Below are 111,987 nucleotides of genomic sequence, written 5' to 3'. Positions count from 1 at the left end.
GCCGAGCTCGCCGATGGCGGCGGCACCAGCGCGGCGCGTCCGCAATCGACCGCCGCGATGCGCATCGCGGGGCTCAAGCTGGTCGATGGCATGGGCAGCGGCTATGCCGTCTATCACCAGCCGCGCATCACCATCGAGCATACCGTGGCCGAGGATACCGAGGCCGAGCGCCAGCGGCTCTATGCCGCCTTCGCCAAGATGCGCGAACAGATCGACCGCATGGCCCAGCAGGCCGAGTTCGGCGTCGGTGGCGAGCACGACGAGGTGCTCGAGATGTACAAGATGTTCGCCTATGACGAGGGCTGGTCGCGGCGCATCAACGAGGCGATCGATTCCGGGCTGACCGCCGAAGCCGCGATCGAACGCGTCCAGCAGCGCACCCGCACCCGCATGCGCCAGATCGACGATCCGCTGCTCGCCGACCGCATGCACGATCTCGAGGATCTGTCGAACCGTCTACTGCGCATCGTCTCGGGCCAGATGGGCACCGCGGCACAGCTCGGCCTGCGCCAGGACACGATCCTCATCGCGCGCAATCTCGGCCCGGCCGAACTGCTCGAATATGATCGCCGGCGGTTGAAGGGCGTGGTGCTCGAGGAAGGCTCGCTCACCGCGCACGTCACGATCGTCGCGCGCGCCATGGGCGTGCCGGTGCTCGGCCGCGTCAAGGGCGTGCGCCGCCAGATCGCCGAGGGCGACCTGCTGCTGCTCGATACCGGCGAGGGCAACGTCTTCGTCCGGCCCTCGGCCGCGATGGCCGAGGCGTTCGAGGCGCGCGCCGCCGTCCGCCAGAAGCGCCGCGCCGCCTATGCCGCGCTCAAAAGCGCCGTACCGATCACCCGCGACGGCCACCGCGTCACCGTGATGGTCAATGCCGGGCTGCGCGACGACGTCGCCGCGCTCGACGTGGCGGGTGCCGACGGCATCGGGCTGTTCCGCACCGAATTCCAGTTCCTCGTCTCGGCCACCCTGCCCGCGCGCGAGCGCCAGCAGCGGCTCTACAAGGATGTGCTCGACGCGGCGGGTGATCGGCCGGTGGTGTTCCGCACGGTCGATATCGGCGGCGACAAGGCGCTGCCCTATCTGTCGCAGGACGAGAATGACGAGAATCCGGCGATGGGCTGGCGCGCCTTGCGGCTCGCGCTCGATCGCGCCGGTCTGATGAAGGTCCAGGCCCGCGCGCTGCTCGAGGCGGCGGCGGGCCGCACGCTCAACGTGATGTTCCCGATGGTCTCCGAAGCCTGGGAGTTCGACGAGGCGCGCGCGCTGTTCGAGGCGCAGCGCCACTATCTCGTCGAGCGCGGCCGCAAGATGCCGGCCGAGATCCGCTATGGCGCGATGCTCGAAGTGCCGGCGCTGGCCGAGCAGCTCGACCTGCTGCTGCCGCATGTCGATTTCCTATCGGTCGGCACCAACGACCTGACCCAGTTCCTGTTCGCCGCCGACCGTGCCAACCCCAAGCTCGCCGAGCGGTACGACTGGCTCAGCCCATCGATCCTGCGCTTCCTCGCCCGCGTCGTTGCGCCGTGCCGCGCGGCCAATGTGCAACTCGGCGTGTGCGGCGAAATGGGTGGGCGTCCGCTCGAGGCAATGGCGCTGATCGGGCTGGGCATCGACCGTCTGTCGATCACCCCGGCGGCGGTCGGGCCGATCAAGGCAATGGTCCGCTCGCTCGATCGCGGCGCGCTGATGCCATGGATGCAGGAGCTTCTCGCCCACCCGCCGCGCGACATGCGCGCCGCGCTGGCGGGCTGGGCAGCCGAAACCGGTGTCGAACTGGCATGATCGCGCGGCGGAGCGAGCATTGCGACCGTTGACACCGGGGCAGCGCTTTGTGAGACGGTGGCGCGACGCAGGGAATAACGGGCCGCAAGCAACCTGCCGGAGATTTACATGACCGATCCTTCCGCCGGCGAAGAAGCGACGCTGTTCCCCAAGACCGCCGGCGAGAAACTGCGCGAGGCGCGCGAGGCGCAGGGCTTGTCGCTGGCCGAGATCGCTGCCCGCACGCGCATCCCGCTGCGCCAGCTCGAGGCGATCGAGAATTCCGAGTTCGCCCAGCTGCCGTCGATCACCTACGCCGTCGGCTTCGCCAAGGCCTATGCGCGGGCGGTCGGCCTCGACGAGGTGACGATCGCGCGCGAGGTGCGCGGCATCAACGAAACGACGGTGCGCCGTACCGAATATGAAGCCTATGAGATCAACGATCCGTCGCGCGTACCGAGCCGCGGCGTCGCCATGTTCGGCGGCATCATCGCGGTCCTGTTGCTGATCGGCGCGGGGCTGTGGTTCGGCACCAACCTGTTCCGCGGCCAGGAGAACAGCCCGCCGCCGCTGGTCGTGCCGAGCGACGCGCCGTCGCAGGCCGTCGCTGCAGCGCCGACGACGCCGGTTACCGGCCAGGTCATGCTGACCGCCAATGACGAAGTCTGGCTGCGCGTCTACGAAGCCGACGGTTCGCCCAAGGGCAAGACGCTGTTCGAGAACACGCTCAAGCCGGGCGACCATTTCGAGGTGCCCGCCACCGCGCAGAACCCGATGATCAATGTCGGCCGGCCCGACAAGCTGCAGGTCACGGTCAATGGCAGCGTGGTACCCGCTTTGGGTAGCGGCAAGGTCGCAATCAAGGACGTGCCGATCAGCGCCGCCGCGTTGCTAGCCCGCCCGACTCCTTCACCCGACGCGACCCCGACGCCGGCCGCCAGCGCGTCATCCGACCGCGCCGCTACGTCACCGACGCCGCGCCCGACGCCGCGTCACACCGCGGCTCCGAAGCCCGTTCCGACCAGCGTGCCAGCGCTCAACATCGCCGCGCCCGCTGCACCGGCACCGGCGAAGCCGGTCGCTACCGCGACACCAACGCCTTGAGGGTTACGCTACAATGACACTATACCGGGCGATCAACCGACACCGGGGGGTGTATGATGCGTAACGTGATGACCAGGGCATTGCTGCTCGCCGGGCTGAGCCTGATGCCGATCGCGGCACAGGCGCAGACCGCGATCGAAGGCCGCGTCGACCGGCTCGAAAGCGAGATGCGGGCGGTCCAGCGCAAGGTGTTCCCGGGCGGCAGCGGGCAATATGTTCTGCCCGACAACGCACCGCGGGTTTCCGACACGGTCGTCCCCGGCGCGCCGTCGAGCAGTCCCGTGACCGACCTGAACGCGCGCGTCGACGCGCTCGAAATGCGCCTTTCCACCGTTACCGGCCAGGTCGAGACCACGACCCACCGCCTCCAGGTGCTCGAGGATGCCTTCAACGCCTATAAGCGGATCACCGATGCGCGGCTGAAGGCGCTGGAGGACGGCGCGACCGCGACCGCCGGCACGGGGCTGACCGAGCCAGTCGCCAGGCCGACACCGAAGCCCGGCGCCACGCCGAGCCCCACCAAGCCATCCTCGACCGGGCCGACCAAGCCCTCAACGCCGGCGGTGCGCGATCCGGGCCGCGGCGCGCGCATCGCGGCGATCGAGAAGCCCGCCACCGGCGATCCGGCAGAGGACGGCTATCTCTACGGCTATCGGCTTTTCCAGGCGAAGCTTTACCCCGAGGCGCAGGCGCAGTTCGAGGAGATCGTCAGCAAATATCCGCGGCACAAGCGCGCCAGCTACGCACAGAACCTGATCGGCCGCGCCTATCTCGACGACGGCAAGCCGGCCGCAGCGGCGCTGGCCTTCTACAAGAGCTACAAGAAGTTCCCCGACGGTGACCGCGCGCCGGACAGCCTGATGAACCTCGCCGAGGCGCTGAAGGCGCTCAACAAGCCCGCGGCGGACATCTGCCAGGTCTATGACGAGGCGCTGAAATATGGGCCGAAGCTGACCGCGAAGATCAAGGCCGACCTGACCGAGGGCCGCGCACGAGCGAAGTGCAAATGACGCGGACGGTGCCCGGTCGCGGTTGATCGGGTGCGCGCGCGCGCGCTCCCGGCCGACGAGATCGCCCGGTTTCGCCGCGATCTCGACCGGGCGCTGGGTCAGCCGCTCGCCCCGGAGGCGAGGCTGGCACTGGCCGTTTCGGGCGGCGCCGACAGCATGGCGCTGCTCGCGCTCGCCGCGACCGCCCTGCCCGGCCAGGTGATCGCCGCGACGGTCGACCACGGTCTGCGGGCCGCGGCGGCCGAGGAAGCGGCGATGGTCGCTTCGTGGTGCGCCGACGCCGATGTTCCGCATGCCACGCTCACCGCCGACCGCACGATCGGCCCGAGCGACATCCAGGCCGAGGCGCGTGCGCTGCGCTACGATCTGCTGAGACGCTGGGCGACCGACGCCGGTGCGACGATCCTGGCCACGGCGCATCATGCCGACGACCAGGCCGAGACCTTCCTGATGCGCCTCGCCCGTGGCAGTGGTCCAGCCGGCCTCGCGGGAATCCGCGCGCGACGCGATCTCGGTACCCTCACCCTGGTCCGCCCCCTGCTCGCCTGGCGCCGCGCGGCGCTGCGCGCGCTGGTCGAGGCCGCCGGCGTGCCGTTCGTCGACGATCCGAGCAACCGCGATACCCGCTTCGAGCGCGTCCGCGTCCGCCAGCTGCTGACCGAGCAGACCTGGCTCGATCCGGTCAACCTCGCGCGCGCCGCGACGCATGCCGCCGAGGCCGATGCCGCGCTGGCCGAGCTCGCCGATCGTTTCTGGCGCGACCACGCAAGCGTATCCGAACGCGGCACGGTCGAGATCGCTTTGCCCGACATGCCGCGCGATCTGCGCCGCCGCATCGCCCGCCGCGCGATCGAGCAGGTCCGCTGTGCCGCCGCGATCACGCGCCCGGCGTTCGATTCGGCGAGCAATGTCGAGTCGCTGCTCGACGCGCTGGAAGGCGGCACATCGGCGACGCAGGCGGGGGTCATGGCATCGAGCAAGCGCGGAATCTGGCATTTTCGCCCGGCACCGCCGCGCCGGTGATGCCGATCGGCCCAAATAGCGCCGCGTTCCATTGCCATTAATCCTGCGTCGCCTATCTTGTGTGGTGACGAAAGGTGCGCAAAGCCGATGAACGATCAAGACAAGCCGCAGGGTCCCGATGCCGGTGGGCCCAACCCGTGGATGAAGCATCTGCTCATCTGGGTCGGCATCCTCGTCGCGGGGGCGCTGTTCGTCACCATGCTCGACGGGCGCGCCCAGACGGCGGGGGTCAACACGATCCCTTATTCGGCGTTCCTCGACAAGGTCGAGGCCGGCACTGTCGGCGAGGTCAACATCGCCGGTGAGGTCATCACCGGCTCGATGAAGAACAACGAAAAATTCCGCACCTATGCGATCCCCGATCCGCAGCTGGCGGACAAGTTGCGCAAGAACAGCGTGACGATCACCGCCAAGCCCGAGGAGGGCGCGCCGATCTGGCAGCTGCTGCTGTATCAGTCGCTGCCGTTCCTGTTGATGGTGGGCCTCGCCTTCTTCGTCATCCGCCAGATGCAAAAAGGGTCGGGGTCGGGCGCGATGGGCTTCGGCAAGAGCCGCGCCAAGATGCTGACGCAGCGTGAGGGCAAGGTGACCTTCGACGACGTCGCCGGCATCGACGAGGCGCGCGAGGAGCTGCAGGAGATCGTCGAGTTCCTCAAGGACCCGACCAAGTTCGCCCGGCTCGGCGGCAAGATTCCCAAGGGCGCGCTGCTGGTCGGCTCGCCCGGCACCGGCAAGACGCTGCTCGCCCGCGCCATCGCGGGTGAGGCCGGCGTGCCGTTCTTTACCATTTCCGGCTCGGACTTCGTCGAGATGTTCGTCGGCGTCGGCGCAAGCCGCGTGCGCGACATGTTCGAACAGGCCAAGAAGTCGGCGCCGTGCATCGTCTTCATCGACGAAATCGACGCGGTCGGGCGCCATCGCGGTGCCGGCCTCGGCAACGGTAATGACGAGCGCGAGCAGACGCTCAACCAGCTGCTGGTCGAGATGGACGGCTTCGAGGCCAATGAAGGCATCATCATCATCGCCGCGACCAACCGGCCCGACGTGCTCGATCCGGCGCTGCTGCGCCCGGGCCGCTTCGATCGCCGCGTGACGGTGCCGCTGCCCGATATCGAGGGCCGCGTGAAGATCATCGAAGTGCACATGAAGAAGGTCCCGCTGGCCCCCGACGTCGACGCGCGCACCATCGCGCGCGGTACGCCGGGCATGTCGGGCGCCGATCTCGCGAACCTCGTCAACGAGGCGGCGCTGATGGCGGCGCGACTCGGCAAGCGCCTCGTCGCGATGGCGCAGTTCGAGCTCGCCAAGGACCGCGTGATCATGGGCACCGAGTGGAAGTCGCTCGTCATGACCGACGAGGAAAAGCGCATGACCGCCTATCATGAGGCGGGCCACGCGCTGGTCCATGTCCATGAGCCGGCGTCGAACCCGATCCACAAGGCGACGATCATCCCGCGCGGCGGCGCGCTGGGCATGGTTGTGTCGATGCCCGAGCGCGACAACTACTCCTATCACCGCGACAAGATGTACGCCGATCTCGCCATCGCGATGGGCGGCCGCGTCGCCGAGGAACTGATCTTCGGTCACGACAAGGTGTCGTCGGGTGCGTCCGGCGACATCAAGCAGGCGACCAAGCTGGCGCGCGCGATGGTGATGCGCTGGGGCATGTCGGAAAAGCTCGGCCCGCTCGAATATGAAGAGGAGCAGGGCGAGACCTTCCTCGGTTACTCGCAGACCCAGCGGCATAACATGTCGAACGAGACGGCCTTGCTGATCGACAGCGAGATCCGCCGCCTCGTCGATGACGGCCACAAGCGCGCGACCAAGGTGCTGACCGACAATATCGAGCAGCTCCACCAGATTGCGGGCGCGCTGCTCGAGTTCGAGACGATCACCGGCGACGAGATCAAGCACCTCGCCACTGGCGGTTCGATCGATCGCCCAGACAACGACGCCAAGGGCTCGACGCTGCCGACCGGCGGCACCTCGATCCCCAAAACCCGCCGCCCCAAAGGCCAGGGTCCGTTCGGCAACCCGGCACCTGCCGGGGCATAACCGCGCGCGTTCATCGACGGGACATCCCGTTGGCATTAGCCCCCTCGTCGATCACGGCGGGAGGGTTTTTTGCATGCGGCGTTCGGTATTGGTGGTGGCGGCAGTAGCGGCGGCGATGATGCCGCTGGCGGCGCAGGCGATGACGGTCGATCAGTTCCTCGCCAAGGCCAGTGCGCTCAAGGCGAAAGGGATGATGGCGATGCTGTCGTCCGATATCGGCGTGCTCAAGGCCGAGATCGCGGACGCGACCACCGCCTGGAAGGCCGACAAGGCCGCGCGCAAGGCGGCCGGCCAGCCGCCGCTGGCCTGCGCGCCCGAAGGAACCAAGATGACCTCCGACGAGCTGCTGAAATGGTTCGCGGCTTTACCCCCGGCGCAGCGCGCCGCGAGCGTGAAGGATGGCTTCGCGCGGGTCATCATCGCGCATTATCCCTGCCGCTGAGGGTCCGCCTCGCCCACGCGGGGGTAGTTCGTCAGGGCCGCTTCGCCGCCTTGCGTTCGGCGCGAAGCGTTGCGGCGATGTCCCTGTCGGTGTGCGCCGCGAGCGCGCCGAGATAGACGAGCGCGGCGCGGCAGCGCGCGGCGGGGCCGGCATCGTCAGCGAACAGGCGATTGAGCTCGGGAACGCTCAGCCCGTCCTTGCGCATCGCCTCTTCGATCAGGCGACGACTCGTCAGCGCGTGACCGCCGCCGGGCGGGGTCGCGGGCGGGTGGGCGAGCACGTCGAACACCAGCGCCTTGCGCCGCGCGGCGAGCGCCGGCGGCAGCGACGAACGGTCCGCATCGGCGCAGGCCGCCGGGTCGCGCGCCTGAAGCGCCTGGCGTTCGGCCAGCCTGATGCGCAATTCCTCGGCCAGCTGGGCATCGCTCGCTGCCGGCAGCAACACGGCGAAGCGCTCGGCGATCTGTGCATTCAGGTCGCGGATGACATTCTCGCTGCGCCGTTCGCGCACGTCGCGATGCACCGTCGCGCGCATCGCCGCAAAGAGCGACGGGTTGCCGGCTGCGATTCGCGCGAAACCCGGCTCGCTGCGCTGGATGTCGCCGAGCAGTCGATCTGCGCGGCGCTCGACCGTGGCACTGGGCGACAGGTCGTCGCCCAGCGCCGTACGACCGCGATCATCGTTCAACAGCACACCGGAAATGGTCGCGATCAGCGCCACGGTCAGCCCGCGCACGACGATGAAATGGACCAGCTTGCCCCAACCGCTGCCAAAGCCGCCCAGGAGCGATGTCGGCGGCAGGATCAGGATGCCACCGACCAGGCCCGCAACGAGCAGTTCGTCCATCACACCGGTACCGAAATGCGTCCGCACCGCGCCGCCGGTTGCGGTGAGGATCACGGCAGCGACGACAGCGAGCGTCAGGCCGACATCGCGCCACAGCGGCCGCCACGCCCCCAGCCAGCGCGTCAGCCCCTGCCACGCGATGATCCGCATCAACGGGTAGAGCGGCAGCACCACGCCAAGAATCAGCGCCGATGAGGGCTCGATGCGCAGAAAACCGACGGCGGCGACACCCGCCACGTAGAGCAATGTCAGCCAGATCGTCCTGCCGCGCCCCATTGCGATCGGCGCGTCCGGATCGCGCTGCAAGCCGATCCACAACCCGGCGATCATCGCCAGCATCGCCACGACCATCGCCGCGACCGTACCCGGCGGGGTCAGCAACACCACCACCGCCGCAAGAACATAGGCGGCGATCCAGCCATGTTCGCGCCATGGCGAGCGCGTTACGATCCGGTGCCGCAGCCGCTCGCCGACCAGCAGCAGCACCGGCAGGAACAAAGCGACGCCCGCGCCCAGCCCCAGGGCCATATTGCGCCACGCGCCCGGCGCAACTAGCCGCGCGAACAGCCAGACGATCGCCAGCCCGATCGGCGCGGCGATCAGCTTGCCGGGAGTGATGCGCGGCTCGGCAAGCCAGGCGCGCCAGCGCGTCACGGCGCCGGGGTCGAGCGAATAGGCCACCCCCGGCGCATCGCCATCGATGCGCGCGAGCAACGCCCGCACCTGGTCTGCGACGCCGGGCGTGAGCGTCCGCAGCCGCCACGCCAGATCGCCCTTTAACGGGCGGCGCAGGGCGAGCCAGCCACGATGCAACCGATGGTCCGACCGACCGAGCGCGGCGATCAGCTGCCATTCGTCGAGCCGCGCCAGGATGCGCATGACCGACCAGGATTGCCGCCGGCTGTCGTTCCAGCCGAACAGATCGGTCGCCTGACGCAGGATCGCGTCGCTTTGCGGGATGGTGCGGGCGAGCAGGTCGGCAAGCCAGGTCTCGGCGGATGCGCGTACGGCGATCTCGGTCAGTGCCGGCGCCTGGCGAAAGGCAGCGAATTGCCGCTCGACCGCGCGGTCATCGCGCTCGGGTGCTTCGAGCAACGCGGCCAGCCCCCGGGCAATCTCGTTGAAGGCAGCGAGTTCGTCGATCCGCGTCTGCTCTTCAACGGTGAGGATGCCGCCGGGCGCGGCTGCCTCCCCATGCGCCGGTTCCGTCCAACGCGCATCATCGACCGGCCCGTCACTTACAGCCGCATCGTCTTCCTGCCCGGCGTCCTCGTCGTCGAAGTCGAACTGCGCCCAGCGCAGCGCCTCGAGCGCCTGCTCATAGGCGGCGCGCAGTTGCTTGAACCCTTCCGGATCGTCCTCGGGGTTGGTCAGTTTGAGCTTGCGCGCATAGGCCTTGCGGATCGTATCGCGATCCGCGCCGCGCGCGACGCCGAGGATCGCCCAGGCGCTCTTCACAAAAAGGTTTCGCCCTCGATCGCGTCGATCGCGGACTGGAAACGCGCGCGCGCCTGTTCGATGACGCGCGGGTCCTGCCCGTCGATCGCGACGCGAAACTCGCTGATCAACATGTCGATCATCGCGCGCTGGTCGCCCAGCGCATTCTCATAGGCACGATCGCCGCGCGCCAGCGCCGCGCGATTGGCCTCGCTGTCGCGCGGATGCGTCTTGAGCGCGGCGAGCGCCGCACGCCGCCCGGCCAGTGCGGCGTCGTCGCCGGCGGCATCGTCGTTGATCACCAACGTGGTCTTTTCGCCGGTCTGCTGCACGACAATATCGACCTCGAGCAGGCCGCTGACGTCGTAGGAGAAGCGCACATCGACGGCCTGTCCGGCTGGACCGCGCGGGACGCGCACCTTGGTCCGGCCGATCTCGACATTGTCGGCGACGGCGCGCGCTTCGCCCTGAAAGATGCCGAACTCGACCACCGCCTGATTGTCATGCATCGTGCCGAAGCTGTGCATGCGGCTCGCCGGGATGACGGTGTTGCGCTCGATGATCGGGGCGAAGATGCCCGTCTCGACGCCGCCGCCCGGCAGGTGACGCGACATGTCGACGCCGAGCGAATAGGGGCAGACATCGGTCACGACGACTTCCTTCAGCGCCACATCGCGGGCCTTGAGCCCGGCCTGGACCGCCGCACCGAGTGCGACCGCCTCGTCGGGGTTGATGCTGGCATTGGGAAAACGCCCGAACATCCGCGCGACCGCGCGCCGCACCAGCGGCATGCGCGTCGCCCCGCCGATCAGGATGATCTCCGACAGCGCGTCGGGCTTGATCTCGCTGTCACGCAGCGCGCGCAGCACCGGCTCGCGCAACCGCTCGAGCATCGGCGCGGCCGCCGCCTCGAACGTGGCGGTATCGACATCCATGCTGTGCGTCTCGTCACGCCACGTCACCGTCATCGTCGCCGACCCGGCACTGCTCAGCGTGCGCCGCGCGCGCTCGGCCTGTTCGCGGATCTTCTGGTGCAGCGCGTCATCAAGCCGGTCGGCCTGCCACGCCGCGCCGACATGGTCGCGCATCAGGTTGATCAGCAGGTCGTTGAAATCCTCGCCGCCGAGCCGGTTGTCGCCGGTCGAGGCGCGCACCTCGATCACGCCCTCGAAGATCTCGACGATCGACACGTCGAAGGTGCCGCCGCCGAGATCGAACACGAAGAAGCGCGATTCGCTGTCGAGATTCTGGATACCATAGGCCAGCGCGGCAGCGGTCGGCTCGTTGATCAGCCGCTCGACCTTCAGCCCCGCCAGTTCGCCCGCGCGGTGGGTCGCCTTGCGCTGCTTGTCGTTGAAATAGGCCGGCACGGTGATCACCGCCTCGGTCACCGGCTCGCCGAGAAAGGCCTCGGCATCCTCCTTCAGGGAGCGCAGCACGATCGCCGACAGTTCCTCGGCGGTGAAGCTGTGACGGCCGAGCTTGGTGGTGCGCCGCGTCCCCATATATCGCTTGAAGGCGGTGACGGTATTGGCGGCGTCATGCGCCTGGCGCTCGCGCGCGGCGAGCCCGACGACGATCGTGCCGTCGGCATCGACGCTGACGGCGGACGGCGTCAGGACATGACCCAACCGGTTGGGAATCAGCTGCGCCGCGCCGTCGCGCCACACCGCGGCGGCACTGTTGGTGGTGCCAAGGTCGATACCGATGATCATCTGCGATTATCCCTGATCCGCGCCCCGAGCCGGGCGCGGTGCGATCACCCCATCAGGCCGAGCGCGAGCAGCAGCGTTATGAACAGCATGAGCGCAACGAAGCCGAACATGCTCAGCGCTACGGTGCGCCACAAGGCGGAGCGTTTGCGCAGCTGATAGGCACCGCGCAGCTGCGCGAAGAGATGCACCGGCGGGCCGAAGCCGAGCATCAGGCCGAGGATCCATCCTGGCGCGTGAATTTCCAGGCCGAGCGTGAAAACCGTCACCAGCAGCAGCATGAACGACAGACTGTAGGTGACGAAGATGGTGTGGTCGTACAATTTGTAGCGCCGCTTCCACAGAAACAGCAAGGCGACGAACGGCACCGAAATGGGGATCAGCGCCCAGCTATATTTATAGGCGCTCGACTGCAGCTTGTAGAGCGCCAGACCCGGATTGGCATTGGCCTTGGCGATGCCCTTGTCGAGCGGTGCCCAGCCGGTGAGATAGGTGCTGAAGGTCACGCGCTCCTTGCCGTCCTTGCTCGTCGCGAAGGTATCGCGGGTCTTCTTCAGGCCGTCGATCGTGCCGCGCAGGGTCGCGATGTCGTCGGCGTCGGGGGCATCCGGGCCGCCCTTTGCCTGGCTCTGTTCGGCGCGTTTGAGTTGCTCCTCGGACGCCGCGATGACCTTGTCGAACTTGGCCATGCGCTCGACCCGTGCCGCGGGCGTTGCATCGACCTCTTCCAACTCGCCACCAAAGCTGTGGATCGTCGCGAACATCAGGAAAACGAAGAACAGGAACAGCGCCAGCGGCGAGACGAAGCGCGCGCGCTCGCCAGCGATATAGCGCCGCGTCAGCGCGCCGGGATGCAGCACCAGCATCGGCAGCGTGCGCCAGATCTTGCCCTCGAAATGGAACGCGCCGTGCAGCAGGTCGTGCCCGATCGAGGCGAGTGAGCGGTGGACATGGCCGCCCTGGCCGCAGGCATGGCAATAATCGCCGATCAGTGCCGTGCCGCAATTGAGACACAAGCCATGCCCGTGCGCGCCGCCCGCTGCCTCGCCGGCGCGCGGCTCGATTGCGCGGCCCAGCAAGGCCCCGGTGGCGATATCGCCCGCTGCTTCGATTCCCCCGCTCATCGAAGCGGTCGATATCATTACCTTGCGTGAAAGCGATAGGGGGCGCGAAAGCGATAGGGGCTTTGGCCGACGCGCGGTGCATGATATTCGCGCCCGCCATGGCCACCGCTTTCGACCACCAGACCGATGCTGCCGCGCTGATCGCCGCGATGGGTGCGCGTGCGCGTATCGCCGCGACCACACTTGCCGGCCTGTCGAGTGCCACCAAGGCGACCGCCCTGGTGTCGATTGCCGACGCGCTCCGCACAGCCGGCCCGGCGATCCTTGCCGCCAATGCCATCGACATGGCCAAGGGCGCGGCGGCCGGGCTGTCGCCGGCGATGCTCGACCGGCTGAAGCTCGATGCCGGGCGCGTTACCGCGATGGCCGACGGCGTCGCGACGGTCGCGACGCTGGCCGATCCGGTCGGCATGGTGATCGACGAGACGCGCCCCGCCAACGGGCTGGTGCTGCGCCGGGTACGCGTGCCGATCGGGGTGATCGGCATCATCTATGAAAGCCGCCCCAACGTCACTGCCGACGCCGCAGCCCTGTGCATCGGCTCGGGCAATGCCGTCATCCTGCGCGGCGGCTCCGAAGCGATTGAGAGCAACCGCGCGATCCACGCCGCGCTGACGACCGGGCTCGCCGCGGCGGGGCTGCCGGTCGATGCCGTGCAACTCATCCCCGTCACCGATCGCGCGGCGGTCGGCGCGATGCTCGCGGCCGAGGGGGCGATCGACCTTATCATCCCGCGCGGCGGCAAGAGCCTCGTCGCGCGCGTCCAAGCCGAGGCGCGCGTGCCGGTGCTCGCGCATCTCGACGGGATCAACCATGTCTTCGTACACGCCTCGGCCGACCCGGCCATGGCCGAGGCGATCGCGATCAACGCCAAGCTGCGTCGCACCGGGGTGTGCGGCGCGATGGAAACGCTGCTGATCGACTGCGCCTACCCACAGGCAGCGACGCTGATCGCCGCGCTCGCCGCCGCCGGCTGCACGGTGCGCGGCGATGCGGGCGCGCGCGCGCTCGTCCCCGCGATCGGCGAAGCGAGCGCGCAGGACTGGGACACCGAATATCTCGACGCGATCGCCTCGGTCGCGATCGTCGACGGCCTTGACGGCGCGCTGGCGCATATCGCGGCGCATGGCTCGCATCATACCGATGCGATCGTCGCCGATGACGAAGCTGTCGCCGAGCGCTTCCTCGCGGCCGTCGATTCGGCGATCGTGCTGTGGAACGCCTCCACGCAGTTCGCCGATGGCGGCGAGTTCGGTCTCGGCGCCGAGATCGGCATCGCCACTGGCCGCCTCCACGCGCGCGGCCCGGTCGCGCTCGAAGGGCTGACGACCTATAAATGGGTCGCGCGGGGGACGGGGCAGATCAGGCCATGAGCGACACCGTCACTCTTTGGCGGCCGGTGGGACCCAAGGAGCTGGCCTTGATCGAGGAATGCGGCATGACCGGCTTCCCGCCGCGCCTTCCCGGGCAGCCGATTTTCTACCCCGTCACCACCGAAGCCTATGCGATCAAGATCGCACGCGACTGGAACGTACCGGCGAGCGGCGCTGGCTTCGTCACGCGCTTTGCGGTCGGCAAAGATTTTCTCGCAAATTACCGTGTCGAACAGGCCGGCGGCCGAGCGCATGAGGAATATTGGATTCCCGCCGAAGATCTCGGAGCGTTCAACGCCGCGATTCACGGCCTGATTGAAGTCACGCACCGCTTTCCCTGACGGTCGTCGCCGGAATATTTCGCGCCTGGCATTGCCGCCCGACAGGCTGCCCCACATATCCCGCTCACGGCGGGGGCCGTCTTTCCGACAAGGATTACATATGCGCTACAATCCGCTCGGCCGCACCGGCCTGTTCGTCTCGGAGCTGTGCCTCGGCACGATGACCTTCGGCTCGGCGGGGCGCTTTGCGGCGATCGCCGGGCTCGGCCAGGATGAGGCCGATGCGCTGCTCAAGGGTGCGATCGATGCCGGGGTCAATTTCATCGACACCGCCAATGTCTATTCGGCCGGCCAGTCGGAAGAGATCACCGGCCAGGCGATCCGCAATCTCGGCCTGCGCCGCGAGGATGTCGTGCTGGCGACCAAGGCGTTCGGCACGATGGGCGAAGGGCCGCTCGATTCCGGCGCCACGCGCGGCCATCTGATGGATCAGGTCAAGGCCAGCCTGAAACGCCTCAACACCGACCATATCGACCTCTACCAGATCCATGGCTGGGATGCCGCGACGCCGATCGAGGAGACGGTGCGCGCGCTCGACGATCTCGTGCGCCAGGGCCATGTCCGCTATGTCGGCGTGTCGAACTGGGCGGCGTGGCAGATCGCCAAGGCGCTGGGCATCGCCGAGCGCACCAATGCGACGCGCTTTCAGTCGGTGCAGTCCTATTACACTTTGGTCGGCCGCGATCTCGAGCGCGAGCTGGTGCCGATGATGCAGTCCGAGGGGCTCGGCCTGATGGTGTGGAGCCCGCTCGCCGGCGGCTATCTCTCGGGCAAGTATCGCGGCGGCGAGGGCAAGGGGCGGCGCGAGGCCTTCACCTTCCCGCCGGTCGACGAGACGCGCGGCAATGCCGTGCTCGACGCGATGGACCCGATCGCGAAGGCGCACGGCGTCAGCGTCGCGCAGATCGCGCTGGCGTGGCTGCTCCACCAGCCGGTCGTCACCAGCGTGATCATCGGCGCCAAACGCCCCGACCAGCTCGACGACAATCTCGCCGCCGTCGCGATCGACCTCAGCGAGGCCGAGCTGCGCGCGCTCGACGAGGCCAGTCGGCTGGCGCCGGAATATCCCGGCTGGATGTTCGGCATGCAGGGTAGCTACCGCGGCAAATGGATCGCCCAGTCGCGGCACAAAGGCTGATCTTGCGCCTGCTGTATTCAATGTATACATTGAATACATGAGCAAGACCTCCGTCATCACGGCGCGCATCGATGCCGATCTGTCCGACCGGCTCGATGCGCTCGCCGCCAAACTCGATCGATCGCGTGCCTGGATCATGTCCAAGGCGATCGAACGTTTTGTTGACGAGGAAACGGCGTTTCGCGCCTTCATCCAGGAGGGTATCGATGCCGCCGATTGTGGCGAAGTGTATAGCCAGGAAGAGATGGAGGCGTGGGTCGAGGGACTCAGGCACCAAACCGCCGCTGAATGAGTCGCGCTCAATGGACATGGCCCGCGCGAGTCGATCTCGCTGCCATCGACGCCTATTATGAGACGCTGAACCCCGACTTCGCCTTGAAAGTCGCCCGACTTGCCATAGCGGCCGCGCGCTTCCTGGCGGATCATCCACATGCCGGACCAGAGATCGAGCCAGGCATCCGCAAATGGCGGGTGCCACAGACCGATTACATTCTGGTCTATCGGCTCGTTCGCGGCGGCATTCAGGTGGTGCGCGTATATCATGCGCGCCAGCAAGGGCGGCGCGAATGACCCGCCGCATCGGCCTGCTCGGCGGCTCGTTCAACCCGGCACATCAGGGCCACCGTGCGATCAGTCTCGCCGCGATCCGCGCGCTCGGTCTCGACGAAGTGTGGTGGCTGGTGTCGCCGGGCAACCCGCTCAAGGACAAGGCGCGCGACATGGCGCCGCTCGCCATCCGCCTCGCCTCGGCGCGGCGGATGGCGCGCCATGCGCCGATCCGCGCGACCGACATCGAGTCCCGGCTCGGCACGCGCTACACGATCGACACCGTCCGCGCGCTCACCCGTCGCTACCCCAATCACCGCTTCATCTGGCTGATGGGGGCCGATAATCTCGCCCAGTTCGACCAGTGGAAAGACTGGCGCGGCATCGCGCGTGCGATGCCGATTGCGGTTGTCGCGCGTCCGGGCTATGACGGTGCTGCCCACGCGGCCCCCGCGATGGGTTGGCTGCGGCGCTTCATCCGGCCCGCACGCCAGGCGAAGAACTGGACGATGTGGAGATTGCCGGCACTCGTGCTGTTGCGCTTTTCCCCTGACCCGACTTCTGCAACCCGGCTGCGCGCGGCCGATCCTGCTTGGCAGCACCGCTTCGGTGCTCCCGGCCTCACACCCTAGGAACCGACTTGGCATCAGCATCTCCCGTGTATCGCGCTTCCACCCCCGATGAGGTCGATGCGCTGCATCGTCTCGTCCTGTCGTCGCTCGACGACGACCAGGCGGTCGATACGATCTCGATCCCGCTCGCCGGCAAATCGTCGATCGCCGATCACATGGTGATCGCGAGCGGCCGCTCGACGCGCCAGGTCGCCTCGATGGCGTCGAAGCTCGCCGAGAAGATCAAGGGCGAGCTCGGCCGTTCGACGCGGATCGAGGGGCTGCCGACCGCCGACTGGGTGCTGATCGATGCCGGCGACGTCATCGTCCACCTGTTCCGCCCCGAGGTGCGCAGCTTCTACAATCTCGAGCGGATGTGGGCGTTCGGCGATGCGCCGCCCGCCCCGGCCCCCGCTGCCGGCCAGGCCTGAGCCCGACCCAGCGTCAGCGCGCCGGCCATGCTGCTGCATATCGTCGCGCGCGGGCGGATCGGGCGTAGCCCCGAGGCCGAACTCGTCGATCGTTATCTTAAGCGCGTGGCGTGGCCGTCGCGGGTCACCGAACTGCCCGACCAGGGCGGGCGGCTTCCCGTCGTCGAGCCGCATACCCGCATCGTCATGCTCGACGAAAAGGGCGAGACGCTCGGTTCGACCGCCTTTGCCGAGCGGCTCGGCCGCTGGCGCGACGACGGCGTGCGCGAGACTCGCTTCATGATCGGCGCGGCCGATGGCTTCGACGATGCCGCGCGTCAGCAGGCCGACCTGCTCTTTTCGTTCGGTCGCGCGACCTGGCCGCATCTGCTCGCCCGCGCGATGCTCGCCGAACAATTGTGGCGCGCGACGAGCATTCTTGCCAACCATCCCTATCATCGCGAAGGTTAGCCGGTGGGTAGGTGGGGATACTGGCTGAGCGGGTGCGCGGCATTGGTCGCCGCGCTTGGTTTCGTGTCCTGGGCGGCGGCGCAGACCGGCGATGACCAGCGCAGCCGGCTCGAAGCCGCCCGGGCGCAGTCGCAGGCGGCGGCGCAGCGCTCCGCCCGGCTCGAAGCCGCCGCCGCGCGCGAGCGCGACGCGGCGGTGCAGGCGCGCGCGCAGGAAGCAGCCGTCGCCGCGCGCATCCAGCAGGCCGAAGCCGATATCGCCGCGAGTCAGGCGCGGATCGCGATCGTCGATCGGCTGCTCGCGCAGCAGCGGACGCGGCTCGCGGCGCAACAGGGGCCGGTGGCGCGGCTGCTCGCCGCGTTGCAGGGCCTGGCGCGGCGCCCGGCAATGATCGCTGTCGTCCGGCCCGGCTCGGTCGACGATCTCGTCCATGTCCGCGCCGTGCTCGCCAGCACGCTGCCGGTGATCCGTGCGCGCACCGCCGCAATCCGCGCCGATGTCGACCGCACCCGCCAGTTGCAGGCCGGCGCGACGACCGCGACCCGCGCGCTGGCGGAAAGCCGCAGCCGGCTCGAGGATCAGCGCCTCGCGCTGACCCGGCTCGAGGCCGAGCACCGCCTGCGCTCGCGCGCGCTGGGCCGCGATGCGCTGGTCGAATCCGACCGTGCCATCGCACTCGGCGAACGCGCTCGCGACATCGTCGACCAGATGGGCAAGCGGGGCGACGAGGCCTCGACCCGCGCCGGGCTCGCCGCATTGCCCGGCCCGCTGCCGCGCCCGCCGCGCCCCGGCGAGGCAGCCTCGACGCTCGACACCATCAATTGGCCGCACGATTCGCCGCCCTATCGCCTGCCCGTCGGCGGCCGCCTGATCACCGGCTTCGGTGAATTGTCCGACGCCGGGGTGCGTTCGCGCGGGCTGACGCTCGCCCCGCCCGCAAGCGCGGTGGTGATCGCACCGGCAGCGGGGCGCGTCGCCTATGCCGGCAAGTTTCGCGGCTATGGCCAGATCGTCATCATCGACCATGGCAATGGCTGGACCTCGCTCGTCTCGGGCCTTGGCGCGGCGGCCGTCCATGTCGGCGAACGCGTCGCGCAGGGCGACATGATCGGGCGCGTCGGCCCCGCCGAGAGTCCGCGCGTCACCGTCGAGCTGCGCCGCCGCGACCGTGCCGTCGACATGACGCCGTTGCTCGGGTGAAGCGCCGCGTCGCGCCGTTATGCGGAGCTCACCCCTGCCCGAACCGCCCGCTATGATCGCGGCGCCAATACCGCTACGATAGGGTCAACTCATATTGTCCGGATCAGTGTTCATGTCCCGTGCGTTTCTCCAGGCTACCGCCACCGTCGCCGCGCTCGCGCTTGTTCCGCTCGGCACCGGAGCAATGGCGGCGGTCGATACCAGCACTTACCGCGCCTTCGCGCCGTTCTTCGACGTCTTCGCGCGCGTCAAGGCGACCTATGTCGACAAGGTCGACGACGACAAGCTGATCAAAGGCGCGATCCAGGGCATGCTCGCCTCGCTCGATCCGCACAGCGCCTATGAAACCGGGCTCGACTACGACAATCTGCGCATCCAGACCTCGGGCGAATATGGCGGGCTCGGCCTGTTGGTCACGATGGAGGATGGTGCGGTCAAGGTCATCGCCCCGCAGGCCGACACGCCGGGGCAGCGCGCCGGCATCAAGTCGGGCGATTACATCACGCATATCAACGGCAAGCTGATCTTCGGCGAGACGCTCGACGAGGCGATCACCGAGATGCGCGGGCCGCCCGGCACCAGGATCGCGCTGACGCTGGTGCGCGCCGGCCATCCGCTGCCGATCCAGGTCGCGCTGGTGCGCGAGAAGATCGTCCAGCGCCCGGTCAAATGGTCGGTCAAGGACGGGATCGGCATCCTCAACATCAACACCTTCTCCGACAAGACCAGCCAGGGCGTGATCGACGGCATCGCCGGCATCCGCAAGACGCTGGGGCATGATCCGCTCGGCTATGTCATCGACCTGCGCGACAATGGCGGCGGCCTGCGCGACGAGGCGGTGGCGGTTGCCGACGTCTTCGTCACCAGCGGCGAGCTGCTGTCCGAACGCGGCCGCGACCCGCGCGACATCGAACGCTTCTATGCCGAATCGATGGTGCGCGGCGATCTCGCGCACGGCCTGCCGGTGATCGTGCTGACCAATTCGGGCACCGCATCGGCCAGCGAGATTGTTGCCGGCGCGTTGCAGGACCATCACCGCGGACTGGTGATGGGCGAGCGCTCGTTCGGCAAGGGCTCGGTGCAGACCGTGCTCGATCTCGGCAACAACGCCGCGCTGCGCCTCACCACCTCGCGCTACTACACGCCGTCAGGCCGCTCGGTGCAGGAAGGCGGCATCCAGCCCGACATCGCCGTCCCCAACATCTCCGACCCCGATTACAAGGTCCGCCCGGTGTTCCGCGAGGACGATCTGCGGCGCCACCTGATCAACGAGGTCAAGGCCGACAACGCCGTGCTCGAGGAAGACAGCACGACCGATCCGCGTTTCGCGGCGACCCCGGCGCAGCTCAAGGCCAAGGGCATCGAGGATTTCCAGCTATGGTACGCGCTGCAGACGCTCGGGCGGCTTGGCGCGGCGCCGGTACTGGCGAAGAAATAAGGCGATGCTGATGAACGACCGATTCGCCACCGCGCGGCTGCTTGCGCTCGTCATCCCGGTCGCGCTGCTTGGCGGCGCGCTGGCCTTCCAATATATCGGCCACCTCTATCCGTGCGAGATGTGCTGGTGGCAGCGTTATCCGCATATCGACGCTATCCCGCTCGCGCTGCTCGCCTTTGTCGTGCCGGGCGTGCAGGCCAAGCGTGCCTGCGTCGCCTTCGCCGCGGTGTCGATCGCGGTGTCGGGCTTCATCGGCATCTTTCATGCCGGGGTGGAATATCATTGGTGGCAGGGCATCACCGCCTGCACCTCGACCGCGACCGGTCATGGCGGCAGCGTCGACGACATGCTCAAGCGCATCCTCGACGCACCGATCGTGCGCTGCGACGTGCCGCAATGGACGCTGTTCCACGTCTCGCTTGCCGGCTTCAACGCGATCTTCTCGCTGCTCGGCGCCGGTGTCATCCTCACCCTGCTGCTGCGGGCGAAGCGGGCATGAGCCGCTGGCTGCCCGGCGACCGCCGCGAATCGGTCGCTGCGATGGTGCGCGTCGACCAGGCCGGCGAATATGGCGCGACGCGCATCTATGCCGGGCAACTCGCCATTCTCGGCGACCGCTCACCCGCCTCGCGCGCCGTCGCGCGGATGGCGCAACAGGAGGAACGGCACCGCGTCTTCTTCGACGCGATGATGGCGCGGCGCGGCGTGCGCCCGACTTTGCTCCAGCCGCTGTGGAACGTGGCGGGCTTCGCGCTCGGCGCCGTGACCGCGGCGATCGGCCCGGAAGCGGCGATGGCCTGCACCGCGGCGGTGGAAACCGAGATCGACAAGCATTATTCAGACCAGCTTCATGCGCTCGGCGCCAGTGATGCGGAATTGTCGGCGGCGGTCGCCGATTTTCAGGCGGAAGAGGTCGAGCATCGCGAAACGGCGCTGGCGGCGGGCGCAGAAAACGCGCCCGCTTATCCAATTCTCAGCGGCCTGATCCGCCTAGGCTGCAAGGCGGCGATCGCAACCGCCAAGCGACTCTGACCCGGGAGGGGTGACGATGACGACCATGACCCGAGGCCTGCTGCCTGCCCTCGCACTGCTGCTGCTCGGCGCGCCAGCCATGGCGCAACAGGTTGCCGGCCCGGCCAATCCCGATGCGCGCCCCAAACGACCGACCGACAGCGGCACGGGCGAGGTCGCGCGCCAGGCACCAATCAATGGCGTGCTCACGTTGTTCGGCAACCAGCGTTGCCCGACCGATTCGACCGGCGCGGAGGTCGTTGTCTGCGTCCGCCAGGGCGCCGCCGAGCAATATCGCATCCCCAAGGCGCTGCGCAATTTCCAGGTCACGCCGGAAAACGAAGCCTGGGCGTCGCGCGTCGTCGCCAATGACAGCGTCGGCACCACCGGTACCGGCAGCTGCAGCACGGTCGGCCCGGGCGGTTCAACCGGCTGCTTCCGCCAACAGGCCCGCCAGCAACGCGCCGAAAAGAAGGAGCGCCAGGCCGACGACCGGCGCGTCGAGGAAAGCCTGCCCTGACGCTTCGCCGTCACAGCACGGCGCGGCAACGTTCGGCGCGATGTTTCACCCTTTGCTCTTCTCCTTCGCGCTCTTCTCGTCGGGCTTGACCGTCGAGCGCACGACCATGAAGCGGTTGAGCACGTCGAACCAGAAGGGCGCGCCGAAGGTCACGCCGATTGCGGTAATCAGCCAGCCGCCGACGATCGCCAGCCACCATGCCAACTTCTGCCACAGGTCCATCTTGGCATAGGCATCCGCCGAGCTGTGCCCCGAGGTGGCGAGCAGGCCGAATTGCGGCGCGGGCTTGCCGCCTTCCCAGCCGATCGGCCAGCCTACCTCCATCATCTGCGCGGTGACCGCCTTGATCTCGCTGACCTGCGCGTCGACCTCGGCCGACGCGGTCACGGCCGGTGTGGTGGGCGCGGCGGACGCCACGGATGGCGGCGCGATGGAGGTCGGCGCGGGGCTCGACACGGCTGCCGGTGTGGCCGTCGAGGCTGGCGCGGCAGTGGCGGGGGACGTCGGGGTCTCCTTGCCGGGCCCGACGATACACTGCGCCTGATCCTGCGCGCAGGTCGCAAGCGTCGCCCCGGCCTGCGCCACCACGGCGTCGCGCAGCTTGTCGTCGGTCGACAGGCGCTGCATCACGGTAACCGCGTCGATGTTCATCGACGCAGCGGTGACGAAGCCGATCAGCAGCAACCACAGCTGGGTTCGCGCCTTGTAGGCGCCGGACACGCGCTCCATCGCGCTGTTGAACCATCGCTCGAGCGCGGCCTGCGCCGTCGCCAGTTCGCCGTCGGCCGAATCGAGCGCGCTCTGCACCGCCTGTTTGAGCCCGTCGGGCGGCGTGCTCGCCGCCCAGTTGCGCAGGTCGCCGATCGCCAGCGTCGCGTTGGGCGTCATCAGCCCGGCAGACTGATTGTCGTCGCGCACCAACTGGAACACCGCCTTGGCGAAGCTGTCGGCCGGAATGTAGGATGGCAGCGCGGTACGCCCGACGAACGGCACCCATTTGCGCAGAAAGCCGACCAGCGCGTCCTGGTAGTCGCCCTTGAACAGCGCCGAGATCAGCGGGCCGTTGTAAAAGGCGTCGATCCGGCCCGGCACCTGATCGGTGTCGAGCATCTGGGCGATCGCCGCGGCCAGCGACGATGCGCGCGTCTTGATCGCCAGTTCGCCGATCTCGCGCACCGCCGAGCAGATCACGCTGACGAACAGGAACATCAGCGCCATGCCGATGCCGACGTCGATCGTCTTCAATTCCATGGCGCTTCCCCTCGCCCCGATGACAATCGATATCACGGGTCGCGCGCGATCCCGACGACAACATGGTCGCGATCCGGTGCGACCGTGCCCGGCGGCGGCGCGGCACCGCACTCGGTTGCATGGCGTGGACGGCGCGCTAAGGATATCGCCGCACAGCGCGGGGGAAGTTATGGCGACGGTGATGGAAAACGCGGCGCCGCGCCAGGCATTGGCGGCGGACACCTATGAGAATATCCTCTCCGCGCTGGCAATCCTGTTGTTGCTCACCGTCATCGCCGCCCTGCTCCGTGGCATGCCCTATTGGGGGCGCGTGCCGTTGCTCGTCTGGGCGCATCTCGCCACCATCCTGCCCGCGCTGGCGCTGACCCCGGTGATGCTGCTGCGCCCGCGCGGCGACGCGCTGCACCGCCTGCTCGGCAAGGTCTGGGTCGCGGCGATGTTCCTGACCGCGGTGATTTCCTTCGGCGTCAGGCTCAGCCGCAACGGCAGCCTGAGCTTCATCCACATCATCTCGGCCTATGTCATCGTTGCAGCGCCGCTGATCTGGTGGACCGCGCGCAACCATCAGATCGCCCGCCACCGCCGCTCGGTGCGCGGCATGGTCACCGGGGCATTGCTCGTCGCGGGTTTCTTCACCCTGCCCTTCGGGCGGCTGCTCGGTCGCTGGCTGTTCGCTTGAGCGAGCGGGCGGGCATGACGCGCGGGTCGCACGGCGTCACCGCGGGGCTGTTCGTGCTCGTCTGGCTGTCATGCGTCTGGTTCGGGTCGTGGTCGCTCAATCCCAACAACGCGACAAGGCTGTTCGGCGCGCTGGCGCTGGTCGAACAGCATGACGCCAGGATCGACCGCTTCGAATCACTGACCATCGACAAGGCGCAATTCGGCAACCATCATTATATTGACAAGGCGCCGGGCATGACGCTGATGGCCGTGCCATGGGTCTGGGCCGCCAATGCCGCGACCCATTCCACCTCGCGCGACTATGTGATCGACATCACCAACCCCAGGCTCGAGAAGTTCCTCGCGCTGCGCCTGCAGCTCGCGGTGGCGTTCGGCACCGCCTTGCTCACCGCCTTTGCCGCCGTGCTGCTGTTCGATCTCGGCACGGGCATTACTGGCAGCGTTACCGCCGGGCTGGTCGCCGCGCTCGGTTATGCGCTGGGCTCGATCGTGTGGGGCTGGTCGACAACGCTGTTCGGCCACGCCCCGGTCGCCGCCCTGCTGACGATCGCGACCTGGGCGGTGTGGCGCGGCACCGGCGGCCCGCGCGAGCTGGACCGCTGGCGCTATCCGGTGATGGCCGGCGCGGCGCTGGGCTGGGCATTGGAGGTCGAATTCACCGCGATCTTCGGCGGCGTCGCGATCGGGCTGTGGGCGCTGTGGCGCACGCGCCGGCTCGACGCGGCCCGGCGCTGGCGGATCTACGGCGTGACGGTCGTCGTCGCGCTGCTGATGCTGGTGCCGCTCGCGCTCTACAACCAGCTCGCCTTCGGCACGCCGTTCAAGCTTGGTTATGAGGGCGTGGTCGGCTTCAACGGCATGCAGCAGGGTCTGTTCGGCCTGACCTATCCCAAGGCCGACATCCTGTTCAGGATCATCTTCTCGCCGCGCCGCGGCCTGTTGCTGGTGGCGCCGGTGCTGCTGCTCGGCGCGATCGGGCTCGACCGGACGATCCGCAACCCCGCAACGCGCGATGTCGGCATCCTCGCGGCGGGCGTCGCGATGGTCGTGCTGCTGGTCAATGCCTCCTATGTCTATTGGGACGGCGGCGCCTCGACCGGACCGCGCCATTCGGTCGTGGCAATTCCGTTTCTCGCGCTTGGGCTGGCGCCGTTCTGGGCGAGCCTGCGCAGCGGCTGGGCGAAGCGCGCCACCGCGACCTTGCTCGGCCTGTCGATCCTGCTCAACCTCGCCATCGCCACGACCGACATCTTCGACTCCGACGGCTTCGACTTTCCGCTGTGGGAACGCAACGCATCAATCCTCGCCAGCGGCAAGCTCACCAGCCTGCCGAGCGATTGGTGGGGCTGGTCGCCATGGCGCGGCGTCGCACTCTATCTCTTCCTTGCCGTGCCCCTGCTGGTGACGATGATCCTGTCGGCCCGGCGTGCCGATCGCCGCGGCGCGACGGTCGCCCAGCCGGCGGATGGCTGAGGCGCGGCGGCGCTATGGCACGACAGAAGCGCTATCTGACGGCGACCTTGCCCGATGGCTACAGCAAGACGATCGGCCCGACCGCCGATCCCTGGACGCATTATTGGCGGATCGTCGCGATCCTCGCCAACGGCAAGACCGAGATCTTCTGGGGCCACACCAAATCGCTTGTCGAGGCGAAGAAGAAGCGCACCGCGACCGAGGAAGCCGCCCGGATGCGCGGCTGGAAAAGCCATGCCTTCGAGATCGTCGCGCTGGTCGAATCGCGCGACGAGCCCGCGCCGAACTGAGCCCGCATCAGGCGAGCCCGGGCGCGACGCGAAAGGTCAGCACCGCGATAGCGGGATCGGCCTCCCACCGTTCGCCCGACGTCGGATGGTTGACGTTCCAGTAGCGCGCGAACGCCCGCCGCGCCGTCGGGCTCGTGCCCGGAATCGGTGGCGGCCAACGCCACAGCGATCCACCGAACAGCGGCCGCGCGCCCTCGGCACGGATGTCGTCGCGCGTGATCTGCTGGAGCCGCTCATGCCGCACGGCCTCGACGATGAGCGTAAGGCGCGACGCCCAGCGCGGCATGTGCCAGGCGGCGATCCACTTATAGTCGGTGTCGCCCGGCCGCCGGCCCGGCGTTCCACGGCCATCGCGATAATGTCGCCAGCCATCGTGCAAGATGACGAACTCGGCCTTGCGCAGCGTCGTGACGATGTCTTGCCCCGCCGCGTGCCGCGCGGCGAGGCACGATTCGCGCACCCATATCCGGTCGCCAGGCACACAGCGCGCCATGTGAGTCCCCGCCCCGACACGCACCTGCGTCTTGCGCCCCGACAGCAGCGCGGAAGCCATGCCGGGGTCGACGATCAGGGAGCGCTGCATCGCGCGGCAATAGCGTCGCTGCCCCCGTCGATCGAGTCACTATGCGGGCCGCGAGCGACCGCGGCACCCGACGCCGCAGTCGCTCGTTGATCTATGTGTCGGCTTGCTCCCCGAAACGTTGCCATTTCCGCCCCTACCCCCTAGAGCCGCGCCGCCATTCCCCGCCACCGGAGCCGTGCCCATGTCCGACAAGATCAACCGCGTCGTCCTCGCCTATTCGGGCGGACTGGACACCAGCGTGATCCTGAAATGGCTGCAGCAGACCTATCAGTGCGAGGTCGTCACCTACACCGCCGATCTCGGCCAGGGCGAGGAGCTCGAGCCGGCGCGGCGCAAGGCCGAGCAGGCCGGCGTCAGGCCCGAGCACATCTTCATCGACGACGTCCGCGAGGAATTCGTCCGCGACTATATCTTCCCGATGATGCGCGCCAACGCGCTGTATGAGGGGCTGTACCTGCTCGGCACCTCGATCGCCCGGCCGCTGATCGCCAAGCGCCAGATCGATATCGCGCGCCAGGTCGGCGCCGACGCCGTCAGCCATGGCGCGACCGGCAAGGGCAACGACCAGGTCCGTTTCGAGCTCGGCTATTACGCGCTCGCGCCCGACATCAAAGTCATCGCGCCGTGGCGCGAATGGGACCTGACCAGCCGCACCAAATTGATCGAATTCGCCGAGAAGCACCAGATCCCGGTCGCCAAGGACAAGCGCGGCGAGGCACCCTTCTCGACCGACGCCAACATCCTGCACACCTCGTCGGAAGGGAAAGTGCTCGAGGATCCGTGGGAGGAGGTGCCCGACTATGTCTATTCGCGCACCGTCAACCCCGAGGACGCGCCCGACCTGCCCGAGATCATCACGGTCGATTTCGAGCATGGCGACGGCGTCGCGATCAACGGCGAGGGGATGAGCCCGGCGACGTTGCTGGCGAAGCTCAACGATCTCGGCCGCAAGCACGGCATCGGCCGGCTCGACCTGGTCGAGAACCGCTTCGTCGGCATGAAGTCGCGCGGCATGTACGAGACCCCGGGCGGCACGATCTATCACCTCGCGCATCGCGGCATCGAGCAGCTGACGCTCGATCGCGGCGCCGCGCATCTCAAGGACGAGCTCGCGCCGCGCTATGCCGAGCTGGTCTATAACGGCTTCTGGTTCTCGCCCGAGCGCGAGATGCTGCAGGCGGCGATCGACCACAGCCAGGACAAGGTCACCGGCACGGTGCGGCTCAAGCTGTACAAGGGCGGGGTCTATGTCATCGGCCGCAAGTCGCCCTTCTCGCTCTATTCGGAAAAGGTCGTCACCTTCGAGGACGATCAGGGCGCCTATGACCAGCGCGACGCGGCGGGCTTCATCAAGCTCAACGCGCTGCGCCTGCGGCTACTCGGACGACGCGATCGGTAAACCTTCGCCCCTCTCCCATCGCGGGAGAGGGACGGTCCCGGACGAGAGGCGACTTTGAGCCTGCGCGGCGCTTGCCAAGGGCCACGCGTGTCACGGGTCGTCCAAATGGTGCCTTTTCGTCCAGCGCTATCCCAAGCGGCGTTCACGGCGCGCAGTCATTGCTGTACGCTGCGTGCACGATGACAGGGGAAAGCGCCATTCTCGACGATCCGGCACCGCAGGACGTTGCGCCACCGGCGCCGGCGACGATCTATCGCCACCGCGTCGCGACGCGATTGTGGCACTGGATCAACATGATCACGATCCTGATCATGATCGGCAGCGGGGCGACGATCCTCAATGCCCACCCGCATCTCTATTGGGGCAATTACGGCGCCAATGCCGACCACCCCTGGTACAATCCGCCGCACATGCCGTCATGGCTGACGCTGCCGAGCCATTATAATCTCGCGATCGCGCGGCGCTGGCACCTGCTGTTCGCGCTGGTGCTTGGCTTCGGGCTGCTCGGCTACATGATCGCCAGCCTCGTCAACCGTCATTTCCAGCGCGACCTGCGCGTCCGCGCCGGCGAGCTGGCGCCGCGGCACCTGTGGCATGACGTGACGGAACATCTCGCGCTGCGCTTCCACGATCCGAAGAACCCGACCGCCTACAACATCTTCCAGAAGCTGGCCTATGTGTCGGTGATCTTCGTGCTGATCCCGGCGATGATCCTGTCGGGGCTGACGCTGTCTCCGGCGATGGACGCCGCCTGGCCGTGGCTGCTCGACCTTATGGGCGGCCGGGCCTCGGCGCGTTCGGTGCATTTCATCGCCGCGACGGGCATCGTCATCTTCATCGTCGTGCACCTCGTCCTCGTCCTGCTCGCCGGACCGATCAACGAAGTGCGTTCGATGATCACCGGGCGCTGGCGGGTGCCGGAGGAAAAGTCATGAGCGGGATCATCACGCGCCGGACGGTGCTGACCAGCGGTGCGCTGGGCGCGGGGCTCGTGCTGAGCGGCTGCGACAAGCTTGCCGAACAGCCCGCTTTCCGCAAGATCCTGTTCTCGGGCGAGAAGATCAACCAGGGGCTGCAGCGCTCGCTCTCCGCGCGCCACGCTTTGGCGGCCGAATTCCGCCCCGACCAGATGTCGCCCTTCTTCCGTACCAACGGCACCGCCAACCCCAACACGCCCGATTACAATGCGATGGTCGGCGAGAATTTTGCCGGCTGGCAACTCAAGGTCGGCGGGCTCGTCGCCACCCCGCTGTCGCTCTCGCTCGCGCAATTGCGCGCGATCCCGGCCCGCACCCAGATCACGCGGCATGACTGTGTCGAGGGATGGAGCGCGATCGGCAAATGGCACGGGCCGTTGCTCGGCACGATCCTCAAAGCCGCAGGCGTGCGCGACACCGCGCGCTTCGTCGTCTTCACCTGTGCCGACCTGTATGGCGGCCGCCCCTATTATGAATCGATCGACCTGATCGATGCCTTCCACCCGCAGACCATCCTCGCCTGGGCGCTCAATGATGCGCCGCTGAGCGTCGGCCACGGCGCGCCGGTGCGGCTGCGCGTCGAGCGCCAGCTTGGCTACAAGCACGCCAAATATGTCATGAAAATCGACGCCGTTGCCTCGCTCGACGGCATCGGCAAGGGCAAGGGCGGCTATTGGGAAGATAATGTCGATTACGATTGGTACGCCGGAATCTGACAAAATCGCGACGATGTCGCACCTGCGGCCAATCTCAGGGCTTATCTTTGCCGCAATGCGGCGATAACGCAACGCCATGGCCCTGCTCGATATGTTTCTGTCACGCGCGATCAAACGCGGCGTCCTCACCATCACCTACCCCAACGGCAAGACGAGCCGATTCGGCACCCCCGATGCCGAGCTTGGCGAGGTCGCGCTGCGCTTCACCGACAATGGCGCGATCCGCGCGGTGCTGCGCGATCCCAGCGTCGGCACACCCGAGATGTTCATGAACGGCCGGCTGCTGATCGAGCAGGGTGACGTTCGCGACCTGCTGGTGCTGATGACCAGCAACAATCGCTACGAGCTGGGCAGCAACGCGCTCGATGCCAGCTTCATGGGCAAGGCCTGGGGTCGCCTGCGCTTCAAGATCGCTCGCTACAACATGGTGCGCAAGTCCAAGCGCAATGTCGCGCACCATTACGACCTGTCGGACAAGCTCTACGAACTTTTCCTCGATGCCGACCGGCAATATAGCTGCGCCTATTTCACCGATCCGTCGAACAGCCTCGAACAGGCACAGATGGACAAGAAGGCGCATATCGCGGCCAAGCTGGCGTGCAAGCCGGGTATGACGGTGCTCGACATCGGCTGCGGCTGGGGCGGCACCGCGCTCTATTTGCACGAAAAACTCGGTGTCGAGGTACTCGGCATCACGCTGTCCGAGGAACAGCTCAAGGTCGCGCAGCGCCGCGCAGCCGATGCCGGCGTCGCTGACAAGGTCCGCTTCGAACTGATCGATTATCGCCACGTCACCGACACCTTCGACCGCATCGTGTCGATCGGCATGTTCGAGCATGTCGGGACGCCGCATTACACCACGTTTTTCCGCAAGTGCCATGAACTGCTAAAGCCCGATGGCGTGATGCTGATCCACACCATTGGGCGCGCCAACGGGCCCAACGTCACCGACCCGTTTACCGCCAAATATATCTTCCCCGGCGGTTATATCCCGGCAATGTCCGAGGTGCTGACGGCAAGCCAGCAGATGCGCTGGTTCGTCTCCGACGTCGAGACGCTGCGGCTGCATTATGCCTATACGATCCGGCATTGGTACGATCGCGTCGTCGCGGAACACGACGCGATCGTCGAGCTCTATGACGAGCGCTTCTACCGGCTATGGACCTGGTATCTCGCCGGCTCGTACATCAGCTTCCTCAACGGCGCGCTGGTCAATCACCAATATCAGTTCGTCCGCGATCGCAACGCCCTGCCGATCACGCGCGATTACATGATTGAGGAAGAACGTCGCCTGCGCGGCTGACCTCGCGCATCAGGCGACGTCGTTGGGCCCCTTGTGCGCCCAGGACGCCGCGACCATCCGCTCGAGCACGGCCATGTCCACATCGGCGAGCTTCTTGACGTAGAGGCACCCCTTGCCGGTCGAATGCTTGCCGAGCACGGCGAGCATCGCATCGCGATCGGGAAAGCTCGTACCGAGATAGAAGACGAGCTGCGCCTTGCGCGGTGAGAAACCGATCCGGCAGATCTCGCCCTCGCGCCCGCTCTCATAACGATAGCGGTTCACACCGAAGCCGATGATCGACGGTCCCCACATCGTCGCCGGCTCACCCGACACGCGTGCCATCAGGTCGATGACGATCTCGGCATCGGCGCGGCGCTGGTCGGGTTCGACCCTGTCGAGGAACGCCGCGACGCTGACCGCGGTCGGCTGCGTCTTGTTGGTCGTCGCCATGGATCTCTCCGACTCGTGACCCCCAAAGTCTAGCAGCGCATACAGAGACCATCTAGGAGCCGGCGATGCACCCCACTGCCATCACCCGCCGCTCGATCTTCGCCCAGGCGTGGCCGATCATGCTCGGCCAGACGACGGTGCCGCTGGTCGGTATCGTCGATACCGCGGTGATCGGGCGGACCGGCGACGCGGCAACGCTGGCCGGGGTCGCGCTCGGGGCGACGATCGTCAACTTCCTGTTCTGGAGCTTCGGTTTCCTGCGCATGGGCATGACCGGGATGACCGCGCAGGCGGGCGGTGCGGGCGATTCGGCCGAGGTCGATGCGCTGCTGGTGCGTGGGCTCGGTATCGGCCTGGCGGTCGGCGCCGTGCTGTTCGCGCTGCAGCTGGTGCTGATTCCGCTCGCGCTGGCGATCTTCGCCGGCGGCGGCGCGGTCCATGCGGCGGCCGGGCCGTTCATCGCCGCGCGCTTCTTCGGCGCGCCCGCCGGGCTGGCGGTGTTCGCGATCAATGGCTGGCTGCTCGGGCTGGGGCGGACCCGCGCGGCGCTCGCGCTGCAGATCGTGATGAACCTTGCCAATGCCGCGCTCGACATCCTGTTCGTCTGGCACTGGCACATGGGCGCGCGTGGTGTCGGGCTGGGCACCTCCTCGGCCGAGTGGATCGCACTCGCCACCGGGCTGTGGCTGGTGCGGCCGCATCTCCATGCACTCAAGGACCGCGCCCGGCTGATCGACCCCGCCGCGCTCCGGCGGTTGTTCGCGGTCAATGGCGACATCATGATCCGTACGATCGCGCTGCTGGTCCTGTTCTCGTGGTTCGCCAATGCCGGGGCGCGGCTCGGCGCGACGCCGCTCGCCGCCAACCAGGTGCTGATGCAGGCGGTCGGGCTGGTCGCCTTCATCCTCGATGGTTTCGCCTTCACCGCCGAAAGCCGGGTCGGCCATGCGCTCGGTGCGGGGTCGCGGAAGACATTGCTGCGCGCGATCCGGCTGACGGCGGAATTCTCGTTCGGCGTCGCCATATTGTCGGGTGTGCTGATCGCGCTGCTCGGCGCACCGAGCATCCGGCTGGTGGTGGTGGATGGCGGGGTGCGCGACCAGGCGATCGCGCTGCTGCCGCTCGTCGTCATCCTGCCGCTGATCGGCTTTCCCGCCTGGTTGCTCGACGGCATCTTCATTGGCGCGACGCAGGGCCGCGCGTTGCGCAACGCGGCGATCGTCTCGACCGGACTGTACATCGTCACCGACCTTGCGCTGCGGCCATGGGGGGCGACAGGTATCTGGCTCGCGCTGCTGGCCAGCTATGTCTATCGCGCCGGCGCGCTGGGCTGGCATCTGCCGGCGCTGGTGCGTCGCGTCGCCCCCGACTGAGCCCGGCGTTGCGGTGATCCCCTACATTGCGCGACGGCCGCAGCATGCGTATCGCTCGCGGCGGGGGATGGAATGAACCTGATGAATCCAGGCGCCGGGCTTGCACCGGGCCCGACCGACGAACCGCTGGTCCTGCATGATTTCTTCGCGCGAACGGTCGCGCGCTGGCCCGATCGCGTGGCGATCGACATACCGCCCGGCCGCGGACGATCTGCCCGCCGGACGCTGACCTATGCCGATCTCGATCGCGATGCGGCGCTGCTCGCGCGTCGGCTGACCACGCGCATCGGCGATGCCGAACGGATCGTCGCACTGCTGGTGCCGCGCACCACGCCGCTGCTCTATGCCGCGCAGCTTGGCGTGCTGATGGCCGGCGGCGCCTTCACCTGTCTCGACCCGGCTTTCCCCGACGCGCGGATGCGCGAGATTCTCGCCGATGCCGACGCGGTAGCGGTGGTAACTGATAGCGCCGGCGCCGCGCGGCTCTCCGCGATGGGCCTGTCGCGCGACATGATCGTCGACGTCGATGATCCTTGCGATGCCCCCGAAGCGCCCTTGCCCGCCGCGCTCGACCCGGCGCGGCTGGCCTATGTCATCTATACCTCGGGCACGACCGGCACCCCCAAGGGGGTAATGATCGAACATCGCAACATCGCCAATCTCGTCGCCTCCGACATCGCCGCCTTTGCGCTCGGCTGCGACGACCGCGTGGTGCAGGGTTCGTCCTCGGCCTATGATTCGTCGATCGAGGAGACCTGGCTGGCCTTCGCCGCCGGCGCCGCGTTGGTGGTGATGGACGATGCCGCGGCGCGGCTCGGCCCCGATATCATCGGCTGGCTGCGCGACGAGCGCGCGACGGTGTTCTGCCCGCCGCCGACCTTGCTGCGTAGCAGCGGCTGCAGCGATCCGCAGGCGGCCTTGCCCGAGCTGCGCCTGCTCTATGTCGGTGGCGAGGCGCTGCCCGGCGATCTCGCCGATCTGTGGGCGGCGGGGCGCCATATGGTCAACGGCTATGGCCCGACCGAGGGCGCGGTGACCTGCCTGCGCGGTGACGTGATCGTCGGGCAGCCGGTGACAATCGGCGCACCGATCTTGGGAATGCGCGCCTGGGTACTCGACGAGACGCTTCACCCGGTCGCCGATGGCACACACGGCGAACTGTGCATCGGCGGCGCGGGCGTGGCGCGCGGCTATCGCAACCGCCCCGACCTCACCGCCGAGAAGTTCGTCGACCATCCCACCCTCGGCCGGCTCTATCGCACCGGCGATCTCGTCCACCGCGATGCCGCGGGCGATTTCCATTATCACGGGCGGATCGACGCGCAGGTCAAGCTGCGCGGCTACCGCGTCGAACTGGGCGAGATCGAGACGCGGCTCACGGCGTGTGCCGGCGTCCGCGCCGCCGGCTGCTGCGTGCTCGAACAGGGCGGGCAGACGCTCGTCGCCTTCGTCGTGCCAGCGGACGACGCCACCACGCTCGACGTCGAGCGATTAAAGACGCAACTGGGCGAGGCGCTTCCCGCCTATATGGTGCCCAGGCAGATCGGCATCGTCACCGCATTGCCGACCAGCGTCGGCGGCAAGCTCGACCGCGCCGCCCTCGCCAAGCTGCCGCTCGCGGCCGCCGCCGAGGCGCCGTCGCCGATCACTGCCCCGCGCACCGACATGGAGCGCCGCCTCGCTACCGCCTTTGCCGACATTCTCGGCCGGCCCGACGGCGTGTCGATCCACGCCGATTTCTTCGAGGATCTCGGCGGCGATTCGCTTCGCGCCGCGCTGCTCGTGACCTTGTTACGCGACGATGCGGTGACATCGGCCGTCACCGTGAGCGACATCTACGAGGCACGCAGCATCGCCGCGCTCGCCGCGTCGCTTGCGCGGCATGTCGATGTCGCGACGCGTGACGAGGCCCCGCTGGTGCGCGAGGGGCATGCAAGGCCGCTGCTCGCCAATATCGTCCAGTTCGGCTGGCTGGTCATGATGCTGTTCGTTGCCTCTTGGGCGGGCTGGGCGGCGACCTTCCGCCTGCTGCGGCCGGTGATGGGCAAGCTCGGGCTGGTCCCGTTCATCCTGCTCGCCCCGGCGCTGAGCCTCGCCGCGATCCTCGCTTATGTCCCGCTCTCGGTAGGCTTTGCGGTGGGCGTCAAGCGGCTCGTGCTGGGGCGCTACCGGCCGGTGCGCACCCCGGTGTGGAGCACGCTCTATCTGCGCCACTGGGTCGTGCTGCAGGCGGTGCGGCTGGTGCCATGGTCGCTGCTGCAGGGTACCGTCTTCCAGCAGGCCGTGCTGCGCGCGCTCGGCGCGCGGATCGGCCGGCGCGTGCATATCCATCGCGGCGTCGACCTGCGGCGCGGCGGCTGGGACCTGCTCGACATCGCCGACGACGTCTCGATCGGCCAGGATGCCATCATCGGCCTGGTTGAGCTCGATCGCGGCGACATCGTCATCGGATCGATCACGCTGGAAGCCGGCGCGACGGTGCAGACGCGGGCCGGGCTCAGCGGCGGCAGCCGGATGGGCGCGGGCAGCGAACTTTCCGCACTGTCGACCTTGTCGGAAGACATGGCGATCCCGGCGGGCGAGCGCTGGGACGGCATCCCGGCCGGCCCCGCTGGACTGGCAACCGCCGTCCCCGCGCCCGACGCTGCGGCACAAGCGCTCACGCCGCTCCGCCATGGACTGCTGATGCTCGCAAGCGAGGCATTGCTGGCACTGCTCATCGCGCTGCCGCTCGAACTCGTCACGCTTGCCGCCTGTGCCGCTGCCGGTGTCGACGTGGTCGACATCTGGCGCTGGGTCTATCATCCGCGCTTCGACCTCGACCTGTCGCTGGTCGTGATCGGCCTGACCGTCGCGACCACGCCGCTGACCTTGCTGTGGACCGCCTTGCTGTCGCGCGCGATGGGCCGCGTCATGCCCGGCGTGATCGGCCGGTGGAGCGCCGGTTACGTCCGCGTCTGGCTCAAGACCGGTCTGCTGATTGCCGCCGGCGAATGGCTCAGCGGGACCTTGTTCTGGCCGCGCTGGCTGCGGCTCGCCGGTATGGCGATCGGCACGGGCTGCGAGATCAGCACGATCCTCGATGTGGTGCCCGAGCTGGTCGAGATCGGCCGCGATACCTTCTTCGCCGACGGCATCTATCTCGGCGGCGCGCTGGTCAGCCGCGGCAGCGTGATGCTCGGCGCAACGCGGATCGGCGCGAACAATTTCCTCGGCAATCACGTCGTCGTCCCGGCCGGGGCGCAGCTCCCCGACGACATCTTGTACGGCGTCGCCACGCCGGTCGATCCGGCGACGATCGCCAAGGGAGGCGCGCGCTTCGGCCATCCCAGCTTCGTCCTGCCGCGCCGCGAGGTGGTCGAAATGGACCGCAGCCTGACGCACGAGCCCTCGACGATCCGCTATATCAACCGCCTGTCCTGGGAGGTGCTGCGCTTCGTGCTGCCGGTCGGGCCGCTGTTGCTGACGGTGGCGTGGTACGCGCTGCTGACGCGCAGCGCGGCCGCCGTGCCCAATCCGGCGCTGTTTGTCGGGCTGGTCGTGCCGCTGATCACGCTCATCCCGCCGGTCGCGCTGTGCCTCGCGGTGCTGCTGCTTAAATGGGCGCTGATCGGGCGGGTGAAGCCGGGGCAGCATGCGCTATGGTCCTGCTGGTGCAGCCGCTGGGACTTCGTCTATGTCGCCTGGGCCAAATATGCGAGCCTGTTGCTCCAGGGCCTCGAGGGCACCTTCCTCCTGCCGGTCTATCTCCGCCTGATGGGCCTCAGGATCGGCCGGCGCGCGGTGCTCGGGCCGCAATTCGCCCAGGTCGTCGACCCCGACATGATCGAGATCGGCGCCGGCGCGACGGTTAGCGCGATGTTCCAGGCGCATACCTTCGAGGATCGCGTGCTCAAGGTCGACAAGGTCCGCATCGGCGCCGGCGCGACGGTGGCTGCCGGCACGGTGCCGCTATACGGCGCGGTGATCGGCGACGGCGCGCATGTCGGTCCGCACAGTGTGATCATGAAGCAGGAACATCTGCTCCCCGCGACGCGCTATCAGGGCGCGCCGACCCGGGCCTATGGGCCGGAGCGGGGCTAGCCCCCGCGGGCTGCGTGAAATCTCGCCGCGAAACGTGCTGGCCGATTTCTCTACCTTGCTTCCCCGGCGAAGGCCGGGGCCCAGTTGCGATGACAGATTTGATGATCGGCAACGTTCGTCGCACCGTCCCCCAACTGGACCCCGGCCTTCGCCGGGGAAGGGAAGATGAGCGAGGTGCGATCGATCCGGAAATGTGTGCGATGCTTTAGCCCCCGCACGTCGCGGCGCGCTTTGCCTTTCGGCGCGGCTCTGCGATGGTTCCGTGCATGAACCCCATGGCGTACCTGCCGGCCGATCTCGGCACCGCTTATTATGTGCTCGAATGGATCGTGCGGATCGGCGCGCTGATCGTCGTGCCGATGCGGCGCAAGCCGGCGGCGGCGACGGGCTGGTTGCTGCTGATCTTCTTCCTGCCGTTGTTCGGGCTGCTGGTCTTTCTCATGATCGGGCGGCCGAGCTTTCCGGCCTGGCGCACGCGGCGCTTCCTCGCCTTGCTGCCCTATTTCCAGCGCGTCGCGGCGACGCTGCGCGAGGCGGCGCCGCGCGATATCGGTGACGATGCGCCGCTCGCCGCGCTGGCCGAGACGCTCGGCCATCTGCCCGCGATCGCCGACAATGCCGTCGCGCTGATCGACGATTATGACGCGGTGATCGCGCGGCTGGTCGCCGATATCGACGCGGCGCAAGAAGCGGTCGATATCCTCGTCTATATCTTCGCCGACGACGCGACCGGCCAGACGGTGATCGCCGCGCTGGGCCGCGCGGTGGCGCGCGGTGTGCGCTGCCGCGTGATGCTCGATCCGGTCGGGTCGCATCGCTGGCGGCGCGACACGGTGGCCAAGCTGCGCGCCGCCGGGGTCGAGACGCACGAGGCGCTGGCCTTCCATCTGTGGCGCGGCCGCACGCGCCGCGACATGCGCAACCACCGCAAGCTGTTCACGATCGACGGCCGCATCGGCTATGCCGGCTCGCAGAATATCGTCGCCAAGGATTTCCGACCCGGCGTGACTAACCGCGAACTGGCCGCGCGGGTGACCGGCCCGGCGGTCGCGGCAATGGCGGCGGTGATCCGCGGCGACTGGTTCCTCGAGACCGAGACCGACCCCGGCGCTCCGCCGACGCTCGCCGCGCCGGCCGGTGATGCCGTGCTGCAGATCCTGCCGAGCGGCGCGGATTATCCGCTCGAGGGGTTCGAGACGCTTTTGGTGTGGCAGCTCCACCGGGCGCACAGCCGTGCGATCCTCGTCTCGCCCTATTTCATCCCCGACGACAGCGTGCTCGGCGCGCTGCGTACTGCGGCGGCGCGTGGCGTGACGGTCGATGTGGTGGTCTCCGCCGTCGTCGACCAGCGGCTCGTCAACCTCGCGCAATGTTCCTATTATGACGATCTGCTCGCCGCCGGCATCCGCATCCACCTGTTCCGCGACTATCTGCTCCACGCCAAGAATATCAGCATCGACGGGCGGATGGCGATCGTCGGGTCGAGCAATGTCGATCTGCGCTCCTTCCAGCTCAACGAGGAAGCCAGCCTGTTGCTGCTCGACGACGCATCCGTCGCGCAGGTCGAGGCGATCCAGCGGCGCTGCATCGCCGACAGCGAGCATCTCGACCTCGCAACCTGGCGGCAGCGCCCGCGGTGGCGCAAGGTGGTCGAGAACATTGCGCGGTTGGTCAGCCCGCTGCTCTGATGTTCGCGGCGATTCACTCGCGACGCGTTCATGTCATAAGCGTCGCCGGCGGCGCATCCCGTTGCGTGCCGCCGGCTCTTTCGCATCGTTGGTTTTGATGGCTGACCACCTGTTGGTATTCGGCGCCCCGCGCCGGCCCGACAGCCATGACGTGGCGAGGAATAGTTGAGGCTATTCGCATAATGGGTGCCGGAAATCAGGTCGTCGGCGCCGCCGCTACTGTCGATTGAGCCTCGCTCGACAGTGATGAATTGTTGGACCTGGCGGGCGATAGCGCGCTAATTCTTTGCGCATAGCACGATGGACCGGCCCGAAAGCCGCACCCCGTCCCCTCGCAAAATGCCGGCAGAACTTGACGGCGAACGGCGCTTTTCTGGTGCGTTACTTTCCCTCTACGACGGAATATCGGTTTATGCTGCCCAGGCGGCGAGGTCGTCCTGCTCGGCGATCAGCGCCAGGCCGTGCGCGATCGAGGTCAATTCGCCGCCGCTGGCGATGCGCGCTTCGCCGAAGCGATCGGTGAACAGGCGGCGGATGCGCGGCGTCAGCGAGGAGCCGCCGGTCAGGAAGATGCGGTCGATCGTCGCCGGCTCGACCGCCGCCATCGCCAGCGCACGGTCGACCGCCGCTTCGATCCGCGCGATATCGGGGGCGATCCAGCCTTCGAAATCGGCGCGCGTGACATCCGCCTCGATCGCCAGGCCGGCGCCGGCAAAGTGGAAATGCGCCGTCTCCGCCGCCGACAGGTCGCGCTTGACCTGCCCGACCGCCTCATAGAGCCGGAAACCCAGTTCCTCCTCGATCACCGCAATCATCCGGCCGATCGCATCGGGGTCGAGCGCGGAACGGCGCAGCTTTTCCAGCTCGGCGAGCGTGCGGCGATTGCGCATCAGCGCGAGCCGCGACCAGTCGGCAAAGTCGGCGAAATGGCCGCGCGGGATCTCGAGGATCTTGTCGAACGAGCGATACGAGCCGCCCTTGCCGAGCAGCGGCATGACGAGATGATCGATGATCCGCGCATCGAACCGGTCGCCGGCAATCCCGACGCCGGCATGGCCGAGCGGTTCACAGCGTCGCGCGGCGCCCGGCGCGGCAATCCTCACGACCGAGAAGTCGCTGGTGCCGCCGCCGAAATCGGCCACGAGAATCGTCGCCGGTTCGGTGATGCGCGAGGCATAGCTGAACGCGGCGCCCAATGGCTCATAGACATAGTGCACCTCGCTGAACGCGCCGAACATCATGTCGTAGCGCCGCCGCGCCAGCGCCTCGTCGGGGCGGTGCCCGGCATATTCGACCGGCCGGCCGACGACGATGCGCGCCGCGCCGGACAGTGCGCCACCGGCCCGCGCCGCCATCTTGTCGAGAAACAGGCGGCCGAGATCCTCGAAGCGGTAGCGCTTGTCGAACACCGTGGCATGCTCGAAGGTCGCGCTCGCCGCGACCGACTTGAACGATTGCAGGAAACGGCTGCCCTGCGGGAATTCGAGATATTCGGCGATCGCCCAGGGGCCGGCGTCGACCGCGACGCCGCCGGGCACGCTGTCCTCTTCCCAGAGGCACAGCGCCGAGCGGAACGCCGCTTCTGGGCCATGCGGCGTGGCAAGCTGGACGAGATCGGACACGCCGCCGCGCGCCATCGCGACGACCGAGTTCGTCGTCCCGAAATCGAGACCGAGCGTGAAGGGTGGGGGATTCGGCATGGGCGGGCGGCGCTACACGGGTTGCGGCGCGGGGGGAATGGGCTTCGGCAAAGTTTCGTCAATCGCCGCCATCCCGGATGGCGAAGATCATGGCGAGCCGATACGGGATTCGATGAAGGAGTATATCACGGACATGCTGACGATCGGCCTTATCGGTGGAATGAGCTGGGAAAGCTCGGCGCAATATTACCGGCTGATCAACCAGACGATGCGCACGCGGCTCGGCGGCGTGCATTCGGCGCGCAGCCTGATGTTCTCGGTCGATTTCGGCGAGATCGAGCGACTCCAGCATGCCGGCGACTGGGACGCGCTGACCGCGGCGATGATCGACGCCGCCACGCGGCTGGAACGGGGCGGCGCTGACCTGTTCCTGATCTGCACCAACACGATGCACAAGGTGGCTGATGTGGTCGCCGCCAGCGTATCGATCCCGCTGCTGCACATCGCCGATCCCACCGCGGCGCGGATCGTCGCCGCCGGCCACCGCCGCGTCGGGCTGCTCGGACCGCCTTCACCATGGAACAGGCCTTTTATCGCGACCGCCTCACCGAGCGTTTTGGCCTCGATGTGATCGTGCCGGCCGAGGACGACCGGCGGCGCGTCCACCGCATCATCTATGAGGAGCTGGTTGCCGGCATCGTCGCGCCGGCATCGCGCGAAGTCTATCGCCAGGTCATCGCCCGACTGATCGACGATGGTGCCGAGGCGATCATTCTCGGCTGCACCGAGATCATGCTGCTGATAGGGGCGGAGGACAGTGCGGTGCCGTTGTTCGACACCACCGCGATCCATGCCGAGGCAGCGGTCGCCCAGGCACTGGCCGGCGATTTGGCGGGATGACCGGGCCGAACTTGGCGCTATGACCTGATCGTGTGAGCGGCGGGTAGGTCGCGGGGGGCCGGCATGGACGAACGGGGCATCAAGCGGGACTATCGGCGCGTCAGTGTCGGCGCGGCCGGCCTGTTGCTGTTGCTGATCGCGCTTGGCTGGCTGTTCGCGCCGCACGATCTGCCCGCCGCCGACAATGACGGCATGGCGCGCTTTCTGCTGCTGCGGCAGGATCTGGCCATCGCGCTGATCGCTGCGGCGGCCACGGCGCTCGCCTGGATACCGATGCGGCGGCGGAGCGCCATGCCCAACCTTTCGCCACGCATGGTGGCGCTCGTGACGGCGGTGATCGTGCCGCTCGGCTGCTGGCTCGGCGCGCGGCTGGTGTTCGGGCGCTACGACTTCAGCCGCGACGAACAGATGGTGACGTTCGACGCGACGATCTTCGCGGGCGGTCACCTGTTCGCGGTAATCCCGGCGCAGCTGCGCGGCATGGCGGAAAGCTTCAACCAGACCTTCATCCTGCCGATCGGCCAGCACGAGGCATGGGTGTCGGCCTATCTGCCGATGAACGCGGCGATCCGTGCGATCTTCCTGCGGCTCGGCGATGCGAGCCTCGCCGGGCCGGTGCTGGTGGCGGTCGGCGCTATCGCGCTGTGGCGCATCGCCGCGCGGCTGTGGCCGACATCGCCGGCGAGCCAGATCGTCGCGCTGCTGCTCTATGCCGGATCGTCGCAGATCTGGATCACCGCCATGACCGCCTATGCGATGAGCGCGCATCTCGGGTTGAACCTGTTGTGGCTGTGTCTGTTCCTCAAGGATCGACGCTGGGCGCATGGCGCGGCGATCGTGATCGGCTTCGTCGCCACCGGGCTGCACCAGCCGCTGTTCCACCCGCTGTTCGTGCTGCCGTTCCTCGCCTGGCTGCTCGCCGAGAAGAAATGGCGCCTGCTGCTGGTCTATGGCGCGGCCTATGCCGCGATCGGGCTGTTCTGGCTCGGCTGGCCGCTATGGATCAGCGCGCATGGTGCGCTGCCGGCAGCCGCGACGACCGCCGTGTCCGGCGTCGGTTATGTCGAGCGCTTCCGGCACGCCGTGGCGGGGCTGCACCTGTGGGGCGTCGGGCTGATGGCGGCCAATCTGGTGCGCTTCGTCGCCTGGCAGCATCTGCTGCTCGTGCCGCTCGCCGGCTATGGCATCTGGCGGTGCTGGAATGTCGACCCGGTGGCCCGCGCGCTCGCGATGGGGCTGATCCTGCCGGTCGCGATCCTGCTGATCCTGCTGCCCTATCAGGGGCATGGCTGGGGCTATCGCTATCTCCACGGCGTGATCGGCAATGCCTGCCTGCTCGGCGGCTATGGCTGGCGCAAGCTCGAGGAGCGCGGGCGGGCGCCGGTGACGGCGTTCGCGGGTGCAACGCTGGCGAGCATCGCGCTGCTCGTGCCGCTCCATGCCGTGATGGCGCGGCGCATCGTCGCGCCCTTCGCCGCGGTCGCCGCGCAGCGCGACGCGGTCGCGGCGCGGGTCGTGATCGTCGACGACAGGGCCGCGCCGTTCGCGCAGGACCTGGTGCTCAACCGCCCGGATTTCTCGAACCGGCCCTGGGTGCTGCTCGGCCATCAGGTCGCGCCGGAGCAGATCGCCGGCTTGTGCCGGGGCGGGTCGATCGCCTTTCTCGGTGCGGCGCAGCTGGGCGGGCTGACGTCCGCGTTCGATGAACCGGCGCCGGTGACGACCCCCGACTACACCGCGCTGGAGGATGCCGCGCGGTCGGCCGGGTGCCGCATCGTCGCCTTCGCGAAATAAGCCGACTCGGTGATGCGCGCGGCCATCGCCGACCAGTCATAGCTCGCGCTGGCATAGCGGCTCATCGCTCTGCGGTCGTCGTCGCTCATCTTGAGGGTATCGGCGGCAGTGATGAGGCGCATGGCCGATGCGTCGGGGTCGCGAAGATCGACCTCGACCGGCGACAGCCAGCGCCGCGCCTGCGGGTCGGCGCCGCTGGTTTCAGCGCCGCAGATGACGGGCAGGCCGCACGCCATCGCTTCCTGCACGACGAGCGGAAAGCCCTCGCCGACGCTCGGCAGGATCAGCATGTCGGCGGCCTGGTACAACGCCGCGAGTGACGGGCCCGAGCGGTCGTGCAGCACGCGGATGTTGGGGAGGCCCCATGCGAGCGGGTCGATCGGGCCATGGCCGGCAAGCAGGACCTGCCAGTCGGGCCGGGCCGCCGCCGCGCGGCGGATGATGGCGAGCCCCTTCTTCTCGACGAAGCGGCCGACGAACAGCAGCAGCGCCCTGTCGTCGGTCATGCCAAGTTCGGCACGCGTCGCAGCGCCGACGGCGGTAGGCGCCGGCCGGAAGATCGTCGTATCGACCCCGTTGAACAGCAGCAGCGGCGGACGCTTCGTGGCAACCCCGGCGAACGCATCGCGGACGGTGTCGCTGATGAACACGGCCTGGTCGGCGGCGCGCAGCATCGGCCGCGTGACCAGCCGGTTGGCCAGCGCCATCACGCGCTTGAGCAGCGGATTGACGAAGGGAATGCCGGCGATGTGCTGGATCAGCACGACCGGCTTGCGATGGCGTTTGGCAAGCAGCACCGCCGCAATCGAGCTGAGATAGAGCGCGTCGTGAACGACGACGGCGTCGCTATCGCGCACTGCCTTTGCGAGGCGGCGCAATGCGGTGACGCCCGGGATCGGCATCGGCAGGCCGGTGAGGCGCTCGATCGCATTGAAGCACGGCATCGCCACCGGCGTAGCGGTTGTTGCGTCGGGCATGGCGCCCTCGGCAGCGGCGGCCCAGCTGGCGTCATGGCCCTGCGCGACGAAGCGACGATTGAGCTGGCCGGCGACGCGCTCGATCCCGCCGCCATGCTGCTCATAGAAATGGGTGACGGTCAGCAGCCGCATCGCGTCACGCCCCCAGCGAGCGCGACGCGCGGCTGCCCAGGATCGCCCAATGGCTCGCGACATAGTTGACGACGACCATGATCAGCGTCGCGGCGGGCGCCGCGATCACCATCGGCTGGTGCAGCGGCACGAGGAACAGCCAGGCAAGGCCGGTCGAGATCGGGAAGTTCGCCGCCATCGCCGCCGTGTAGCGCGCGAAACCGCGCCAGCTGCGCGTGCCGCGAAAGACGAACGCGCAGAGCAGGAGATAGCCGGTGACGACCATGATGCAGAACGACGTTACGGCGGCCTGGAGCAGCGTCAGCCCGGCGCGGTCGGCGGCGATCATGATCGCATTGTGCATCACCAGGCACGACCCCGTCACGACCGCATAACGCGACGTGGTGGCGATCGCGCCGGCGCGGATCATGCGCGGTGGCCCTCGATCAGCAGACACGAGGCCGCGTCGATGTCGCACCATGTCGGATGGCCGATCGACACATCGACACCGGCGCGCATCACGCGGGCGAGCGGACGGGCGAGCGCGGCGGGCAGGCTGGCGCCGTTCTGCAGCGCGCGGACGCCGAGCTTGCGCTGGATCTCGATCGGCCGCGACGTCTCGCCGAACACGCTGTAGAGCAGCCCGCCGGTGAGCCGCGACAGCGTCTCCCAGCGGCGCGTTTCGGCGCGGTCGAGATAGCCGAGCGCGGCGTCGAGCACGAGGCCATGGCGGCCGAGCATCGCCGTCCAGTCCGCGACCGACAGGTAATGGAAATGCGCCAGCCGCTTGTCGAGTGTGCCGAGATAGGCAGCGCGGTCGCCCCACGGCGCGAGCGGCCCGGCAAGGTTCTCGTGAAAGCCGGGGCCGGGCACGGTGAAGAAGAAGCGGCCGTCGGGTTTGAGCAGCCGGCCGACCTCGGCGATCGTGCCCTCCAGCGGCGGGATATGCTCGAGCACCGAATTGGAGATAACGAAATCGAACTGGCCGTCGGGCTCGGGGATCGCATCCGCCGAACAGGTGTCGACGCGATCGTAAAAGGGAAAGCGCCGCGCCGCCTCGGTTTCGAACGGGTCGAGGTCGATGCCGACGAGCCGGCGTTCGCCGATGCGGTCGAGCAGGATTTCGGTCAGCAGCCCGTCGCCACAGCCGAGGTCGAGCCCGAGGCCGTGCGGGATGTCGCGGCTGGCCAGCGCCTCGATCTCGATCGCGCGCCAGAAGGCGGTCGCGGGCTGCGCCGGATAGGCCGAGGTAAAGGTGCCGAAAAGATCGAGCTTGCTCATGCGTAGATCGCCTCCGCGGAATCGATGATGGCGTGCTGCAGCGTGAGCACGGCGAGCGCCGCGGCGCCGTCGATCGGCGCGAGCGCGTCGGTCTCGCCGCTGACCGCGCGACCGAAGCGGTCGAACAACTCGTCATTGCCATAGCTCAGCCGCCCGGTGAGATGCGGGATGCCGCTGGTCAGGTGCTGCAACCAGTGCTGGACGGTCGCGACGCGGCTGGTGCGCAGCACCTTCAGCGTGTCGTGGCGCCCGTCATTGGGCAGGCGGATATAGATGTCGCGGAAGATATCGACGATGCCGAGGCCCCGATCTCCCGACACCATCAGATACCATTCGCTGACCGGGCTTTCGAAATTGCACGACAGACGGATCGGGCAATCGGTCGTATCGCCACGGAAATAGGCTTCGATCCGCGCCGGGGTCGTCAGGCCGGTAGAGCTCGGCACGACGAGCGAGCGCGCCAGCGACAGCTGGCCGGCAACGGCGCGCAGCAGATAGAGCAGATGCGGGCTCTCATCGTAGAACAGACCCATCGGCAGTTCCTCGCACCAGGTCGGCAGGCGCCGGCCGGGATTGCCGAACTGGACGGCATCGACCCCGCGGATCGTGCCGAGCGCGCCGCTGGCGAGATCGTCGAACAGCCGGCGGGTCGAACGCGCGAACTGGAAATTGTGGACGATGGCGAGGCGGCGATCGGCGGCGGTGGCCGACGCGACCAACTCGGTGCCCTCGGGCACGGTCATGGTGAAGGGCTTTTCGGTCAGCACATGCTTGCCGCGCGCGATCGCCTCGCCGACCAGGGCGAAATGCGTCATCGGCGCGGTGGCGACGGTGATCGCATCGACCTGATCGAGCCAGTCGATGTCGGCGAGCGTCGATGCCTCGCTGAAATGGCGATAGCCGCGCTTCCTTGCGATCTCGGCGGCGCGGCCGGGCGCGCGGTCGATCACGCCGACCACGTCGAAACGCGGTGAGCGGTCCATCGCCGGCAGATGCCGGTTCTGGCACACCCAGCCGAGCCCGATGGCGGCGACGCGGATCGGGGCCGTCACAGGCGTTGTCCGCCCCTGGCCGAAAGGAAATCGGTGGCATGGCCGCCGACGATCGCGATGACGAACCCGCCGAGCATCGTCTGCAGGCCGACCGCGCCGGTGATCGCGGCGATGACCAGCGGCAGGACGCTGGCCGGGGCGGCGAAGTCGTCGACGCGCCAGTGCCAGCCGATCGCGCCGAGCATCGCGACCGACGCGGCGGCGAGGCCGAGCCCGGTCGCGAGCATCGTCTCCAGCCTGAGCCATCCGCCGAACCGTCCGAGCGAGGGGCGCAGCATGCGATAGCCCTGATGGACGCCGACGACATGCGCGACGACCGCCATCAGCGCGGCGAAATGGCCGGCGGTGAACAGGAAGCCGGCGACGATCGCCCAGCTCGCGCCGAACGGGCCGGCGCCGGGCAGGACGCCAAGATAGTGCAGCATCGCAATCAGCAGGATCGTGGCGGCGACGCCCATCGCGGCGAGCGCGGGAATGCCGAACGCCCAGGTCGGGCTGAGCATCAGCAGGTAGCGCAGGTGCCGCCAGCCATCGCGCCACGGGCGCAGATGCGGCGGGCGGTCGCGCAGGTCGACCGACAGCGTCGCGGGGGTCTGGGTGATGCGGAAACGGCGCAGGCTCGCCTTGACGACCATCTCGCTGGCGAATTCCATGCCGTCGCTGTCGAGCCGCAGGTCGAGAAAGGCGTCGCGCGTTATCGCGCGCAGCCCGCAATGCGCATCGTCGACACGGCTGCGGAACAGCAGGTTGAGCATGCCGGTGAGGATAGGGTTGCCGATATAGCGGTTCTTCCACGGCATCGCGCCGGGGGCGATGCCGCCCCGAAAGCGCGAGCCCATGCACAGATCGGCGCCCGCGATCAGGCTTTCGACCATCGCCACGCCATCGGTGAAATCATAGCTGCCATCGGCATCGCCGATGACGAGGTAGCGGCCATAGGCCGCCTCGGCACCGCCGATGATCGCCGCGCCATAACCCTTGCGCGGCACCGCGACGACGCGCGCGCCAAGGCGGGTGGCGATATCCTGGCTGCCATCGGTCGAGCCGTTGTCGGCGATGACGATCTCGCCGGCGAGGCCGAAGCGGCGCGCAATCTCGGCCAGCGCATCCTGCGCGTTGGCGATGCAATGCGGCAGGCTGATCGCTTCGTTGAGGCACGGCATGACGATCGACACGTCGAGCGGCGCGACATCGTGGCGGAAGGCCAGCGGGGCGGTGATGCGAGACATGGGTGTGGAGCTCTCCGTCGACCCGACCGTGCTAGCCGGGGATGGTTAACGAAGTGCTGCGAAGCGTCGCGCGGCAGGGGGTTAACCGTCGCGCGGTTGCGTCGCCATGCCGAGCCATGCGGCAAAGGCCCGCATTGCCGGCGTTTCGCGCCGCGATTTCAGCCGCGTCAGCCAATAGCCGCCGGCATCGAGCTCGGCCGTAAAGGGGCGGACGAGCCGTTCGGCGGTGAGTTCGTGCGCGAACATCGCGGGTGGGACGAGCGCAACGCCGTGCCCGGCGATCGCGGCGGTAACGATCAGCGCCGCGCTGTCGAAGATCGGGCCGTGGAGCGGCGGGCAGGCGTCACCCGCCAGCGCGAACCAACGCGCCCACTCGTCGGGGCGGTACGAACGAAGCAACGTCTCGCGGGCAAGCGCGGCGACATCGCCGCCGAGGCGCTGCGCGATCGCCGGGGTACAGAGCGGCGTCAGCGGCGCGGCGAAGATCGGCATGGCGTGCGTGCCATGCCATGCGCCGTCGCCGAAACGGATCGCGAGATCGAGTCCCTCGCCGGCCAGGTCGACGCGATTGTTGTTGGTCATGATCCGCAGATCGACATGCGGGTGGTCGCGCGTGAAATCGGCGACGCGCGGCAGCAGCCAGCCGGTGGCGAAGGTACCGACCACGCCAAGCGTGAGGACCTCGCGCAACCGCCCGCCGGCGTAGCGATCGAGCATTGCGCCGACCCGGTCGAACGCATCCGCGACCACCGGGACCAGTGCATGGCCCTCGTCGGTCAGCGCGAGCCCGCGCGGCAGGCGGCGGAACAGCGGCGCGCCGAGCCGCGCCTCGAGCGCCGCGACCTGATGACTGACCGCGCCCTGCGTCACGCGCAGCTCGAGCGCGGCGCGCGTAAAGTTGAGATGCCGCGCCGACGCCTCGAAGGCGCGTAATGCGTTGAGCGGGAGCTGGGCGCGATCCATCAGCGAGATATGAGCCAGGCTCATGGCTATGTCGAGATATCATGCTTTGTGGCGTTGCTTTGAGTAAGGCATTTCGATGTGACATGAGAATTTAAGGGGACAAGAAGATGTTTCGCACGATGCTGTTCGTCATGGGTCTGGCCGCGGCGCTGATCGGATCGGCCGCCTTTCCGCAGGAGCGCACGGATCCGCTGTTGCGGCCGGTCGCGCCGGACAATGCCGCGCGCTGGCTCACACCGCAGGCGCCGATCAGGGTGTTCCGCAACGCCTATCTGGTCGGCTTTGCCGGCCTCAATGTCGGGCTGATCAGGACCGAGGCCGGGCTGGTGCTGATCGACGGTGCGCTGCCCCAGGCGGTCGGCGCGATCGAGGCGAATATCCGCCGGCTGGGCTTCGATCCCAAACAGATCCGCTACATCCTTAGCACCGAGCCGCATTACGACCATGCCAGCGGGATCGCCGCGCTGGCGCGCGACAGCGGCGCGACGGTGATCGCCAGCGTGCCGGCGGCGAAGGTGCTGCGACAGGGCCATAGCGACGCCGACGATCCGCAGGCCGCGTGGCTCGTACCCTTTCCCGCCGTGGCCAATGTCCGCGGCGTCCGCGATGGCGAGCGATTGCGGCTCGGCAGCACCGTCATCACCGCGCGCGCGACACCGGGCCACACTTTTGGAAGCATGAGCTGGACATGGCGCAGCTGCGAGGGCCGGCGCTGCGTGACCATGGTGTTCGCATCGAGCCTCAACCCGCTTGCGGCCGATGGTTATCGCTTCACGGATCCGGCGCACGCCGCGATTTTGACCGCGTTTCGCCGGACCCTCGTCGTGATGCGAAGCATGCCGTGCGACGTGCTGCTGACTTCGCATCCCGAACCGTCGGGCGGCGACGAGAAATATGCGCGGTTCCAGCGCCAGCCGGTGCCGAACCCCTATGTCGATCCGGCAGCGTGTCGCAGCTATGCAGATGACAGCGCACAGCTGCTGACAAAGCGGCTGGCGGACGAGGCGAAGTAAACCGACCTCGGCGGGGGCCGGGGTAACGACCGGCCCTTCACTTCACGAGGCGAGGCGCGCCTGATCCATGCGCAGCGTGATGATGGCGCCCTCTTCCGACCAGTCGCGCTCGATCGTGCCGCGCAGTTGCGCGGCGAGGCTGCGCTTGAGCAGCTTGCTGCCGAAACCGCCCTCGCCCTCCGGGGGCACCACGGCGGGGCCGCCATGTTCGGTCCACACGATCACCACGATATCGTCCTGTACCTTGCACGCGATGTCGAGCGTACCGGTCTTGGCGGAGAGCGCGCCATATTTCATCGAATTGGTCGCCAGTTCGTGCAGCACCATGGCGAGCGTCGTCGCGCTGGACTCGCCCACCGGCATGCGCGGCACCGCGACGCGGATGCGGCCGCTGAACGCGCCGGCATCGTCATAGGGCGCGAGCAGGATCGTTAGCAGGTCGCCGAGTAGCGCGCTGTTCTCCTTGCGGCCGGGGACCGGGCGAACGAGGTCGTGTGCCCGTCCAAGCGCGCCGAGCCGCGTCGTCAGCTCATTCGCCATCTCTTCGGTCGAGGCGCTCGATTGCGAGGCGATCGCGGTCAAAGCGGAGGCGATGCTGAGCAGGTTCTTGACCCGGTGGCTCATCTCGCCGGCGAGCAGTTCATGGCCTTCCTCGGCCTGCTTGCGGCCGGTGACGTCGATGAAGATGCCGAGCATCTCGCGCCCCTGGATGCCGGCATCGTCGCCCTGGCCGCGTGCCGAGACCCAGCGCACCTCGTCGTCGATGACGATGCGGAAATCGATCTCGTATGGCCCGACGATCGCGCGCGTCGCCGAAAAGGCGGCGCGGACGCGGTCGCGATCGGCCGGGTGAATCTTGGCCGACAATTGCTCGAAGGTGACGAAGTCGCTCGCCGGCAAGCCCCAGAGATGGAAGCCGTGCGCATCCATGCGGAAATGGTCGCTATCGACGTTCCAAGACCACAAGGCGACGCCGGCCGCCTCGATTGCGAGGCGCAACCGGCGCGCGTCCCAAATCGAGGCTGTTTGCTGATCTGCCGACACGGGCGAGTCCTTCGCGGAGCAGCGTCGCGAGCGCCGAAGATGAGTCGCGCCCGGGCGGTCGCACGTGCCGGAGCGTTGGGGTCGGGAAGCCGAAAGCGCGCGGCGGTACGCGGAACAGAGGTTAATAACACGCAATGCCGCGCGTACCAACTGGTCCGCGTCATGACGCGGAGCGCGCCTGCTCGGAAGCGACAGATTAATCCAGCGCGATCATTCCGCTAAGCGGTGCGTCGTTCGCCGGTGAGGTCGATCATCACCCCCGGGAGCCGCTCGAATGCCGGCCGGGCGAAATGAAACCCCTGGATGTAGCGCACGCCGATCGCGCGCAACGCCTCCAGTTCGCCGGTAGTCTCGATTCCTTCCGCGATCACCATCACCCCCAGTGCGGTGCACATCTTGAACACCGCGTCGACGATCAAGCGGCGGGGCAAGCTGGTATCGATCGCGCGGATCAGTTCCATGTCGAGCTTGATGATGTCGGGCTGGAAGCGCGCGAGCAGGTTGAGCCCGGCATGGCCGGCCCCGAAATCGTCCAGCGCGGTGCCGAACCCCATCGTGCGATAGGTCGCGATGATGTTGGCGACATGGTCGGGGTCGGTCATCTCCTCATTCTCGGTGAATTCGAAGATCAGGCGGTCGGTCGGCAGGCCGACCGCGAGCGCGGTCTTGAGCGTCAACTGGATGCAGGCGGCCGGCGAATAGACGGCGTTGGGCAGGAAGTTGATCGACAGGCGCGCGCCCGTCGCGCCGAGCCCTGCCCTGGCCGCCGCTTCGATCGCCTTCACCCGGCATTGCTGGTCGAACGCATAGCGGTTCGCCGCCGACACCTGCGCCAACACGCTCGCCGCACTCTCGCCATGTGGCCCCCGGACCAGCGCTTCATAGGCGTAGGGGTCACCGGTGCTGATGTCGACAATCGGCTGGAACGCCATGGAAAAAGCGAAATCCAGGCCCGCGCCATCGCGGCAACCGGCGCAGGGAGCAGGACGCGGCGGGGCCTGGGGACTCGGGGTGCGCATACGCTATCGGGTAGTTTCAAATACTTAAGAGATCGCCTTCGTAACGATCGGGGATGTTGCGGTCCGCACGTCGCGCAGCGGACTGTTGTTCACTTAATGTTCTGGTCGAATCGCCTCGCAGCGTGTTTGGATGCGGCGTGACCGGCGCGATCAAGACCCTCACCGACCTGCGCCGAATCGAGGCGGCGGTGCGCATCATCTGCGACCGATGCGGCGAACGCGTGCTGCTCGACCGCGAGGCGATGCTGCACGATCGCACCGCGCGCCACCTCAGCCTGTCATGGGACGCGGTGCAGGCCGACCAACGTTGCCGCAAATGCCAGAGCGCCGCCGTCCGCGTCGAGGCGCTGCCATTCGGCGAGAAGAACCGCGCGCTGCGCCGCGCGCGGGCCGAGGCGATGCTGATCAACCTCGCGCTGCACATCCTCGCCGAGGCGGCGCGACGATCGACGCAAGGGGCGGTTGGCACGATCGAAGTGCGGCTTGCGCTGCGCGTGCTCCACCCATTCCTGCGCGACGAGAATCTGCTGCGCGAATATTGGCGCAATGCCGTCGAGGAGCCGCGCCAGGGCTGGTCGAGCTGCCACCTGCCCTATCGCTGGATCGTCACCCGGCTCGTCGAAAAGGGCTATGCGGTGGAGGCGGGACTGCGCTGATTTAGCCGAACGCCTGGTCGAATGCCGTACCCCCAAGCGGTGTAAAGGCGATTACCCGGCCGCTACCGCGCTTTGCCCAGCCGCTGGCAATAACGTGATCGAGGATGGCTGCGCCGAGCGCGCCGCCGAGATGGCTCTTGCGCTCGCTCCAGTCGAGACAGGCGCGACACAAGGGCCGCCGCGAAACGCCCAGCGCTGCGACATCGATGCCCAGGCGCGACCTTCCGCCGTTACCATCGGCGTGTCACCTTCCGAAATCAGGCCGCGCGCGACGAAACCCTGCAGCAGCGCAACCGCCCTTTCACCGGCGAGATGATCGTAACAGACTCGCGCGGTGCGCAGCGCGGCGTCGCGCGGCCCGGTCCGCACACGCCGCGCGCCGGTACGCTCGGCCACGCCCATCAGGGTCTCGATCAGCTCGGCGATGTCCGGCCCCGACAGCGCGAAATAGCGGTGGCGACCCTGTGTGCGGGCCGTCACCAGCCCGGCCTGGTCGAGCTTGCCGAGATGGCCGCTGGCGGTGGGCAGGCCGACCCCCGCCGCCTCGGCGAGCTCGCTGACGGTCAGTGCGCGGCCGTCCATCAGCGCGGTCAGCATGTTGGCGCGGGCGGGATCGCCGATCAGCGCGGCGATCGCGGCGATGCTGGGGCCGTCTTTCATTGTTCGGCCTTAGCCGAACCATCGCCGTTGCTCAAGCAGCTAGGAGGTCGCATCACCCAGGGAGTGCCACATGATCACCTGTTTCATCCGCTACGAGATCGACCCGTTCAAGACCGCGGCATTCGAACATTATGCCCGCAATTGGGGCGAGGCAATTCCGCGCTGCGGCGCCGACTTGATCGGCTATTTCGCGCCGCATGAAGGCTCTGCGACGACCGCATACGGCGTCTATTCGATCGCCGATCTCGCCGCCTATGAGGCCTATCGCGCGCGGTTGCGCACCGATCCGCTGGGGCGCGATAACTACGCCTTCGCTCAGGCCGAGCGCTTCATCCGGCGCGAAGACCGGCTGTTCCTCCGCAAGGTCTCCGATCCGGCGGGCGACCGATGATCGCGGTGATCTTCGAGGTGCGGCCGGCGGCAGGGCAACGGTCGCGCTATCTCGACCTGGCGGCGGCGCTCCGCCCGGCGTTGGAGGCGGCTGACGGGTTCGTATCGATCGAGCGCTTCGCAAGCCTGAGCGAGCCCGGCAAGATCCTGTCGCTGTCCTTTTTTCGCGACGAGCAAGCCGTGGCGGCGTGGCGCAACCGCCCGGCTCACCGTGCGACGCAGGCACAGGGGCGCGAAGACGTGTTCGTGGACTATCGCTTGCGTGTCGCCCACGTGCTGCGCGATTACGGGATGACCGATCGAGCCGAGGCGCCGATAGACAGCCGCGCGGCATTCACGACTGCGGCCGGGGACCGTTCCAATCCGGGTAGCAGGCACCACTTGGGTTAAGGCGGGTTCAACCACTTTACAGCGATACGGCCGTTTCGGATCAATCGAGGAAGTGGCGATGTTCTCCGCCGAGATCATGATAACGCGCCCCGGTCAACCGACCGGGCCCATATCAGCACCACGCGGCGCGCGGCGGGCACGTCGCGCGTCGGTCGACATCGCCGGCACGATCGACGAGGCCGGTCCACGCAGCCTGTGCCGCATTATCGACCTTTCGCTTTCCGGCGCCCGGTTGATGACGTGGCAGGCACTGGAAACACACGCGACCGTGATGCTCACCCTGCCGGGGCAGCGCGCGCGGATGGCCCGCATCGTCTGGTCAGACGATTTCGAGGCCGGCTGCGCGTTCGACGAGCCGCTCGAACAAGCCGCGCTCGATCAACTCGTGGCGCGCTATGGCTTCGCCCCGGCGTTGCCGGAGGTAGCGATTTTCCGCAGCTGAGCGGCCGCGACCCGAACCGGCTGGTGGCGGCCAAACCGCAAAGGCCTGGACGACAGGAGACCCGTGGGAGCGATATCGTCCAAACCGGTCGCATTCGGCGAGCGCATCGCGCTCCGGTCGTTACCCGATTTGGGATTGTCGTCACTTCGGCCGTTGCAATGTCCGGTACGGCCATATTCAACGGGCCATGGCCAGCGGGGTGCGTGTCAGGCAACGTGCCAAGTCGGACGCGATGAGGTACCACTAGCTCGTGGTGAAATCACTGACGGCGGAACCTTATCGGCCCCTGGGCCGCATGACGGCACGGCTGATCGCGCAAATGCAGTTGAGCTGCGCCGCGGAGAGCCTGACGTTGTTCCGCGGCAAGTTCGATCCCGCCATCGTGTTCCTCGTCGTGCTGCGCGCCGATGCGTGGCTACAGACCCGCTCGACCGGCGTCGTCGTGCAGGCGACCGCGCCGCCGGGCGGGATAAGCGTCAACGCGATCGCGCAATCGCTGGGCCGGCCTTTCGAAAGCGTCCGGCGCTACGTCAACGCACTGATTGCCGACGGCCTCTGCCTGCGATCACCGCACGGCATCGTGGTCAATCCGGTGGCGCTGGAGACGCCCGACGTCATCGCGCTGCTCGACGCACTGCACGATGCCATGGTGCGGCTGATCGAGCATCTCACCGCCTTCGGCGTCGCACTGCCGGCCAATCGACAGAATGTGCCCTATGACAAGGGCGCGACGATCGCGGTGGCGATCGACATCTTCGTGTCCTTCTTTGAGTTTCTCGGCGCGGGTATTTCGTGGACGCGCGCGACGATCGTCGGCGCGGTCGCCGCCGCCAACGTCCGGGAGATCACCTTCAACCCGGTGCTTGCCTTTCGCTATGGCGAAGAGGGCACCCCGGTGCCGGAGCTGCTGCGCAAGCCGGTCTCGGCCGCTGCCATCTGCCGTGGGCTGCGCCTGGCGCCGAGCAGCGTGCACCGCCACGTCACGGTGGCGCGCGCGCGCGGCGTGCTGACCGTGCGCGACGGAAAGTTGCTGACCAGCTCCGACTATCTCAGCGCGCCCTGGGTGCTCGCCGTGGCGCGGCTGGTAACCACCCAGGCGATACGCGCGATGTCGCGACTGGGGCCGGCCGGCTTCCCGTTCGACGATCCGGGCGCCTGTTATATTCGCGGATGCCCGCCACTGGTGCCCTTCGTCTGAGCGTGCGCGGCGCCGCGCCGCGCGCGATGTCGCGTCCGACTGATCAATGCAAACGATGCGAAAGAGCGTAGGCAGACGCGGCTAGCTAGCAAATATTCGGCAAGTAAAAGACTTGGACCGCGCCAAGAAGAAGGGGCATTTTGCGAGGGGATGGGGTAGCATTTTCGGGGGCCTTCCACCCCCTGCCGGTTGCGACGCGGGAACGAAAAACGACCGAGGTCCAACGCCGTGCCCAAAATATATTCACGAATTCCGGTACGATCGCGGAGGTCGACGATTGACGCAATAGTTGGGCATTATGCGAATAGCCTCGACTGTTCATGGATTTTACCATGGGCCGCCGATCGGGTAAGCCGCGCTTATCCATCGGACAGGCGCCACTGCCCCGCTTGCTCGTCCCGCTCTTCCCCCGCTTCGGCCGCCAGGGAGCGGGCCTCCTGATATGCGATCGCCTCCGCGAGACGCTCGGCGAGATCGTGGTTCTGGGGCAGCACAGGCTGTTCGCGCCACTCCGCCGCGCGACGGATGCGCAGCCATTGCATGCCGACACGCGGGTCTGCCGGGATATGGCGGGTGACCTCGACCTGCACCGCCGCCTTCGCGCCGAGCGGGACGAACGCCTTGATCTCGCGCTGGTCGTAGCCGATCGCGCGGCGGTACATCGCCGCCTTGACGCGGGCATCGGCATCGTCCTTGCCGACATTCGTCGCCGCGGCGAAGTCGGGATGGCGCTCGCGCCAGCGATAGAGCGTGGCGAGATGGACGCCGAGCAGGCGCGCGACCTGTTCGTCGGTGGCACCGGTTTCGTAATAGAGCCGCGCCTTTTCGGCATGCTCGGGGGTGTAGCTTGTGGGGCGTCCGGACATGGCGGCGGGCGTAGCGTGGATGCGTGGCAGGTTGAATCAAGCTGATGCGTCGGGGCAAGAGCGCGGGTTGCGAGCGGTCCGCCACGTACCTGTTCTGCCCCGTATCACGACATTTTGCCGCCGGCGTTTCCGCACGCTAAGGTCTGCGCATGGACGCAGACATCAAGGCTATTCTCGAGCGTGTCGGGTACGAGCCTGACCTGCCGATCGAGCATTTCGTTGCGGAACTGGCGAGCAGCGAAGCGCTGCCGCGGCCAGCGATCATCATGTGCACAGTCCGGATCGACGAGGCCGCGCCCGCGCTGCGCGCGGTGCTGGCGCGCGCGGTGCTCGGCCACGAACTGGACGACGGGGATCTGCGGTTGCTGTTTCGCGGCCTGCACATTCTCGGCGGCGGGCGCGACAGTCGGACCTGTGCGCCGCTGCTGCGGCTGCTGCGGCTGCCGGTCGACGATCTTGACGAATTGCTGGGCGATGCGCTGACCGAATCGATCTCGCGCATTCTCGTCGGCGTGTTCGACGGCGATGCCGGCGCACTGTTCGCATTGGCCGTGGCGCCCGAAGTCGATCAGTTCGCGCGCAATGCCGTGCTCGGGGCCGCGACCTTCCTGGCCTGGGAAGGGCGCATCGGTCGCGGCGATTTCGAGCGTTTCCTGGTCCGCTTCTTCGAGGAAGGCGGCGCGGAGGACGGCGACCACGCCTGGTATGGCTGGCAACAGGCGGTCGCGCTGCTCGGGCTGCGCACGCTGGTGCCGCTGGTCGAGCGCGCCTTCGCCGACGAGCGGATCGCGCCGATGGACACCAGCATGAAGCATTTCGATGCCGATCTGGCGGAGGCCGAACGCGCGCCCGACGATAGCGAACGCTTCGAGAATGCCGGCCTCGGCTACATCGAAGACATCATCGCGGCGCTCGAATGGACCGATGTCGTAGAGGATGAGCCGATCCTCGATCCGATGGGCGAGTTGATCGACCATGACTGGGCGCCGCCGCCGATGCCGGTGATCAACCATTGGCGCGATGTCGGTCGCAACGACCCCTGCCCCTGTGGCAGCGGTAAGAAATTCAAGAAGTGCTGCCTGCGCTGAGGGGACGAGTCGGCCGAGGGCGCGTGGCCATTGAGGCTGCTCCTGGCGCGCATGCCGACAATGTCAGAAACACGTCTCACTCCCCCAACCAAGCCGCCATATCGCGCTGCGCATGAAGTACGCGCCACACGTGGATATGGTTGGTCCGTTCGACATAGAACACCAGATACGGAAAGCGCTTCAGTAGCTGACTGCGCAATCCGGGGATATTGAGTTCATGCGCATGGCGCGGTGAGCCCGTCAGCGGGCGACTGCCGATCGCGCGAAACGCCACTTCGATCGCGTCGATGAAGCGCCGCGCCACATCTGCGCCCGCTTCGCGGAAATAATAGTCGACTGCGGCTTCGACGTCCGACTGCGCCAGCGCGCCCTGGACGAGCCGCTTGGCGCTCACGCCCCGGGGTTGGGCACGAGGCGTTCCCGCAGCCGATCGAAATAGGCAGAATCAACTGGTGCGCCCGGCGGCGATTCGGCGCCGGCGAGCAATAGCGCGCGCAGCCGTTGCCGGTCCTGGTCCATCCGGATCAGCTCGCGAACATATTCGCTGCTTGTACCGTAACCGCCGCCCGCGACCTGATCGTCGACGAAGGATTTGAGCCCGTCGGGCAGGGAGATGTTCATCGTCGCCATCGCGGGCAAATCTAGGGCGATGGCAAAATTTGGCAAGATGTGCGGGCGCCCTACCCCCGCCGCGCCAGCGCCTTCTTCAACCGGCCATGCGCCGCCGCCTTGATCTGGCACACCCGCGCCGCGCCGACACCCAGTACGAGGCCGATTTCCTCGAGGTTCAACTCCTCGACATAATAGAGCTGCACGACCTGCGCCTCGCGCTCGGGCAGCGCGGCGATCGCGGCGATCAGTGCTTCGCGCAGTTCCCCTTCGGCGAGTTGCTCGAAGGCGTCGGGTTCGTCGCTGGCGAACCATGGCAGGTCGTCGGCATAGACATCGTCGATATGCTCGAAGCGAACCGCCTCGGCGGTGGCATAATCGCTGCGTAGCTTTTCGATGGTGACCCCCAGTTTTTCGGCCAGCGCCGCCTCGTCCGGCGCATGGCCCAGCGCAGCGGTGAGCGCGGCGATCGCGTCGTGATAGGCACGCCGTCGGCGCATTGCGCCGCGCGTCATGGTGGCGTGACGGCGCAGCGCGTCGATCATCGATCCGCGCACCCGCGTCGCAAGATATTGCTGGAAGGTCACCAGCCCGCGATCCTCGAAGCTGCCTGCGGCCTCGACCAGCGCGACCAGCCCGGTCTGAATCAAATCCTCGATGTCGATCGCCGCCGACATGCCACCATGGACGTGCCAGGCGATGCGCCGCACCAGCGCGGTATGCTTGCGCACCAGCGCGTTCATGTCGGGCGGGTGCTGACCCGGCTTGTAGGTCAGCGGCATCGCGTCGGCAAAGGCCTGGTGGTTGGGGAGCGCGCTCATGCCAGCGCTCCGGGGGCGCCGATCACGGCGACGACTTCCACGGCCTTCTCCTCGGGCACTTCGAAGAAACTCATGACCGGCGTGTCGGGCAGACAGGTCTTGACCAGCTTGCGGATCGCGACGCGGATTGCCGGCTGGACGACCAGCGCGAACGGCTTGGCCTCGTTGATCAGCGGCTGCGCGGCGCGTTGCAGCGCCTCGACGATGCGGCGCCCGAGATCGGGCTCGATCGTGTGGCGACGCGACGGGTCCGAGCGCACGGCCTGGCCAAGCAGCCCCTCGAGCTGGCCCTCCAGCGTCATCACACGCAGCGGCTCACGCACGCCGCACAGTTTCTGGATGATCAGCCCGCCAAGCTCGGGGCGGATCGTCTCGATGATCTCGTCGGCGTCGAGCGTGCGCTGCGCGGCGACCGAGATGGCGGCGGCGATGCGGCGGAATTCCTTGAGCGGCACATTCTCCGCCAGCAGCCCCTTCAACACCTGGGTCAGCGTGGTCAGCGGCAGCGGGTTGGGCGACAGCGCGGCGACGAGTTGGGGGCTGCGTTCCTTGAGCCCGTCGAGCAGCGCCTGGACCTCGTCGGCGCCGAGCAGTTCGCTTGCATGCTGGCCGAGTTGATGGTTGAGATGCGTCGCGACGACGGTGCCAGGATCGACGACGAGATACCCCGCGCCGGTCGCGGCATCGGCATCGCCCTGCTGGATCCACACCGCATCGAGCCCGAAGGTCGGGTCCTTGGCGCGCTTGCCGCTCAGGTGACCGACCGCCTGGCCGGTATCGAGCGCGAGCATCTCGTCGGGCGCGACCTGATCCTCGCCGACGATCACGCCGCCGACGACGATGCGGTAGTGGAACGGCGCGAGGTTGATGTCGTCGCGCACCCGCACCGTCGGCACGACGAAGCCGAGTTCCTTCGACAGCTGGCGCCGCACCCCGGTGATGCGCCCCATCAACGGCGCGCCGCGGCGCTCGTCGACCAGCGGCACCAGGCCGTAACCGATGTCGAGGTTGATCTGCATGCTGTCGCTGACCTCGTCCCAGCCGATCTTCGACAGATCGACTGGCACCGCATCGACGATCTCGACCGGGGCCGGGCGGCGCGCGATCTCGCGCATCTTCCATGCGGCGAAACCGGCCAGCGCGGCGGCGGGCAGGATCACGAGGTGCGGCATGCCGGGCATCAGCCCGAGCAGCGCGAGGATGATCGCGACCGGGGTCCAGGTCCGCGCCGAGCCGAACTGGCTGCCGATCTGGCCGGCAAGGTCGAGGCTCGAGGTGACGCGGGTGACGATCGCGGCGGCGGCGATCGACAGCATCAGCGACGGAATCTGCGCGACGAGCGCATCGCCGATCGCGAGCAGGACATAATTGTGCGCGGCATTGGCGATGGTCATGCCGTGGCTTACGGGTCCGAGGATCAACCCGCCGACGATGTTGGCGGCGAGGATCAGCAGGCCGGCAACCGCGTCGCCCTTCACGAACTTCGACGAACCGTCCATCGAGCCGTAGAAATCCGCCTCGGTGGCGACCTCGATGCGGCGTGCGCGCGCCTCGTCGGGAGTGATCAGCCCGGCATTGAGATCGGCGTCGATCGCCATCTGCTTGCCCGGCAGTGCGTCGAGCGTGAAGCGCGCCGAGACTTCCGACACGCGGCCCGCGCCCTTGGTGACGACGATCAGGTTGATGATGACGAGAATCGAAAAGACGAAGATGCCGACGACATAGTCGCCGCCGATCAGGAAGGTACCGAACGCCTCGATCACGCGGCCGGCAGCGCTCTCGCCCTCATGGCCATGGACCAGCACGACGCGGGTCGAGGCGACGTTGAGGCTGAGGCGGAACAGGGTGGCGAACAGCAGCACGGTCGGGAAGGCCGAGAAGTCGAGCGGCTTCTGCGCGTTGAGGCTGACCATCAGCACGGCGAGGCTGATCGTGATGTTCATGATGAAGAACACATCGAGCATCGCCGCCGGGATCGGCACGACCATCAGCACGACGAGCATCAGGATCGCGACCGGCAACGCCGCCGAGCGGACCAGCGAAGGACTTTTGAGAAGCGGGACGGCCATGACTTAGCCCCCCAGGCTGGCGAGCAGCATGTAGGCGAGCCTCGCGGTGTTGGGGGTGGGGCGCAGCAGCGAGGCGGCGGTGGTCGCGGTGCTGGTGGCGCCGTTGAGACGATCGAGCGTGGCGTGTGCCCACATCGCGGCGTCGCTGGTGCTGGTCTCGCCGCTGCCCGGAATCACTTCCTCGCCCGAGGCACCGAGCGTGGTCGAGGCGAGCAGCGAGGGGATTGCGGGCAATGGCGTCATGCCGTCGCCGGTGCCGGTGCTGCCAGCGCTGGCATTGAGCTTGGCGCCGAGCCGGTCGTAGATTTGCGACAGCGAGCGCGGCGTGCCGTTCGAGGTGTAGAACACCGAATGATTGGCGCGCGCGGCGGCGGGAAACATGCTCGCGCCCGAGCGACCGGGGTTGCTGTCCATCGCCGTCAGGAAGCTGCGCGCGCCGCCGAGACCGAGAAAATGCGCCATATAAAGGTCGGTCGAGGTCGCGTCACGGCCGAGCGAAGCCTTGATCGCGTCGCCATTGTCGCTGGCATGTTCGGCCGCCATCAGCGAGGCGGTGGCGGGGTCGTTGCGCAGCGCGAGGATCGCGCGCTTGGTGCCGGGGTCGCTGACGGTAAGCCGGCCATTGGCCCCGGCATGGATCGCATCCGCCGCCCAGCCCAGGCCATATTCGCTGCCATGCTGCTTGACGACACCCAGCCAGCTCTGCTCGACGAACTGGTACAGCCCCTGCGCGCTCGATGTGCTGGCCTTGGCGTTTGCCTTCAGCCCGCTCTCGAGCTTGGCCTGGCCGAGCAGATAGCTGAAGTCGACTCCGGTCTTCTGGCTGGCGAACGCGATCGCCGACTGGACCCGGTCGGATCCCGTCGCACTCGTGCCCGTCAGACGTGAAAGCGGATTGAACGGCATCGATCCCCGGCTGTGTTGACCTTATTCGGGCCACACGCAGCAAGGGTCGTGCCAGATTGGTTAATGCGGAACTGTGACCTCGACGGGGCTGCCGTTCATCCTTCTCCCCTTGTGGGCGTTTTGGCGCGTGACGGGTCGAAATGCTCCCCCGGAGCATTTCTCAATCATGCCGGGGGCATGATTGACCCGGCACACGACAAAACGGGTGGCGCGAAGCGCCGGATGAGGGGGAGTCCGGAACGAGACGCCCGCGTCAGTCCCCCTCACCCTTCCCATCGCTGCGCGATGGGCCCCTTCCCTCTCCCACAAGGGGAGAGGGAGTCTAAGCCCTCCCCAAATGTGTGAACCCAATAAGCCCAGGGGGAGAGGGGAAAGAAGATCATGCGTAGGCGCGCAGCCCCATGCCCGGGCGGTAGCCACCGCCGCCGATGCCGGCATCGCCGGTCAGATTTTGCAGGCGGCGGCGAACATTTGCCGCCATCAGGTTGACATAGATGCGGCAGGTCTCGTTGAGCCGGTTGGCTTCCTCGGCCAGCCCGCGCAGCTCGGGCCCGGCGGGGGCGGTGCCGAAGCCGGCGACCGCGTCGATCGCGGCAAGCTTATCCTGCGTCGCGCTTTCCAGCGCGGCGACGTCATTGGCTTTCAACGCGGCGATCTCGGCATGGAGCGCTTCGATCACGCGGATCAGGGCGTCACGCCGGGTCATGCCTGCGGCTCCTGTTCGCTGCCATGCGGGCTCCAGTCATATTTCAGCGCCAGCAGGCGGTCGGCGATCGTCGCCGGCAGGATCGGGAAGGTGCCAGAGCTGATCGCCTTCTTGATCCGCGCGACGCGGTCGAGGTCGACGGGTGCGTTCGCGGCGAGTTCGCGGGCGATGCCGCTGGCCTGGACCGCGACCTGGGTCGGTTCGTCCTGCCGCGCGATGGGCGTCGGGGCGGGTGCCGCCGACACGCGCGTCGTGGCGGCGACGAGCGCGTCGCTGCCTGTTACCCCCCGTGTCGAGATCGGATCCACCACGCCTGCACCCTTGCAGTTGTTACCGTCACCAAGAGTAACGACCGCACCGGACCGATCTTTAAGGAATTATTCGTTCCAGCCCGGGAGCGTCGCCCGGCCGCTTTCGATCGCGATCGCCTGGACCGGATTCTTCGATCCCTCGCACTTCACCAGGAAGCGCGCGCCGGGCGCGGCATCGCCCAGCGCGATGCCGTCGCGGGTGATCGAAAAGCCGTTGGTGCCGGCGGCGATCGTCACCGGATCGCCGCGCTTGATGACCGGCGCGAGCCGCGCCGGCGCCGCCGCCATGGTCGGCGCGGCGGCGGCGGGTGCCGGCGTGGGCGTCGCGCCGAGGCGCACCGGCACGAAGATCCGCCATTCGGGTTCGGTGCAGGTCACGACGACCGCGTCGCGCGCCTCGCCGCGCCACGCCAGCGAGACCATCGAACAATTGGCCAGCCGCAACCGCGTGTCGACCGGAGTGCGCGCACCGCCGGCATCGCCGGTCGCATGACCGGTAAAGGCGGCGACCGCGCGGTCGATCGCGAGCGTATCCTGATAGGGCGCGGCGGCGGTCGCCGCGGTGGCGAGCAGGGTGATCGGCAGGAGCGCGAGCAGCGGGCGGAGCATGGGTGGTTCCTTCATCGGGCGGCAATATCGGGTTGCCGGGCGGCGGAATCCTGCCGGTCGCCGACAAAGCCGATGGTGAGGGTGACGGTGCGGTGGCCGGGGCGGCCTGCGCCGAGAATATCGAGCCGCGCGGGCGGCACGACATGTGCGGCAGCAAGCGTGGCGGCGACGGCGCGGGCGCGGTCGGCGGCGAGCACCGCGCCGCTGCCGGTGACCGGGTCGACATCGCCGGGCGAGCCGTCGACCCCGCCGCTGACCTTCAGCACGACGCGCGGATCGCGCGCGACCTCGCGCGCCCAGGCGATCAGCCCGGCGGGCGACGAAGGCAGGGTGGCGGAACCGGGCGCGAAATCGAGCATCGCGGCGGCGGCAACGGGCATCGGCTCGCTCCCTACGGCGCCGGAGGGCGCGGCGGCGGCACCGAAGCCGGAACGGATGCCCTGCGCCAGCGCCTTGCCGTCGAGATGCTGGCTGGCCTGGACGAAAACGAAGAAGCCGACCAGCAACAGGCCGAGATCGGCCAGCGTCATCAGCCAGATCGGCCGGCTCGCCGGGGTTTCGGGATAGGCGTCGTCGGCGGTCATGCCGCGCCCGCCATCGGCACCAACGTCGGGCCGGTCGCGTCGATCGCGACGTGGCGCGGCTGCTCGCGCGCGGCGAGCGCGACGAGCGGCGCCTCGAGCCGCAGCCGCTGGCTCGCCTCGCTGCGGCCATGGCGCCGCAGCCGCGTGGCGACCGGCAGCGCGACGAGATTGCCGAGCAACGCGCCGTAGAGCGTGGCGAGCAACGCCACCGCCATCGCCGCACCGATCGCGCTCGGGTCCTGCATCTTCACGAACATGCCGACCAGGCCGATCAGCGTGCCGACCATCCCCATGGCCGGCGCGGTTTCGGCGGCGCCGCCCCAGACATCGGCGGCGGCGGCGTGGCGGTCGATGCGTGCACGACGGCGGGCGCGGAGCACCTCCTCGACCTCGCCGGCGGTCTTGCCGTCGACGATCATCGCGATCGCGGCGGCAACGTCGGGGTCGGCGATCACCGAGCGATCGAGCGCCATCACGCCGTGCCGTTTGGCGATGCGGGCGAGCGCGGCGATCTGTTCGATCAGCGGCGTGGCGTCGAAATCGCGCCGCCCGACGGTGCGCAGCGCCGCCAGCGCGCGGCCGACGTCGCGCAGCGGCGCGCGCAGCAGCGTGGCGAGCAGCGTGCCGCCGCCAACGATCGCCGCGGCGGCGGGGTCGAGGAACGGCGCAAGCGCCTGGGCGATTTCGGGTGCGGTGCTCATCGCCCGCCGCGTTGCAAGGGGCGGGCCAGTTGCGTTTGTCGCTCGCCAAGCACGCCGAAAGCCATCCGTCGCAACCTTCGTCCTTCCCCGGCGCAGGCCGGGGCCCAGTTGCGAGCCGCCCGTAGCTGGGCCCCGGCCTCCGCCGGGGAAGCGAAGTGGGTCGTTGCCGCACCCGGCAATTTTTGCCGCCCGACCGGCAAGACCTTGCCGCTCGCCGCCGATCATGAAGCGAATGCGGCCCCCCAGCCGGTTTGGCACGGGCTTTGCTGAGAACCTTCCGCGCAATCAGGCGCAGGAGACGGCCGATGGCCAGCGACAGTCTTTTCGGGGTTCATGGAGCCGCACTCGAGGTGCGTTCGCAGCGCATGGGCCTGCTCGCCTCGAACATCGCCAATGCGTCGACGCCGGGCTTCAAGGCGAAGGACATCGACTTCACCACCGCGCTCGCCTCGGTCGAGGCCGGCCAGGGTGACGACGGTTTCAGCGCCGCGGTCAAATATCGCGTGCCGAGCCAGCCGTCGCTCGACGGCAACACCGTCGAGCTGTCGTCGGAACAGACCGCCTTCGCCGAAAACGCCGTCGCCTATCAGACGACGCTGTCGTTCCTCAACGGGCGGATCGGCCAGATCACCCGCGCGCTGAAGGGGGAATAAGATGTCCGGCCAGCCAATGACGATCTTCCAGGTCGCGGGTCGCGCGATGTCCGCGCAGCTCGTGCGCATGAACACCACGGCCTCGAACCTTGCCAATGCCGGCGCGATCTCGTCGAGCGAGGGCAGCGCCTATCGCACGATCAAGCCGGTGTTCCGCACCCAGTTCGACCAGGCGAGCGGCATGTCGACGGTCAATGTCGAGAGCGTCGTCACGGCCGGCGAGGGCCCGACCAAGCTTTACGACCCGAGCCACCCACTCGCCGACAAGGACGGCAATGTCTGGCAGTCGGGCGTCGATGAAACCCGCGAGCTGGTCGACATGATGGAGACCTCGCGCAGTTACCAGAACAATGTCGAAGTGATGCAGACGGCCAAGTCGCTGATCCTCGACACCCTCAAATTGGGCCGCTGATCATGACCGCTTCCTCCTTCGACACGACGCTGAACAATCTCGGCATCAAGACGACGACCGGTAACAGCGCCGTCGCCAACACGTCGAGTGGGTCGACCACGCTCGGCCAGGCCGACTTTCTCAAGCTGATGACCGCGCAGTTGCAGAACCAGGACCCGTTCAACCCGGTCGACAATACCCAGATGGTCGCCCAGATGGCGCAGTTCTCGAGCGTCGCAGGCATCAGCCAGATGAACACCACGCTGTCGTCGATCGCGGCGAAGCTGACCGGCACCTCGACCAGCGACGCGCTGTCCTATGTCGGCCGCAACGTGCTGACCGAGGGTGGCACGGCCTATCCGCGCACCACCGGCGGCATCGCCGGCGCGGTCGAGCTCGACAAGGCGGCAACCGACGTCACCGTGACGATCAGCGACCAGAACGGCACGACGCTCAAGACGCTGTCGCTCGGCGCGCAACCGGCCGGGACCGTCGCCTATGACTGGGACGGCACCACCAACAGCGGCGCGGCGGCCGGCGCGGGTCCGTACAAGGTCAGCGTCGCCGCGCAGAATGGCGGCACCACCGTCACCAGCCGCGGCCTCGTCTGGGCGCCGGTCGAATCCGTCGCCAACCCCGGATCCGGTTCGCCGACGCTCTCGGTCACCGGACTCGGCCCGATCGCCGTCAGCGCCGTTCGCCAGATCGGCTGATCTTACAAACCCCCCAACAGGAGTAGCCCCTCATGTCCTTCTATACCTCGCTCAGCGGCCTCCAGGCGGCCCAGACCGAAATGTCGACCGTGTCGCACAATCTGGCGAACGTCTCGACCAACGGCTTCAAGAAGAGCCGCACCGACTTCGCCGACGTCATCGCGTCGAGCCTCGCCGCCGACCCGACCAAGGCGGTCGGCTCGGGCGTCGTGGTCAAGGCCAACCGCCAGCAGTTCACCGAGGGCAATCTCAAGACCACGGGCTCCTCGCTCGATCTCGCCGTCACCGGCGACGGCTTCTTCGCGGTCAAGACCAACGGCGCCAATTCGGCGGTCGCCTATACCCGCAACGGCAGCTTCCAGGTCGATCCGACAACGCATTATGTCGTCGATGCGCAGGGCAGCGTGCTGCAGGTCTATCCGGTCGATGCCAATGGCAATGCCACCGCGACCGGCGCCGACGGCATGGTCGGGCTCAAGCTGCCCGAGACCAGCGGCATTCCGGTCGCCACCTCCAAGGTCGCGCTCGGCGTCAACCTGTCGACCGGCGCGACCGCGCCCGCCACCGCCTTCGACCCGGCCAATCCGACGACCTACAACAACTCGGCCAGCACGACGATCTACGACTCGGCGGGCAAGGCGATGACGATGACCAACTATTTCGTCCGCGACACCGCCGCGAACAGCTGGTCGGTCTATTCCTATGTCGGCGACCAGCAATTGAAGGTCGGCGGTTCGACCGCGCCGACCAACGTCACGCTCGATGCGAGCGGCGCAATCACCGCGCCGACCGCGCCGGTCACCTATGACAGCTTCACCCCGACGACCGGCGGTGCGCCCCAGGTCGTCGCGCTCGATCTCGCCGGTTCGACCTCGCATTCGACAACCTTCTCGGTTGCCTCGCGCAGCCAGGACGGCAAGTCGGTCGGCGAACTCGCCGGTGTGACGGTCGACGAATCGGGCGTGATCAAGGCCAATTTCTCGAACGGCGACACCACCGCGCTGGGCAAGGTCGCGCTGGCCAATTTCGCCAACCCGACCGGCCTGCGCCAGCTCGGCAACAGCTATTGGTCGGCCAGCGGTATTTCCGGCCAGGCGACGCTGGGCAGCGCCAACGAGAATGGCTTCGGCTCGCTGATGTCGGGCACGATCGAGGGCTCCAACGTCGATATCACCGAGGAGCTGGTTAATCTCATCGCGGCGCAGCGCAACTTCCAGGCGAATGCCAAGGCGCTCGATACCGCGAACCAGATTTCGCAGACCATCTTCAACATCGGCCACTGAGCCAGGGCGCGCGTCGGAGCATCTGAATGGACAAGCTGGTCTATACCGCGGCGACAGGCCTCAAGGCGCATCTCGCGTCGCAGGCCGCGATCGCCAACAACATGGCGAACGCCTCGACGATCGGCTTTCGCGCCGACCGCGTGGTGTTCACCAGGTTGCAGGTCAACGGCCAGGGCCTCGACACGCGCACGCCGGCGTCCGAGGAGGTGGTCGATGCCGATCGTCGCCCCGGCGCGATCATGCAAACCGGCCGCCCGCTCGACGTTGCCGTGACCGGCGATTCGTGGATGGCGGTGCAGGCGACCGACGGGACCGAAGCCTATACGCGGCGCGGCGATCTCCAGATCGCGCCGACGGGCGTGTTGGAAACCGGTGACGGTTTCCCGGTGATGGGGTCGGGGGGCCCCATCACCGTGCCGCCCGCCTCAAGCGTCGCGGTCTCGTCCGACGGTTCGATTTCGATCGTGCCGATCGGCGGCGACGGCAAGGCGCAGATCGTCGGCAAGCTCAAGCTGGCCAGCGTCAAGGGTTCGGACACGGTCAAGGGGCTCGACAACCTGCTCCACGTCCGCGGCGGCGGCGTGCTGCCCGAGGATCTCGACGCCAAGGTCGAGAGCGGGGCGCTCGAAGGCTCCAACGTCAACATGACCCAGGCGCTGGTCGACATGATCGAGAACCAGCGCTCGTACGAGGTCCAGGCGAACCTGATGAAGGAAGCCAAGACCATGGACGAAAGCGCCGCATCGCTGATGCGCGTGCAACAGGCATAAGGAAGAAAAGCGATGACCAGCGCAGCCATGCATATCGCGCGGACCGGGCTCGACGCCCAGGACATGCGCATGCGCGTGATTTCGAACAACCTCGCGAACGTCAACACGACGGGCTACAAGCGCGATCGCGCGGCGTTCGAAACGCTGGCCTATCAGACGATCACCGCACCGGGCGCGCCGAGCACGGCCGAAAGCAAATACGCCACCGGGCTCAACCTCGGCACCGGCGTGCGCATCCAGGGCACCGCGCGGATCGACACGCAGGGATCGATGCAGACGACGGGCAATTCGCTCGACCTCGCGCTCGACGGCGGCGGCTATTTCCAGGTCCAGCTGCCGGGGGGGCAACTGGGCTATACGCGGGCGGGCAATTTCTCGCGCTCGCCCGAAGGCCTGCTGGTGACGTCGGAGGGCTATCAGGTCCAGCCCGGCATCACCGTGCCTGAGGGCGCGACGAGCATCACGATCGGCACCGACGGCACCGTCTCGGCGCAGGTCGCCGGACAGAATGCCCCGACGCAGATCGGCCAGATCCAGGTCGCGAATTTCCCCAACACAGCGGGGTTGCAGTCGACCGGCGACAATTATCTCGTCGAGACCGCCTCGTCGGGCGCGGCCAGCCTCGGCATTGCCGGGCAGGACGGGCGCGGCAACATCCGCCAGGGGATGCTCGAATCGTCCAACGTCAACGTCGTCGAGGAGCTGGTCGACATGATCGAATGCCAGCGCGCCTATGAGGTCAACTCGAAGATGATCTCGGCGACCGACGACATGCTCAAATATGTCAACCAGAACCTCTGAGGTGCGCGTGAACCACAACTACCTCATCGGCCTGACCGCCCTCGCCTTGCTTGCTGGCGCCACCGCGCCGCGCGCCGCCGAGGCGCGCCTGTTCGGCAAGAAGGCGCCGCCGGTCGATTTTTCGGCCGCACAGCCGGCGCCGGTCGCGCCGCCGGCGATCGCCAATGGTTCGATCTTCCAGGCCGAGGCCGGCTATGCCGCGCTCTACGAAGGCTCGCGCGCGCGCCGCGTCGGCGATCCGCTGACCATCGTGCTGGTCGAAAGGACCGCCGCGTCGAAGTCGGCCAGCTCCAATCTCGATTCGGGCGGTGGCCTCAGCATCACGCCGCCGACCACCGGTATCGCGTCGCTGTTCAAGCAGACCGACGCCTCGGCGAGCACGACGCGCAACTTCAAGGGCACCGGCGCGACCGACCAGGCCAATTCGCTGACCGGCGAAGTCAGCGTGACCGTCGCGCAGGTCTTTCCCAACGGCACGATGCTCGTCCAGGGGCAGAAGCGCGTCACGCTCAACCGCGGCGACGAGTTCGTCCAGATCCGCGGCCTGATCCGCGTCGCCGATATCGATGCCGACAATCGCGTCGCCTCGACCCGCGTCGCCGATGCGCAGATTGCCTATACCGGCAAGGGCGACGTCGCCCGCGCCAGCCGCCAGGGCTGGCTCGGTCGCTTCTTCTCCGTCGTGAGTCCCTTCTGATGAAAGTGTCCGCGATGTCGCGTTTCCTCGCCGCTTTTTGTTGCGCTGCGCTGGGCCGCCGCACCAGCCCGTTCCCCCACCCGGCCTCCCATCGAGGATACCGTGTGGGCGGCCGGGTGGGGGAGCGGGCTGGTGCGGCTCTTCTTGCCGTGGCGACGATCTTCCTCGTCGCCACGCCAGCGAACGCCGATCGCATCAAGGATCTCGGCGGCTTTCAGGGCATCCGCTCGAACCAGCTGACCGGCTATGGCATCGTCGTCGGCCTGCCCGGCACGGGCGACGACAATCTCGAATATACCATCCAGTCGATGAAGGCGGTCGCCTCGCGCTTCGGCCTGCAGCTGCCGTCGAGCGTCAATCCGGGGCTGAAGAACGCCGCGGTGGTGATGATCACCGCCGACCTGCCGGCCTTTGCCAAGCCGGGCCAGAAGCTCGACATCACCGTCGCCTCGATGGGCAAAGCCAAGTCCTTGCGCGGCGGCGCGCTGATCATGACGCCGCTGATGGGCGCCGACGGCCAGATCTACGCCATGGCGCAGGGCAATCTCGCGGTCGGCGGGCTCGGCGCCGAGGGCAAGGACGGCTCGCAGATCGTCGTCAACATTCCCTCGGCCGGCCGCATCCCCGAGGGCGCGACGGTCGAGCGCGCGGTCGCCACCGGTTTCGAAACGACGCCGGTGCTGACCTTCAACCTCGCGCATGCCGATTTCACCACCGCGCAGAATGTCGCGGCGGCGATCAACACCCGGCTCGGTGCCGGCACCGCCGACGCGGTCGATGGCGTGTCGGTATCGGTGCGCGCGCCGCAGGGTGCCGATGTCCGCGCCACGCTGATGAGCGAGATCGAGAATCTCGACGTCGTCGCGGCCGAGCCGCCGGCGCGCGTCATCGTCAATGCCCGCACGGGCACCGTCGTGATCAACGCGGCGGTGCGCGTCAGCCCCGCCGCGGTGACCCATGGCAAGCTGACCGTACGGATCGACGAGACCCAGCATATCAGCCAGCCGGCGCCGTTCAGCCAGGGCCAGACCGCGACCGAACAGAAATCGGGCGTCGGGGTCGATGAGGAGCATCGCCCGATGTTCCTGCTGTCGCCCGGCCCCAGGCTCGCCGACATCGTCAAGGCGGTCAACGCGATCGGCGCCTCGCCGGCCGACCTCGTCGCCATTCTCGAGGCGCTCAAGGAAGCTGGCGCGCTCAAGGCCGAGTTGATCGTACTGTGAGCGATCTTCCCAACCTTCCCGCCATCGCGGCACCGACCAGCGGTATCGGTCTCGATACCAGCCGGCTGACCTCGCGCGCCAACCTCGACAAGGCCGGCAAGCAGTTCGAGGCGGTGTTCAACGGCATGATGCTCAAGTCGATGCGCCAGGCCAAGCTCGCCGAGGACGATCTGTTCGGCTCCAAGGCGCTCGACACCTTTCGCGAGATGCAGGACCAGAAGCTGTCGCAGAGCATGGCGGAACACGCCCCGCTCGGCATCGGCAAGGCGATGACCGACTTCCTCGCCAAGTCACAGGCGTCGCTGCAGCCCGCCAGCGAAAGCGGTAGCGCCACGCCATGAGCGACATGATGAGCATCGGCGCCAGTGGCGTTCGCGCGTATCAGACCGCGCTGACCACGGTGTCGGAGAACATCGCCAATACCAGCACGCCGGGCTACACCCGGCGCAGCACCGACGTGCGCGAGCTCGCCGCGCCGAGCAGCTTTGCCAACAACCGCGACATCGCCGCCGGCAACGGCATCATCGCCACCGGCATCACCCGCGCCGCCGACCAGTTCCGCGCGGCCGACGTGCGTAGCGCCAGCGCCGATCTGGCGCGCAGCGAGACCGGCATCGACTGGCTCGGCCGCATCCAGAGCGCGCTGACCGGCAACCAGCTCGGCGACCGGCTGACCGCCTTCTTCACCTCGGCCAATGCCGTCGCCGCCGACCCGAGCGCGACGACGCCGCGCAGCGCGATGCTCGAAGCCGCCACCTCGGTGGCGAATGCCTTCACGGCCACCGGCAAGGCGCTCGACAATGTCGCGGCGACGCTGGACGGCACCGCCGACAACGCCACCGCCACGCTCGACGCGCTGGGCACCGCGCTGGCCAAGGTCAATGACGGGCTGAGCCGCAGCGCCGAGGGCAGCAGCGCGCGCGCCAACCTGCTCGACCAGCGCGACCAGCTGCTCGAACAGATGAGCGCGATCACCGACGTCAACGTCTCCAACGATGATGTCGGGCGTTCGACGGTACGGCTCGGCGGCGCCACCGGCCCGGTGCTGGTCGGCGGCACCGAGGCCGGCAACGTCACCTATGTGCGCAGCGACAGCGGGGCGGTGTCGTTCGCGGTCCACCGCGCGGGCAATGTCGCCGGCTTCTCGCCGACCGGCGGGGCGCTCGCCGGGATTGCCGATGCGGCTGCGCGGATCGCTGGCGCGCGCGACCAGACCAATGCCACGGCGACCGATTTCGCCAGCGGCGTCAATGCGGTGCAGGCGCAGGGGCGCGATCTCGACGGCAATCCGGGCGCGGCGATGTTCGCTGCCGGCGCGACGCCGAGCGACCTCACCCTGGCGTTGAGCGATCCACGCGGCATTGCCGCGGCGGCGGTCGGTGGCGGCCCGCGCGATAACAGCAACCTTGCCAATTTCGCCACGCTGCGCAGCAGCGGCGGATTCGAGGCGAGCACCACCGCGCTGATTTCCGACAATGCCGCAACGCTCGCCGCGCGGCAGCAGGTCGCCGACGCACAGTCGGCGATTCGCGACGGTGCGGTCAGCGCGCGCGATTCGGTGTCGGGGGTCAATCTCGACAGCGAGGCGGTCGATCTGATGCGCTTCCAGCAGGCCTATTCGGCGTCAAGTCGCGTCATCCAGGTGGCACGCGAAACGCTCCAGTCCATCCTCGATATCCGGTGAGCATGATGCAGGTCAGTACCAGCCACTTCTACGACAGCACGACGACGCTGATGCAGCAGCTGTCGAAGCAGGCCGACACGCTCAACACGCAGATCGCGACGACCAAGAAGATCTCAAAGCCGTCGGACGACGTCGTCGCCTATCAGCGGCTTACCGCGATCAAGCAGGCCAATGCCGACGATGCCAGCTATACCAGCAACATCTCACTGGCGTCGTCGCTGCTGCAACAGACGGACACCTCGCTCGGCACTGCCGAAACCCAGCTCCAGCGCGCGGCCGAACTGGCCGTGCAGGCCAATAGCGGGACGCTCAACGACACCGATCGCACCGCGATCGCGACCGAATTGCGCGGCATTCGCGACCAGCTCGTCACGCTCGCCAACACCAAGGATGCGCGCGGCCAGCCGCTGTTCGCCGCAGCCACCGGCGACAGCGCGGTGACACAGGCGGCGGACGGTTCGGTGACCTTCACCGGCACCGGCACGCCGGCCAGCATCCCGATCGGCGACGGCGTGACCGTCCAGCCGACCGAAAGCGCGGCGCGCGTGTTCGGCGGCGTGACGCTGGCGGACGGCAGCACCACCGATGTGTTCGCCGCGCTCAACACCATGATCGGCGCACTCGACTCGAACAATCTCTCGGCCGTGTCGAGCGCCGGCGACGGCGTACAGGCGGCGCTGACGCAGGTCGGCACGATGCGCGCGTCGCTCGGCGCGCGCGCGACGCGGGTCGATCTCCAGCAGACCAGCGTCAAGGATGCCGCGACGGCGCGCGAGACCGACCGCAGCGCGCTCGAGGACACCGACGTCACCGCCGCAATCACCGATCTGCAGAAGACGATGACCGTGTTGCAGGCGACCCAGGCGAGCTTCACCAAGCTCAGTTCGCTCTCGCTGTTCAATTATCTCAAATAGTCGCAACCGCGCCGGGTTCGGTTAACCGATTGGCGAGGAAATCAGGTTAACCGAAGATGATGTAGGTCGTTTCCCCTAAGGGGCGGCCGCACCAAGGGGGTTTCTAGCCAGCATGTTTCCGGTCATCGGCCTCGTTGTCCTCCTCGTCATGGTGTTCGGCGGCTTCGTCATCACCGGTGGAGCGATCGGTCCGGTCGCCGAGGCGATCCCGCATGAGATGCTGATCATCGGCGGCGCTGCCGCCGGCGCGCTGATCATCGGCAATTCGATGAAGGAGCTGAAGGCGCTGGGCGGCAGCTTCGGCAAGATCTTCAAGGGCCCGAAATACGCCAAGCAGGACTATCTCGACGTCATCTTCCTGGTGTCGAAGCTGATGAAGATGCTGCGTACCGAGGGTCCGATCGCGCTCGAGCCGCATGTCGAGGACCCGAAGTCCTCCGCGCTGTTCGCCGAATATCCCCGGCTGCTCGCCGACCACACGCTGATCAACCTGATCGCCGACACGCTGCGCCTCGTCGTGGTGTCCTCGGGCACGCTCGACGTGCACGCGGTGGAAGAGGTCATGGACAACATGATCAAGACCCATCACCACGAGGTCGAGGGCCCGCACGGCACGATGACCAGCCTGGCCGACGCGCTGCCCGCTTTGGGCATCGTCGCGGCCGTGCTCGGCGTCGTCAAGACGATGGGCTCGATCGACAAGCCGCCGGCGATCCTCGGCGCGATGATCGGCTCGGCGCTGGTCGGCACCTTCATGGGCGTGCTGCTGGCGTACGGCATGGTCGCGCCGCTCGCCTCGCGCCTCAAGCAGGTGATCGACGCCGACGCCGCGATCTACCATGTCGTCAAGCAGATCATCATCGCCTCGCTGCACGGCCACCCGCAGCCGCTCGTCATCGAGGCGGCACGTTCGGGCATCGCGCACAACAACCAGCCCAACTTCTCCGAGGTCTTCGACGGCCTCCGGGGGCGTTGATGTCTATTGTTTCGACTCGTGTCTGTTTAGCCCCTCCCCTTCAGGGGAGGGGTTGGGGTGGGGGCTATCCCCATACGCAGCGTTTGCGGCACGCCCCCACCCCCAACCCCTCCCCTGAAGGGGAGGGGCGAGAAAATTGGCTTCCGTCACGCTTATCCGAGGCGGCCTGACGCATGGCTGCCCGCGCGCCTCACGGCAACAACCAGCCGCCCAAGATCATCTACAAGAAGATCTATGTCGAAGGGCATGGCGGCCACCATGGCGGCGCCTGGAAGGTCGCCTATGCCGATTTCGTCACCGCGATGATGGCGTTCTTCCTGCTGATGTGGCTGCTGGGTGCGACCAACGAGAAGCAGCGCAAGGCGCTGGCCGACTATTTCGCGCCGACGCTGGTTCAGATGAAGGAGAACAGCGCCGGCTCGAACGGCATGTTCGGTGGCGAGTCGATCACCGACAAGGACAATTATCCGCACAAGGCGCAGCAGACCGGCACCCGGTCGATGACCATCCCGGCGGATTCGACCGGCGGCAACCAGGTCGGCACCGGGCAGAAGGGCAGTCTCAAGGACAAGGCCACGCTGACCGGCGAGGACCAGCGCAATTTCGAGAAGATGCATCGCAAGGTCACCGACGCGATGGCGTCGAACCCCAAGCTTTCGAAGCTATTGTCGCATGTGCGCTATGTCCGCACGCGCGACGGCCTGCGCATCGATCTGCTCGACGATGCCGATTATTCGATGTTCGGGCTCGGCACGACGCAGCTCGATCCGCAGGCATCGACGCTGATCGGGCTGATCGCGGAGTCGATCAAGGGCACCGACAACCCGATCATGATCCGCGGCCATACCGACGCGCTAGGCTATGGCGATCCGCTGGCGATGAACAACTGGATGCTGTCGTCGGGCCGCTCCGAGGCGACGCGCCGCCGGCTGGCCGAAGGCGGCATTCCCGAAGCGCGCTTCTACCGCATCGAGGGTGTCGCCGACCGCGAGCCGCTGATCGTCGCCAAGCCGACCGATCCGCGCAACCGGCGTGTCGCGATCACGCTGCTCTATCGCGCCGGCGCCTTCGGCCAATAACGCGCCTGCCGGCGCAGCCCGACCCGGCATAATTATGTCAGGGGTCCGTGGTTGATCGAAAGGGGCGGTTGTCGGCGGTGCGTTGGCTCCCTAGCTAGGCCTTGTGAGCAAGGCCGCCGTCACCGCCCGAATCGCCGACGGTGTCGCCGCGATCCCGGCCGACCAGTGGGATGCCTGCGCCGGCGCGGACAATCCGTTCCTGAGCCACGCCTTTCTGTCGATCCTCGAAAGCTCGGGCAGTGCCACCGCGCGCACCGGCTGGCAGCCGATCCCGATCGTCATCGACGGCGCCGATGGCCGACCTGCCGCGATCGCGCCGGCCTATGCCAAGAGCCACAGCCAGGGCGAATATGTCTTCGACCATGGCTGGGCCGATGCCTGGGAGCGGGCCGGCGGGCGCTATTATCCCAAGCTGCAGATTGCGGTGCCCTTCACCCCCGTGCCGGGGCCGCGGTTGTTGCTGCGCGATGCGGCGCTCGCCCCCGCGCTGATCGCCGCGATCGAGGCGGTGACCGACCAGCACAAGCTTTCCTCCGCGCACGCCACCTTCGTGTCGCCCGAGCAACTGCCGCTGTTCGAGGCGGCCGGGTGGCTGATCCGCGAAGGCACGCAGTTTCACTGGCAGAATCAAGGCTATGCCGGGTTCGAAGATTTCCTCGCCGCGCTGGCCAGCCGCAAGCGCAAGGCGATTCGCAAGGAACGCGCCACCGCAGTGGAGGGGCTGACGATCCGCCATCTGACCGGCGGCGAGATCGGCGAGCCCGAATGGGACGCCTTCTGGCATTTCTACCAGGACACCGGCGCGCGCAAATGGGGCACGCCCTATCTGAAGCGCGGCTTCTTCTCGCAGCTCGGCGCAACGATGGGCGAGCGGGTGCTACTGATCCTCGCCGAGCGCGACGGCGTGCCGATTGCCGGCGCGCTCAACCTGATCGGCGCCGACACGCTCTATGGCCGCTATTGGGGCTGCGCCGAGGAGGTGCCGTTCCTCCATTTCGAGCTATGCTATTACCAGGCGATCGACGCCGCGATCGCGCGCGGCCTGAAGACGGTCGAGGCGGGCGCGCAAGGCGAGCATAAGCTCGCACGCGGCTATGTGCCCGTGCCGACCTGGTCGGCGCATTACATTCCCGACCCGGCGTTCCGCCGCGCCGTCGGCGATTTCCTGTTGCACGAACGTGCCGCGGTCGAATCCGACCAGCGCTATCTCGGCGAGCTGACCCCGTTCAAGGCTGGCGAACCGTCGGCGTAGGGCGCGGCACGGGCCGCATCCGGCGCGGCGGCAGGATCTCCGAATCGGGCACATTGGGGCCCGGCCTACTGTGGTCGACACGGTACAGCACCATCGGCCCGTCGCGATACGCCTCGACCAGCCCGGCGTTGAACTTGGCATCATAGACCGGCGGGTTGATCATCCACACATAGTCGAACGCGTCGCGCGGCAGGCGGGCGAGCGAGGCCTGGATCGTCCACCACCATTCGCCATGACACCAGCGATCGGTGACGATCTGCGACGGGTCGTGCGCGAAGCGCTTGGCGATCGGATAATGGGTGGTCAGCGTCTGCGCGCCGGCCATCGACCACTGATCGTTCGCGAAGATCATCTTGCGTTCGAGCGCGATACCCGGAATGTGCTCGAGCCGCGAATAAGCCCAGTCGTCGCGGCAGTTGCGCCCGACGAACGTCACCATCCGCGCGCCCTGCGGGACATGGTCGATCACCGCGAAGGCGCGGTCATAGCTGTCGCTGTACATCACGAAGCTGGCCGTGGTGCTGACGATGCGGACGAGAAAGAACGCCATGCCGAGCGCGGCGAGCGTCGCGGCGTGGCGGATCGACAGGCCCTTGCGCGGGCGCAGCGCGATCACCGCGATCGCCACCATGAACGGCGCGAGCCGCATATCGGCATAGGCCGAGCCGAACACGATGCGCGGCAACAGGATGAAGACGGTCAGCAGGAACAGCGCCGACAGGCCGAGATTGCGCGAATATTCGATCGCCGGATCGCGAAAACCCTTGAACAGGATCAGGAACAGCACCGCCGTCGAGGCGATGTCGAGCAGCGCCCAGCGGTCGCGCAGCACCATCGTTACCCACATGATCTTGGCCTGCCAGTCGAACCAGTCGGCGGTCTGGCCGGTGACATGGTCGCCGCTGCGCCACAGGATCATCAGCAGCATCGGGATGGCGAGCGGCACGCAGCCCAGCCCGGCGCGCACCCAGGCGTTGAACCAGCGATGCCCGGCATCATGCTGGCGGACCATCTCGGCGGAAAAGGCCAGCACGCCGAGCACGCCCCAGCCGAAGGTGTGACACAGCCACAACAGGCACGAGATCGGCAGGAAGATACCGGCACGCAGCTTCAGGTGACCCGTCCGGGCCAGCCGCAGCCACAGTGCGAACAGGTTGAGCGCGAGGCCCATCGACAGCGCGAAGTTCACGAAGCCGAAATGGAACGGATAGCAATAGGCCAGCGGCAGCGCGAACAGCGCGGTCGCCGGGATGCGGCCATGCACCTCGCGCGAGATCCACAACAGGCCCGAGACGATCAGCGGCGGGATCGACATGACGATCAGCTTCACCGCCAGCTCGAGCCCGAAGACCTTGGCGAGCGGAATGACCAGCAGATCGATGCCGAGATTGCCGATCAGCGACCAGCGGAAATCATACCAATTGGCCAGCCAGGCATTATCGGCCAGCGCGAGCTGCACGCGGTAGCGGCCCATATGTCCGGGCAGATCGACCAGCGGCGGGATGGTCGGCCACAGCAGCGGCACCACCGCAAGCGCCGTGCACAACAGCACGAACCAGCGTGTCTGCCACCAGTGCAGCCTGTTGTCGTCCCCCTGCATCCGACCGCCTTACCGCGCGGATGCGCAATCGAACAAGCGTGCTTCGCTGCGGCCCGTCGCGAAAGCGTGGTTATCGGGCATGCGGCGGGTCGATCACGCGCCATGTCAGCACCGGCGACCCGGCGATCGGCACGGGCTGAAGCCAGTCGAAACGCGTGCCGCGCTCGAGCTGCGCCCACAGGCCGTTGGGGCTGATTGCCTTGTACATGTCGGTCTCGTTGACCCCCGGGCAGGCCGCGACCCAGGTCGCGTGGCTGCGCAGGATCGCGGCACGCGCCGCTGCGGGGTCGGCCATGAAGGTGGCGATGACGAGATGGATCGCGCGGTCGTTGCGGTGATAGCCCGCGCCGATCGCGCTGAGATTGGTGGTGGCAAGAATCTCGGGCGACACGTCGAGCGGCGCGAACACCCGGCCCGATCCCAGCGCGGCGAGCGCCGCGACCTCATGGCCCTGGTGGCACGGCGCGACCGTCGCCACCTGCGGCCCCGCCTTTGCCGCCGGCGTGCCGACGGGCAAGCCGAGCAGGATCGTCGCCATCAGCCCCGGCGCGGCGAGCGCGAACGCCCCCGCCGTCGCTGCCGTGCGCGGCAGGATCGGGCCGATCCGCCGCGCGCGCACCAGCAACGCATGGAGCAGCCAGGCACCGCCGGGGATCGCCAGCGCATTGGCGGTCGCCCCGGCGCGCATCACCATCACCGAGAGCAGAAATCCGGCCAGCGCCACGCCGAGCAGCATCAGCCAGCGGCCGCGCGCTTCACCCTGTGCCTCGCGCGTCGCCAGCACCGTGCCGACCAGCCCGAAGATCGGAAAGCCGATCGTGGCGATCGCCCAGACCGGGACCTGTTCCCACACCGGCATGCCTTCGGAAACCTTTTCGTACCAGAAGGTCCGCACCAGCGGGTCAAGCCGCGCGAATGGTCCGTGCAGGCAATCGGGCGCGATCAGCACCAGCGTCGCGCCGACGCCGCCCGCCGCGGCGGCGAGCGCACCGATCCGTAGCGCGGGCGATGTACGGCCGGCAAGCAGCGCGGCCAGCGTCATACCCAGCGCCGCTGCGCCGAGCGCGATGATCCAGGCGGGCGACATCGCATCGCAGGCCGGGGCGAACATGCCGGGCCCCCGCGTTGCGACATGAAGCAGCACCGCGCCCGCGCACCATCCCCAGATCGCGGCGAGCATCTGGTCGCGCCGGGCCGGCTCGATCGCCCAGGCCAGCGCGGCCATGCCCATGATCGCGGCGGCGATCGGCATGCCCTCCATCGAGATCGTCACCAGCACCGCCAGCGACAGCCCGAGCAGGGCGCCGCTGCGCCGTGTCGGCTTGTCGAGAAGCGCAAGGACGGCAGCGAGCGCGAAGGTCACCTGCCAGCCATGGTGATCGATGCGCATCGGCCGCAACTGATAGATCAGCGGCACCGACAGCGGCGCGAGCATCACGGCGGTGCGCGCGCGATCGGTATCGAGCAGCCGGCGCGTGATGATCGCGGCGAGCGCCATCACCGAAAGCAAGGTGAGCAACGGCACGACGACCATCGCGACGCGTGTCGCGATGGCGGTGCCGAACAGCGGCTGCAGCGGGCCGATCACCAGCGCGAGCGGCAGGTCGACGAGCCGCGACCAGTGCATGGCGAAATCGCCATTGTTGAAGCGGTGCTGGCCGACGTCCCACCAGCTCTGCCCGGCGAGCAGGTCGCGCACCTGGTTGAGCCGCATCGCATCGTCGGGATCGGGGAACCACAGCCCGGCAATGTCGCGCGACATCGCGGCGCACAAAACGAGCGCTGCGATCGCCCAGCCGATCGCGATGGCCGGCCAGAGCGCCGGCTGCTTCACGCCGCCTTCAGCTTGCGCGGTACCAGCCGCTCCGATGCGAGTGCTGCCTGCTGGCCCTCGTCGCCGGCCTCATGATATTCGGCGTCCTCGTTGACTGCCCAGATGTCGTAGACGCGCGCGCCGGCGACGATGTTGCGCACCGTCAGCATCGCGGTCATCATCGCATGGTCCTGGTTGTTGTAGCGGTGCATGCCGTTGCGCCCGACCAGATGCAGCGTCGGATAACTTGCCTCGAGCTCGGCGCGCATCGCCTCGACATTGTCGCGATATTCGTCGTCATAGACCGGATAGGCCTTTTCCTGCCGCACGACGCGGCCACCGACCACCGTCTTGGGATCGGCGAGACCGAGCGTCGCCAGCTCCTGCGTCGCCAGCGCGATCAGGTCGTCATCGGAGGAAGACCACAGGCCGTCACCCTCGAAGCAGAAATATTCGAGGCCGACACAGGCGAGGCTCGCATCGGGCACCATCTCGGGCGACCAGCTGCGGAAATTCTGCACGCGGCCGACCTGGACGCGCGGATCGTGGATGTAGATCCAGTTGTCGGGGAACAGGTCGTCGGCGCGGATCATCAGCGCGACGGTCAGGAAGTCGCGATAACCGAGGCGCAGCGCGCTCGGCAGCGTCTGCGGCAGCGGATGGATCCGCCCGGCCAGCTCGCGCATCGGCGCAGAGGAAATGACATGCGCCGCGCTGATCGCGAGCAATTCGTCGCCGCGCCGCGCCGTCATGCGCCAGCGGCCGCTCGCCTGGTCCTGCGCGATCTGGTGGAGTTCGGTGCCCATCAGCACCTTGTTGCCGCCGGCGACGACGGCATCGCGCGCGGCATCCCACATCATGCCCGGTCCCTGGCGCGGATAGCGGAAGGTCTCGAGCAGCGACTTGACCGCCATGCCGTCATTCTTGGCGCGGTGCAGGCCGAGCGAGCGCTTGAGCCCGTCGATCACCGCGCCGCCGAGGCTCAGCCCCTTGATGCGCTGTGCCGCCCAGTCGGCCGACATCTCGTCGCACGGCATGCCCCACACCTTCTCGGTATAGGTCTTGAAGAAGATCGAATAGAGCTTGTGGCCGAACTGGTTGACGACCCATTGCTCGAAGCTCTTCACCTCCTTGTGCGGAAAGAGCTTCCAGCGCGCATAGCTCGCCATGCACAAGGTCGAACGCCAGATGCCGAGGTTCATCAGCGCCTCGAAGGCGCGCAGCGGGTAGCTGTAGAATTTGCCCTCATAATAGATGCGGCTCATCCGCGGGCGCTCGATGAAATCGTCGGGCAGGATCTCGTTCCACAGGTCGACGACCTCGCGCGACTTGGAGAAGAAGCGGTGCCCGCCGATATCGAAGCGGAAGCCGTCATATTCGACCGTGCGGCTGATCCCGCCGACATAGACGGGGTCCTTCTCGATCACGGTGACCTTGTAGCCCTGCTTGGTCAGCTGATAGGCCGCCGTCAGCCCGGCCGGCCCCGCGCCGATGATCGCCACATCGACCGCTTCGTCATCGCGCATGCTCGTGTCCGTCCCCGCTTGCTGTGCGGGGCCAAGCAATGGCGGCAAACGCCTAAGCTATGGTTAAGAAAATCTGGATTTCGTGGAGTAGCAACGGCGGGCGGGAGTTCGGTAAAGCAGCGCTCACGTTGCGCCCCCACCCTACCCGCGCCGCCCTTTCCGTCGGCATGCAGGAGCTATTGCGCACTCACCCCAGCGCGGCGAGCTTCTCTTCGGCCTGGCGATCGAGCTCGGCGCGGCTCTTCTTTTCCGACGCGGTCTTGAGCTGGCCGCAGGCGGCATCGATGTCGCGCCCGCGCGGTGTGCGCACCGGTGCCGAGATGCCGGCCTCGAAGATGATGTCGGAGAAACGCCGCACGCGCTCGGGCGTCGAGGTGTCGTAGGGCGCCCCGGGCCAGGGGTTGAACGGGATCAGATTGACCTTGGCTGGCAGATCATAATGCTTGAGCAGCCGGACCAGCTCATGCGCCTCGGCGTCGCTGTCGTTCTTGTCCTTGAGCATGACGTACTCGAAGGTGATGCGTCGGGCATTGTTGGCGCCGGGATAATCGGCGCAGGCCTGAAGCAATTCCTCGATGCCGTATTTGCGGTTGATCGGGACGATCTCGTCGCGCACTTCCTTGGTCACGGCGTGAAGCGAGACCGCGAGGTTGACGCCGATCTCGGCCCCGGCGCGCGCCATCATCGGCACCACGCCCGAGGTCGACAGCGTGATGCGGCGCTTCGACAGCGCGAGGCCGTCGCCGTCCATCACCAGCTTCAACGCGTCGCGGACATTGTCGAAATTGTACAGCGGCTCGCCCATGCCCATCATCACGATGTTGGTGAGCATGCGGCCTTCGGGCTGGCTTGGCCATTCGCCGAGCGAGTCGCGGGCGAGCATCACCTGACCGACAATCTCGGCGACGGTCAGGTTGCGCACCAGCCGCATCGTGCCGGTGTGGCAGAAACGGCAGTTGAGCGTGCAGCCGACCTGGCTCGACACGCACAAGGTGCCGCGATCGGCGTCGGGGATGAACACCATCTCGTAATCCTGCGCGTCGTCCGAACGCAGCAGCCATTTGCGCGTGCCGTCGGTCGACACCTGCGTCTCGACCACCTGCGGTCGGCTGATCACGAAGCGCTGCTCGAGCCAGGGCTGCATGGTCTTCGAGATGTCGGTCATCAACGAGAAGTCGGTGACGCCGCGATTGTAGATCCAGTGCCACAATTGCTTGGCGCGCAGCTTGGCCTGTTTCGCCTCGAGCTGCGACGTCTCCAGCGCCATGCGCAGGTCGAGCTTGGACAGGCCGAGCAGGTCGATGCGGCCATCGGCGCGTGGCACGAAACTCCGCGGTACGGGCACGGGATCGAAATGCCCGGGAAGGGGCATGGGCGGCGCTACGGTGTCGAGCATGGTGCGGTCCATAGCGGAATCGCCGCGCATTTGCCAGCGACGCGCCGTCGACCGCCGGATCGCGGGCGGTGTCGCGCGGCGATGCTGCCATAAATATTTGATATAGTTGTCTATTATCGGTTGCAGTGACACTTATGTTGCACTGCAACAAAAGACTTGCGAGTCGTCGCCAACGCGATTATATTGCGGTGCAGCATAGAACGACAGGAGGCCGTCATGGCCAGCAAGGACCCGAAGACTGTGACGGCGAAAACGCCCGCCAAGCCCGCGGCGAAGCCCGTTGTTGCATCGGCACCGGCCAAGCCGGTCGCCAAGCCCGTCGTGGCGAAGCCTGTCGCGGAGACGCTCGTCGCTGCGCCGGCGACCTTCCCCGACACCGCCGCGCCCGCCGCGGCCAAGGTCGAGCAGGCCGTGACCGCCACCGTGGCGGCCATCAAAGAAGCCGCCGATACCGCAGTGAAGACCGTGACCAAGACGATTGAAGCAACCCCTGTGGCGGCCCCCGTGCTCGCCGCCCTCAAAAAGGAAGTGACCACCATGGAATCCACCCTGAAGACCGCCGCCGAAAAGACCCAGGCCTATGTCGCCGAAGCCAATGATCGCGCCAAGGCCGCGATGGAAAAGGGCGCCAAGATGTTCGAGGACATGAACGACTTTAACAAGGGCAATGTCGAAGCCCTGGTCGAGTCGGGCAAGATTGCCGCCAAGGGCATGGAAACGCTCGGCCAGAGCGCTGCGGACTATGCCCGCAAGTCGTTCGAGGGCGCGACCGCCACGCTGAAGAGCCTGTCGAGCGTCAAGTCGCCGACCGACTTCTTCAAGCTGCACAGCGACTATATGCGCTCGTCGTTCGACTCGATCGTCGCCGAGACCTCGAAGACCACCGAAGCGATGCTCAAGCTCGCCGGCGAGGTCGCCCAGCCGATCTCGAACCGCGTTGCGGTTGCCGTCGAGAAGGTCAAGATCGCCGCGTAACGCCATCGCGCTACGACGACCAGAAAGGAGGGCGGCGCCGGTTCGGCGTCGCCCTTTTTTGTTTATCGCACGATCTGGCGCTCTCTCCCTCTTGCCCTTGGGCCGCGACGTGCCATATTTTCGCACTCACATGATCAAGCGACCAACATCCAGCGCGCGCGCCGAACGCCTCGGCGACGACAACCAGGGCGGGGGCGACAATGAGCCGCCCGGCACCGGCCTGGGCCTCGCCACGCGCACCCGTACGCGCACCAAGCAGCCGACCCCCTATCGCGTGCTGATCCTCAACGATGATTACACGCCGATGGAGTTCGTCGTGCTGGTGCTGCAGCGCTTCTTCCGCATGAACATGGAAGAGGCGACGCGGGTGATGCTCCACGTCCACCAGAAGGGCGTCGGCGTGTGCGGCGTGTTCAGCTACGAGGTCGCCGAGACCAAGGTCAGCCAGGTGATCGACTTCGCGCGCGAGAACCAGCACCCGCTGCAATGCACGCTGGAAAAGGCCTGAGAGGAGCCGCGCATTCGGCGGCGTGACGTACGCGCCCTTGCGCGGTCCGGGCGGGGCGGTAGATACCGTCCATGGATCGTATTCTCATTCGTGGCGGCAACCGCCTGTCGGGCAAATTGCCCATTTCCGGCGCCAAGAATTCCGCGCTGACTCTCATGCCCTGCGCGCTGCTGACCGAAGAACCGGTGACGCTGCGCAACCTGCCGCGACTCGCCGATGTCGACAGCTTCGGCCATCTGCTCAACCAGCTCGGCGCGTCGACCCAGATCGAGGGCGCGCGGCCGGAGGATTTCGGCCGGGTGATGACGATCCGCGCCGGCAAGCTCACCGCGACCGAGGCGCCCTACGACATCGTGCGCAAGATGCGCGCCTCGATCCTCGTGCTCGGCCCGCTGATCGGCCGCGCCGGCGAGGCGACGGTGTCGCTGCCCGGCGGCTGCGCGATCGGCAACCGCCCGATCGATCTCCACCTCAAGGCGCTGGAGGCGATCGGCGCGAAGCTGGAAATGGCCGCCGGCTACGTCAAGGCGACTGCACCCGGCGGACGGCTGTCAGGCGGCAAATACACCTTCCCGATCGTCTCGGTCGGCGCGACCGAGAATGTCGTGATGGCGGCGGTCACCGCGAAGGGCGGCTCGATCATCGAGAATGCCGCGCGCGAACCCGAGATCGTCGATCTGTGCAATCTGCTCGTCGCGATGGGCGCGAGCATCAGCGGCATCGGCACCGAGACACTGGAGATCGAGGGCCGCGACCGGCTGCACGGCGCGACCTATCGCGTGATGCCCGACCGGATCGAGGCCGGCAGCTATGCCTGCGCGGCGGCGATCACCGGGGGTTCGCTCGAACTGGTCGGCGTGACTGCGCACGACATGCAGGCGACCGTCGCGGCGCTGATCCAGGCCGGCGTGTCGGTGACCGAGAAGAGCGGCAACCTGCTGGTCGAGGCCAATGGCAAGCTCGGCCCGCTGACGCTGTCGACCGCGCCCTATCCCGGCTTCGCCACCGACATGCAGGCGCAGTTCATGGCGATGCTGTGCAAGGCCGACGGCGCGAGCGTGCTGACCGAGACGATCTTCGAGAATCGCTACATGCACGTGCCCGAACTGGCGCGGATGGGTGCCGATATCCTCGTCCAGGGCCGCACCGCCGTGGTGCGCGGCGTCGACCGGCTGGTCGGCGCGCCAGTGATGGCGACCGACCTGCGCGCCTCGATGAGCCTGATTCTCGCCGGTCTCGCCGCCGAGGGCGAGACGCAGGTCCAGCGCGTCTATCATCTCGATCGCGGTTATGAGCGGCTCGAAGAGAAGCTCAGCGCGGTTGGCGCGGATATCGAGCGCGTCGGCGACGGGTGAGTTTTACTGCGCGTCGGTGAGCCATCCACCCGCGCGCAGGTCGGCGACCGCGCGCCGCGCGACAGGCACCGTCAGGCCATTGACGAGGCGCAACCGCATCGATCGTGCCGGCCCGTCGATTCCCGTCACCGCGGCCCGCGCCACCCACCAGGAGCGGTGGACGCGCATGCCTTCGATTCCGGTCAGTCCAGCGATGGCGCGCGCCATCGGCATGAGCAACAACTCGGCACCGAGCGGTGTGTGGACGCGGACATAATGATCCTCCATCGCGAGGCACAGGATCTCGCGGCCAAGCCGCGGCGAGAGCTGCGCCCAGATCGACGCGTCGTCGTCGGATGCCGCGTCTGCGGTGAGTGCCGCCGGTGAAGAGGGGAGTTGCAGCAGGCCCGTCCATCTGGCGTAACCGAGCACCAGCAGTTCGGCGACGAGCAAGACCTGCAGATACCAGACGAGCAGCCCGATCGGGATATGCGCCAATTCAGGCCAGAACCACAGGGCCAGCATCCGCGTCACGATCGCCTGCGGGATCGACGCAATAATGACGAGGAAGACGCCGACTATCCGTGGCGGGATTTCGCTTCGACGGGCCAGCGGCAGGATGCTCACCACCGCCGCGCCATAGACGACGACCCCGAACCACATCGACACCACCCAATAGGCGATGCGATATTCCGCACTGCCATTGAGATAGCTGCCGAACGGTCCCGCCAGGCCGAGGATGGCGCCTGCGATCGTCGCGGCGACCACCGCCCGTGCGATCGTCGCTGCTCTGCCTTTGCCTGGTGCCGCTGCCGTCATCGCTATCTGCCTATCGGGTCGACGCCGCAGCGGCAAACGCGCCCGCTTGCGAACCCGTTCGCCCATTGACGAAACGGCCCTCGCGCCGCGTCAGGCCGCCTGTCAGGCGATGGGCCTGCCACGCCAACCGGAAAGTACGCCATGATCGCTTCGCTTCGTCACCTCGCCTGTCTGCTGGCCGCGCTCGTCGTGCCGGTCGGCGCCGTCGCCGCGCCTTCCGATGCGCCGCGCAATATCGGCTTTCAGCATCTTCAGGTCGATGGCACCGAAATCGGCATCTGGTACCCGACGGATGCGCCGGCCGCGTCGCACGCGCTCGATCTCTATGCGCAGACGGTCGCGATCGACGCGCCCGTTGCGGGGAATGATCGCGCGCTGGTCGTCATCTCGCACGGCAATGGCGGCAGCTATGCCGGGCATTACGATACCGCGCTGGCGCTGGCGCAGGCCGGCTTCGTGGTCGCGTCGCTCACCCATCCCGGCGACAATTGGCGCGATCAGCGCAGCGCGCTCGATATCGCCGCGCGAACCCGCGCGATCAGCGCGCTGATCGACTATATGATCGATCGCTGGTCGGGCCATGCCGCGCTGTCACCGCGGCGCGTCGGCGCGTTCGGCTTCTCGGCGGGCGGATTGACGGTGTTGACGGCTGCCGGCGGCGTGCCCGACCTCGGTCGCCTGGGCCAACATTGCGCCGACCATCCAAACTTCTTCGACTGCACCCTGATTGCGTCGCACCGCGATGCGGTCGCGTCATTATCGGCGACGCCGGCATGGCGCGCGGATCACAGGATACGCGCCTTGGTCGTCGCGGCCCCCGCGCTCGGCTTTACCTTCGACCACGCCGGGCTCGCCACGCTGACCTTGCCGATCCAGCTATGGCGCGCAGCCGACGACCATGTCCTGCCGCAGCCTTATTATGCCGAAGCCGTGGCAAAGAACCTGCCCGCGAAGCCAGACTATCATGTCGTGCCGGGCGCCGATCATTTCGACTTCCTCGCACCGTGCAGCACCGCGCTGGCGGCGCAGGTGCCGGCGATCTGCCGCAGCGCCCCCGGCTTCGACCGCGCGGCCTTTCATGCCACCTTCAATGCGGCGGTCGTCGCGTTCTTCACCCGCAGCTTGCCGGCACACGTTCGGCGAGCGAGGTAGGTCTCGATCATATCGAATCGAGCGCCTGGGTGAAGTCGGCGATCAAGTCGTCGGCATCCTCGACGCCGATCGAGATGCGCACCAGATTATCGGTGATGCCCAGCGCCTGCTTGCGTGCCTCGGGCACCGACAGATGCGTCATCGCCGCCGGGTGGCTGGCCAGCGTCTCGGTGCCGCCGAGGCTGACCGCGAGCTTGGCGATCTTGAGCGCATCGAGAAAGGCGAAGGCCTCCTTCTCGCCACCCTTGACGATCAGCGAGAAGGTCGAGCCGGCGCCGGTGCAATGCCGGCGATAGATGTCGGCCTGGCGTTCCATGCCGGGCGTTTCCTCGAGGAAACTGAGATAACCGACGCGCTCGACCTTGGGATGCGTGCGCAGATAGGCGCAGACCTTGGCGGCATTCTCGCCGGCGCGGCTCATCCGCAACTCCAGCGTCTCGAGGCTGCGCATCAGCATCCACGCCGTATTGGGGTCGCAGATCGTGCCGATCGTGTTGCGCATCAGGCGAATGGTGTTGATATGCTCCTTCGAGCCGAGCACGCCGCCCGCCACGAGGTCGCTGTGCCCGCCGGCATATTTGGTCAGCGAATAGACCACGATCTCCGCGCCATGCTTGAGCGGCTGGAGCCAGAGCGGGCCAAGGAAAGTGTTGTCGATCGCGATCGGTGGTTTGGTCGCCGCGTTCTTGAAGATCGCGTCGCGGCTCGCCCGCACGGCCTCGATATCGACCAGCGCGTTGGTCGGGTTGGCCGGGCTTTCGAGATAGATCAGCGCGACATTGCCGCTTGCCGCCTTGGACAGCACCGCGTCGATCTCCTCGCGCGTCGCGCCGGCCGGGAAGTCGAGCCAGTGCACGCCGAAGCGGCCGAGGATGCGCGCGATCAGGGTCTCGGTCGCGGCATAGAGCGGGCCAGAATGAACGATCGTGTCGCCGGGTTTGACCATCGACAGGAACAAGGTGGCGATCGCCGACATGCCCGAGGAAAAGGCAAGCGCGTCCTCGGCGTCTTCCCAGATGCCGAGCCGGTCTTCGAGAATCTCCTGGTTCGGCCCGTTGAAGCGGCCATAGACCAGGCCCTCTGACCCGCCCGGGCGCTTGCCCGTCACGCCCTCGAAATGGCGCTTGCCGGCGGCGGCGTTGGGGAAGACGAAGGTCGAAGTGAGGAAGATCGGCGGCTTGAGCGCGCCCTCCGACAGCGTCGGGTCATAGCCATGGCCCATCATCATGGTGGAGGGCTTGAGCTTGCGCCCGCCGATCGATTCGACGCTGGCCGTGGGCTTGCCCCGCGCAGGGACGCTGGTCAGGTCGGCTTCTGTCTCGTTCTTGTTCGCCATCGGAAATACTCTGGAAAAGGGAGGATGCGCCTCCCTAACGCGCGATTGTTGCAAATGATACCATCGCCGGCGCGGGGCTCTTTCTACGAGATCGGACCGATTCGGACATGATCGTGCTTGCATCACCGCGCCGCGACGGCGAGGCTTGGCGCGCATCAATCCGGGGGGATAGACGTGCCGACCAACGCATTGCTCAACCGACTGTCCGCCATCTATGCCGGGACGGCGATTCGTTACCCGCATCTAAAGGCCGTCACGCTCGCCCAATGGCTGATCGAGAGCGGGCGCGCTACGTCGGATCTCGCGACGCGGCATTATAACTTCGCCGGCTTGAAATGGCGCCCCGAAATGGCGCTGTTCGCCACCAAGGTCATGTATCAGGCGCATGATGGGCTCGACGCCTATTGCAAGTTCGCGACGCTCGAGAGCTTCGTCTCGGGCTATTGGGCGTTTATCGGTCGCCCGCTCTATTCGGGCTGGGAAACGCATGTCGATACCGCCGAGGACTATATCCGTTTTATCGGCCCGATTTACACGCCGACGCCCGGCTATGCCGACACTATCCTCGCGCTCGTTCCCGAAGCGCAGGCGCTGCTCGACGCCTCCGCCACCGCGATGACCGAAGCCAGTGTCGGCCTCACCGATATCGGCACGATCATCCTCGATCCCGGCCATGGCGGCGACCAGAAGGTCGGCGGCAGCAGCCCGAACAATGCGGTCAGCGTGAGCGGCGTGAAGGAAAAGAAGCTCACGCTCGATTTCTGCATGATCCTGCGCGACCTGCTGCTCGCCCAGGCGGCTGCCGCGAACCAGAAGATCCAGGTCGTCCTGACGCGGACCTCCGACGTCAATGTCGGTATCGTCGATCGCGCGGCCTTTGCCGGGCGATACAAGGCCAAGGCACTCGTCTGCCTGCATTTCAACGGCATGACCGACCCGACGATCCGCGGCGCCGAAACCTATTATGCCGACGCCGCGCACGGCAATACCAACGTCCAGGCGGACATGGCCTTTGCCGCGGCGGTCCATGCCGGCTGGATCGCCGGACTGCGCGCGGTGCTGCCAGGTACGCGCGATCGTGGCCTCAAGCCCGAATCGGACTCCGGGCCGGGCGGGCTTGGCATCCTGCGCGACGCGGCGCTCGGCAACCCGCAACCGACGCGCAAGTGCCTCGGCGCCTATATCGAGGGCGAGTTCATCTCCAATCCCGGGGTGGACAAGGCATTCATCTCGGGCCCGGATGCGATCGCCAACCGGACGACCGCGCTCGCCGCGCTGGCGACCGTGCTGCGCGCGCAACTTGCCAGCCTTCCTTAGAGCCCAATGATCGCGATCTGCCGCCCATAGGTCGGCTCCCCGCGGCGCGTCGCGCGACGGAAGCTGAAGAAGCGGCTTTCATCGGCATAGGTATCGAGGCCGAGCGCGGCGATGCGCGTCACCCCGGCGATGGCGAGGCGGTGCGCGACATAGGCTTCGAGATCGAACTGGTGATGGCCGGGTTTGCCAGGCGCGAAGAAGCGTTCATTGGCGGGATCGGCAGACTCGAAGCGGCGCGCGAAGCCGTCATCGACCTCGTAACTGGCGCGGGCGATGCACGGGCCGATCGCGGCGGCGATGCGCTCGCGGCGCGCGCCGAGCCGCTCCATCGCGGCCAGCGTCGCGTCGGTGACGCCGCCGATCGCGCCCTTCCAGCCGGCATGCGCCGCGCCGACCACGCCGGCCGCGACATCGGCGAGCAGCACCGGCGCGCAGTCTGCGGTGACGATGCCCAGCGCAAGGCCGGGGCGATCGGTCACCAGCGCGTCGGCATGTGGCCGCGCCGCATCGTCCCATGGGTCGGCAACGGTCACCGCATCGGCGCTATGCACCTGGAACACGCTGACCAGCCGCCCGCCGGGCACCACCGCCGCAACCGCGCGACGGCGATTCTCGGCGATCGCCTGAGGCTCATCGTCCGAGCCGAGCCCGACATTGAGCCCGGCAACCACGCCGGTCGACACGCCGCCGCGCCGACCGAGAAAGCCGTGCGCCGTCCCGGCCAGCATCGGTGCGCGGATTACCTCGACCGCGCTGACAGCATCGGCGCTCACAGGACCAGCCGCATGATGCGATCGTCGTCGATCGTCTCGCCGACACGGAAGGCGTAGCGCCCGATCTCGCGGAAGCCGTAGCGCTCGTAGAAGCGGTGCGCGCGGTGATTGTCGACATAGACGCTGAGGATGATCTCCTTCGCGCCATGGCTGCGGGCATGCTCGAGCGACCAGTCCATCAGCACCGGCGCGACGCCTTCGCCCTGCCACGGGGCGAGGACGTAGAATTGATAGAGTTCGATCGCGTCGGGCCGCCATTCGCCGGGGAAGGTCACCGGACCCATCTTGACGAAGCCGATGATCTCGTCGTCGGCCAAGGCAAGCCGCACCGCGAAATCGGGGTCGGACAGCTGCGACGGCAGGCCGTTCGCCCCGAACGCCTCGTCGAGGAACGCGGCGAGATCGGACTGGCGATAGAGCGTGCCGAACGTCTCGGTGAACGAGCGCCGCGCCATCGCGGCGAGCGCCGGCCCGTCGATCGTGCGGGCATCGCGATAATAGATAGTCATGCAAACCCCGCGGGAATGGGCCAGTCGGGCGCGGTCAGCGCCAGCGCGCGGAACAGATGCCCCATCGCGTCCTCGCCGACCAGCCGGTTGCGATCGGCAAGGATCGCCGCGGCACGATCCGACGCGTCGGCGGCGAGTGCGCTGGCGCGTGCGTCGATCCCCAGCGCGCCGAGCAGGTCGCGCTGGCTGACCGTGCCATAAGGCACCGCGCCCTCGAGTCCGGCAGCGGCGGCGAGCGTCGCGAAATCGACATGCGCGGTCAGGTCCTGCTCGCCCGGCGCGTCGAAGGGGTTGGCATAGCCATGGCCGCGCACCGCCTGCAGCGTTTCGCCGAGCGCCGGTCCTTCATAGCCATAATCGATCGCCAGCAGCGCGCCGCCCTGCGCGACGATGCGCCGCGCCAGCGCACGACAGGTCGCGACGCCGGCGGGGCTGGTCTCGATGATCGCGCCCGGCGGTGCGTTGCGCAGGCTCGGCGGGATGACATTGTCGGGCACCGGCTTGCCGGGGATCGGCAGGAACAGCACGTCCTGGCACGCGACCAGCCGCTCGTGCCAGCCCTCGCCCCAACGCAGCAATTGCCGGATCGGCAGCGCGTCGAAGAATTCGTTGGCGATCACGATCAGCGCGCGGTCGTCGGGCAGCGTCGTGACGTCGTCATGCCAGCGCGCCGCCGGCACGCGCTCGGCCTGCGCGGCACGCAGCACCGGGCTGGTCTCGACGAAATGCACTGGCGGGGTCAGGCCCGCCTTGGCCATCGCGCGGAGCGCATCAGCCGCCAGCGTGCCGCGCCCCGGGCCGAGTTCGACCCAGGCGATGTCGGGCCGCCCGGCGCGGTCCCACAGATCGGCGCACCACAGCCCGATCAGCTCGCCGAACATCTGGCTGATCTCCGGCGCGGTGACGAAATCGCCGCCCGCCCCCAGCGGATCGCGCGTCGCATAATAATGCGCATTGGCGGCGGCCATGAACTGCGCGATCGGGATCGGCCCGGCGAGCGTGATCGCGCGGGCCAGTCGGTCGGCCAGGGTTCCCTCGCTCACCTCAGGCGACGCTCTCGTCCCCGGCGATCGGAACGACGCGGTGGCGGCGCTTGGCGGCGGTCAGCACGAGATAGAGCCCGACGGCGATCATCGGCAGCGTCAGGACCTGGCCCATATGAATGACATTGTCGAAGAAGCCGCCGACGAACTGCGAATCGGGCTCGCGGAAGAATTCGACGGTGAAGCGCGACAGGCCGTAACCGAGCAGGAACAGGCCGACGAGCTTGCCCGGGTCGTAACGCGCCTTGGTGCGCCAGAAGAAGAACCACAGCAGCGCGAACAGCACGATGCCTTCGAGACCGGCCTCGTACAGCTGGCTGGGGTGGCGTGCGACGTCCTCGCCGGTGCGCGGAAAAACGATCGCCCAGGGCAGATTGCTCTTCTTGCCCCACAATTCGCCGTTCACGAAATTGGCCAGCCGGCCGAAGAACAGCCCGAACGGCACGCAGCAGGCGAGATAATCGTGGATCCGCAGCCAGTCGAGCTTCTGCTGGCGCGCGAACAGGATGATGCCGATCGACGTGCCGATCATGCCGCCATGGAACGACATGCCGCCGTCCCACAGCCGTAGAACGCTGAGTGGATTGAGCAGCATGCTCGGGGCGTAGAACAACACATAGCCGATCCGCCCGCCAAGGATGATGCCGAGCGTGGCGTAGAACACCAGGTCGTCGGCGTGGCGGCGTGCCATCGGTGCGCCCGGCTGGCTGAGCAGCTTGATCAGATACCACCAGCCGACGACGATGCCGCTGATATAGGCGATCGAATACCATTTGATGTCGAATTCATGCCCGAACAGCCTGATCGGGATCGCCACCGGGTTGAGCGGCAGGTCGGCGAAATGGATGTGCGACTGGGCTGCGGCGAGCGCGGTAAGGATCAAGGCTTTTCCCCGAGAGTTCGCGCCTCCATAAAGGCGCCAGGCGACAAGACCAAGAGGGAGAGCATATGCGCACCGAACTGGACCGGCGGATGGACGAGAGCATGGCCGCGCTCACCGGCGCAGGCGGGCCGCTCGCACTTGGGTCGGTCGATATCGGCGGCACAATGATGCCGATGATCGCCACCGTGCCGGCGTCGTTGCCGGGCTATTTCGCGCATTACGCGGCCGAGCATCACGACAAGACCTTCCTCGTTTCGGGCGAGGAGCGGCTGAGTTTCGCGAACGTTTATGCCGAGGCCGAGCGGGTCGCGCGCGCGCTGGTCGCGGCGCACGGCGTGCAAAAGGGCGATCGCATCGGTATCGCGATGCGCAACTCGCCGTCATGGATCGCGCTCTACATGGGCATCATCATGGCGGGCGGCATTGCCACCCTGCTCAACGGCTGGTGGCAGTCGGGCGAGCTTGCCGCAGCGATTGCCGATGTCGATTGCGCGTTGGTCTTCGCCGACCCGCCGCGTGCCAAGCGCCTTGGCGAGATTCACGATCTCGGCGCGACGGTGATCGCGATCGACGACACGCCCCCGCTCGCCATCGCGCTTGCCGAGCTTACGGCGCACGAAAGCGCCACGACCGCGTTGCCGGTGCTGACCGGGGATGACGATGCGACCATCCTGTTCACCTCGGGCTCTACCGGCCAGTCCAAGGGCGCGATCAGCGATCACCGCGCGGTGGTGCAGGCGGTGTACAACTACCTTGCCCAGGCGCTGGTCGCGCTCGGCATCGCCACCGTCGATGGCGAGGCGACCGACATGCAGCCGGCGACCTTGCTCAACGTGCCGCTGTTCCACGTCACCGGCGAAGTCCCGGTGTTCCTGCAGAGCTTCGCCATGGGTCGCAAGCTGGTGCTGATGCCGAAATGGGATGCAGAAACGGCGATGCGGCTGATCGAGGCCGAGAAGGTGACCTATTTCGTCGGTGTGCCGCTGATGAGCTTCGAGATCCTCACCCACCCCAATCGCCATAAATACGACATGTCGACCGTCGCCGATTTCGCCGCCGGCGGCGCACCGCGCCCGGTCGAGCATGTGCGGCGGATCGATGCCGAGATGGGCGGCGGTGCGCCGCTGGTCGGTTACGGCCTGACCGAGACCAACGGCATCGGCTGCAGCAATTGGCGCAGCAACTATCTCGCCAAGCCGAGCTCGACCGGCCGGCCGCAGGCGCCGCTGGTCGATCTCGCTATCCTCGACGACCTTGGCCGGCCGGTGGCACAAGGATCGCGCGGCGAGATCGCGATCCGTTCGGTATGCAATTTCCGCGAATATTGGGGTCGCGCGCAGGCGACGCGCGATGCGTTCACCGCCGATCGCTACTTTCTCACCGGCGATGTCGGTTATCTCGACGAAGACGGCTATCTGTTCATCGTCGATCGCAAGAAGGACATCATCATCCGCGGCGGCGAGAATATCTCCTGCCAGGAAGTCGAGGCCGCGATCTACGAGCATCCCGCGATCGCCGAGGCCGCGGTGTTCGGTCTGCCCGACGAGCGTTTCGGCGAGGTGCCGGGGGCGGTCGTCCTGCTCCGCGAGGGCGAGACGATAACGTCCGAGGATCTGTGCGGCTTCCTGTTCGCCAACATCGCCGCGTTCAAGGTGCCGCAGCGGATCTGGATCGCCGACGCGCCCTTGCCGCGGCTCGGCACCGAGAAGATCGACAAGGTGACGCTGCGCACAACCTATCGCGCGCTGGCCTGATTCGTCGGCATCGGCGGAATTGGCCCATCGGGAGGATTGGTGTTTCGCGTGTCTCGCGATAGAGCAGCCACGATGGCGGTGCGCGATGTCCTGGACAAGATCGACCGGCGCACGCTGCTGATCGGCGGGGGCGTGGGGGCCGGGTTGATCGTCGCGCTCGCGGTGTGGCCGCGCAGCTATACCCCCAATCTCACCGCCGCCAAGGGCGAGACGCTGTTCGGTGCCTGGCTCAAAATCGGCGAGGATGGCCATGTCACCGTCGCCGTGCCGCAGGCCGAACATGGTCAGGGCGTCTATACCACGCTGCCGCAGATCGTCGCGGACGAACTCGGCGCGGACTGGCGCACCGTCGCGGTCGAGGCGGCGCCGCTCAACCCGCTTTATGCCAACAAGCTTGGCGCCGGAGAATTGTTCGAGGGCGTGTTCGATCGCCTGCCGGCGCCACTGCGCGACGCGCACGTCACGCGCAGCGGGCTGATGCTGACCGCCGCGTCGAGTTCGGTGCGCGCGTTCGAGGACGATCTACGCCAGGCCGGTGCCGCAGCGCGCGTGCTGCTGTGCAAGGCAGCGGCGAAGCGTTGGGGCGTCGACTGGCAGGCATGCGGGACCGCGGCCGGCTTCGTCGTCCATGGCAAGGACCGGCTGCGCTTCGGCGAACTGGCGGCCGAGGCCGCGCGCCACAGCCCACCCAGCCCCGTGCCGCTGCGCGGCGCCGACCCCGCGCGGCTCTACGGCCAGTCGCTGCCGCGGCTCGACACGCCGTCAAAGGTCAACGGCGCAGCGAACTTCGCCGGCGACGTGCGCTTGCCGGGCATGGTGTTCGTCAGCATCCGCCAGGCACCGATCGGCAACACGCAGCTGACCCAGGTCGATCGCGCGGCGGCAGCAAAGGTCCGCGGCATGGTTGGCGTGGTGACGACCGACAAATGGGTTGCCGCGGCAGCGAACAATTGGTGGGCGGCGAACAAGGCGCTCGATGCGCTCGCGCCGACCTTTCGGCTGCGCGGCGCGCTGATCGGCACCGAATCGATCGCGCAGGCCTTGAGCGCCGCGCTCGACGGGCCCGGCGAGCGCATGGCGGCGGTCGGCGACCTGGCGGCGGCGTTCAAGGGCGCGCGGCTGGTGACGGCCGAATATCGCGTCGGCGTCGCGGCGCATGCCGCGATCGAGACGATGAGCGCCGCCGCGCGACTCGAGGATGGGCGGCTCGAACTGTGGCTGCCGACGCAGGCGCCTGGGCTCGCGCGCGCGGCGGCGGCGGCGGCGATCGGCCTGTCCGAGAGTGACGTGACCGTCTACCCGATGCTGATCGGCGGCTCGTTCGGCGCCAATCTCGAACATCGCGCCGCCGAACAGGCCGCGCTGATCGCGCGCGAACTGGGCCGGCCGGTATCGCTCGTCTGGTCGCGCGCCGAGGACATCATGCACGATCGCTTTCGCCCGCCGGCGATGGCGCGGATGGCGGCGCGGCTCGGCCCCAACGGCCAGATTCTCGGCTGGCTGGCCAAGATTGCCGCGCCTTCGACCGGGCGCGAGTTGGCGGCGCGGCTGATGGCGCACGACCGCGCAACCGGCGCCGCGCTGGCGATCGACGGCCTGGGCGACGGCTATGCCGTGGCCGGGGCGACGCCCTTCTATCGCATGCCGGCCTATGCCATCGACCATCATCCGGTCGATATCGGCGTGCCGACGGGGCATTGGCGCGGCGGGGCGCACAGCTACACCGCCTTCTTCACCGAATGCTTTCTCGACGAACTGGCGCATGTCGCCGGGACCGAGCCGTTGTCGTTCCGCATCGGCATGCTCGGCGGCGATGCGCGGCTGGCGCGCTGCCTGTCGACCGCCGCGTCGCTCGGCGGCTGGGAGGGCGGGGTGCAGAATAGCGGCCAAGGCATCGCCTGCCACAGCTTTCGCGGCAGCCGCATCGCGGTGCTGGCGGAGGCGCATATCGGCGAGGGCCAGGCGATCAGCGTCGACCGCATCGTCGCGGCGGTCGATTGCGGGCGACAGGTCAATCCCGACATCGTCAAGCAGCAGATCGAGGGCGGGCTGATCTTCGGCATGGCGGCGGCATCGGGCGCGAGCACCGGCTTCACCGAGAATATCGCCGATGCGCGCGGCTTCCACGCGCTCGGCCTGCCGCGCCTGTCCGACACCCCCGACATCATCGTCGAGATGATTCGCAGCGAGGCCGATCCCGGCGGCGCCAGCGAACTCGGCGTGCCGGCGATCGCGCCGGCCATCGCCAATGCGCTGCAGGCCTCGACCGGCTTTCGCATGCGCACCCTCCCCCTTGTTCCGGGCGAAGTATGACCCTGCCTCCTGATCATCCCCCGGTCGCGCCGCCGCGCATCGGCGTCCTGCTCGTCAATCTCGGCACGCCCGACGGGCCGGATACCGCGTCGGTCAAACGCTATCTCGGCGAGTTTCTGTCCGATCGCCGCGTCGTCGAGCTGCCGCCGCTGTTGTGGCAGATCATCTTGCGCGGCTTCATCCTCAACACCCGGCCGCGCAAGTCGGCGCACGCCTATAGTCAGGTGTGGCGCGACGACGGCTCGCCGCTCGCCGCCTTCACGCGGCTGCAATCGGCCGCGCTGGCCGGCGCCTTTGGCGACGGGGTGATGGTCGACTGGGCGATGCGTTATGGCCGGCCTTCGATCGGCGACCGGATCGCGGCGATGAAGGCCGCCGGGTGCGAGCGCATCCTGTTCGCCCCGCTCTACCCGCAATATTGCGGCGCGACGACCGCCACCGCCAACGACAAGGCGTTCGAAACGCTCGCCGCGATGCGCTGGCAACCGGCGCTACGCACGCTGCCGCCCTATCATGACGACCCGCACTATATCGACGCGCTCAGGCAGTCGGTCGAGCTCGCCCTTGCCGGGCTCGATTTCGAACCCGAAGCGATCATGACCAGCTTTCACGGCATGCCGTTACGCACGCTCGAACTGGGCGATCCCTATCATTGTCATTGCCGCAAGACCGCGCGCCTGCTCGCCGAGGCACTGGGGCGCGAGGTCATCGTCACCTTCCAGTCGCGCTTCGGTCGCGCCAAATGGCTCGAGCCGGCGACCGACGACGTGCTGATGGCGCTGCCCGGCCAGGGGACGAAGCGCGTCGCGGTGATCGCGCCGGGCTTCTCGGTCGACTGCCTCGAAACGCTGGAGGAGCTGGCGATTCGCGGCAAGGAACAGTTCGTCGCAGCCGGCGGTACCGATTTCGCCTATATCCCCTGCCTCAACGACAGTCCGATCGGCATTGCAATGTTGCGGAAATTGATCGGCCGGGAGCTTGAAGGCTGGACCCGCACCGCCTAGCCTCGCGCGAAACGAGGAGAGGCGAATATGGCACGAGTGGCGATCGTAACCGGCGGTACACGCGGGATCGGCGAGGCGATCAGCCTGGCATTGCAGGAGGCGGGGATGACGGTCGCCGCCAGCTATGCCGGCAATGACGAGCGCGCGCGGGAGTTTACCGAGCGCACCGGCATCAAGGCCTATAAGTGGGACGTCGCCGACTATGACGCCTGCCAGGAAGGCGTGGCGCGGGTCGTCGCCGATCTCGGCCCGATCGATGTGCTGGTCAACAATGCCGGCATCACCCGCGACGGCACGATCATGAAGCTGACCTATCAGGCGTGGAAAGAGGTGATCGACACCAATCTCGGCGGCTGCTTCAACATGGCCAAGGCGGTGTTCCCCGGCATGCGCGACCGCAAATGGGGCCGGATCGTCAATATCGGCTCGATCAACGGGCAGGCCGGGCAATATGGCCAGGTCAATTATGCCGCCGCGAAATCGGGTATCCATGGCTTCACCAAGGCGCTGGCGCAGGAAGGCGCGCGCGCCGGGGTGACGGTCAATGCGATCGCGCCGGGTTATATCGACACCGATATGGTCGCCGCGGTGCCGGCCGACGTGCTGGAGAAGATCGTCGCCAAGATTCCGGTCGGCCGGCTCGGCCAAGCAAGCGAGATCGCGCGCGGTGTGGCTTTCCTCTGCTCGGACGATGGGGGTTTCGTTACCGGATCGACGCTAAGCATCAATGGTGGGCAGCATATGTACTGACGGGCGCAGGCGCGGCTACGACCGCGCCGATGCGCGCAAGCGCAGCGCCCGGCACGGCCGGCGGACGGGCACAGCCCGATCCGGCCGACGGCGGCGGCTTCGCCGTCGCCCCCCTTCCTTCTTTCTTTTGTTCTACCCTCTCGAACCCCATCCCGCGCCGGCGGCAAAGCCGCCGTCGGCCAGGTTGCTGCGCACCCGCCGGCCGGTCGTGGCGCTGCGCATTCGCGCATCGGCGGGTAGCTGGCGCTACCCGCCTGCGTCACGACAAAGGGCCGGCCCCCTTACGGAGACCGACCCTCGCCCTCGATACGCTACGCGAGGGAACTCTCTAACCTGACGGCGCCGTCGGACCGGTCGGCGAGCCGACCCGCCGGCCGTGCCGGGCGCTGCGCTTGCGCGCACCGGTGGCTAGCCCGCGGCTAGCCACCTGCACCCGTTATCGCCGGCAATAATCCGGCCGATCCGAACGCTCGATCGCGCGGCCGGCAAGCGCACCGGCACCGGCGCCGAGCACCGCACCGAGCGTGCGGTCGCCGCGACCGGCAATCGAATTGCCGAGCAGGCCGCCGGCAATCGCGCCGATGATCGTGCCCGTGTCGCCCTTGCGGCACTGATCGCGATAACGGTTGCGGTTATAGCCATTATAGCCGCGCTGATCGTAATAACCGCGCTGGTCGTAACCGCGCTGGTCATAGCCGCCGCGATAACCGCCCTGATAGGGATCGCCGTAACGATCCTCGTAACCGCGGTCATAATGGCGGCCATAGCTCTGCGCCGCGGCCGGCGTAGCGGGGATCAGGGCGGTGGCGCCCATCGCGAGCGCGGCCCCGGCGAGCGAAAGTTTCTTGAACATCTTCAGTCTCCCAGTGGTCGGCGAAAATCCGACTCGGTGGCGTCATTGCCATCGACGATGCTGCTTCTGCCCGAGTCGCGTTGAGCGCGTCCTGAATGGGGTCGTTAGCCGCCGTTCAGAAATCACCACCCCCATTGCGCGGCGGCGCGGCGTCCCGCAGGGCGAACGCGATGCGTATCTTCTGGTCGATCCTGCTGGTTCTGGTCTTCGTGCCGCAATGGGCGGGCGAGCCGCAGCTGCCCCTGCTCGGCGACGACCGACGAATCGACACCGTGCCAGTAAGCCTCGATCCCGCGCATCCGGCGCTGCGCCGCGTCGGCGAGCTGTTGTGGCTCGGCGGCATCGAGCTGCGCGGGCGCGGCGAGGCCTTTGGCGGCTTTTCGTCGCTGCACATCGACCATGGGCGCTTCACCCTGCTCAGCGACGGCGGCAACATCGTCTCGTTCCGGCTCGGCCGTCACAATATCGCCGAACAGGTTCGCTTTGCCGAGCTTCCCGACGGCCCCGGCACCGGCTGGGTGAAATATGACCGCGACAGCGAAGCAATGGCGGTCGATCCGCGCACCGGGCAGATCTGGGTCGGGTTCGAGCGCGCCAACGAAATCTGGCGTTACGCGCCGGGCTTCGCGCGCGCCGAGGCGCATGCCGCACCGCCGGCGATGGACGACTGGGCGGTCAATACCGGCGCCGAATCGATGACGCTGCTACCGGGCGGGGGCATGCTGGTGATTGCCGAGCGGGCCGGAGAGAAGGGCCATCGCCATCATCCCGGCATCTTCTTCGCCGGCGACCCGACGCAACATCCCCGATCCGGCTTCCGCTTCGAATTCGTACCGCCGCCCGGGTTCGACCCGAGCGACATGACCGTCCTGCCCGATGGGAGACTGTTGATCCTGACGCGCCGATTCGCGCTGCCGTTCGTCCTTTCGAACAAGCTGGTGGTGGTCGATCGCGCGGCGATTCGGCCAGGCGCGACGGTGCGCGGGCGCGAGATCGCGACGCTGGCGGCGCCGCTGATCCATGACAATTTCGAAGGGGTGGTCGCGACTCGTGAAAACGGCGCGACGATCATCTGGCTGGTGTCCGACGACAACCAGCTCTTCCTGCAACGCAGCCTGCTGCTGAAATTCAGGCTGGCGCCGGAGGCTGTGCCCCCGGCGAACCGAATCAAGCGGCGGTAGCGGTACGCTTCTTGGAGACGTCGCGCTTGAGGCGGCGCGCACGTAGCGACAGCTTGTCGTCGGTCGTCTTGACCAGCCAGTTGTCGAGGCCACCGACATGCTCGACCGAGCGCAGACCGTGCGTCGAGACGCGCAGCTTGACGCTGGTGCCCAGCGCGTCGGAGATCAGCGTGACATTCTGCAGGTTCGGCAGAAACGTCCGCTTGGTCTTGTTGTTGGCGTGGGAAACATTGTTACCCACCAGCCGGCCCTTGCCGGTCAGTTCGCAGATGCGCGACATGATCGTTAAATCCTGATATCGGACCAGCCAAGCCGGTCCCGGAAAGGCCGCGCCGATAACCAGTTCGGGACGGTGCGTCAACCGATTCAACCTTTACCATGCAACCTTAAGCGGGAATCTAGCGTTAATTACGCAAGCGATTCGACTTAACCATCCCGGAGACACCCCATGCGCGCACTTCTCGTTCTGATCGGCCTCGCCGCACTCGTTGTCGCCGGTCTGCTCGCCACCGGCATGATGACGCTCTCGACCTCGCCCGGTTCGCTGCCCAGCCTGCACCTCGAGGGCGGCAAGGCGCCGGCGGTCAAGGCCGACGTCGCGACCATCTCGGTCGGCACCGAGAACAAGTCGATCGAAGTCCCGACGGTGACCACCACCACCAAGTCGATCACCGTTCCGACCGTCACGATGAACAAGCCGGCCGAAACCGGCAACACCGCGCAATAAGTCACGCGGCGCTGATGCCATGTCGCGCTGGCGGAAGCCGGCGCGGCGCGGCATGAGGCGGCGATGTTTCCGATCCCCGCTCCGATGCGCGCCGCGCTCGACGCCGCGGCGCAGGCCGCCGGCCAGGGCGAGGTCCCGGTCGGTGCCGTCGTCGTCCGCGATGGCGTCGTCATCGCCACGGCGGCAAATGCGCCGCGCATCTCGCACGACCCAACCGCCCATGCCGAGATGCTCGCGCTGCGCGCGGCCGCGGCCACGCTCGGGGTCGAGCGACTCGACGATTGCGACCTGTGGGTGACGCTTGAGCCATGCGCGATGTGCGCCGGCGCAATCGCTCATGCCCGGATCGCCCGTCTCTATTATGGCGCCAGCGACCCCAAGGGCGGCGCGGTCGAGCACGGCCCGCTGCTCTTCTCGCAGCCCACCGTGCATCACCGCCCGGAAATCTATGCCGGCATCGGCGAGGGCGAATCGGCCGCGCTGCTCAGGGATTTCTTCGCCGCGCGGCGCTGAGCCTCAATCGACCAAAGCGTCGATCGCCTCGGCAAGATCGACGTCGCGCTGCGACAGTCCGCCGGCATCGTGCGTGGTGAGCAGGATATCGACGCGGTTCCACACATTCGACCATTCGGGATGATGATCGGCCTTTTCGGCGAGCAGCGCGACGCGCGTCATGAAGGCGAAGGCGGCGCTGAAATCGGGAAAGGCGAAGCTGCGCGTGATCGCGTCGCGCGCCTCGTCGAAATCCCATTCGTCGAGCGCATCGAGCGCCTCGGCGCGGGCTTCGTCGTCCAGTTGTGCGATGTCCATGTCCGGGTCCCTGTCGCTGTCACGGCCGTTGCCGTGCCGCCATTTGAACCCTAGGCATAGCCGATGCCCTGCAACGATCAATCCGGCCCGCTGACCGCGCCCGACGCCGCGACGATCGAGGTCTATGCCCGCGCCGCGCTCGCCGCGCTGCCCGAGCCCTTCGCGCAGCATCTCGGCGATGTCGTGCTGCTGATCGAGGAGTTCGCCGACGAGGAAACGCTCGCCGCGCTCGGCATCGAGGATCCGTTCGAGCTTTCGGGGCTCTATCATGGTCGGCCGCTCGGCGAGAAATCCTCGCTCGATTCGGGGACACTGCCCGACCGCATCCATCTCTATCGTCGCGCGATCCTCGACGAATGGATCGACACCGGCGTCGCGCTCGATGCGCTGGTGACGCATGTGCTGGTGCACGAGGTCGGGCATCATTTCGGCCTGTCCGACGACGACATGCACGCGCTCGAAGATTCGGTGAAAGATTGAGCGCGTTGCTGGCGTTCCATGACGTGCGTTGCGTCCGCGGCGGTCGGCTGCTGTTCGAGGGATTGTCCTTCGCGCTCGCCGCCGGCGAGGCGGCGCTGGTCAGCGGGCCCAATGGCGTCGGCAAGTCGAGCCTGATCCGCGTCGCCGCCGGGCTGCTGGCGCCGGCGCATGGCACGGTCGAAGGGCCCGAAACGCGCGCCCTGATGGCCGAGGCGCTGGCGCTCGATCCGGCCCGGCCGCTTGCCGAAGCGCTGCTGTTCTGGGCGAAGCTCGACGACAAAGCCGATCCGCCACGCCGCGTCGCCGGGGCGCTCGCCGCGACCGCGCTCGCACCGCTTGCCGAGGTCCCTGTGCGGCTGCTCTCGACCGGGCAGCGGCGTCGCGCGGCGCTCGCCCGCGTGGTGGCGAGCGAGGCGCCGGTATGGCTGCTCGACGAGCCTGCCAACGGCCTCGACACAACCAGCGTTGCCGCACTGACCGCGCTGATCGCGCGCCACCGCGCCGGGGGCGGCGTGGCGCTGGTCGCGACGCACCTCGCGCTCGACTTGCCCGATGCGCAGGTCATCGCCCTGGGGACGGCGGCATGACCGGCCTCGCCACGCTGGTCGCGCGCGACCTCGGCCGCGCCTGGGCGGGCGGCGGCGCGGTCTATCCGATCGCCTTCTTCCTGCTCGTCGCGATCCTGTTCCCCTTCGCGGTCGGCCCCGACACGGTGCTGCTCGCGCGGATCGGTGGCGGCGTGATCTGGGCGGCCGCCTTGCTCGCAGCGTTGATGCCGGTCGAGCGGCTGATAGGCCCCGATGCCGACAGCGGCGTGCTCGACCAGTTGGCGACGCGCGGTGTGGCGTTGAGCGGCGTCGCGGCGGCGAAGATCGTCGCGCACTGGCTCACCTTCGGCCCGCCACTGATGCTCGCCGCAGTGCTCGCGGCGGGGTTGCTCGATCTGCCGGCGGCGACGCTGTGGCGCGTCGAACTTGGGCTGCTGCTCGGCACACCCGGTCTGGCGGCGCTGGCGGTGGCGACATCGGCGCTGGTCGCCGGCCTGCGCGGTGCGAGCGCGGTGGCGGGGCTGGTGATGCTGCCACTGGCGGTGCCGCTACTGATTTTCGGCGCCGGCTCGATCGACGGCGGCGTAGGCGCGCTCAAGCTGCTCGCCGCGGTCAGTCTGTTGCTGGTCGCCGGCGCGCCGTTCGTCGCCGGCGCGGCGATGCGCGTGGGGATGGAATAGCGGATACAAAGCCGCGCAGCGTGCCAGGAAGCGGTAAAATTGGTTCGCGCGGAGGCGCGGAGGCGCGGAGATGTCGTGTACGCGGCGAGGTATCGCGCGAAATACTGGTGCGTGATTGCGTTGCCACAAGAGCAGCATCTCCGCCGACGCGGACCGACTGCCGCGAGCGCAACATCTCCGCGCCTCCGCGCCTCCGCGCGAACAAATCTCTTCTGTTTAAACCTAACCGCGCCTCGGCGCCGCGCTGACCAGTAGCTTGTCGATCTTACGCCCGTCGAGATCGACCACCTCGAAGCGCCAGCCCTGTTCGACGAAGCTCTCTCCCTCGCCCGGCAGATGGCGAAACGCGGCCAGCGCCAGCCCTGCGACGGTCGCGTAATCACGGTCCTCGGGCAGGTCGATGCCGATGCGCTCGGCGAGCAGGTCGGCGGCCATGGTGCCGGCGACGAGCAGCGAGCCGTCGTCGCGCTCGACCACCGACGGTTCGTCGTCGGGATCGGCGTCGGAGACGAACTCGCCGGCGATCGCGGCGAGCAGGTCGGCGGGCGTGACGATGCCCTCGAAATGGCCGTACTCGTCATGGATCAACGCGATCGGCACCTCGGCCTGGCGCAGCGCATTGAGCGCGTCCATCGCGTCGATCTGGTCGATCACCACCGGCGCCTGGCGCATCAGCTTGCGCAGGTCGAGGCTCTCGCCGCGCACCAGCGCGGTGGCGATGTCGCGCGCCTGCACCACGCCGACTACGGCATCGACCGATCCTTCGGCGACCAGCAGCCGGCTGTGCCCGCAATCGCGCAGCGCCGCGCGCACCCCGGCATCGTCGAGCGCGACGTCGATCCATTCGATCTCGGTACGCGGCGTCATCACCTCGCGCACCGGCCGGTCGGCCAGCCGCACCACGCCCGAGATGATCGAGCGCTCATGCTCCTCGATCACACCCGATTTCGACGCCTCGGCGACGATCAGGTGAAGTTCCTCGGCGGTGACATGCTCCTCGGTTTCGCGCTGCAGCCGCATCAGGCGGAACAGCAGGCCACTCGACGAATCGAGCAGCCACACCAGCGGCGCGGTGATCCAGGCCAACCCGGCGACCGACGGTGCCATGATCGCGGCCAGCGGCTCGGGCGCGCGCAGGGCGATCTGCTTGGGTACCAACTCACCGATCACCAGCGACGCGTAGGTGGTGAGCCCGATGACGATGACGAAGCCCAAAGTCTCGGTCGTCTCGTGCGACAGGCCGAGCCACGCGAGCCGCGCGGCCATTGGCTCGCCGAGGCTCGCGCCCGAATAGGCGCCGGCAATGATGCCGATCAGCGTGATGCCGATCTGCGTCGTCGACAGGATCTTGCCGGGGTCGGCGGCCAGCGCCAGCGCGGTGCGCGCGCCGCGCTTCTTGGCCCGCGCCATCGCCTCGAGCCGCGGCTTGCGCGACGAGACGATCGCCAGTTCGGACATCGCAAAGACCCCGTTGAGCAGGATCATCGCGAGGAGGATGACGACGTCGATCCAGGGGAAGGGGGGGAGTGGCATGGCGCTGCCCTACCTTTGACGCGAATCGGGCGCGCGGGCAACCGCCCGATCCTCGGCCTTGATGAAATCGACAAAGGCACGCAGCGGTGCCGGCAGGTGGCGGCGGCCGGGATAATAGAGAAACGGGCCGGAAAATTCCTCCCACCAGTCTTCCAGCACCGGGACGAGCGCGCCGCTGTCGAAATGCGGTTGCAGCCAGCCCTCGAACAGATGGACGATCCCGAGGCCACCGATCGCGGCGTCGACCGCCAGGTCGACCGCGCCACCGAGCCGCACGACGAGCGGCCCGACAGGATCGATGCGCAGCGCCTCGCCGCCGCGGGCAAATTCCCAGGCCGGCGTCACGCCGCTGGCGAACCCACCGCTGAGACAGGCATGGGTCAGCAGGTCGCGCGGATGCGCCGGGGTGCCGTGCGCCGCAAGATAGGCCGGAGACGCGGCGGTGGCGAAGCGCTGCGTGCGCGGCCCGATCGGCACCGCGATCATGTCCTGTTCGAGCCGCTCGTCATAGCGCACGCCGGCATCGCAACCGGCGGCGAGGATATCGACGAAGCTTTCCTCGACCACCACCTCCATGCGGATGTCGGGATAGGCTTTAAGAAAGGGCGTAACGATCGCCGGCAGGACCAGCCGCGCGACGCTCGCCGGCACATTGAGCCGGAGCGTGCCGCTCGGCCGGTCGCGAAAGGCGTTGACCATGTCGAGCGTCGCCGCGATCTCCCCCATCAGCGGCACCAGGCGCTCGAGCAGCCTCGCCCCCGCCTCGGTCGCCGCAACGCTGCGCGTCGTGCGATTGAACAGCCTGACGCCGAGACGCCCTTCCAGCCGCCGGATCGCTTCGCTCATGCTCGAGGCGGAGCTTCCCGCGACGCGTGCCGCATCGCGAAAGCCACCCGCCTGCGCGACCGCAACAAAGGCGGAGAGGTCATCAAGTTCGAGCTTCATTGTTCGAAATACCGTACAGTTCGTGCATATTCATAGCTATTATCGCGCGTCACGACCATGCCCATATCCGGCCGATCATCGACAGGAGACGATCATGAGCGATATATCGACCGCCGGCAGCTTCATGCTCGGCGACCGCCGCGTGAACCGCATGGGCTATGGCGCGATGCAGCTCGCCGGCCCGGGTGTGTTCGGCCCGCCGCGCGACCACGCCTCCGCGCTCGCCGTGTTGCGCGACGCCGTCGCTGCGGGCGTGAACCATATCGACACCAGCGACTTCTACGGCCCGCACGTCACCAACCAGCTGATCCGCGAAGCCTTGCACCCCTATCCCGAGGGGCTGACGATCGTGACCAAGGTCGGCGCGCGGCGCGATGCCGATGCGTCATGGCTCCCCGCGCTGGCGCCGGACGAACTGGTCGCCGCGGTGCACGACAATCGCCGCAATCTCGGCGTCGAGACGCTCGACCTGGTCAATTTGCGCGTCGGGGCGGTGGAGCGGCCTGACGAGGGCTCGATCGCGCCGCAATTCGCCGCGCTTGCCGACCTTCAGCGAGCGGGGCTGATCCGCCATCTCGGCGTCAGCAACGTGACGGCGCGCCAGATCGAAGAAGCGCGCGGCATCGCCGATGTGGTCTGCGTCCAGAACCACTATAATCTGGTGCACCGCGCCGATGACGCGCTGATCGACGATCTCGCGGCGAAGGGCATTGCCTATGTCCCGTTCTTCCCGCTCGGCGGCTTCGCCCCACTGCAATCGGCGGCCCTGTCCGACGTTGCCGGGCGACTGGGCGCGACGCCGATGCAGGTGGCACTCGCCTGGCTGCTGCAGCGCGCGCCGAATATCCTGCTGATCCCCGGCACGTCCTCGCCCACGCACCTGCGCGAAAACCTCGCCGCGGCAGAACTGGTGCTGTCGGACGATGTGGTCGCCGAGCTGAACGCGATCGGTGCGTAAACCCTTCTCCCGGTGGGAGAAGGTGGCGCGAAGCGCCGGATGAGGGCAGGGGCGAAAGCAAACGGCGCCCGCCTGCCCTCACCCTTCCGCCGCTGCGCGGCTCCCTCCCTCTCCCAAATGGGAGAGGGATTGGATTACCCCTCGCCCACCAGCCCGCCGCGCATCATCTTGCGCAGCTTGCCGGGCATCCAGCGCGCGGCGAAGGCCATGCGATGCGCGGTCTTGCCGACATAGGTGTGGACCTTGTCGCCATGCACCGCCGCCCAGGCCGCTTCGGCGACGGCTTCGACCGGCGTCAGTTCGAGGCCGGCGTCGGTCACCGTGTCGCGGATCGAGCGGTTGCTCTGCCCGGCGCTCGAATCGAGCAGCGGCGTCGCAATGAAGCTCGGCATCAGGTCGCGGACCTTGATCCCGTCGGACGCCCATTCGCCGTCGAGCCCCTCGCTGATCGCGCGCACGCCGAACTTGGTCGCCGAATAGGGCACCAGGCCCGCCGAGCCGTAGATCCCCGATGCCGAGGCGGTGTTGAGCAGGCACGATCCCCGCGTCCGCGCGAGATAGGCATGGCCGATCCGCGCGCCGTTGAGCACGCCGACGAGGTTGATCGCCACCGTGCGGTCGATATCCTCGAAGCTCATCGTCGCGAGCGGCCCGCCCGTGCCGATGCCGGCATTGTTGAACAGCACGTCGAGCCGTCCGCCGCTCGCCCTGGTGAAGGCGTCGAGGCTCGCGACCCACGCCTCGCGGTCGCGCACGTCCATGAAATAGGTTTCGACCATGCCGGCGGGCAGCGACGCGGCGGTCTCGGCGAGGCCCGCCTTGTTGACGTCGGCCAGTCCGACGCGCCAGCCGCGCGCCGCGAACAGGCGCGCTGTTGCCTGGCCGATGCCCGACCCGCCACCGGTGATGAAGATCGCTTTCGGCTCGCTCATGCCCTGTCCCCTGTTCCTGTTTGACCCTGTGCCTATCGTCCCGCACAAGCAAAGGCGATGGCAGATTTGCGCGCCAAGGGTCCCTCGATCGTCTTTGCCGGCGTCAGCAAGCGCTATCCCGGCGGCACGGTCGCGGTCGACAATGTCTCGCTCGAGATCGCGCCGGGCAGCTTCGTCGCGCTGGTCGGCAGCTCGGGCTCGGGCAAGTCGACGCTGCTCAAGACCGTCAACCGGCTGATCGCGCCCAGCGCGGGGAGCGTCGCGATCGGCGGCGAGGATGTCGGCGCGGTGCCGCCACCCGAACTGCGCCGCCGCATCGGTTATGTCTTCCAGAATGTCGGGCTGTTCCCGCACATGACCGTCGCGGAGAACATCGCCATCGGCCTGCGCCTCGCCGGCGTGAAGGAGCGCGGCGCGCGCGTCACCGAACTGCTCGCGCTGGTCGATCTGCCCGCCGAGGTCGCCGCGCGCATGCCCGATGCGCTGTCGGGCGGGCAACGCCAGCGCGTCGGCGTCGCACGGGCGCTCGCCACCGCGCCGGGGCTGATGCTGATGGACGAGCCCTTTGGCGCGCTCGATCCGGTCACCCGCGACCAGCTCGGCACCGCGATCCGCGCGCTGCACGATCGGTTCGGCCTGACGACGCTGATGGTGACGCACGACATGGCCGAGGCACTGATCCTCGCCGACCGCGTGCTGGTGATGAGCAACGGCCGCATCGTCGCCGATGCCACGCCCGCGGAGCTGCTCGCCGGCAAGGGCGGCCCCGAAGCCGATGCGCTCGTTGCCGTGCCGCGCGCACAGGCGGCGAAGCTCCACGCGCTGGGGGCGGGGGCGTGAGGGCGCACACTTCATACCTCCCCGGCACGGAGTGTCGGGTTGGATTGCTCCCAGCAATCCAAGATCGCGCCGGGGGCGCGATCGACCCGACACTGGGGACCGCGCGCTTCTTCAGCGCGTGGTGGAGGGGGCGGGCCCCGGGCGCAACAAATACCTCCCCGGCACGGGGAGGGGGACCAGCGAAGCTGGTGGAGGGGCTGGTCGGGAGTGACCGAGCCCCAGACATTTACCGCGCGGTCGCCCAGCGGTGGCGATCGAGAAAGAGATATCCGAAGGCGCGATCTCACCCGACCAGCCCCTCCACCGCGCTGCGCGCGGTCCCCCTCCCCGTACCGGGGAGGTATGAGGTATCGCGGTCGGCACAACCATGACCGCCTTCCTCGAAGCCATGACCCGCGTGCCCGATCTGCTCGCCGCGCATCTGCTGCTCGCCGCCTCGGCGCTGTTGCTCGGCATCGCGATCAGCCTGCCGCTGGCGGTCCTTTCAGCGCGCCAACCCACGGTGGCACGCGTCGCGCTGGGCTTCGCCAGCCTCGTCCAGACGATTCCCTCGCTCGCATTGCTCGCGCTGTTCTACCCGCTGCTGCTGTCGCTCTCGGCTTTGGTCGGCGGCGGCATCCCGGCGCTCGGCTTCCTGCCCGCGCTGCTCGCCCTCACGCTCTACGCACTGCTGCCGATCCTGCGGAACGGCGTGGCCGGGCTCGCCGGGATCGACCCGGCGGTGCTGGAGGCGGCCGACGGCGTCGGCATGACGCCGTGGCAGAAGCTCCGGCTGGTCGAGGCGCCGCTCGTCGCGCCGGTGCTGATGGCCGGCATCCGCACCGCCGCGGTATGGACGATCGGCGCGGCGACACTCTCGACCACGGTCGGCCAGCCGAGCCTTGGCGACATCATCTTCGCCGGTTTGCAGACGCAGAACTGGGCGCTGGTGCTCGCCGGTTGCGTCAGCGCGGCGGGGCTGGCGCTGGCGGTCGACGCGCTGCTCGGCGCCGTCGAATATGGCATCCGCCATCGCAGGCGCATGCCGGTCATCGCGGCGAGCATCACGCTGCTCGTCGGCGTGGCGCTCGCGCTGGTCCCGCTATGGCCGCGCGGTGGCCCCGAGATCACGATCGGCGCCAAGGACTTCTCCGAGCAATTCATCCTGTCGCGGCTGATCGGCCACCGGCTCGAGCGCGAGGGTTACCGTGTGCGCTACCGCGAGGGACTCGGCTCGGCGGTGCAGTTCGGCGCATTGACCAGCAGCGCGGTCGATATCTCGATCGATTATTCGGGCACGATCTGGACCAACCAGATGCGCCGCACCGACACCCCCGATGCGGCGACGATGCTGACCGAGATCGGTCGCTGGGGCGAACGCCAGCACCATATTCGGCTGATCGGCGCGCTCGGTTTCGAAAATGCCTATGCCTTTGCGATGCGCGGCGACGTCGCCCGCGCGCACGGCGTGGCCTCGCTCGACGATCTCGTCGGCGCCGCGCCGCAACTGCATTTCGGCGCAGATCTCGAATTCCTCGAGCGCCCCGAATGGGCCGCAATCAAACGCGCCTATCCGATCCGCTTCGCCAGCGCGCACGCCTATAACCCGACCTTCATGTACCGCGCGCTCGACAGCAGGCAGGCCGATGTCATCTCGGCCTTCTCGTCCGACGGCCGCATCGCCGCGCAGCATCTGACGGTCCTCACCGACCCGCGCCACGCCATCCCGCATTACGACGCGATCCTGATGGTCGATCCCAGGCACGCGCAGGACGAAAAGCTGGTCCGCGCGCTGCAATCGCTGGTCGGCCGCATCCCGGTCGAGGCGATGCGCGAGGCCAATTACCGCGTCGACCGCGACACCGACAAGGACAGCCCCGAGGCGGCGGCACGCTGGCTGGAAAGGCGCATCGGGCTTTGAAGGCGGGATGAACCGTCCGGATCACCCACGGGTAACGGTCGCGCCGTCTCATGCCACAGCGTCCGGGAACATCTGACCTGGATCGCCGCACCTCTCCGCGCTTCCCCGGCGGAGTGTTTAGACCGGAGACAAGGTAGACACCTGTTCGGGGACATGGTGGACGGATTTGACGATTTTTTGTCGCAGGTCGACCTGCGACAAAACATGTCGGCGATAGCAGAGATCGAACACGCCATCGGCGTTGGTGGCGCGCAGGGCGAGCTGGCGACCGACAAAGGCTTTCGAGCAGTTGATCTTGCGCCCTTTGAAGCTGAGCCAGGCGTTGTGAAGAACCTTACGGACATGGGCCTGGGGTTCGTAATCGGGCGGCGCGATGGTCTCGGGCATGGCGCGCTGGCTCATCGTGTAGCGGCTGGACGGCGTATCGAGACCGATCCCCTCATGCGGGCGGATGTCGTTGTAGACCTTGCGCCAGCGATCGAAGGCTGTCTGTGCGGTGGCGAG

General features: G+C 67.7%; 112 protein-coding genes and 2 pseudogenes (1 of these 114 only partly in view). 70 read left to right on the top strand and 44 right to left on the bottom strand.

Annotated features, from left to right (window positions below; translation table 11 throughout):
* From ptsP to U1839_RS09775, 6 genes are all read left to right on the top strand, one after another.
* A protein-coding gene (ptsP, locus tag U1839_RS09800) for a phosphoenolpyruvate--protein phosphotransferase (protein ID WP_332803459.1) crosses the window boundary here: on the top strand, window positions 1-1,785 show its 3' portion. Its footprint begins 483 nt before the window's first position; only the last 1,785 of its 2,268 coding nucleotides appear in the window; its start codon lies beyond the left edge, outside the window; it ends in the stop codon at window positions 1,783-1,785.
* A gap of 108 nt (window positions 1,786-1,893) precedes the next feature.
* Window positions 1,894-2,868: a helix-turn-helix domain-containing protein gene (locus tag U1839_RS09795; RefSeq protein WP_332803458.1), complete on the top strand. Its 975-nt coding sequence runs from the start codon at window positions 1,894-1,896 to the stop codon at window positions 2,866-2,868.
* A gap of 56 nt (window positions 2,869-2,924) precedes the next feature.
* Window positions 2,925-3,878: a tetratricopeptide repeat protein gene (locus tag U1839_RS09790; RefSeq protein WP_332803457.1), complete on the top strand. Its 954-nt coding sequence runs from the start codon at window positions 2,925-2,927 to the stop codon at window positions 3,876-3,878.
* A 30-nt stretch (window positions 3,879-3,908) separates the two neighbouring features.
* Entirely contained in the window at window positions 3,909-4,901 is a 993-nt protein-coding gene (gene tilS, locus U1839_RS09785; protein ID WP_332803456.1) for a tRNA lysidine(34) synthetase TilS, read from the top strand.
* An 87-nt stretch (window positions 4,902-4,988) separates the two neighbouring features.
* Window positions 4,989-6,956, top strand: a complete 1,968-nt coding sequence (ftsH, locus tag U1839_RS09780) for an ATP-dependent zinc metalloprotease FtsH (protein WP_281129991.1) — start codon at window positions 4,989-4,991, stop codon at window positions 6,954-6,956.
* 73 nt (window positions 6,957-7,029) lie between these two features.
* A complete protein-coding gene (locus U1839_RS09775; protein ID WP_332803455.1) occupies window positions 7,030-7,398 on the top strand; it encodes a hypothetical protein in 369 nt (122 codons plus the stop codon).
* Window positions 7,399-7,429: 31 nt separating this feature from the next.
* Here the strand turns inward: U1839_RS09775 and U1839_RS09770 are convergent, their stop codons facing one another.
* The 3 genes from U1839_RS09770 to U1839_RS09760 are packed head-to-tail and all read right to left on the bottom strand — an operon-like array spanning window position 7,430 to window position 12,518.
* Window positions 7,430-9,703 carry a hypothetical protein gene (locus U1839_RS09770; RefSeq protein WP_332803454.1) on the bottom strand — a complete coding sequence of 758 codons (2,274 nt, stop codon included), beginning with the start codon at window positions 9,701-9,703 and terminating at the stop codon, window positions 7,430-7,432.
* Window positions 9,700-11,397, bottom strand: coding sequence for an Hsp70 family protein (locus U1839_RS09765; protein ID WP_332803453.1), 1,698 nt, complete (start codon window positions 11,395-11,397; stop codon window positions 9,700-9,702). Before U1839_RS09765 ends, U1839_RS09770 begins: the two co-directional genes overlap by 4 nt.
* Window positions 11,398-11,441: 44 nt before the next feature.
* Window positions 11,442-12,518 carry a DUF3667 domain-containing protein gene (locus U1839_RS09760; RefSeq protein ID WP_332803452.1) on the bottom strand — a complete coding sequence of 359 codons (1,077 nt, stop codon included), beginning with the start codon at window positions 12,516-12,518 and terminating at the stop codon, window positions 11,442-11,444.
* A gap of 98 nt (window positions 12,519-12,616) precedes the next feature.
* On the opposite strand from U1839_RS09760, the gene U1839_RS09755 reads away from it, so the two are divergent.
* The 13 genes from U1839_RS09755 (at window position 12,617) to U1839_RS09695 (ending at window position 21,577) form a co-directional block, all read left to right on the top strand.
* Window positions 12,617-13,891: a glutamate-5-semialdehyde dehydrogenase gene (locus U1839_RS09755; RefSeq protein WP_332803451.1), complete on the top strand. Its 1,275-nt coding sequence runs from the start codon at window positions 12,617-12,619 to the stop codon at window positions 13,889-13,891.
* On the top strand, window positions 13,888-14,232 hold the full coding sequence (locus U1839_RS09750) for a hypothetical protein (protein WP_332803450.1): 345 nt from the start codon (window positions 13,888-13,890) through the stop codon (window positions 14,230-14,232). The genes U1839_RS09755 and U1839_RS09750 overlap by 4 nt, the downstream gene beginning before the upstream one ends.
* 100 nt (window positions 14,233-14,332) lie before the next feature.
* The gene (locus tag U1839_RS09745) at window positions 14,333-15,370 is read left to right on the top strand and encodes an aldo/keto reductase (protein WP_332803449.1); all 1,038 of its coding nucleotides are present in this window, start codon (window positions 14,333-14,335) and stop codon (window positions 15,368-15,370) included.
* Between the two features lie 37 nt (window positions 15,371-15,407).
* The gene (locus tag U1839_RS09740) at window positions 15,408-15,662 is read left to right on the top strand and encodes a CopG family ribbon-helix-helix protein (protein ID WP_332803448.1); all 255 of its coding nucleotides are present in this window, start codon (window positions 15,408-15,410) and stop codon (window positions 15,660-15,662) included.
* Window positions 15,659-15,940, top strand: coding sequence for a type II toxin-antitoxin system RelE/ParE family toxin (locus U1839_RS09735; RefSeq protein ID WP_332803447.1), 282 nt, complete (start codon window positions 15,659-15,661; stop codon window positions 15,938-15,940). The genes U1839_RS09740 and U1839_RS09735 overlap by 4 nt, the downstream gene beginning before the upstream one ends.
* The gene (locus U1839_RS09730) at window positions 15,937-16,548 is read left to right on the top strand and encodes a nicotinate-nucleotide adenylyltransferase (protein ID WP_332803446.1); all 612 of its coding nucleotides are present in this window, start codon (window positions 15,937-15,939) and stop codon (window positions 16,546-16,548) included. The genes U1839_RS09735 and U1839_RS09730 overlap by 4 nt, the downstream gene beginning before the upstream one ends.
* Before the next feature lie 26 nt (window positions 16,549-16,574).
* Entirely contained in the window at window positions 16,575-16,958 is a 384-nt protein-coding gene (gene rsfS, locus U1839_RS09725) for a ribosome silencing factor (RefSeq protein WP_332803445.1), read from the top strand.
* Between the two features lie 27 nt (window positions 16,959-16,985).
* Window positions 16,986-17,408 (top strand): 23S rRNA (pseudouridine(1915)-N(3))-methyltransferase RlmH, encoded by a 423-nt coding sequence (locus tag U1839_RS09720; RefSeq protein WP_332803444.1) that lies wholly within the window; start codon window positions 16,986-16,988, stop codon window positions 17,406-17,408.
* 3 nt (window positions 17,409-17,411) lie between these two features.
* Window positions 17,412-18,608, top strand: coding sequence for a murein hydrolase activator EnvC family protein (locus tag U1839_RS09715; protein WP_332803443.1), 1,197 nt, complete (start codon window positions 17,412-17,414; stop codon window positions 18,606-18,608).
* 112 nt (window positions 18,609-18,720) lie between these two features.
* Complete coding sequence (locus tag U1839_RS09710; protein WP_332803442.1) at window positions 18,721-20,046, top strand: S41 family peptidase; 1,326 nt, start codon at window positions 18,721-18,723, stop codon at window positions 20,044-20,046.
* A gap of 10 nt (window positions 20,047-20,056) precedes the next feature.
* The gene (locus U1839_RS09705) at window positions 20,057-20,545 is read left to right on the top strand and encodes a disulfide bond formation protein B (protein ID WP_443030595.1); all 489 of its coding nucleotides are present in this window, start codon (window positions 20,057-20,059) and stop codon (window positions 20,543-20,545) included.
* A complete protein-coding gene (locus tag U1839_RS09700) occupies window positions 20,542-21,078 on the top strand; it encodes a demethoxyubiquinone hydroxylase family protein (protein ID WP_332803440.1) in 537 nt (178 codons plus the stop codon). The genes U1839_RS09705 and U1839_RS09700 overlap by 4 nt, the downstream gene beginning before the upstream one ends.
* 16 nt (window positions 21,079-21,094) lie before the next feature.
* Window positions 21,095-21,577, top strand: coding sequence for a hypothetical protein (locus U1839_RS09695; protein WP_332803439.1), 483 nt, complete (start codon window positions 21,095-21,097; stop codon window positions 21,575-21,577).
* Window positions 21,578-21,622: 45 nt separating this feature from the next.
* On the opposite strand, the gene U1839_RS09690 is transcribed toward U1839_RS09695, so the two are convergent.
* Entirely contained in the window at window positions 21,623-22,828 is a 1,206-nt protein-coding gene (locus U1839_RS09690) for a hypothetical protein (RefSeq protein ID WP_332803438.1), read from the bottom strand.
* Between the two features lie 169 nt (window positions 22,829-22,997).
* Between U1839_RS09690 and U1839_RS09685 the strand changes: the two genes are divergently transcribed.
* Genes U1839_RS09685 through U1839_RS09675 form a run of 3 tightly spaced genes read left to right on the top strand, consistent with a single transcriptional unit; the run spans window position 22,998 to window position 25,272 of the window.
* On the top strand, window positions 22,998-23,507 hold the full coding sequence (locus U1839_RS09685; protein ID WP_332803437.1) for a DUF2306 domain-containing protein: 510 nt from the start codon (window positions 22,998-23,000) through the stop codon (window positions 23,505-23,507).
* A gap of 14 nt (window positions 23,508-23,521) precedes the next feature.
* Window positions 23,522-24,982, top strand: a complete 1,461-nt coding sequence (locus tag U1839_RS09680) for a glycosyltransferase family 39 protein (protein WP_332803436.1) — start codon at window positions 23,522-23,524, stop codon at window positions 24,980-24,982.
* Window positions 24,983-24,996: 14 nt separating this feature from the next.
* A complete protein-coding gene (locus U1839_RS09675) occupies window positions 24,997-25,272 on the top strand; it encodes a hypothetical protein (RefSeq protein ID WP_332803435.1) in 276 nt (91 codons plus the stop codon).
* A gap of 7 nt (window positions 25,273-25,279) precedes the next feature.
* Here U1839_RS09675 and U1839_RS09670 read toward each other — a convergent pair whose 3' ends face one another.
* On the bottom strand, window positions 25,280-25,855 hold the full coding sequence (locus U1839_RS09670; protein ID WP_332803434.1) for a hypothetical protein: 576 nt from the start codon (window positions 25,853-25,855) through the stop codon (window positions 25,280-25,282).
* Window positions 25,856-26,036: 181 nt separating this feature from the next.
* On the opposite strand from U1839_RS09670, the gene U1839_RS09665 reads away from it, so the two are divergent.
* From U1839_RS09665 to U1839_RS09650, 4 genes are all read left to right on the top strand, one after another.
* Window positions 26,037-27,254, top strand: coding sequence for an argininosuccinate synthase (locus tag U1839_RS09665; RefSeq protein WP_332803433.1), 1,218 nt, complete (start codon window positions 26,037-26,039; stop codon window positions 27,252-27,254).
* Between the two features lie 293 nt (window positions 27,255-27,547).
* The gene (locus tag U1839_RS09660; protein WP_443030599.1) at window positions 27,548-28,189 is read left to right on the top strand and encodes a cytochrome b/b6 domain-containing protein; all 642 of its coding nucleotides are present in this window, start codon (window positions 27,548-27,550) and stop codon (window positions 28,187-28,189) included.
* Entirely contained in the window at window positions 28,186-28,947 is a 762-nt protein-coding gene (locus U1839_RS09655; protein WP_332803431.1) for a molybdopterin-dependent oxidoreductase, read from the top strand. Before U1839_RS09660 ends, U1839_RS09655 begins: the two co-directional genes overlap by 4 nt.
* A 76-nt stretch (window positions 28,948-29,023) precedes the next feature.
* Window positions 29,024-30,250, top strand: a complete 1,227-nt coding sequence (locus U1839_RS09650) for a class I SAM-dependent methyltransferase (protein ID WP_332803430.1) — start codon at window positions 29,024-29,026, stop codon at window positions 30,248-30,250.
* Window positions 30,251-30,259: 9 nt separating this feature from the next.
* Here the strand turns inward: U1839_RS09650 and U1839_RS09645 are convergent, their stop codons facing one another.
* Window positions 30,260-30,682 (bottom strand): DUF1801 domain-containing protein, encoded by a 423-nt coding sequence (locus U1839_RS09645; RefSeq protein WP_332803429.1) that lies wholly within the window; start codon window positions 30,680-30,682, stop codon window positions 30,260-30,262.
* 65 nt (window positions 30,683-30,747) lie between these two features.
* Between U1839_RS09645 and U1839_RS09640 the strand changes: the two genes are divergently transcribed.
* The 3 genes from U1839_RS09640 to cls all read left to right on the top strand — a co-directional run bounded on the left by U1839_RS09640 (window position 30,748) and on the right by cls (window position 37,826).
* Window positions 30,748-32,055 carry an MATE family efflux transporter gene (locus U1839_RS09640; protein ID WP_332803428.1) on the top strand — a complete coding sequence of 436 codons (1,308 nt, stop codon included), beginning with the start codon at window positions 30,748-30,750 and terminating at the stop codon, window positions 32,053-32,055.
* A gap of 72 nt (window positions 32,056-32,127) precedes the next feature.
* Window positions 32,128-36,138 carry a non-ribosomal peptide synthetase gene (locus U1839_RS09635; protein ID WP_332803427.1) on the top strand — a complete coding sequence of 1,337 codons (4,011 nt, stop codon included), beginning with the start codon at window positions 32,128-32,130 and terminating at the stop codon, window positions 36,136-36,138.
* 275 nt (window positions 36,139-36,413) lie between these two features.
* Window positions 36,414-37,826 carry a cardiolipin synthase gene (gene cls / locus U1839_RS09630; RefSeq protein ID WP_332803551.1) on the top strand — a complete coding sequence of 471 codons (1,413 nt, stop codon included), beginning with the start codon at window positions 36,414-36,416 and terminating at the stop codon, window positions 37,824-37,826.
* Window positions 37,827-38,236: 410 nt separating this feature from the next.
* Here the strand turns inward: cls and U1839_RS09625 are convergent, their stop codons facing one another.
* Window positions 38,237-39,526, bottom strand: coding sequence for an Hsp70 family protein (locus U1839_RS09625; protein WP_332803426.1), 1,290 nt, complete (start codon window positions 39,524-39,526; stop codon window positions 38,237-38,239).
* Between U1839_RS09625 and U1839_RS09620 the strand changes: the two are divergent.
* Both U1839_RS09620 and U1839_RS09615 read left to right on the top strand, forming a co-directional pair.
* A pseudogene (locus tag U1839_RS09620) lies at window positions 39,525-40,366 on the top strand (aspartate/glutamate racemase family protein). The gene U1839_RS09625 and the pseudogene U1839_RS09620 sit on opposite strands and share 2 nt — an antisense overlap.
* 63 nt (window positions 40,367-40,429) lie before the next feature.
* Window positions 40,430-42,160, top strand: coding sequence for a glycosyltransferase family protein (locus U1839_RS09615; RefSeq protein ID WP_332803425.1), 1,731 nt, complete (start codon window positions 40,430-40,432; stop codon window positions 42,158-42,160).
* Here U1839_RS09615 and U1839_RS09610 read toward each other — a convergent pair.
* From U1839_RS09610 to U1839_RS09585, 6 genes are all read right to left on the bottom strand, one after another.
* On the bottom strand, window positions 42,097-43,269 hold the full coding sequence (locus U1839_RS09610; RefSeq protein WP_332803424.1) for a glycosyltransferase family 4 protein: 1,173 nt from the start codon (window positions 43,267-43,269) through the stop codon (window positions 42,097-42,099). The genes U1839_RS09615 and U1839_RS09610 overlap by 64 nt on opposite strands.
* Before the next feature lie 4 nt (window positions 43,270-43,273).
* On the bottom strand, window positions 43,274-43,678 hold the full coding sequence (locus U1839_RS09605) for a GtrA family protein (protein ID WP_332803423.1): 405 nt from the start codon (window positions 43,676-43,678) through the stop codon (window positions 43,274-43,276).
* Complete coding sequence (locus U1839_RS09600; protein WP_332803422.1) at window positions 43,675-44,529, bottom strand: methyltransferase domain-containing protein; 855 nt, start codon at window positions 44,527-44,529, stop codon at window positions 43,675-43,677. Before U1839_RS09600 ends, U1839_RS09605 begins: the two co-directional genes overlap by 4 nt.
* Entirely contained in the window at window positions 44,526-45,581 is a 1,056-nt protein-coding gene (locus tag U1839_RS09595) for a Gfo/Idh/MocA family protein (RefSeq protein WP_332803421.1), read from the bottom strand. The genes U1839_RS09600 and U1839_RS09595 overlap by 4 nt, the downstream gene beginning before the upstream one ends.
* Window positions 45,578-46,810 (bottom strand): glycosyltransferase family 2 protein, encoded by a 1,233-nt coding sequence (locus U1839_RS09590; RefSeq protein ID WP_332803420.1) that lies wholly within the window; start codon window positions 46,808-46,810, stop codon window positions 45,578-45,580. Before U1839_RS09590 ends, U1839_RS09595 begins: the two co-directional genes overlap by 4 nt.
* An 81-nt stretch (window positions 46,811-46,891) precedes the next feature.
* The gene (locus tag U1839_RS09585) at window positions 46,892-47,773 is read right to left on the bottom strand and encodes a LysR family transcriptional regulator (protein ID WP_332803550.1); all 882 of its coding nucleotides are present in this window, start codon (window positions 47,771-47,773) and stop codon (window positions 46,892-46,894) included.
* A 107-nt stretch (window positions 47,774-47,880) separates the two neighbouring features.
* Here U1839_RS09585 and bla point away from each other — a divergent pair, with 107 nt between their 5' ends.
* Window positions 47,881-48,786 (top strand): subclass B3 metallo-beta-lactamase, encoded by a 906-nt coding sequence (bla, locus tag U1839_RS09580; protein ID WP_332803419.1) that lies wholly within the window; start codon window positions 47,881-47,883, stop codon window positions 48,784-48,786.
* A 42-nt stretch (window positions 48,787-48,828) separates the two neighbouring features.
* Here the strand turns inward: bla and U1839_RS09575 are convergent, their stop codons facing one another.
* Both U1839_RS09575 and U1839_RS09570 read right to left on the bottom strand, forming a co-directional pair.
* Window positions 48,829-49,830: a sensor histidine kinase gene (locus tag U1839_RS09575; RefSeq protein ID WP_332803418.1), complete on the bottom strand. Its 1,002-nt coding sequence runs from the start codon at window positions 49,828-49,830 to the stop codon at window positions 48,829-48,831.
* A 218-nt stretch (window positions 49,831-50,048) separates the two neighbouring features.
* A complete protein-coding gene (locus U1839_RS09570; RefSeq protein WP_332803417.1) occupies window positions 50,049-50,762 on the bottom strand; it encodes an EAL domain-containing protein in 714 nt (237 codons plus the stop codon).
* A 224-nt stretch (window positions 50,763-50,986) separates the two neighbouring features.
* Between U1839_RS09570 and U1839_RS09565 the strand changes: the two genes are divergently transcribed.
* Entirely contained in the window at window positions 50,987-51,505 is a 519-nt protein-coding gene (locus U1839_RS09565) for a hypothetical protein (protein WP_332803416.1), read from the top strand.
* Window positions 51,506-51,556: 51 nt separating this feature from the next.
* Here the strand turns inward: U1839_RS09565 and U1839_RS09560 are convergent, their stop codons facing one another.
* A complete protein-coding gene (locus U1839_RS09560; protein WP_332803415.1) occupies window positions 51,557-52,165 on the bottom strand; it encodes an ArsR/SmtB family transcription factor in 609 nt (202 codons plus the stop codon).
* Between the two features lie 70 nt (window positions 52,166-52,235).
* Between U1839_RS09560 and U1839_RS09555 the strand changes: the two genes are divergently transcribed.
* From U1839_RS09555 to U1839_RS09540, 4 genes are all read left to right on the top strand, one after another.
* Window positions 52,236-52,556 (top strand): NIPSNAP family protein, encoded by a 321-nt coding sequence (locus tag U1839_RS09555; protein WP_332803414.1) that lies wholly within the window; start codon window positions 52,236-52,238, stop codon window positions 52,554-52,556.
* A complete protein-coding gene (locus U1839_RS09550) occupies window positions 52,553-52,945 on the top strand; it encodes an antibiotic biosynthesis monooxygenase family protein (RefSeq protein ID WP_332803413.1) in 393 nt (130 codons plus the stop codon). Before U1839_RS09555 ends, U1839_RS09550 begins: the two co-directional genes overlap by 4 nt.
* Window positions 52,946-53,003: 58 nt before the next feature.
* Window positions 53,004-53,387, top strand: a complete 384-nt coding sequence (locus U1839_RS09545) for a PilZ domain-containing protein (RefSeq protein WP_332803412.1) — start codon at window positions 53,004-53,006, stop codon at window positions 53,385-53,387.
* A 295-nt stretch (window positions 53,388-53,682) separates the two neighbouring features.
* A complete protein-coding gene (locus U1839_RS09540) occupies window positions 53,683-54,585 on the top strand; it encodes a hypothetical protein (protein ID WP_332803411.1) in 903 nt (300 codons plus the stop codon).
* Window positions 54,586-54,944: 359 nt separating this feature from the next.
* Here the strand turns inward: U1839_RS09540 and U1839_RS09535 are convergent, their stop codons facing one another.
* Window positions 54,945-55,451: a helix-turn-helix domain-containing protein gene (locus U1839_RS09535; protein ID WP_332803410.1), complete on the bottom strand. Its 507-nt coding sequence runs from the start codon at window positions 55,449-55,451 to the stop codon at window positions 54,945-54,947.
* A 149-nt stretch (window positions 55,452-55,600) separates the two neighbouring features.
* On the opposite strand from U1839_RS09535, the gene U1839_RS09530 reads away from it, so the two are divergent.
* Complete coding sequence (locus U1839_RS09530) at window positions 55,601-56,539, top strand: DUF1186 domain-containing protein (protein WP_332803409.1); 939 nt, start codon at window positions 55,601-55,603, stop codon at window positions 56,537-56,539.
* Window positions 56,540-56,615: 76 nt separating this feature from the next.
* On the opposite strand, the gene U1839_RS09525 is transcribed toward U1839_RS09530, so the two are convergent.
* The 10 genes from U1839_RS09525 to U1839_RS09480 all read right to left on the bottom strand — a co-directional run bounded on the left by U1839_RS09525 (window position 56,616) and on the right by U1839_RS09480 (window position 63,855).
* Complete coding sequence (locus U1839_RS09525) at window positions 56,616-56,933, bottom strand: type II toxin-antitoxin system RelE/ParE family toxin (RefSeq protein ID WP_332803408.1); 318 nt, start codon at window positions 56,931-56,933, stop codon at window positions 56,616-56,618.
* Window positions 56,930-57,160, bottom strand: coding sequence for a type II toxin-antitoxin system ParD family antitoxin (locus U1839_RS09520; RefSeq protein ID WP_443030594.1), 231 nt, complete (start codon window positions 57,158-57,160; stop codon window positions 56,930-56,932). The genes U1839_RS09525 and U1839_RS09520 overlap by 4 nt, the downstream gene beginning before the upstream one ends.
* A gap of 59 nt (window positions 57,161-57,219) precedes the next feature.
* Complete coding sequence (locus U1839_RS09515) at window positions 57,220-57,969, bottom strand: sigma-70 family RNA polymerase sigma factor (RefSeq protein WP_332803406.1); 750 nt, start codon at window positions 57,967-57,969, stop codon at window positions 57,220-57,222.
* Complete coding sequence (gene flhA, locus U1839_RS09510; protein ID WP_332803405.1) at window positions 57,966-60,038, bottom strand: flagellar biosynthesis protein FlhA; 2,073 nt, start codon at window positions 60,036-60,038, stop codon at window positions 57,966-57,968. Before flhA ends, U1839_RS09515 begins: the two co-directional genes overlap by 4 nt.
* Before the next feature lie 3 nt (window positions 60,039-60,041).
* Window positions 60,042-60,944: a lytic transglycosylase domain-containing protein gene (locus U1839_RS09505; RefSeq protein WP_332803404.1), complete on the bottom strand. Its 903-nt coding sequence runs from the start codon at window positions 60,942-60,944 to the stop codon at window positions 60,042-60,044.
* A gap of 379 nt (window positions 60,945-61,323) precedes the next feature.
* Window positions 61,324-61,650, bottom strand: coding sequence for a flagellar protein FlgN (locus U1839_RS09500; protein ID WP_332803403.1), 327 nt, complete (start codon window positions 61,648-61,650; stop codon window positions 61,324-61,326).
* Window positions 61,647-61,961, bottom strand: coding sequence for a flagellar biosynthesis anti-sigma factor FlgM (locus U1839_RS09495; protein ID WP_332803402.1), 315 nt, complete (start codon window positions 61,959-61,961; stop codon window positions 61,647-61,649). Before U1839_RS09495 ends, U1839_RS09500 begins: the two co-directional genes overlap by 4 nt.
* A 66-nt stretch (window positions 61,962-62,027) precedes the next feature.
* On the bottom strand, window positions 62,028-62,585 hold the full coding sequence (locus tag U1839_RS09490; protein WP_332803401.1) for a flagella basal body P-ring formation protein FlgA: 558 nt from the start codon (window positions 62,583-62,585) through the stop codon (window positions 62,028-62,030).
* Window positions 62,582-63,154 (bottom strand): flagellar motor protein MotB, encoded by a 573-nt coding sequence (locus U1839_RS09485; protein WP_332803400.1) that lies wholly within the window; start codon window positions 63,152-63,154, stop codon window positions 62,582-62,584. Before U1839_RS09485 ends, U1839_RS09490 begins: the two co-directional genes overlap by 4 nt.
* On the bottom strand, window positions 63,151-63,855 hold the full coding sequence (locus U1839_RS09480; protein WP_332803399.1) for a motility protein A: 705 nt from the start codon (window positions 63,853-63,855) through the stop codon (window positions 63,151-63,153). Before U1839_RS09480 ends, U1839_RS09485 begins: the two co-directional genes overlap by 4 nt.
* A gap of 305 nt (window positions 63,856-64,160) precedes the next feature.
* Here U1839_RS09480 and U1839_RS09475 point away from each other — a divergent pair, with 305 nt between their 5' ends.
* The 14 genes from U1839_RS09475 (at window position 64,161) to U1839_RS09410 (ending at window position 76,291) form a co-directional block, all read left to right on the top strand.
* Complete coding sequence (locus tag U1839_RS09475; RefSeq protein ID WP_281128622.1) at window positions 64,161-64,508, top strand: flagellar basal body rod protein FlgB; 348 nt, start codon at window positions 64,161-64,163, stop codon at window positions 64,506-64,508.
* Between the two features lies 1 nt (window position 64,509).
* The gene (gene flgC, locus U1839_RS09470) at window positions 64,510-64,920 is read left to right on the top strand and encodes a flagellar basal body rod protein FlgC (protein ID WP_281128623.1); all 411 of its coding nucleotides are present in this window, start codon (window positions 64,510-64,512) and stop codon (window positions 64,918-64,920) included.
* Between the two features lie 2 nt (window positions 64,921-64,922).
* Entirely contained in the window at window positions 64,923-65,612 is a 690-nt protein-coding gene (locus U1839_RS09465; RefSeq protein ID WP_332803398.1) for a flagellar hook assembly protein FlgD, read from the top strand.
* A gap of 32 nt (window positions 65,613-65,644) precedes the next feature.
* Window positions 65,645-66,895, top strand: a complete 1,251-nt coding sequence (locus tag U1839_RS09460) for a flagellar hook protein FlgE (RefSeq protein ID WP_332803397.1) — start codon at window positions 65,645-65,647, stop codon at window positions 66,893-66,895.
* A gap of 26 nt (window positions 66,896-66,921) precedes the next feature.
* Complete coding sequence (gene flgF / locus U1839_RS09455; RefSeq protein ID WP_332803396.1) at window positions 66,922-67,665, top strand: flagellar basal-body rod protein FlgF; 744 nt, start codon at window positions 66,922-66,924, stop codon at window positions 67,663-67,665.
* Window positions 67,666-67,677: 12 nt separating this feature from the next.
* Window positions 67,678-68,466 carry a flagellar basal-body rod protein FlgG gene (gene flgG, locus U1839_RS09450; RefSeq protein ID WP_332803395.1) on the top strand — a complete coding sequence of 263 codons (789 nt, stop codon included), beginning with the start codon at window positions 67,678-67,680 and terminating at the stop codon, window positions 68,464-68,466.
* Entirely contained in the window at window positions 68,447-69,163 is a 717-nt protein-coding gene (locus U1839_RS09445) for a flagellar basal body L-ring protein FlgH (RefSeq protein WP_332803394.1), read from the top strand. The genes flgG and U1839_RS09445 overlap by 20 nt, the downstream gene beginning before the upstream one ends.
* A 149-nt stretch (window positions 69,164-69,312) precedes the next feature.
* Window positions 69,313-70,386, top strand: a complete 1,074-nt coding sequence (locus U1839_RS09440; protein WP_332803393.1) for a flagellar basal body P-ring protein FlgI — start codon at window positions 69,313-69,315, stop codon at window positions 70,384-70,386.
* Complete coding sequence (locus tag U1839_RS09435; protein WP_332803392.1) at window positions 70,383-70,727, top strand: rod-binding protein; 345 nt, start codon at window positions 70,383-70,385, stop codon at window positions 70,725-70,727. The genes U1839_RS09440 and U1839_RS09435 overlap by 4 nt, the downstream gene beginning before the upstream one ends.
* Window positions 70,724-72,070, top strand: coding sequence for a flagellar hook-associated protein FlgK (flgK, locus tag U1839_RS09430; protein ID WP_332803391.1), 1,347 nt, complete (start codon window positions 70,724-70,726; stop codon window positions 72,068-72,070). Before U1839_RS09435 ends, flgK begins: the two co-directional genes overlap by 4 nt.
* 2 nt (window positions 72,071-72,072) lie before the next feature.
* A complete protein-coding gene (gene flgL, locus U1839_RS09425) occupies window positions 72,073-72,984 on the top strand; it encodes a flagellar hook-associated protein FlgL (protein ID WP_332803390.1) in 912 nt (303 codons plus the stop codon).
* 112 nt (window positions 72,985-73,096) lie between these two features.
* The gene (motA, locus tag U1839_RS09420) at window positions 73,097-73,960 is read left to right on the top strand and encodes a flagellar motor stator protein MotA (RefSeq protein ID WP_281128632.1); all 864 of its coding nucleotides are present in this window, start codon (window positions 73,097-73,099) and stop codon (window positions 73,958-73,960) included.
* Between the two features lie 173 nt (window positions 73,961-74,133).
* Window positions 74,134-75,039 (top strand): flagellar motor protein MotB, encoded by a 906-nt coding sequence (locus U1839_RS09415; RefSeq protein WP_332803389.1) that lies wholly within the window; start codon window positions 74,134-74,136, stop codon window positions 75,037-75,039.
* 103 nt (window positions 75,040-75,142) lie between these two features.
* Complete coding sequence (locus U1839_RS09410; protein ID WP_332803388.1) at window positions 75,143-76,291, top strand: GNAT family N-acetyltransferase; 1,149 nt, start codon at window positions 75,143-75,145, stop codon at window positions 76,289-76,291.
* Here U1839_RS09410 and U1839_RS09405 read toward each other — a convergent pair.
* The 4 genes from U1839_RS09405 to rlmN form a co-directional block, all read right to left on the bottom strand.
* On the bottom strand, window positions 76,266-77,891 hold the full coding sequence (locus tag U1839_RS09405; RefSeq protein WP_332803387.1) for a hypothetical protein: 1,626 nt from the start codon (window positions 77,889-77,891) through the stop codon (window positions 76,266-76,268). The two genes, U1839_RS09410 and U1839_RS09405, sit on opposite strands and share 26 nt — an antisense overlap.
* 70 nt (window positions 77,892-77,961) lie before the next feature.
* Window positions 77,962-79,725: a hypothetical protein gene (locus tag U1839_RS09400; protein ID WP_332803386.1), complete on the bottom strand. Its 1,764-nt coding sequence runs from the start codon at window positions 79,723-79,725 to the stop codon at window positions 77,962-77,964.
* Window positions 79,722-81,230 carry an NAD(P)/FAD-dependent oxidoreductase gene (locus U1839_RS09395; protein ID WP_332803385.1) on the bottom strand — a complete coding sequence of 503 codons (1,509 nt, stop codon included), beginning with the start codon at window positions 81,228-81,230 and terminating at the stop codon, window positions 79,722-79,724. Before U1839_RS09395 ends, U1839_RS09400 begins: the two co-directional genes overlap by 4 nt.
* A gap of 187 nt (window positions 81,231-81,417) precedes the next feature.
* Window positions 81,418-82,626, bottom strand: a complete 1,209-nt coding sequence (gene rlmN / locus U1839_RS09390) for a dual-specificity RNA methyltransferase RlmN (protein WP_503653309.1) — start codon at window positions 82,624-82,626, stop codon at window positions 81,418-81,420.
* Window positions 82,627-82,842: 216 nt separating this feature from the next.
* Between rlmN and U1839_RS09385 the strand changes: the two genes are divergently transcribed.
* The 3 genes from U1839_RS09385 to murA all read left to right on the top strand — a co-directional run bounded on the left by U1839_RS09385 (window position 82,843) and on the right by murA (window position 85,464).
* On the top strand, window positions 82,843-83,601 hold the full coding sequence (locus U1839_RS09385) for a phasin family protein (protein ID WP_332803384.1): 759 nt from the start codon (window positions 82,843-82,845) through the stop codon (window positions 83,599-83,601).
* A 130-nt stretch (window positions 83,602-83,731) separates the two neighbouring features.
* A complete protein-coding gene (gene clpS / locus U1839_RS09380; protein ID WP_281128639.1) occupies window positions 83,732-84,109 on the top strand; it encodes an ATP-dependent Clp protease adapter ClpS in 378 nt (125 codons plus the stop codon).
* 71 nt (window positions 84,110-84,180) lie between these two features.
* Window positions 84,181-85,464 carry a UDP-N-acetylglucosamine 1-carboxyvinyltransferase gene (murA, locus tag U1839_RS09375; protein WP_281128640.1) on the top strand — a complete coding sequence of 428 codons (1,284 nt, stop codon included), beginning with the start codon at window positions 84,181-84,183 and terminating at the stop codon, window positions 85,462-85,464.
* Between the two features lie 3 nt (window positions 85,465-85,467).
* On the opposite strand, the gene U1839_RS09370 is transcribed toward murA, so the two are convergent.
* Window positions 85,468-86,262, bottom strand: a complete 795-nt coding sequence (locus U1839_RS09370; protein ID WP_332803383.1) for a LytTR family DNA-binding domain-containing protein — start codon at window positions 86,260-86,262, stop codon at window positions 85,468-85,470.
* A 141-nt stretch (window positions 86,263-86,403) separates the two neighbouring features.
* Between U1839_RS09370 and U1839_RS09365 the strand changes: the two genes are divergently transcribed.
* Window positions 86,404-87,414 (top strand): alpha/beta hydrolase family protein, encoded by a 1,011-nt coding sequence (locus tag U1839_RS09365; protein ID WP_332803382.1) that lies wholly within the window; start codon window positions 86,404-86,406, stop codon window positions 87,412-87,414.
* A gap of 7 nt (window positions 87,415-87,421) precedes the next feature.
* Here U1839_RS09365 and U1839_RS09360 read toward each other — a convergent pair whose 3' ends face one another.
* Window positions 87,422-88,750 carry a cystathionine gamma-synthase family protein gene (locus tag U1839_RS09360; RefSeq protein ID WP_332803381.1) on the bottom strand — a complete coding sequence of 443 codons (1,329 nt, stop codon included), beginning with the start codon at window positions 88,748-88,750 and terminating at the stop codon, window positions 87,422-87,424.
* A 174-nt stretch (window positions 88,751-88,924) separates the two neighbouring features.
* On the opposite strand from U1839_RS09360, the gene U1839_RS09355 reads away from it, so the two are divergent.
* Complete coding sequence (locus U1839_RS09355) at window positions 88,925-90,067, top strand: N-acetylmuramoyl-L-alanine amidase (protein ID WP_332803380.1); 1,143 nt, start codon at window positions 88,925-88,927, stop codon at window positions 90,065-90,067.
* On the opposite strand, the gene pgeF is transcribed toward U1839_RS09355, so the two are convergent.
* The 4 genes from pgeF to lgt all read right to left on the bottom strand — a co-directional run bounded on the left by pgeF (window position 90,064) and on the right by lgt (window position 93,275).
* Complete coding sequence (pgeF, locus tag U1839_RS09350; RefSeq protein WP_332803548.1) at window positions 90,064-90,795, bottom strand: peptidoglycan editing factor PgeF; 732 nt, start codon at window positions 90,793-90,795, stop codon at window positions 90,064-90,066. The genes U1839_RS09355 and pgeF overlap by 4 nt on opposite strands.
* A 41-nt stretch (window positions 90,796-90,836) precedes the next feature.
* The gene (locus U1839_RS09345) at window positions 90,837-91,349 is read right to left on the bottom strand and encodes a GNAT family N-acetyltransferase (protein WP_332803379.1); all 513 of its coding nucleotides are present in this window, start codon (window positions 91,347-91,349) and stop codon (window positions 90,837-90,839) included.
* The gene (locus U1839_RS09340) at window positions 91,346-92,317 is read right to left on the bottom strand and encodes a class I SAM-dependent methyltransferase (RefSeq protein WP_332803547.1); all 972 of its coding nucleotides are present in this window, start codon (window positions 92,315-92,317) and stop codon (window positions 91,346-91,348) included. Before U1839_RS09340 ends, U1839_RS09345 begins: the two co-directional genes overlap by 4 nt.
* Window positions 92,318-92,393: 76 nt before the next feature.
* Window positions 92,394-93,275, bottom strand: a complete 882-nt coding sequence (gene lgt / locus U1839_RS09335) for a prolipoprotein diacylglyceryl transferase (protein ID WP_332803378.1) — start codon at window positions 93,273-93,275, stop codon at window positions 92,394-92,396.
* Window positions 93,276-93,340: 65 nt separating this feature from the next.
* Here lgt and U1839_RS09330 point away from each other — a divergent pair, with 65 nt between their 5' ends.
* From U1839_RS09330 to phbB, 4 genes are all read left to right on the top strand, one after another.
* Window positions 93,341-95,029: a class I adenylate-forming enzyme family protein gene (locus U1839_RS09330; protein WP_332803377.1), complete on the top strand. Its 1,689-nt coding sequence runs from the start codon at window positions 93,341-93,343 to the stop codon at window positions 95,027-95,029.
* A gap of 72 nt (window positions 95,030-95,101) precedes the next feature.
* Window positions 95,102-97,342: a xanthine dehydrogenase family protein molybdopterin-binding subunit gene (locus tag U1839_RS09325; protein WP_443030593.1), complete on the top strand. Its 2,241-nt coding sequence runs from the start codon at window positions 95,102-95,104 to the stop codon at window positions 97,340-97,342.
* Entirely contained in the window at window positions 97,339-98,346 is a 1,008-nt protein-coding gene (gene hemH, locus U1839_RS09320) for a ferrochelatase (protein ID WP_332803375.1), read from the top strand. The genes U1839_RS09325 and hemH overlap by 4 nt, the downstream gene beginning before the upstream one ends.
* Before the next feature lie 27 nt (window positions 98,347-98,373).
* Window positions 98,374-99,096 carry an acetoacetyl-CoA reductase gene (gene phbB / locus U1839_RS09315; RefSeq protein ID WP_332803374.1) on the top strand — a complete coding sequence of 241 codons (723 nt, stop codon included), beginning with the start codon at window positions 98,374-98,376 and terminating at the stop codon, window positions 99,094-99,096.
* 436 nt (window positions 99,097-99,532) lie between these two features.
* Here phbB and U1839_RS09310 read toward each other — a convergent pair whose 3' ends face one another.
* On the bottom strand, window positions 99,533-99,949 hold the full coding sequence (locus U1839_RS09310) for a glycine zipper 2TM domain-containing protein (RefSeq protein ID WP_281128652.1): 417 nt from the start codon (window positions 99,947-99,949) through the stop codon (window positions 99,533-99,535).
* Window positions 99,950-100,119: 170 nt separating this feature from the next.
* Between U1839_RS09310 and U1839_RS09305 the strand changes: the two genes are divergently transcribed.
* Window positions 100,120-101,130 carry an esterase-like activity of phytase family protein gene (locus U1839_RS09305; protein ID WP_332803373.1) on the top strand — a complete coding sequence of 337 codons (1,011 nt, stop codon included), beginning with the start codon at window positions 100,120-100,122 and terminating at the stop codon, window positions 101,128-101,130.
* Here the strand turns inward: U1839_RS09305 and rpmB are convergent.
* On the bottom strand, window positions 101,117-101,410 hold the full coding sequence (gene rpmB, locus U1839_RS09300; protein ID WP_281128654.1) for a 50S ribosomal protein L28: 294 nt from the start codon (window positions 101,408-101,410) through the stop codon (window positions 101,117-101,119). The genes U1839_RS09305 and rpmB overlap by 14 nt on opposite strands.
* Window positions 101,411-101,578: 168 nt before the next feature.
* Between rpmB and U1839_RS09295 the strand changes: the two genes are divergently transcribed.
* On the top strand, window positions 101,579-101,857 hold the full coding sequence (locus U1839_RS09295; protein WP_332803372.1) for a hypothetical protein: 279 nt from the start codon (window positions 101,579-101,581) through the stop codon (window positions 101,855-101,857).
* Between the two features lie 84 nt (window positions 101,858-101,941).
* The gene (locus U1839_RS09290; protein WP_332803546.1) at window positions 101,942-102,370 is read left to right on the top strand and encodes a nucleoside deaminase; all 429 of its coding nucleotides are present in this window, start codon (window positions 101,942-101,944) and stop codon (window positions 102,368-102,370) included.
* Window positions 102,371-102,373: 3 nt separating this feature from the next.
* On the opposite strand, the gene U1839_RS09285 is transcribed toward U1839_RS09290, so the two are convergent.
* Window positions 102,374-102,667: a 4a-hydroxytetrahydrobiopterin dehydratase gene (locus U1839_RS09285; protein WP_332803371.1), complete on the bottom strand. Its 294-nt coding sequence runs from the start codon at window positions 102,665-102,667 to the stop codon at window positions 102,374-102,376.
* A gap of 63 nt (window positions 102,668-102,730) precedes the next feature.
* Here U1839_RS09285 and U1839_RS09280 point away from each other — a divergent pair, with 63 nt between their 5' ends.
* Genes U1839_RS09280 through U1839_RS09270 form a run of 3 tightly spaced genes read left to right on the top strand, consistent with a single transcriptional unit; the run spans window position 102,731 to window position 104,375 of the window.
* On the top strand, window positions 102,731-103,147 hold the full coding sequence (locus tag U1839_RS09280) for a metallopeptidase family protein (RefSeq protein WP_332803370.1): 417 nt from the start codon (window positions 102,731-102,733) through the stop codon (window positions 103,145-103,147).
* Window positions 103,144-103,734 carry a heme ABC exporter ATP-binding protein CcmA gene (gene ccmA / locus U1839_RS09275; RefSeq protein WP_332803369.1) on the top strand — a complete coding sequence of 197 codons (591 nt, stop codon included), beginning with the start codon at window positions 103,144-103,146 and terminating at the stop codon, window positions 103,732-103,734. Before U1839_RS09280 ends, ccmA begins: the two co-directional genes overlap by 4 nt.
* Window positions 103,731-104,375: a heme exporter protein CcmB gene (locus tag U1839_RS09270; protein WP_332803368.1), complete on the top strand. Its 645-nt coding sequence runs from the start codon at window positions 103,731-103,733 to the stop codon at window positions 104,373-104,375. The genes ccmA and U1839_RS09270 overlap by 4 nt, the downstream gene beginning before the upstream one ends.
* 222 nt (window positions 104,376-104,597) lie before the next feature.
* Here U1839_RS09270 and U1839_RS09265 read toward each other — a convergent pair whose 3' ends face one another.
* Complete coding sequence (locus tag U1839_RS09265; RefSeq protein WP_332803367.1) at window positions 104,598-105,908, bottom strand: hemolysin family protein; 1,311 nt, start codon at window positions 105,906-105,908, stop codon at window positions 104,598-104,600.
* A gap of 9 nt (window positions 105,909-105,917) precedes the next feature.
* Window positions 105,918-106,853, bottom strand: a complete 936-nt coding sequence (locus U1839_RS09260; RefSeq protein WP_332803366.1) for a LysR family transcriptional regulator — start codon at window positions 106,851-106,853, stop codon at window positions 105,918-105,920.
* A 94-nt stretch (window positions 106,854-106,947) separates the two neighbouring features.
* Between U1839_RS09260 and U1839_RS09255 the strand changes: the two genes are divergently transcribed.
* Complete coding sequence (locus U1839_RS09255) at window positions 106,948-107,811, top strand: aldo/keto reductase family oxidoreductase (RefSeq protein WP_332803365.1); 864 nt, start codon at window positions 106,948-106,950, stop codon at window positions 107,809-107,811.
* Between the two features lie 134 nt (window positions 107,812-107,945).
* Here U1839_RS09255 and U1839_RS09250 read toward each other — a convergent pair whose 3' ends face one another.
* Complete coding sequence (locus tag U1839_RS09250; RefSeq protein ID WP_332803364.1) at window positions 107,946-108,743, bottom strand: SDR family oxidoreductase; 798 nt, start codon at window positions 108,741-108,743, stop codon at window positions 107,946-107,948.
* A gap of 57 nt (window positions 108,744-108,800) precedes the next feature.
* Here U1839_RS09250 and U1839_RS09245 point away from each other — a divergent pair, with 57 nt between their 5' ends.
* Window positions 108,801-109,583 (top strand): ATP-binding cassette domain-containing protein, encoded by a 783-nt coding sequence (locus U1839_RS09245; RefSeq protein WP_332803363.1) that lies wholly within the window; start codon window positions 108,801-108,803, stop codon window positions 109,581-109,583.
* Between the two features lie 367 nt (window positions 109,584-109,950).
* Window positions 109,951-111,483, top strand: a complete 1,533-nt coding sequence (locus U1839_RS09240; protein WP_332803362.1) for an ABC transporter permease/substrate-binding protein — start codon at window positions 109,951-109,953, stop codon at window positions 111,481-111,483.
* A 117-nt stretch (window positions 111,484-111,600) separates the two neighbouring features.
* On the opposite strand, the pseudogene U1839_RS09235 reads toward U1839_RS09240, so the two are convergent.
* Window positions 111,601-111,987: pseudogene (locus U1839_RS09235) on the bottom strand (hypothetical protein); the annotation flags it as partial.

This window comes from Parasphingomonas halimpatiens (assembly GCF_036663795.1).
GTDB lineage: Bacteria > Pseudomonadota > Alphaproteobacteria > Sphingomonadales > Sphingomonadaceae > Sphingomonas.
Note: the sequence above shows the minus strand (reverse complement) of the source record. Positions and strands in the feature narration are given on the sequence as shown.

Bases quoted from the DNA above. Each gene is read 5' to 3' on its own strand.
- U1839_RS09795 (WP_332803458.1), top strand. From the start codon at position 1,894: ATGACCGATCCTTCCGCCGGCGAAGAAGCGACGCTGTTCCCCAAGACC.
- U1839_RS09790 (WP_332803457.1), top strand. From the start codon at position 2,925: ATGCGTAACGTGATGACCAGGGCATTGCTGCTCGCCGGGCTGAGCCTG.
- ftsH (WP_281129991.1), top strand. From the start codon at position 4,989: ATGAACGATCAAGACAAGCCGCAGGGTCCCGATGCCGGTGGGCCCAAC.
- U1839_RS09775 (WP_332803455.1), top strand. From the start codon at position 7,030: ATGCGGCGTTCGGTATTGGTGGTGGCGGCAGTAGCGGCGGCGATGATG.
- U1839_RS09765 (WP_332803453.1), bottom strand. From the start codon at position 11,397: ATGATCATCGGTATCGACCTTGGCACCACCAACAGTGCCGCCGCGGTG.
- U1839_RS09760 (WP_332803452.1), bottom strand. From the start codon at position 12,518: ATGAGCGGGGGAATCGAAGCAGCGGGCGATATCGCCACCGGGGCCTTG.
- U1839_RS09755 (WP_332803451.1), top strand. From the start codon at position 12,617: ATGGCCACCGCTTTCGACCACCAGACCGATGCTGCCGCGCTGATCGCC.
- U1839_RS09750 (WP_332803450.1), top strand. From the start codon at position 13,888: ATGAGCGACACCGTCACTCTTTGGCGGCCGGTGGGACCCAAGGAGCTG.
- U1839_RS09745 (WP_332803449.1), top strand. From the start codon at position 14,333: ATGCGCTACAATCCGCTCGGCCGCACCGGCCTGTTCGTCTCGGAGCTG.
- U1839_RS09740 (WP_332803448.1), top strand. From the start codon at position 15,408: ATGAGCAAGACCTCCGTCATCACGGCGCGCATCGATGCCGATCTGTCC.
- U1839_RS09735 (WP_332803447.1), top strand. From the start codon at position 15,659: ATGAGTCGCGCTCAATGGACATGGCCCGCGCGAGTCGATCTCGCTGCC.
- U1839_RS09730 (WP_332803446.1), top strand. From the start codon at position 15,937: ATGACCCGCCGCATCGGCCTGCTCGGCGGCTCGTTCAACCCGGCACAT.
- U1839_RS09720 (WP_332803444.1), top strand. From the start codon at position 16,986: ATGCTGCTGCATATCGTCGCGCGCGGGCGGATCGGGCGTAGCCCCGAG.
- U1839_RS09710 (WP_332803442.1), top strand. From the start codon at position 18,721: ATGTCCCGTGCGTTTCTCCAGGCTACCGCCACCGTCGCCGCGCTCGCG.
- U1839_RS09705 (WP_443030595.1), top strand. From the start codon at position 20,057: ATGAACGACCGATTCGCCACCGCGCGGCTGCTTGCGCTCGTCATCCCG.
- U1839_RS09700 (WP_332803440.1), top strand. From the start codon at position 20,542: ATGAGCCGCTGGCTGCCCGGCGACCGCCGCGAATCGGTCGCTGCGATG.
- U1839_RS09695 (WP_332803439.1), top strand. From the start codon at position 21,095: ATGACGACCATGACCCGAGGCCTGCTGCCTGCCCTCGCACTGCTGCTG.
- U1839_RS09690 (WP_332803438.1), bottom strand. From the start codon at position 22,828: ATGGAATTGAAGACGATCGACGTCGGCATCGGCATGGCGCTGATGTTC.
- U1839_RS09685 (WP_332803437.1), top strand. From the start codon at position 22,998: ATGGCGACGGTGATGGAAAACGCGGCGCCGCGCCAGGCATTGGCGGCG.
- U1839_RS09680 (WP_332803436.1), top strand. From the start codon at position 23,522: ATGACGCGCGGGTCGCACGGCGTCACCGCGGGGCTGTTCGTGCTCGTC.
- U1839_RS09675 (WP_332803435.1), top strand. From the start codon at position 24,997: ATGGCACGACAGAAGCGCTATCTGACGGCGACCTTGCCCGATGGCTAC.
- U1839_RS09670 (WP_332803434.1), bottom strand. From the start codon at position 25,855: ATGCAGCGCTCCCTGATCGTCGACCCCGGCATGGCTTCCGCGCTGCTG.
- U1839_RS09665 (WP_332803433.1), top strand. From the start codon at position 26,037: ATGTCCGACAAGATCAACCGCGTCGTCCTCGCCTATTCGGGCGGACTG.
- U1839_RS09660 (WP_443030599.1), top strand. From the start codon at position 27,548: ATGATCACGATCCTGATCATGATCGGCAGCGGGGCGACGATCCTCAAT.
- U1839_RS09655 (WP_332803431.1), top strand. From the start codon at position 28,186: ATGAGCGGGATCATCACGCGCCGGACGGTGCTGACCAGCGGTGCGCTG.
- U1839_RS09650 (WP_332803430.1), top strand. From the start codon at position 29,024: ATGGCCCTGCTCGATATGTTTCTGTCACGCGCGATCAAACGCGGCGTC.
- U1839_RS09645 (WP_332803429.1), bottom strand. From the start codon at position 30,682: ATGGCGACGACCAACAAGACGCAGCCGACCGCGGTCAGCGTCGCGGCG.
- U1839_RS09640 (WP_332803428.1), top strand. From the start codon at position 30,748: ATGCACCCCACTGCCATCACCCGCCGCTCGATCTTCGCCCAGGCGTGG.
- U1839_RS09635 (WP_332803427.1), top strand. From the start codon at position 32,128: ATGAACCTGATGAATCCAGGCGCCGGGCTTGCACCGGGCCCGACCGAC.
- cls (WP_332803551.1), top strand. From the start codon at position 36,414: ATGGCGTACCTGCCGGCCGATCTCGGCACCGCTTATTATGTGCTCGAA.
- U1839_RS09625 (WP_332803426.1), bottom strand. From the start codon at position 39,526: ATGCCGAATCCCCCACCCTTCACGCTCGGTCTCGATTTCGGGACGACG.
- U1839_RS09615 (WP_332803425.1), top strand. From the start codon at position 40,430: ATGGACGAACGGGGCATCAAGCGGGACTATCGGCGCGTCAGTGTCGGC.
- U1839_RS09610 (WP_332803424.1), bottom strand. From the start codon at position 43,269: ATGCGGCTGCTGACCGTCACCCATTTCTATGAGCAGCATGGCGGCGGG.
- U1839_RS09605 (WP_332803423.1), bottom strand. From the start codon at position 43,678: ATGATCCGCGCCGGCGCGATCGCCACCACGTCGCGTTATGCGGTCGTG.
- U1839_RS09600 (WP_332803422.1), bottom strand. From the start codon at position 44,529: ATGAGCAAGCTCGATCTTTTCGGCACCTTTACCTCGGCCTATCCGGCG.
- U1839_RS09590 (WP_332803420.1), bottom strand. From the start codon at position 46,810: ATGTCTCGCATCACCGCCCCGCTGGCCTTCCGCCACGATGTCGCGCCG.
- U1839_RS09585 (WP_332803550.1), bottom strand. From the start codon at position 47,773: ATGGATCGCGCCCAGCTCCCGCTCAACGCATTACGCGCCTTCGAGGCG.
- bla (WP_332803419.1), top strand. From the start codon at position 47,881: ATGTTTCGCACGATGCTGTTCGTCATGGGTCTGGCCGCGGCGCTGATC.
- U1839_RS09570 (WP_332803417.1), bottom strand. From the start codon at position 50,762: ATGGCGTTCCAGCCGATTGTCGACATCAGCACCGGTGACCCCTACGCC.
- U1839_RS09560 (WP_332803415.1), bottom strand. From the start codon at position 52,165: ATGAAAGACGGCCCCAGCATCGCCGCGATCGCCGCGCTGATCGGCGAT.
- U1839_RS09555 (WP_332803414.1), top strand. From the start codon at position 52,236: ATGATCACCTGTTTCATCCGCTACGAGATCGACCCGTTCAAGACCGCG.
- U1839_RS09550 (WP_332803413.1), top strand. From the start codon at position 52,553: ATGATCGCGGTGATCTTCGAGGTGCGGCCGGCGGCAGGGCAACGGTCG.
- U1839_RS09545 (WP_332803412.1), top strand. From the start codon at position 53,004: ATGTTCTCCGCCGAGATCATGATAACGCGCCCCGGTCAACCGACCGGG.
- U1839_RS09540 (WP_332803411.1), top strand. From the start codon at position 53,683: ATGACGGCACGGCTGATCGCGCAAATGCAGTTGAGCTGCGCCGCGGAG.
- U1839_RS09535 (WP_332803410.1), bottom strand. From the start codon at position 55,451: ATGTCCGGACGCCCCACAAGCTACACCCCCGAGCATGCCGAAAAGGCG.
- U1839_RS09530 (WP_332803409.1), top strand. From the start codon at position 55,601: ATGGACGCAGACATCAAGGCTATTCTCGAGCGTGTCGGGTACGAGCCT.
- U1839_RS09520 (WP_443030594.1), bottom strand. From the start codon at position 57,160: ATGAACATCTCCCTGCCCGACGGGCTCAAATCCTTCGTCGACGATCAG.
- U1839_RS09515 (WP_332803406.1), bottom strand. From the start codon at position 57,969: ATGAGCGCGCTCCCCAACCACCAGGCCTTTGCCGACGCGATGCCGCTG.
- flhA (WP_332803405.1), bottom strand. From the start codon at position 60,038: ATGGCCGTCCCGCTTCTCAAAAGTCCTTCGCTGGTCCGCTCGGCGGCG.
- U1839_RS09505 (WP_332803404.1), bottom strand. From the start codon at position 60,944: ATGCCGTTCAATCCGCTTTCACGTCTGACGGGCACGAGTGCGACGGGA.
- U1839_RS09500 (WP_332803403.1), bottom strand. From the start codon at position 61,650: ATGACCCGGCGTGACGCCCTGATCCGCGTGATCGAAGCGCTCCATGCC.
- U1839_RS09490 (WP_332803401.1), bottom strand. From the start codon at position 62,585: ATGAAGGAACCACCCATGCTCCGCCCGCTGCTCGCGCTCCTGCCGATC.
- U1839_RS09485 (WP_332803400.1), bottom strand. From the start codon at position 63,154: ATGACCGCCGACGACGCCTATCCCGAAACCCCGGCGAGCCGGCCGATC.
- U1839_RS09480 (WP_332803399.1), bottom strand. From the start codon at position 63,855: ATGAGCACCGCACCCGAAATCGCCCAGGCGCTTGCGCCGTTCCTCGAC.
- U1839_RS09475 (WP_281128622.1), top strand. From the start codon at position 64,161: ATGGCCAGCGACAGTCTTTTCGGGGTTCATGGAGCCGCACTCGAGGTG.
- flgC (WP_281128623.1), top strand. From the start codon at position 64,510: ATGTCCGGCCAGCCAATGACGATCTTCCAGGTCGCGGGTCGCGCGATG.
- U1839_RS09465 (WP_332803398.1), top strand. From the start codon at position 64,923: ATGACCGCTTCCTCCTTCGACACGACGCTGAACAATCTCGGCATCAAG.
- U1839_RS09460 (WP_332803397.1), top strand. From the start codon at position 65,645: ATGTCCTTCTATACCTCGCTCAGCGGCCTCCAGGCGGCCCAGACCGAA.
- flgF (WP_332803396.1), top strand. From the start codon at position 66,922: ATGGACAAGCTGGTCTATACCGCGGCGACAGGCCTCAAGGCGCATCTC.
- flgG (WP_332803395.1), top strand. From the start codon at position 67,678: ATGACCAGCGCAGCCATGCATATCGCGCGGACCGGGCTCGACGCCCAG.
- U1839_RS09445 (WP_332803394.1), top strand. From the start codon at position 68,447: ATGTCAACCAGAACCTCTGAGGTGCGCGTGAACCACAACTACCTCATC.
- flgK (WP_332803391.1), top strand. From the start codon at position 70,724: ATGAGCGACATGATGAGCATCGGCGCCAGTGGCGTTCGCGCGTATCAG.
- flgL (WP_332803390.1), top strand. From the start codon at position 72,073: ATGATGCAGGTCAGTACCAGCCACTTCTACGACAGCACGACGACGCTG.
- motA (WP_281128632.1), top strand. From the start codon at position 73,097: ATGTTTCCGGTCATCGGCCTCGTTGTCCTCCTCGTCATGGTGTTCGGC.
- U1839_RS09415 (WP_332803389.1), top strand. From the start codon at position 74,134: ATGGCTGCCCGCGCGCCTCACGGCAACAACCAGCCGCCCAAGATCATC.
- U1839_RS09405 (WP_332803387.1), bottom strand. From the start codon at position 77,891: ATGCAGGGGGACGACAACAGGCTGCACTGGTGGCAGACACGCTGGTTC.
- U1839_RS09395 (WP_332803385.1), bottom strand. From the start codon at position 81,230: ATGCGCGATGACGAAGCGGTCGATGTGGCGATCATCGGCGCGGGGCCG.
- rlmN (WP_503653309.1), bottom strand. From the start codon at position 82,626: ATGCTCGACACCGTAGCGCCGCCCATGCCCCTTCCCGGGCATTTCGAT.
- U1839_RS09385 (WP_332803384.1), top strand. From the start codon at position 82,843: ATGGCCAGCAAGGACCCGAAGACTGTGACGGCGAAAACGCCCGCCAAG.
- clpS (WP_281128639.1), top strand. From the start codon at position 83,732: ATGATCAAGCGACCAACATCCAGCGCGCGCGCCGAACGCCTCGGCGAC.
- murA (WP_281128640.1), top strand. From the start codon at position 84,181: ATGGATCGTATTCTCATTCGTGGCGGCAACCGCCTGTCGGGCAAATTG.
- U1839_RS09370 (WP_332803383.1), bottom strand. From the start codon at position 86,262: ATGACGGCAGCGGCACCAGGCAAAGGCAGAGCAGCGACGATCGCACGG.
- U1839_RS09365 (WP_332803382.1), top strand. From the start codon at position 86,404: ATGATCGCTTCGCTTCGTCACCTCGCCTGTCTGCTGGCCGCGCTCGTC.
- U1839_RS09360 (WP_332803381.1), bottom strand. From the start codon at position 88,750: ATGGCGAACAAGAACGAGACAGAAGCCGACCTGACCAGCGTCCCTGCG.
- pgeF (WP_332803548.1), bottom strand. From the start codon at position 90,795: ATGCTGGCCGGGACGGCGCACGGCTTTCTCGGTCGGCGCGGCGGCGTG.
- U1839_RS09345 (WP_332803379.1), bottom strand. From the start codon at position 91,349: ATGACTATCTATTATCGCGATGCCCGCACGATCGACGGGCCGGCGCTC.
- U1839_RS09340 (WP_332803547.1), bottom strand. From the start codon at position 92,317: ATGGCCGCCGCCAATGCGCATTATTATGCGACGCGCGATCCGCTGGGG.
- U1839_RS09330 (WP_332803377.1), top strand. From the start codon at position 93,341: ATGCGCACCGAACTGGACCGGCGGATGGACGAGAGCATGGCCGCGCTC.
- U1839_RS09325 (WP_443030593.1), top strand. From the start codon at position 95,102: ATGGCGGTGCGCGATGTCCTGGACAAGATCGACCGGCGCACGCTGCTG.
- hemH (WP_332803375.1), top strand. From the start codon at position 97,339: ATGACCCTGCCTCCTGATCATCCCCCGGTCGCGCCGCCGCGCATCGGC.
- phbB (WP_332803374.1), top strand. From the start codon at position 98,374: ATGGCACGAGTGGCGATCGTAACCGGCGGTACACGCGGGATCGGCGAG.
- U1839_RS09310 (WP_281128652.1), bottom strand. From the start codon at position 99,949: ATGTTCAAGAAACTTTCGCTCGCCGGGGCCGCGCTCGCGATGGGCGCC.
- U1839_RS09305 (WP_332803373.1), top strand. From the start codon at position 100,120: ATGCGTATCTTCTGGTCGATCCTGCTGGTTCTGGTCTTCGTGCCGCAA.
- rpmB (WP_281128654.1), bottom strand. From the start codon at position 101,410: ATGTCGCGCATCTGCGAACTGACCGGCAAGGGCCGGCTGGTGGGTAAC.
- U1839_RS09295 (WP_332803372.1), top strand. From the start codon at position 101,579: ATGCGCGCACTTCTCGTTCTGATCGGCCTCGCCGCACTCGTTGTCGCC.
- U1839_RS09290 (WP_332803546.1), top strand. From the start codon at position 101,942: ATGCGCGCCGCGCTCGACGCCGCGGCGCAGGCCGCCGGCCAGGGCGAG.
- U1839_RS09285 (WP_332803371.1), bottom strand. From the start codon at position 102,667: ATGGACATCGCACAACTGGACGACGAAGCCCGCGCCGAGGCGCTCGAT.
- U1839_RS09280 (WP_332803370.1), top strand. From the start codon at position 102,731: ATGCCCTGCAACGATCAATCCGGCCCGCTGACCGCGCCCGACGCCGCG.
- U1839_RS09270 (WP_332803368.1), top strand. From the start codon at position 103,731: ATGACCGGCCTCGCCACGCTGGTCGCGCGCGACCTCGGCCGCGCCTGG.
- U1839_RS09265 (WP_332803367.1), bottom strand. From the start codon at position 105,908: ATGCCACTCCCCCCCTTCCCCTGGATCGACGTCGTCATCCTCCTCGCG.
- U1839_RS09260 (WP_332803366.1), bottom strand. From the start codon at position 106,853: ATGAAGCTCGAACTTGATGACCTCTCCGCCTTTGTTGCGGTCGCGCAG.
- U1839_RS09255 (WP_332803365.1), top strand. From the start codon at position 106,948: ATGAGCGATATATCGACCGCCGGCAGCTTCATGCTCGGCGACCGCCGC.
- U1839_RS09250 (WP_332803364.1), bottom strand. From the start codon at position 108,743: ATGAGCGAGCCGAAAGCGATCTTCATCACCGGTGGCGGGTCGGGCATC.
- U1839_RS09245 (WP_332803363.1), top strand. From the start codon at position 108,801: ATGGCAGATTTGCGCGCCAAGGGTCCCTCGATCGTCTTTGCCGGCGTC.
- U1839_RS09240 (WP_332803362.1), top strand. From the start codon at position 109,951: ATGACCGCCTTCCTCGAAGCCATGACCCGCGTGCCCGATCTGCTCGCC.